Here is a 113,945-nt window from a genome sequence, read left to right on the forward strand (position 1 = left end):
GGGTTTTTACAAAGGGGCCCATGCTTGATCTGGTTTGGAGCAAACGTTGTTTGTGCCGCATGTTTTGGCATTGGTTGGGCGTTTAACGCGCTCAAGTAGTGCGGAGCACGGTAGCGCAAACAAAGATGATCTTTTTGCGCCTTTGGCGCGAAAAAGATGAACATTGATAATGAGAGTGATCAAGTGTCTTAAGGGCATTCGGTGGATGCCTTGGCGACAAGAGGCGATGAAAGACGTGATACGCTGCGATAAGCTATGGGGAGCTGCGAATAAGCTTTGATCCATGGATTTCTGAATGGGGCAACCCACTCCGTATGGAGTATCCCGCAAGGGAAGCAAACCCGGGGAACTGAAACATCTAAGTACCCGGAGGAAAGGACATCAACCGAGACTCCGCTAGTAGTGGCGAGCGAACGCGGACCAGGCCAGTGGTCATATCCTAAGAACTGGAACCGTCTGGAAAGTCGGGCCTTAGTGGGTGATAGCCCCGTACAGGTAGAAATGGATATGATCCTCGAGTAGGGCGGGACACGTGAAATCCTGTCTGAACGTGGGGGGACCACCCTCCAAGCCTAAGTACTCCTTGTCGACCGATAGCGAACAAGTACCGTGAGGGAAAGGTGAAAAGTACCCCGACGAGGGGAGTGAAACAGTTCCTGAAACCGGATGCCTACAAACAGTTGGAGGGCGCAAGCCTGACAGCGTACCTTTTGTATAATGGGTCAGCGACTTAATTTAACGAGCAAGCTTAAGCCGGTAGGTGTAGGCGTAGCGAAAGCGAGTCTGAATAGGGCGTTTTAGTTCGTTGGATTAGACCCGAAACCGAGTGATCTAGCCATGGCCAGGTTGAAGGTGCGGTAACACGCACTGGAGGACCGAACCCACGCCTGTTGAAAAAGTCGGGGATGAGCTGTGGCTAGGGGTGAAAGGCCAATCAAACTCGGAAATAGCTGGTTCTCCGCGAAATCTATTTAGGTAGAGCGTCGGATGAATACTCTCGGGGGTAGAGCACTGGATGGGCTATGGGGGCTTACCGCCTTACTGATCCTAACCAAACTCCGAATACCGAGAAGTACTATCCGGCAGACACACAGTGGGTGCTAACGTCCATTGTGGAGAGGGAAACAACCCTGACCGCCAGTTAAGGTCCCTAAGTTATGGCTAAGTGGGAAAGGATGTAGGACTCCCAAAACAACCAGGATGTTGGCTTAGAAGCAGCCATCATTTAAAGAAAGCGTAACAGCTCACTGGTCTAAATAAGGGGTCCCGCGCCGAAAATGTACCGGGGCTCAAGCCATACACCGAAACTGCGGGTGCACACTTTGTGTGCGCGGTAGCGGAGCGTTCTGTAAGTCTGCGAAGGGAGACCCGTGAGGGCTCTTGGAGATATCAGAAGTGCGAATGCTGACATGAGTAACGATAAAGGGAGTGAGAGACTCCCTCGCCGAAAGTCCAAGGGTTCCTGCTCAACGCTAATCGGAGCAGGGTTAGTCGGCCCCTAAGGCGAGGCCGAAAGGCGTAGTCGATGGGAATGAGGTTAATATTCCTCAACTTGGTGGTAGTGACGGATGCCGTGTGTTGTATCTCCTTATTGGATTGGGGGTGCAGCGAAGGTGTTCCAGGAAATAGCTCCACCGTATAAACCGTACCCGAAACCGACACAGGTGGACTGGTAGAGAATACCAAGGCGCTTGAGAGAACTATGCTGAAGGAACTCGGCAAAATGCTCCCGTAAGTTCGCGAGAAGGGAGACCTCTGATCGGGCAACCGGTTAGGGGTGGCACAGACCAGGGGGTGGCGACTGTTTATCAAAAACACAGGGCTCTGCGAAGTCGCAAGACGACGTATAGGGTCTGACGCCTGCCCGGTGCTGGAAGGTTAAGAGGAGGTGTGCAAGCACCGAATTGAAGCCCCAGTAAACGGCGGCCGTAACTATAACGGTCCTAAGGTAGCGAAATTCCTTGTCGGGTAAGTTCCGACCTGCACGAATGGCGTAACGACTTCCCCGCTGTCTCCAGCATAGACTCAGTGAAATTGAATTCCCCGTGAAGATGCGGGGTTCCTGCGGTCAGACGGAAAGACCCCGTGCACCTTTACTACAGCTTCACACTGGTATTCGTAATGACATGTGTAGGATAGGTGGTAGACGTTGAAGCATTTGCGCCAGCAGATGTGGAGTCACCCTTGAAATACCACCCTTGTCCTTATGGATATCTAACCGCGGCGCAACAACGTCCGGGACCGTGTGTGGCGGGTAGTTTGACTGGGGCGGTCGCCTCCCAAATGGTAACGGAGGCGCGCGAAGGTGGGCTCAGAGCGGTCGGAAATCGCTCGTTGAGTGCAATGGCATAAGCCTGCCTGACTGCGAGACTGACAAGTCGAGCAGAGACGAAAGTCGGCCATAGTGATCCGGTGGTCCCTCGTGGAAGGGCCATCGCTCAACGGATAAAAGGTACGCCGGGGATAACAGGCTGATGATGCCCAAGAGTCCATATCGACGGCATTGTTTGGCACCTCGATGTCGACTCATCACATCCTGGGGCTGGAGCAGGTCCCAAGGGTTTGGCTGTTCGCCAATTAAAGTGGTACGTGAGTTGGGTTCAGAACGTCGCGAGACAGTTCGGTCCCTATCTGCCGTGGGTGTAGGAGAATTGAGAGGATCTGTCCCTAGTACGAGAGGACCGGGATGGACGTACCTCTGGTGGACCTGTTGTGGCGCCAGCCGCATTGCAGGGTAGCTATGTACGGAAGGGATAACCGCTGAAAGCATCTAAGCGGGAAACCCACCTCAAAACCAGTTCTCCCTGAAGAGCCGTGGAAGACCACCACGTCGATAGGAAGCGTGTGGAAGTGCAGCAATGCATGAAGCTTAGCTTTACTAATAGCTCGTTCGGCTTGATCCTCTCATTAGTCAATGTTCATCTTGAATTGGTCCGCATAATGTCGAACCTTCGGTTCGACCTATCCGGACTATTCCAGATCATTTTAAGTGCACTACCGGCCTTCGGCCTACTTGAGTGCGTTTGAAATCATCTAAAAAAACAAAAAAGACCAGTTTTACAATTTATCTGCCCTTCGCCGGCCTGGTGGCTCTAGCGGGGAGCCCCCACCCGATCCCATCCCGAACTCGGCCGTGAAACTCCCCAGCGCTAATGGTACTGCATCTTAAGGTGTGGGAGAGTAGGTCGCTGCCAGGCCTGCAAAGCGCAGATAAATACCTCTTCAATTGAAACAAGACAAAATACCTATGACGCGGGATGGAGCAGTCCGGTAGCTCGTCAGGCTCATAACCTGAAGGTCGTAGGTTCAAATCCTACTCCCGCAACCAAATCCCCCAAAATAAACAAAACCGCGCATAAAAGCGGGGCTATTTGCCGCTTGAAACAGCCCAGATCAGGAACTCTCGTGCCGCACCAGCGCCCTCATAAGCACAACTCAAAACCAAGCGCATGTATATTCCCGCCCCCCGCAGCGTCCGCAGCGTCAATAAATCAGAGAACGGATTCCGCAAACGTAAAAAAGCCGCGTTGAAGCAGCGAACTAGCGCTGAGCAAAGGCAAAAATCAGTTGCCAAACACCAAATGAAATTAGGTCGCATCAGGGTTCAGATTTGATCATTGCCGAACGAACGTTGGAAATAGCGTTTCCTAGTTGTGCGCAAAAATCCTTCGCGACGATCGAAATAGGTCTGTGGGTTGGAGTCAAAATTGACAAACCATTTTGGATGCGTGGGCGGAAAGGACGGAACACAATCATTGGCGGCCCAAATCCCAGCCGGCTTTTTTCTTGGGTCTCATAGGCAGTGATCATGTCACATATGAGCGCGCACAATCCAGCTTCGACAAATTTCAGCCCCGGTAGCGCCGTCTGAATCTCAAATCTTTGATTGAACTCAACACCGGCTTCGCGAAAACGGGCAATGGTTTGGCGGTGGCTTCTATGCTCTGCATGCAATAGAGCCAGAGGATAGCCGTCAAGGTCGGTAGGTGTAATGACCTCCTTGGATGCTAGTGGATCGGTCGCAGACAGGGCGCACATGCATTCCAGATCGAAATCTGTCTGATCGTAGGAGTTCCGGGACCGGGGTGTTTCCGCAATGCCGATGTCAAAATGTTGGGCCGCGATGAGTTCTTCAATTTCAGAAGACGTTCGGCTCGCCAAAGATATTTTGACACTCGCCTTGTCTTTAATAAACGAAGATAGAACTGCAGGAAGAAAGTCATCCGCAATTTCCGGAATCCCGGCAATACGCAGTTGACCGTGTTCACGGTTTGCAAGGCCCCTCAACGTGCGTTTGGAGATTTCCAAGCGTTTTAGGATTGCATCAGCTTCTTCGAGAAAAAACTCAGCTTCGGGTGTTGGTACAAGGCGCCCTTGTTCCCGGACAAAGAGCTTGAGTTCCAATTCGGTTTCCAATCCGGAAATTGTGGAACTGATCGCGGGTTGCGTTCGCCCAAGTGTACGGGCCGCCTCTGAAATCGAGCCGCAGCGCATGACTTCGCGAAAGGTCGCCAACTGCCTGATTGAGAGATTCATGAGAACTCTATTGAACAATCCGGAAATTCGTCAGTACTGTGATCCTGAAAAGCGCTATCGTCAACTATTTGCGTGTATTGAGATATTTCCCAACAATTACCTTAACGTAAGACTTGTGGGGCTTTCAGGCATGTGCTTTGGGAGATAGATAGGTTTTCTAGATTTGGGTTAATCGCGCGCCTCTGGCCGCCAAAGTCTGTTGATTTGGTAGGCATTCACGTCCTGCAGCAACTCAATAAAACTCTTGGCCGCATGGTGGAGCGATTCTTGGCCCTTCTCCGCAGTCGCAGCAGCGGCGTTTCCAAGCGCGCCTTCTGGGTTAAGATCTTGGGCCTTCCAACCGAACTGCGCTTTTCCATGCCCTCTTAGATGTTTGAACTCGGCTAGAAATGTTTGTTGTTCTGAAGAAAAGTCTTTCGCCTCATCCATGCGGACAAGGTCAGGACGGAGCGCCAGCATGAGCGATGTTTCTATATCGCCGCCATGAATTCCATAAATAAATTCCTCGGCTGGGAACAGGTCATCTGGCTGGCCAAAGCGCAACCAGTTTGTGGCGACAACAAACATCTCGTGTTTGATGCGCAGTTCCCTGGCCACGATGTCAAGAACAGGGACATTGCCACCATGGGAGTTGATCAGCACCATTTTCCGGAGACCCGCTCGCGCGACACACTCGCCAATTTCAATCCAGCAACGGGTGACCGTTTCCCAGGAGAGCGTGAGTGTTCCCGGCGATGAGATATGTTCATCGGACTTTCCGATTTGCTGAATGGGTAAAAAAGTCACCGGTAGATCGTCTGGGAGCAGTTCCAAAACCTTTTGGATTTGTCCTTCGGCGAGGGTTGTGTCGGTCGAGAGCGGCAGGTGTGGGCCATGCTGCTCGATCGCGGCAACGGGTAAGACAGCAATCCAGTTTTCCTTATCCGGACACTCAAAATCCGTCGTGGTCATGTCCTGCCAGTACCGCTTGGGCAACATCTTGAAATTCCTGATCGTCTTTACCAGCCTGCTGATAGCCGTGCCATCTACAGACAGATAAGTCCAGTCAAGCCAGCTTTTCACGCATTTATGATCCCGTTTCTTAATGGGAATTAACAATCTGGCGAGGATTTTCGGGGAAAACAAAAGGTATGATCGGCGCGTTGTTGTCCAATACGCCGGCGAACCTTTTGAGAAGCAGCGGGGTAGCCGGTGAGGTTGCACCCAGGTCCGGGGAAGTTGACCCAGGCCGGGATCCTTCGGCTGCGCGCGACAGCCAGGCTAGCCCGCGTGCTGCTGCTATAAGCGTTCAGAACGCTCCGACCCTGACCTCTCAGGCAATCCTTGCTCTTCAAGATGTCGAGTCCGCAGACGTTTCTGCAAAGCGGCCATCTCAGTCCGGCCCGTTGCAAGCGGAGCCGGACGATGCAGAGATCTCGAGCGCAGATCGGGCTCAAGACGGTGATCATCCAACCTCAAAACCAATTGCTGAGGCAGATCGTGGTCAAGCACCGGCCAACTCAGCAAATGCTGAGAATTCTGATGAAAAAGAAGACCCGGATGGTGACGGCCTGAATGAAGCGGAAGAAAAACAAGTCCAGGAGCTGAAGCAGCGCGACCGGGAAGTCCGCGCCCATGAGCAGGCTCATGCCCGTGTGGGCGGAGCGTATGCAAGTGCACCTAGTTACACCTTCCAGCAAGGACCAGATGGCAAGCGTTATGCCGTGGGCGGCGAAGTTCAGATTGATACAGCTAAAGAACGCACGCCAGAGGCGACCATCCGGAAAATGCGGGTGGTCATCAGTGCGGCTCTTGCTCCGGCCGAACCGTCCGGTCAGGATTTGAGCGTTGCTCAGCAAGCCCGCTCCCAACTTTCTGAAGCGCAGGCGGAACTGCGTCAGCAGAAGCTGGAAGAGCTGAAAGGTGATGAGGGGGAAGCAGACGCCGCTGAAAATGTAGATAGTACGAAAGAAAACCCAATCGCTTCGGCAACCTCCTCAACCGCGCCGGAAGATGACAAACCGAATGGGACCTTAGACCGAACAGCACAGAGCGAAGAAGGTGCCGCCAGCAATTCGAGACGTCAACGCGCGGATAATGCAGAGCTTGACGCTTATAAATCCGCAATCGAACGGGCAACGGCCCAACAGTCATCTATCAATTCATTGTTTGCCTGATAAAACTGACATACCAAAAACAAACATCAAAGGGCTGCGCCAATTGCCAATCTTGCGGCCAGTTCCAATCCATCTTCCGTCAGAGACACCAGCCGCCGGCCGAACCCCGGCGGTTTAACGTGGGATGCAAGGCCCCTTTCGACCAGTTTTGCAACCGCTGCTGCCACCTGGTTGCCTTGAAGGCCGCAGTCCTGCGCGATGCCATCGATCGTGCGGACCGTGAAATTGGCCGCTGCTTGCAGCACAGATTTTTCGAGATCGGTCAGAGACCGCCCGATTTGCCCCAGTTTCGGCGGGAGCGGATGTTCAGCCGCCGTTTCAACGTGACCTTTCAAATGCCGGGAATAGGCGAGATTATCTTTGAGTTCCTGGATTTGGATCTGGGCGCGCTCTTCTCCGTCGGTCATTTTGTTTGTCAGTTCATGGATCACTTTGTCAGACAGAGTTGAGAGAAAGGCCTTGGCGGTAAATCCGGCCAAGATGCAGAAACCGGCGAAGATCAAATACGCTTCGCTGTCCTGGCTATTTTTGACATCATCCAGAAGTTTGGATTGCAGCAGCGACAAAAACAGCGGAACCGTTAGCGCCGCGATCATGCCCACCAAACAAAACCCAAAGGCCCCAAGGCGAACTTGGGACGCGGCCGGCTGAGCGGTGGTGAGGAAAGCAGCAAACCCGCCAAACCCGCCGGCGATGATCATCGTCAGGCTTAAAGGAAGAATGGCTTTTAAAAACTCCAGAATTTCAGTCATTACGTACTGGGCCAGTCCGCGAAATAGCCCAATGGGCTGGTCATTTATGTTCCTGGAAGACGTTAGCCAGATGTTTATGTGACAGGTAATCGGCTGAAATATCTTTAGCCGTCTTTTGCTTTTTTCATGTTTTTCAAAGCTACATAGCCGAAATAAAAGTTAAGTCCGGACTGTCATTTGACGGTTAAATAACTTGGCTAGGGTGCCCCTGAAAAAGATGGACGAATCGGACCATCGTGCGTTTTGGGGACCGTTGGATGCCTTTCAATTACAAAAAGAGTATTACGTTTCGCTTGCTTCAGGCAGCTAAAGCGCAACGCGCCCGTTCGGGTGCTCATTTGATGCGCATCGGGCTGCATCCGGGGCAGGAGCTGGTCTTGAAAGTTCTGGCCGATGCAGATGGTCGAACGATGAGCCAGTTGGCTTTGGCCCTGGGGGTTCAGCCGCCGACCGTTACAAAAATGGTCACACGGTTGTCTAGTCAGGGATATTTGCGCCGCCAGGTATCTGATACGGATGGACGGCTCGCTCGAGTCTATCTCACCGAGACCGGCAGGGAATTGGTGGCGTCGGTAGACAAGGCTTGGAAACGGCTGGAGCGGGAAGCCATGGCCGGTATTGAAGACAAGGACCGGAAAAAACTGCGCAAGCTGCTGCGGCAAGTGGAAAAAAATCTTTCGATTTCCGTTGATGATGATCCGGAACATGACGCAGACCTCGAGCCTGAAGGAGACGAGGTTTCAAGCAAATCAGGTACAGACAAGGAATTGTCGACAGTTTGATTGAGGACTGTCCGTTGGACAGCCGGATGTTACCCAACCTATCCGAATACTGTTTTCGCTAGGAAACCGAGCACAGCGGTTGCTCCCAGCACCGCAAACATGCTCTGTTTCGCCCAAAATACCAAAATCGCGGCGGCAACTGCAATGGTCAGTAAGACGCCATCGAGGCTTTTAAAGACGGGCCAGAGCACAGTGATCGGACCGGCCGTTATGGTCTCAGTTTTTGCAAAAAGTACATTTAGTGCAAACCAGACCGCCAGATTGAGGATGGTGCCGGCGACCGCGGCGGTGATCGCCGACAAGGCGTTGCTGAGCCTTTGATTGCCATAGAGCCGTTCCATCCAAGGAGCGCCGGCAAGCACAAACAAAAAACTGGGCGCGAAGGTCACCCAAGTGGTCATGGCGGCTGCCAGAAAAGCCATCGCGGCAGGAGTAAACGGCTCAGGGTTCTGCCACCCGCCTAGAAATCCGACAAATTGTGTGACAAGGATGAGTGGTCCGGGCGTCGTTTCCGCCAACCCCAATCCATCAAGCATTTGTCCGGCTGTCAGCCAACCTTTTGTCTCGACAGCGACCTGAGCCATATAACTTAATAGGGCGTAGGCGCCGCCGAAACTCACAACGGCGAGTGTTGAGAAAAATCCGGCAATATCAACAAGCACAGAGTGTGGTGTCAAAACCGATGCAGCGAACAGCGGCGGAGCGGCCCAGACCAGCCCGCCTATAGCAAGTGTTTTTGCCGTTTTTTTGAGCGATGCTTTTGTATGGTCTCCGGCGATTGGGGAAGGGGCAGAGCTCGCTCCCCTGCCGAAAAGAAGGCCTACCGCAGCTGCGCCGATGATCACCACGGGAAACGGAATGGCAAAGAAGAACAAGGCACAAAAGGAGAGGGCACATAGGATCCGGCCAAGTCGGGTTTTGAGTGCTTTGGCGCCAATGCGGAGGAGGGCTTGAACAACGATGGCAAGAACACCGGCTTTAATCCCGTAAAACACAGCTGAAATGACAGAAGTTTCCCCGTAAGCCGCATAGATGTAGCTCACAAGTGCCATGGCGAAAGCGCCCGGCAGAATGAACAAGAGGCCGGCAATCAATCCGCCTAAAGTGCGGCCGGTCAACCAGCCGCAGTAGGTCGCCAATTGCTGTGCTTCAGGGCCTGGCAGAAGCATGCAGTAATTGAGCGCATGTAGGAACCGGTCTTCTGAGAGCCACTTTTTGTTTTCGACGAACTCGTGGTGCATCACCGATATTTGCGCAGCCGGGCCGCCGAAAGACAGCAGGCCGACTTTTGTTGCGATCCGGGTCAAGTCCGTCAGCGATGGCGCAGGTTGGCCGGAAGTGCTCTTGAGTTCAGTACTTTCTTGGCTGGCTGACATTCTGGGCCTGCTTGTTTTGTCCTGTGGTGCTCTCCTAAATCGGCTATGTGACCACTGCAAGACAGGATTTCTTTCTCAAAACATTACAAAAAGCTCATTTGCAATCACACTTCGCGCACCCACCTCGTAATAAAGCGGTCTGCACCACTTGAGAGGAGCGTCCTGAATGTCTGATCGAACACTCGATAATGATCGTGGTGCCAAGCGTGCTGAGGAACTGCGGCGGCGTTTTCAAAACGTGTCGGATGCTTCATTTGGCCGGCGCGGATTTTCTTCTCCTTCTGGTCGCGGAATGAAGGGACGTTGGAACACTGCAGGTGGCCAAGGCTCGGGCAGTGTTTACAAATTCTGGCTCGCCTGTGCCCTCTTGATAATGGCGGCAGCCTTGTTTCTTTAAATCAGGAACGGATAGCCGCCTTCGAGTTTCAATAAAGCTATTTTTATATCGGTGCCGCCGGCTCCGGAGTAACCGCCAAGCCCATTTGCAGACAATATGCGGTGACATGGGATTATGACCGGAATTGGATTTGCACCACACGCCTGGCCGATAGGCTGTCCATAAGTGTCAAGCTCCTTGGCGAGATCACCATACGTCCGGGTCTCGCCGTAGGGAATTGCCAGCATAGCCTTGAAAACAGCCTGATGAAGCTCACCGCCTTTCGGTTTCAACGGCAAGTCAAATTCTTTCAAGTTTCCATCCATATAAGCGGCCAGTTGCGAACAAGCTTCGCGCAGCAAAGGTGTTTCTCCTTGGCTTGGTGTACCATTCCAGTGTAGGTCGGTAATGGCCTCATTTTCTTCCGTGATAGTGAGGCACCCCAGCCATGTTTCAAGTCCAGCAACTGGCATCAAAACTCCTTGTGATTCCGGCTCTGCCAGATGGATGTGTCCAAAGGTTAGCAGCTAATTCTGCGTCATTGGTCAAGCCAAACACCATCCGCAGCTTTCTTGAAAGGTCAACCATCAATGTCGGCTGAAACAGGTGGTCAGCAAGCAAATGGGAAAGACGGGCCTGCGTCTGCCGCGCCCATTGCCGGGATTGGATTGATTATTCTGGCCTGCCTTTGTTTTTCTGTGCTGGATGCCACAGCCAAATACCTCTCCACCAGCCTGCCTACATTGCAGATCGTCTGGGTGCGTTTTGTCAGCCATGTCGTGTTGTCGCTGGTTCTTTTCCAGGTCTGGAAATCTCCTCAATTGCTGAAAACGGACCGGTGGGGTCTGCAAATCATTCGGGCTTTCTGTCTGCTGGGCACGACAATTTTCAATTTCCTCGCTGTCCGCTATCTGCAATTGGCGGAAACCATGTCGATCATGTTTGCCGCGCCATTTGTCATTACAGCTCTTGCTGGGCCTGTACTTGGAGAGTGGGCCGGTATTCGGCGCTGGGTAGCGATCATTGTTGGCTTTCTGGGTGTTCTGGTGGTGACGCGGCCCGGTCTTGGCGGATTGCATTGGGCCGTAATCTATTCGCTGGCCGCTATGTCGTTTTTTGCCACCTACGCCCTGTTAACTCGAAAGCTTGCGGCAACAGATAGTTCTGCTGGAATGCTGATTATTTCAGGGCTTGTGGCCTCGGTCGCCATGGCTCCGGTCGGTCTGTCTGTTTGGCAGGCACCTGACGGGGTCTGGGAATGGGGACTGCTGATTGCCACAGGCGCATTCGGCGGAGGCGGGCATTTTCTGTTTATCCTCGCGCACCGTCTTGCCCCGGCACCAGTTCTTGCGCCGATGACCTATGTCCAGATCGTCTGGATGGTGGCGCTTGGCTATCTTATATTCGGCGATGTTCCGACGCTAACAACAATCTTGGGGGCTTCGATTGTTGTCGGTTCAGGCCTCTACATTCTCTACCGGGAGCAGGTGAAAGCTGGTTAGCAGAATTTCCTAACGGTTGACCGGTTGACCATGCAAGGATCTTGACGGCTTAATACCCTCCAGTTTGGAATGCTGGTCACTTCGAGGGCCGGATTGCCTTGGAGGGTTGGGATGGAAATGAACCGCCGAACGCTGTTGAAAGGTGCAGTTGCTGTAACGGGAACACTGGCGATGCCAGCCATTGCACGCGCCAATGCAGCTGCGAACGCCTATTTTACTGGATACCAGGATGACAACGGTTTCCGGTATCGCCGAACTAACTATAAAAAGATTGATAAGGTCTGGCACCGGCAGATGGTCCAGTACTATAGCCCCGAACCTCCGGGTACAGTTGTGGTCGATACCACCAATCACTTCTTATACTGGGTTTGGGAAAACAATACGGCGCTCCGATACGGCGTCGGCGTCGGCAAAGAAGGGTTCAAGTGGTACGGGCGGGCCCGGATCGACCGTAAAGCCTTGTGGCCGCGCTGGGTGCCGCCACCTGAAATGCTGAAACGCCAGCCGGATCTGCCACGCCGCGTGGAAGGTGGGGCGGCAAACAATCCCCTCGGACCGCGTGCTCTGTATCTTTATCGTGATGGAGTTGATCTTGGGTATAGGCTGCACAGCACGCTGGAGCCCTGGAGCATAGGTCATGATGTTTCAAGCGGATGCATCCGGATGTTTCCTGAGGATGTGATCGACCTGTATCAGCGCTGTCCAAAGGGAACTGGTGTACTTGTCCTGGAGCACCTCGGAGCAAATGCCGGTTGAGGCCGGAAGCAGGATACTTAGGAATTGGGGGCTTTTTTGACTACAAGATTTCGCCGCGTGAACAGCGGCATACTGCTGGCTGCCGTTTGCAGTTTCGGCCTTGCGGGCTGCAACACCGCGTCTAACCTGGCAACACCGAATGTGACCAATGCACCGGCTGCCGGGTTTGCGTCTATTGAACCAGGGTCCGAAGAAGAATTTATCATCAATATAGGCCGCCGGATCTATTTCGACAAAGGATCAGCGACCATCTCCAGTGAAGCCAAGATGACGATTGACAATCAAGCGGTCTGGCTGAAGCAGAACAAGAAGTGGCTGGTAAAGGTTCAGGGGCATGCGGATGACCCCGGCAGTGAAGCGGCACAGAAAACCCTGTCTGCAAAACGGGCAGCTGCGGTTCAGTCCGCTCTGGTTCAACGCGGCGTTGATCCAAAACGCATGTGGACGAAGGGATACGGTGTAGAGCGCCCTGTCACCGATTGTGACGAAGTGACCTGTCAGTCCCAGAATCGCAGAGTAGTGGTAAATCTGAGGGAAGAATTCGACGCTTCAGCACCGCAAAGAAACTGATAAACAAAAATCGTCAATTATAGTCCACGTTGCAGGCTGCTTCAGATAAGGCTGCCTGATAATTTGGCGTTTGAGTATACGGAATGTCTGACGGCACAGATAACAAGTCCTCTCCCGTTGCAGGAATGCAAAAGCCCGGAAAACGCCTCACATTGGGGCATATTGCCGATCAGCTGGGAATATCCACCGCGACCGTCTCATTGGCGCTGCGGGACAGTCCTCTTGTCGCGGAGGAAACGCGGGCAAAGGTTAAACGGACGGCTGAAGAAATTGGCTACATCTACAACCGGTCGGCTGCATCGCTCCGCACGTCGCGCAGTCAGATTGTCGGTGTTGCGGTTCACGACATTCTAAATCCCTTTTTTGCGGAGGTGTTTTCTGCTCTTGAAGACGTTCTCGAGGAGCAGGGGCAGATGATTTTTATCTGTAACCACCGCGATGATGTAAAACGGCAAAAAGCATTTGTGAACACGTTGCTCCAGCATCGGGCTGATGGGCTGATCTTATGTCCGTCGGTCGGAACATCGGCAGAAGATATCAACCGGTTGATTGACCAGGGAATACCGGTCACGCTGGTTGCCCGCGAACTGCCGGGCGTCTGGGCGCCATGTGTGCGTGGGGATGATCAGGCCGGAACCAACAGAATTACAAAACATTTGATTGAACAAGGGCACCGCAAAATAGCCATGGTGGGCGGACGCCGCGAAAGCTCGACCGGCCGCTACCGCCACTTGGGCTGGCGTCAGGCGTTGGTTGATGCAGGTCTGGATCCGGACAAGCAAGTCGACATGCCAGAGCTGATGACCCAGGCAGATGGGCGCGCGGCAGTTCCGGCGATGCTTGAGGCGGAAGAACGGCCCTCTGCTGTTGTATGTTTTAATGACCTGGTCGCTTTCGGGATGATGACCACCATGCGCCGGGCCGGCGTAGAGCCGGGACCGGATATCGCCATCACCGGCTATGATGACATAGATGGTGCAGATGCGCGCACGCCGGCGTTGACAACCGTACATGCACATCCTGACAAGATCGGGCGGTTGGCCGCGCTGACTCTGTTGCGCCAGATCGCCGGCGACCGGGTTCCGAATACACCCATTGTCATCGAACCGGAGCTGCGAGTGCGCGAAAGCTCCCCCCCGCCGGGTGTCCGGTTTGCACCTCGACTTGCCGATTGAGAAGACTGAAACTAAAAGCGGCTGCCAAACCTGGCAGCCGCTTTTGGTTTGTTTGGATCAACTCGATAGGATCAGTCGGCGAAGATAACGTCTAGACCTGAACTGTATTCGACGCACTTGTTCCGGCCGGTTGATTTGGCGTTATAGAGCGCCATGTCGGCCCTTTGCATCAGGGTTGAAAACTCAACGTCCTCGCGGACCACCACAGCCAGTCCCATGCTGCAGGTGATGGTTTGTTCGATGTCGTCGAACTGGCATTCATCAACGATTTTTTGGCGTAAGCGTTCCGACACCAGCATCGCATCTTCCATCGATGTGTTGTGCAAAATCATGCAGAATTCTTCGCCGCCGACCCGGCCGAACACATCGACAGCACGAAGCGCGCCGCCAATAATTTCGGTGAACTTTTTCAACACGTCATCACCAACGGCGTGACCATTGCGGTCGTTGATCAGTTTGAAATTGTCAATATCTATCATGACCGCGGTGAATGGCCGTTTAGACCGGCGGAATCGCTGCACTTCCGTGTTGGCTGCTTCCAGGAACGCTCTGCGGTTCAAGATGGCGGTAAGATCGTCAACACTGGCGATACGCTCCAGATTGACCTTGGCCTGCATCAGGGCATTGTGCGCACGGTCACGGGCAATTTCATGACCAACCCAGTCAGCGAATTGCCGGATAATTTGGATGTCAGCCGAGGAAAAAGGCCTTTTCCTTGTGTCTGGGGCTGTGAAGTTGATCGTGCCGTAAACTTCACCGTCCACCAGCAGCGGTGCGCCGATATAGGTTTCTAACCCAAAGACTTTGAAGCACGGGTGTTTTGCGAATTCTGACCGTGATGCCTGTGCTGTGGCCAAGGGGCGATCAGCCTGCAGCGTCAAGGTACAATAGGTGTCTTCAAGCGGAAAGGTCATGCCCGGTTCCAGTTCACTCTCCGGACAATGAGCATGGGTAACGGAGTAATGATCATCAATTACATGGCTGATGATGCCGAATGGCAAGTCCATATGCTCGCAACCAAGTCTGAGAATCTCGGCAATTTTGTCTTCATAGCAGAGCTCATTGGTTGAAGTGATGGCATAGAGTTCGGCAAGGGTGCGTTCTGTCTTTTTCTTGTCGGTATTGTCGACAATCATGACAACGAGGCCACAAACGTTTCCGGCTTCATCAAAACGCGGATTGGATTCGAATTGGCATTCGCGGGTTATACCATCGGGGAAATGGAAACAGATTTCTTCTGAGGCTCTCTGACCTGAATAGGATTTCTGGAAACAAGACCGGACCTGTTCGCGTTCTTTCCAAGGAAGGCGGTCACGCAGCCGTGTCCCGACCAACTCCTCCAGAGTACCATCAAACCATTCACAGCCTTTTTTGTTTATGAAGACACATCTGCCATCGAGGTCAACTTCGGTGATTGAGCAAGAGATGATGTCGGCAATGAGTGAAAGATCCCGGTACGCCGATTCCGCCTGCGCTTTGGCCGTCTTCAATTCAGTGATATCTGCGCGTATGCCCGCAGTGCCACCATTGCGTGTTTTGGTTTCTGAAATTCGTAGCCAGCGTCCGTCGCTCAGGGATTGCTCTATTACGCTTCCGTCTGCCGATTTGTGGTGATCCAGACGGTCGGCCAACCATTCTTCATTGCTGAGAGAACCTGTATCATATTGGTCTCGCTCCAAACCATAACGCAAGATCGCTTCAAAATCGTTGCCCGGATACATTGCGGGGGCCGAAGGTGCATATATTTCCTTATAATTCTCATTGCAGATAATGAGATTGTCATCAGCGTCATAGATGGCAAAGCCTTCTGAGATCGCTTCCAATGCATCTTCCAGGGTTTCCGCAATGTTTTTTGCCCTGGTTTCCAGCGCAATGCGTTCGGATTGGTCTCGGGCAAAGAACAAAATCCCGGTCAACTGGTGGTCCGCATCAAACAGCGGTGCGCTGACCACTTCGACGGGGATCAAATCACCCTCTCCAGTTCTTATATCGAAAGAATATGCCTTGCGATGCCGTTGATCGTTGGGAGAATTGTAGAGTTCTCCTAGCTCTTCAAATTTTGTCTTATCGGCAAAAAAGTTTTCAGTCGTTGTACCGATAAGATCATCCCGGCTGACTTTTAACAAATCCGCTAGTGCCTTGTTGACAAAGAGGATCTTACGATTCCGGTCCGTAACCACAACGCACTCGTTGAGCTCGCCAAAGGATTGTTCAAGATTCAGGGCGATATTCTCTGCCATTTCAAATCCCACCATCGTGCTTCGCATAGAGCATGTGGGACATTGAAAGATCTAAAGGTTTAATAAAAGGGTACGCAGGGTAATTTTGGATATTCTAAGGTAAATGTAATCCTAATCATTTAGATGACATAAGTAATTATATGGATGTTTATTTTCCTGTGTTGGTTCCAAGAAATGTCCTTACTCTGTCTAGTGCGGAGTTTATGTTTGCCGTTGAATTCGCGTAGCTTAGCCGGATGTATCCTTCTCCAAGGACGCCAAAGTCCGGCCCGCCAATGACAGCAACTCCAGCGTCTTCAAGCAGTGCAGAGGCAAGTTTCTTGGCTTTCCATCCAGTGTTTTTGATGTTTGGGTAGGCATAAAAGGCACCAAGCGGTGTTTTGCAGGAGATACCGTCGATTGCGTTCAATCCATCGACGACCACTTTTCTGCGTCGGTCAAATTCCTCAACCATCTCAAAAACAGCATCTTGTGGGCCGGTCAGGGCGGCAAGAGCGGCGTATTGTGCTGGTGCGTTGACACAGGACCAGGCATTCACCGCCAGTTTTCGCGCTTTGTCGATCAGTTGGTCCGGCCAAAGTGAAAAACCAAGGCGCCAACCGGTCATGGCATAGGTCTTGGACCAGCCATCCAGCAAGATCAGCCGGTCACGGATTGATGGGAAAGTTAGCAGGGATACATGTTCCATCCCGTCATAAGTCATTTGGGAATAGATTTCGTCCGACAGGATTGCTGCTTCCGGATAGGCTTCCAGGCCGTTGACCAGTTTTTCGATCTCGGAGCGCGGTGTAACTCCCCCGGTCGGATTTGCTGGTGAATTGAGGATCAAAAGGCGGGTTTTGTCCGTCATCAGCGACAAGGTTTCTTCGGCTGAAAAAGCGAAGTTGTTCTCCTCTCGGATTGGAACTGGGACCGGCCGGGCGCCTGTAAACTCGATCATGGAGCGATAAATTGGGAAGCCAGGATCCGGATACAGGATATCAACGCCCGGTTCTCCAAACATCAAAATCGCCATGAACATTGTGACCTTGCCGCCAGGCACGATCACCACCTCATCTGGGTTGGTTTCAACGCCATGGCGTTTCAGGAGATCAGCCGAAACCGCTTCGCGCAAAGGGGCAATGCCGGTTGCTGGCGTGTAGCCGTGATGACCATCGCGGAGCGCTTTTACCGCAGCTTCGACTATGTGATCCGGTGTTTTAAAATCCGGTTGGCCAATGCCAAGATTGATGATGTCGCGGCCTTGAGACGCCAATTGAGTCGCACGGGCAAGAACCGCAAAAGCATTTTCTTCGCCAATCCGGTCAAAGCCTGAAATTGTTTTCATGACGTGCCCTTCCGCTATTCGGTGCCCAAGCCTATCGGAGTGATACCACGTCTATCGGGTTGGAACAGGCCGGAGGAAGCGAATGCGGTTCGCTTCATTCGTTTCACAATGCGGTGTGGGCTGACGAAGGAAAAACCGTTCTCCGCTCTCCCATTTCGGACGGGATGTGATTATATGAGCGTAACGCCCGTGGTTCTTTGGAGCCCGCTCAATTTCAAGATTTCCAGGAAGATACGCAATGTCTGCGACCCAGGAGACGCCGGCTCAGATCCCGGTGACCGTTTTGACAGGATATTTGGGAGCCGGCAAAACGACTTTGCTCAACCGGATCCTGACCGAAAATCATGGCCAGCGCTATGCAGTGATCGTCAATGAATTCGGCGAAGTCGGCATCGACAACGACCTATTGGTCGAGTCGGATGAAGAAATATTCGAGATGAACAACGGGTGCATCTGCTGCACCGTGCGTGGTGATCTGATCCGCACTGTTCAAAACTTGATGAAACGTAAGGGCGCCTTTGACGCGATCATCGTGGAGACTACGGGTGTTGCCGATCCGGCGCCGGTCGCTCAAACGTTTTTCATGGATGATGACGTTCGCGCCGCCGCCAAGCTGGATGCTGTGGTTGCGGTGGTGGATGCCCGCCACGTTTTGCAGCGTCTGGAAGACACACAGGAAGCCGAAGATCAGGTCGCTTTCGCCGACGTCATCCTGATCAACAAAACCGACCTTGTTTCAGCTGAAGAATTAACGGCGGTCGAAACGCGTATCCGCTCGATCAATCCTTATGCGATCCTTCATCACAGCGAGCGCTGCGGCATTGAGATTGCCAAGGTGCTCGATCGGGGTGCTTTCGATCTGGATCGGATCTTGTCGCTTGATCCGCATTTTCTGGAACATGGGCACCACGCTCATGAATGCAGCGATGATTGCGATCATGATCACCATCATCATGGAGACGGCCATGGACATGATCATCACCATCACGACCATGAGGACAAACACTCTGTCAAAAGCATCTCGTTGACTGCTGGAGACCTGGATCCGGAAATGTTCTTTCCCTGGATCAACCAGGTGACACAGGTTCAGGGCCCGAACATTTTGCGTATGAAGGGAATTCTTGCGTTCAAAGGAGACCCGCAGCGCTATGTCATCCAGGGCGTGCACATGATTGTCGAAGGTGATCATCAGCGTGATTGGAAAGATGACGAGCCCAGGGAGAGCCGGCTTGTCTTTATCGGACGCGACCTCAATTGGGACGTCCTGAAAGCCAACTTCCAATCCTGTGCCGCTGAATAGGAGCTGACTTTGCCAACCGTTGCTCCGATAGACGTGGACGGCTTTGTCGTCCGCGCCGGCTTCTTGGGTGAAACACCATATTTTGTAAGTGGAGAGGGCGAAGTTCTCTTCCTTGAGAACGGCGGGCAACGGCTAAGCCCTCATAAAAGTGGGGTGCTTGCAGTTGAGCAGTCCCTTGATGGCAAGGTTTTGGTGACCTCGGGAGATGATGGCGCGATATATATGTCGTCGCCGGATGGGTCGTCAGACCTTGCTGCGGAGCGCCCGCGCAAATGGATTGACCTCATCGCCTGCGGACCGAATGGTGCGGTTGCCTTTGCAAGTGGGCGGACAGCCTGGATGCGTCTTGCAGACGGGCGGGAAAAGGAATTCGCTCATGATCGGGCCGTTGGCGGGCTTGCGTTTGCCCCCAAGGGCTTGCGCCTTGCTGTCTCCCGTTATGATGGTGCGACCCTCTGGTGGGCCGGAACCGATGGCGATCCGGTCGACTTGACCTGGAAAGGCGCACATCTCGGCATCAGTTTTTCTCCGGACGGCAAATACCTGGTCACGGCGATGCAGGAAAATGCCCTTCACGGCTGGCGCTTGTCCGACACGCAGGACATGCGCATGACTGGATATCCGGCGAAAGTGAAATCCTTCAGCTGGTCAGTCAAAGGCCGGTATCTTGCAACATCCGGTGCCAATGCTGCGATTCTTTGGCCATTCTTTGGAAAATCCGGGCCTATGGGTCAAGCGCCGTTGCAGTTGGGCGCCAGAGGGGATGCCATGGTGACTGCAGTTGCCTGTCATCCGAAAGAAGACGTCGTTGCGCTCGGGTATCAGGACGGCATGATCATGATGAGCCGTTTTGAAGACAATGCCGAAGTTTTATTGCGCCGGCCTGGTGGGCATCCGGTGTCAAGTTTGGGCTGGGATGCTGCGGGCTTGCGCTTGGCTTTCGGGACGGAAATGAGCGAAGCCGGCCTGATTTCTTTGCAGGACTAAGTTCGCTTCGTTGAGGTAAGAAAGATAAGGACTGGCGGACGGTCGCGCCATAATGGGGAGTGATAGCGATGCTGCGGATCTTCATGGTGGTGACGATGCTGACCAGCGGGACGCTTACGTCCCAATTGCCTGAATTCGCGCAGCAGTACCGGCAGCGCCTTGGTGGCGCCATTGATGCACTCGAGCAGGTGCTTGCCGATTTTAAGGACGACGCTGAGACGTTTGGTCTGACAGTGTCAGAAGCGATTGCCCGCCAGAAAACGTCTAGCGACCCCTTCGTTCAGGCAAGAGGTGTCAGTATGGAGACAGCTGGTCTACGCCTGATCAATCTAAAATCTCAAAAGTCTGACTTTGAAGCAGCAGGGTCTTTTGATCGGATACTGATCCTGCTTAAAAGCCCAGACCGTGATCTGATGCAAGCAACTGCTGAAGACTATGTGCCGGCAATTCCGGTCACTCCCGCTGGATTGGTCAGCGCAGGCATTGGCGCTGCCGGCGGATTTCTAATCGTATGGTTTTTGTCGAGTATTTTTCGTATGACGCGCCGTAGGGCGGTGAGCTGAGTACTGGTTGATTATTAAAAGGCAGGTGTTGGTGGCACCTTAAATAAGTTGGAGACTTTGTTGGATGGATGCCTTAACGCGGATGCGTTGTTTTATTCAGGTGGTTGATTCAAAGGGATTTTCAGCTGCGGCCCGGGACATGGGGCGCTCAAAGGCGTTGGTATCCAAGTATGTCAGCGAGCTTGAGGATGAACTCGGCGTCCGCCTATTGAACCGCACCACGCGCCAAGTGTCGCTAACCGAGGTCGGTGAATCCTATTACAAGGAAGCTTCGGAGATCTTGCTGCGGATCGATGACCTGCAGGCATCGGTGCAATCATCTCATCACGAAATTCGCGGCCGGTTGCGCGTGTCGGCACCCAGATCTATGGGCGACAAGTTGTTAAATTCGGCCATGATGGAGTTTCTGGCCAAACATCCGGATGTGGTTCTGGACTTGCGCCTTGAAGACCGGTTCGTCGATCTGGTCGAAGAAGGGTTTGATGTTGCAGTCCGGGTGACGCAATTGGAAGATTCCAGTCTTATTGCCCGCAAAATAGCCCCGTTCCAGACCGTGGTTTGTGCCAGTCCTGAAGCTCTGGAGAAATTTGGGGTGCCGAACACGCCCGCAGATCTGGCAAATCGTCCGTGCATCATCGATACCAATTACCGGTACAAACAAAACTGGGTGTTCGATGTTCATGGCGAAAGGCAAGTTGTTACGGTGAACGGCCCTTTGGAGGTCAATAGTGCGGCAGCCGTCTGCGAGGCGGCCGTTTTGGGGCTCGGGTTCATCCGAACACCGCTGTTTTTTGTTTCGGACTATATTGAGGATGGCCGCTTACAGGTCGTTCTTCAGGATTACGAAGAACCGTTGAAAGGTATTTATGCGGTGTACCCGCACCGGCGCCATTTGACTGTGAAGGTCCGCGCCTTCGTGGATTTTCTGGTCGGCTGGTATGCCGCAAGAAGAAAGCTGCAAGTTGAAGCGTAGTCTTTTTAAGGGTTTGATGAGCAATAACAAAAAATTCATGTTGAACCCTGTGAAAAGTATCAGTTATCTCTGCAAGTTTTTCTTGATTGCAGAAGAGTTCACGCTCACATTCGAATTATGAGTGACGCCAAGGAAAACATCGCTGCCGGATTAGAGCAGGTCTTCTGGAGCCGGGGTTTTGCGGAACCTAGTGTTCCCGATTTGCGTGCCGGCGTCGGTGTCAGCATGCGCACCCTCTACCGGTATTTTCCATCGCGTGAGGCGATGATTTTGGGGGCGCTGGAATTCCGGCACCAGCGCTACATGCGCTATGTCCATGAGGGCGTTGATGAGCCTGGCGTCAGAGCGGCTGAGCAGCTGTTTGACAAATTGGGCGGTTGGATGCGGATGACGGAAGGAAAGGAATGTTTCTTCCGGCAAGCACTTGCGGCCAATCCAGACAGCGGTGAGATCGCTGAGACTGTGAAACGGCACAAATCGGAACTTCTCACGTTTTTTGGTGAACTCAGCGGTAAGATGGAGTTTGCGTCCACTCTCTACCTGCTCCACGAGGGTGTGACTGCGTCTTATGCAGAATTGGGTGAGACTGCTGTTGAAGACGCGAAAACCTTGGTGCGCGAAATGTTTAGGCGTGCCAATGAGAGCCGGCTTTCTTAAGGAAATCTTGTAAAGAAAAAGGCGGGAGTTTCCCGCCTTTTGAGATTTTATAAACCGGCTATCTGATCACGCTTTTCTGGCGGCTGCCAAACGTTCTTCTGCCATTTTATCTGCGATTTGCTCTGGCGTGGCATTTTCGCGCTCTGCCCGGACAAAAATCTGAGACAAGGTTTTGCCAATCGCAATGGTCTTTTCTCGGACCACGGTATCCTTGCCGCCTGGTTCAACCTGTGTGATGGAAATGACGCCGCCTGCGTTGATGGCGTAGTCCGGCGCATAAAGGATGCCTCGCTTCTTGAGGGCAATGCCATCTGCCGGGGTTTGCAACTGATTGTTTGCCGCGCCCGCAACAATTTTCGCTTGGATGTGCGGAATGGTGCGCGAATTGAGGCCGGCACCCAAGGCGCAAGGCGTAAAGACATCCGCTTCAATCATATGCGCTTCCGCTGGGTCCACTGCTGTCGCGCCAAACGCTTCTATAGCTTTGAGCACGGCAGGTGCGTGAATGTCGGACACAATCAGCTTCGCGCCTGCTTCATGCAGCTGGCGGGCAACATCATATCCGACATGACCAAGCCCTTGAACCGAAATGGTCCGACCCGTCAGATCAGCACTGCCGAATACATGCGCGACAGATGCCTTGATGCCCTCAAAGACGCCGAGCGCTGTATACGGGGAGGGATCGCCCAGACCGGTCGCTTTGGTTCCGCGAACATGATCAGTGAAACGGGCCACAGCCTCCATATCATCGGGCGAAACACCAACATCTTCGGCGGTGATGTAAGTACCGGAAAGGCGGTCGACATGGCGACCGAAAGCCTCCATCAGGTCTACCGATTTGTCCTTGCGTGGATCTGCAATGATAACCGCTTTGCCGCCGCCAAGCGGCAGACCGGCAAGAGAGTTCTTGTAGGTCATTCCGCGGGACAGCCGGAGCGCGTCATTCAGTGCATCATAGGGCGAATCATACGGCCATACCCGGCATCCACCCAATGCGGGTCCAAGTGTCGTATCGTGGACTGCGATGATGGCTTTCAGGCCCGTCTGATGGTCTTGAGCGAAAACGATATTTTCATGGCCGTCCATCTCCGGATGGTCAAAGACCGCGGAATGATGGATTGAGGTGTGCATAGCGTTCATGATCGGCTCAACTCTATAACAGTTGTTGTTGGATATATTTTAGACAGAAAAGCCGGAATGTGATGTCTATCTTACTCAAATGACGATAAAAGCAGGTTGGAATATTCTCAAAAAACACGTTTGTGCGTGAAAATAATTTTTCAGAAGTTTTGCGTCTGCGAACGTCTCGGGCCATTTTATCGCCGCCTTCTCCGGTGACAAAAATAATTGCCGGATTAGATGGAAATCGGACGAATGGCAGTATGATGTGCGCCAGCAAAGCGGTAGCGCAAATGGGGATTGGATGACCTTTTTTAGAGTTTTGTGCGCGGTGTTCTGGTTTGCCGCCCTGGGCGTCGTAGCCGTACAGGCGCACCCGCATGTCTTTGTTGAGGCGCGGTCGTCGTTGGTCTTCAATGATCAGGGCGAGGCCGTCGCCGTCCGGCATATCTTCAGATTTGATGATGCTTTTTCAGCCTTTGCCATCCAGGGGTTCGACAAGAATCAGGACGGGGTCTATTCGCGTGAGGAGCTTGCGGAACTGGCCGACGTCAATATCGAGAGTATGGCTGACTTCGGCTATTTCACTTTCGGGGACAACACGCGTGTCGAACTCGATTTTGGAACGCCGACGGAATACTGGCTTGAGGTCGCAACAGTTGCCTTAAAAGACTATTGGGTGATGAAACCGCAGGACTTTGAGGCAATCCAAGAAGACATTGAGATGAATGGCGGCACAGCGCCACAGGATGTTGATCTCCTGGAATTGCATTTCGTGCTGCCACTCAAAGACCCAAGTGATGCGACGGCACCGATTACCCTCGATGTCTATGATCCGACCTATTATGTCGACTTCCGCTTTGGCCGTGAAGACAGCGCGCTGGCAACAGTAAACGCCCCAGCGGCCTGTCAGATCACCCGCAAGGAGCCGCCGCCGCTGGACGACGCAACCGCTTATGCACTCGCTCAAATTGGCCCAGATCAGCGTGATTTACCGCCGGAGCTGCAGTCAGCTGCCGCATCCCAGATCAATCAGATGATCGTCACTTGCGCATCTGCTGCTGCAGCTTCTGCAGAAGACGGTGTGCTTTCAGCAGCTGATACCTCAACTGGCACGCAGAGCACGTCAACGGAAACAGTCCCAGAGACCTCTGTTGCCGCCGTAGAGTCGCTCGTTTCCCAAGGTGTTGGCAGCGCTGCGACCTCACGAAGCGAGGAAGTCCTCCAGAACACGCAGCAAACGATCGTTATTGAGCCGAGCCTTATGGATCGTGTCTTCGGGTCAATTGCCCAGACGCAGAAGGATTTTTATCAAAAACTTGTCGCCAGCTTGCGGTCGTTCCGCAACAATCCGAATGCGTTCTGGCTTCTGGTCGGACTGTCCTTTGCTTATGGCGTGTTCCATGCGGCCGGTCCTGGGCATGGCAAGGCCATCATCACGTCTTATGTGGTTGCCAACAACGAGACCTTGAAAAAAGGTATCGTCCTTTCATTTGCCTCAGCGTTTGCGCAGGCGGTGACCGCGATTGTGCTGGTTGGCGGTCTTGCTGTTGTGTTCAATCTCACCAGCATTGCCATTCAAGACACAGCGCGCTGGTTTGAAATCGGCTCTTACATCTTGATTACCGCGCTGGGCGCTTGGCTTTTGTGGCAGAAGGCCGCAAAGCCGCTTCTTGCCACCATTGCCAGTCGCAGTGGTAATGGCGCATTGGCGTTCGCAGGCGCTCATGGAGCCGGTCACCATCATCATGGACACGCGCATGACCATGACCACGGTCATCACCATCATCATGATCACGATCATACCATCGGGCCGGACGGCGTTTGCTCAACATGCGGTCACGCGCATGCGCCAACCCCGGATATGCTTCAAGGGGAAATAACAGCCGCCAAGGCGGCTTCGATTATCCTGGCGGTTGGATTGCGGCCATGTACAGGCGCCTTGGTTGTTCTGGTCTTTGCCTTGTCTCAAGGCATGATTGCTGCCGGAGTTGCATCGACTTTGGCCATGGCCGTTGGGACCGGGATCACGGTGTCCTTGCTGGCTGGCCTTGCTGTCTCTGCCAAGGAATTGGCAATCCGCCTGTTTGGGGAGGGCAGCCCGACAGCAGTCAAAATACACCGCACAATCGAGATTACCGGAGCAGCGGTCGTCTTTCTGCTCGGCGCAACCCTATTGATTGCTGCGGTCGGCTGGGGCTAATCAAGAAACATACAGAAAGACTGGCGGCTACAGAGCCAGTCTTTTTGTCCTGTAGGTTCTCACCGCATCGCCAAAGGCCTCAAACAGCTTCTTCGACGGACCGTCAGTCATCACCCAGTATTCCGGATGCCATTGGGTTGCCAGCACATAACCTGGAGCATCTTTCACAGTCATCGCTTCTATCGTACCGTCTTCGGCCTTGGCTTCGATGGCCAATCCCTTGCCAAGGTCTCCGACCGCCTGCCGGTGCAGCGAATTCACCTCAAATGGCTCGGTCCCAAGAACAGTTTCCAACCGGCCGCCCGGATTGATTTCGACAGTGTGCGCGATCTGGAACCGTTCGTCCTGACTGTCTGACGTCGGCGGGCGATGATCCTGGCGGCCTTCAATGTCTTGGACCTCTGTCAGGAGCGTACCGCCACAGGCAACATTAAGTTCCTGCATGCCCCGGCAAATCGCGAAGACCGGGACACCTCGCTCGACCGCACGTTTTATCAGCGGGAGCGTTGTTGCATCCCTATCCGGATCATACGGGCCATTCGCTTCGGTCGGTTCCTGGCCATAAAGCTGCGGATTGACGTTGGAGCGGGACCCGGTGACCAAGACACCATCCACATTGTCGAGCGCTGCATCCAGATCCAGATCCGCTCCAAGCGCCGGTAGGATCATCGGTATGGCATCGGCACCTTTCAATACAGCTTGAAGGTAGGTTGAGATCACGGCATGCCAGTTAAAGCCATCGATGGATTTGACATCGGAGGTGACAAGAACCAGCGGTTTGGACATGTGACGACCCTAAGCGGTTGAATAGAAAGATTTACCCGGTTGTTCGGACAAATAATTACCGGTAGCCGGTCAATCAAGCAATCCAAGATCTTGCGCTACTTTATAAAGCTGAGCGGCATTTTTGTTGCCAACTTTCTCCCGGAGGTTCAGCCGGTGGGACTCCACCGTCCGGACACTGATGCCCAATTCCCTGGCGACCTCTTTGTTTGGTTGCCCCTTTGCAATGGCGGTGAGTACCTGCCGTTCCCGGTCCGTGAGACCATATGGATCTTCAATGGGAGTTGAGCTTGGTGTGCCGACGAGGGTCGGACCGACGGCCGAGGAGAAATAATACCCCCCGGAGGCAACACTCGAAATCGCCGTTATCATCTCGGTCGCTGAGATGTCCTTTAAGATGTAACCGCGGGCTCCAGCTTGAACCACGCCACGCACATATTCTGAGTTGTCGTAGACCGACAGGATCAAAACAGCGATTTGTGGCGCGGACCTGCGGATTTCGGATGCAGCCTCCAATCCATTCATCACTGGCATGGAGATATCCATTAAAAGGACGTCTGGCTGGAGCTCCAGTGATAGGTCCAAAGCTTCTTTGCCATTCGTCGCTTCGCCAACGATCTCAATTTCAGGCACCTTGAGCAGCCGTGCCCGAATGCCGTCACGGACAAGTTCATGATCATCGGCCAGCAACACTTTGATTGGTTTTACGGCTGGTTCGATTTGACGTGAATGAGCGGTCATATTGGTATCATGCCGCTTTTGCTGTGGCGTTGTCGAGAGGCATCTCCACTTCTATACGGGTCCCACCGATTTTGCCCCGGCCCAAGGAAAGCTGACCGCCATAAGTTTCTATGCGTTCCCGCATGTTTCGAAATCCGAGGCCGCCGCCGCGTGGCAAGGGTTGGGGCAGGCCGATGCCGTCGTCTTCGACGCAAAGATCAAGCGTATTTGGGCCGACTGACAGAGAAATACTGACTTCTTCAGCCTCAGCATGACGTGCCACATTGGTCATACATTCTTGGACGACCCGATAAAGCGCGGTTTTGGCTCCTTCCGACAACCGGGTGTGACAGCGTTCGGCTTCCACATTTACGGTAATGCCCGATTGCATCTGGAACTCCTTGCCAAGGCTGCCAAGGGCTGCAGCCAACCCCATATCATCCAGAACGCTTGGCCTGAGGTCTCTGGAGATACGCCTGACCTCAGTGATGGTGCCGTCCAAAATTGTGAGGCATTTAGCTGCTTGAGCTTGCAGTTCCGCATTCTGATTGGCTTCGCTGTGGATCATCTCAACGCCATAACGAACAGACACGAGTAGCTGGGAAATACTGTCGTGAAGCTCGGTCGAAACGCGTTTTCGTTCCTGTTCCTGAACCTGCAAGATCCGGTTCGTCAGGGCCTTCAATCGGGTATCGGCAAAACGCTGTTCTGAAAAGCGCACGCCCGCAATCAGCGTGCCGGCAATGATGATTGCGGCAAGGGTGATTAGGAAAATGACAAACAGAGTTTGCCGGATGCTTCGGGCAAAATCGGCCCGGATGGCGGCAACTTCCTTGGCAATGTCATCAGTATAAAGGCCGGTGCCCAGAACCCAGTTCCACTTGTCGAGCAGAATGGCGTAGCCGAGTTTTTCTTCCACCGTCCCGGTTGACGGCTTATGCCAGACATAGCGGTGAAAGCCGCCGCCATTCTTTGCTGCATTGATGAGGTTGCGGATGACATAGTCGCCGTTATCGTCCTGAAGATCCCACCAGTTGCCGCCGACGAGATGGGGCAGCTTCGGATGAACAATGCTGGTGCCGTCGAGCGTATAAGCAAAGAAATAGCCATCGTAATCGAAAGTCAGGTTTCTTAAGATCCGCATGACCTCATCTTGAGCGACCATGCGCCCACCAGGCTGGTTTTCATAAATCTCTTCGATGGACGTCAGCGCCAAGCTGACATAGTTGCGAATTTCTTGCCTTTTCGAGGCGAGAATTCGTTTTTCGACGGCTTCGGTTTGCGCATCGATCAGCGTCCTTGAATGGTAGTAAGTCACGCTGCCGATCAGGATGGAAACGGCGATCAGGGGCAGGATAGTGATGAGCAGCAATTTTGTTTTAAAAGTCAAAGTTTCGTCCTTAAGTTGCTCAAATATCCAGCAGATTTCGAATCTCTTGCGCGAGTCTCAGTAATACTACCGAGAAGTTGCGCAGAACCACGAATAGCGCCGGTGCCGTCAGGTCAACTAGACATACGGCGAGATCGGTGCAAGGGTGTATTCCGGTCCGATATCAGGTCCGTTTAGGGAGGAAACTAATGGATCGTCGTTCGTTTATCAAAAAAGCTGGTCTTGGCGCCGGTGGTATTGCTGCTGGCTCGGCTCTTGCTGCACCGGCGATCGCGCAGGGCACACAAGATATGGTGATTGTGTCCACCTGGCCGCGCGATTTCCCGGGTCTGGGTATTCCGGCACAGCGTCTGGCGGCTCGTATTGGTGAGCTCACAGATGGCCGCATCAATGTTCAGTATTTTGCTGCTGGTGAGCGCGTTGGTGCCTTTGACTCGTTTGACGAAGTCGCATCCGGCAATGCTCAAGCTTACATCGCTGCCGACTACTACTGGAAAGGTAAGCACCCGGGTTGGGCTGCGTTCACCGCTATTCCGTTCGGCTTGACCTACACTGAAATGGACGCCTGGATTAAGTATGGCGGCGGCCAGGAACTGTGGGATGAAATCGCTGGTGAATTTGGCCTGAAGAACTTTGCTTGTGGTAACACCGGCGTTCAGATGGGTGGCTGGTTCAACAAGGAAATCGAATCTGCTGACGACCTGAAAGGTCTGAAGATGCGTATCCCGGGTCAGGGCGGTGACGTTCTGGCGAAACTCGGCGCATCTCCGGTATCCTTGCCAGGCGGCCAGATCTACGAAAACCTCGTCTCCGGCGCAATCGATGCTACTGAGTGGGTTGGTCCGTTCAACGACTACTTCATGAAGTTCTATGAAGCGGCCAAGTACTACTACTGGCCGGGCATGCACGAGCCGGGCGCACAGCTCGCAATGGGCATGAACAAAGCATGGTGGGATGGTCTGTCCAAGACAGATCAGGCAATCATCCAGGCTGCGTGTAACGAAGAAAACGCACGCACCATGGCTGAAACCAACGCCAACAACGGTCAGTACCTGAAGCGTCTTGTTGATGAGCACGGTGTAGAGCTGCGTGAATTCAACGACGAAATCTATGACGCCTTCGGTGAAGCTGCTCAGGAAGTTCTTGAAGAAGCGATGGATCATTCCCCGCTTGCTAAGAAGATCTTCGAAGCTAACATCAACGCACGTCAGGAAATCGGCAGCTGGATGTCGATCTCAGATATCGCTTACAGCAACAAGCGTAACCGCGTGCTTGGGATCGGCTCGTAAGTCTGCGGACTTCACAGAGGGACGGAAGCAATTCCGTCCCTCTTTTTGTATCTGACGAATAAAACATAAAGGCAGCGCTACGATGACGGCCTTGGACAACGTTCAAGACGGGTCGCACGCCACTGATTCCGCTTACGCATCATCTGCGGAAAGCGGGCGGATATTCCGGCTGTTCGCTTGGACAGTTTTAGCTCTGATGGCTGCGTTTCTGCTCAACAACTATCTGACCTACTGGCAAGACCTTCCGGGTGTCGCTCCGATTTTTGGCGGGGTGGCCAACGGCTCGGCTCCCATGTTCTGGTCCTGGTTGCAGCTGGCACTGTATGTTGCCTTAGTGGCTTATGCCGCGTCCTATGTGTTCCGAACCGGCAAGACACTGCGTGAAGACAGCATCCGCATCAGCAATATCAATACCTATCTAATCCGGGCTGCCTTCTTCGCAGTCCTGATTGTCGGATTGGTCGATGCTGCGATTTCTTTTCTTCGTGTGGAAGGCTGGCTGGCGAGTGTTGTCGGCGACACCCTGGCGGAAGATCTTGGGAAATCCAGGTTCCGTGGCGCCTATGTGCATATGCCGTTGATCGGATTGTCGGTAGTCATTGCCGCCTTTACCCGAACTCTCGGCTTTACCTGGCTTGCCCTGCTGGTGGTTGTGGCTGAGCTTCTTATCGTGATCGGCCGGTTCGTGTTTTCTTACGAACAAGCGTTCCTGGCTGACCTTGTCCGCTTTTGGTATGCCGCTCTGTTCCTGTTTGCCAGTGCCTACACACTGCTCGAAGAAGGACATGTACGCGTTGATGTATTCTATGCGGGCATGGCAGCTAAGACCAAAGGCTATGTGAATGCCATTGGCTCTGTTGTTCTTGGCATGGGGCTTTGCGCCACCATTTTGATCATCGGAATGGGCGGCAAGCAAAACATCATCAACAGCCCGATCATCAGTTACGAAGTGACCCAGGCAGGGTTTGGCCTCTATGTGAAATATCTCATGGCAGGCTTTCTTGGGGTCTTCGCCGTAACAATGATGGTTCAGTTTGTGTCCTATTTTCTCGATGCGATCGCGGACATCCGTGGCGAGCCTGGAGGACGGGACCATGACAGCCATACAATTCAATAACGCCTGACGAGACCGCTCGATATGGAACTCTTTTTCCTTCTTCTTCTTGTCGTCCTAATGGCGTTTGCGCTCGGGTCCGGTTTTCCGGTGGCCTTCGCTTTGCCAGGGTCTGCAATCCTCACAATCGGTATTGCCGCCGGTGCTGGCGCCTTGTTTGGCACCGGAGCAGATGCTTACTTCTCCCACGGCAGCGCTGGCCAGTGGTTGAGTGCCGGGGTCACCAACTTCCGCGGCATTTACTGGGAAGCTGAACGTGACACGCTGATAGCCATTCCACTATTCGTGTTCATGGGCATTATGCTTCAGCGCTCGAAAATCGCTGAAGATCTACTGGTGACCATGGCGCGGCTGTTTGGTCCAGTGCCCGGCGGCCTTGGGATTTCGGTTGTCTTCGTGGGAGCGCTTCTTGCAGCGACCACAGGTATTGTTGGTGCGACTGTGGTGGCTATGGGCCTCATCTCCCTGCCGGCCATGTTGCGTAACAACTATTCTGTGCCGCTGGCAACAGGCACAATCGCAGCGTCCGGCACGCTCGGCCAGATCATCCCGCCTTCTATCGTGCTCATCATTCTTGCCGACCAGTTGGCAAGCGCGGTGGACCAGGCCGGGTCTTTACGCCAGACACTCTATAAAGCGAATACGGGTGAGCTTTCCATGCCGTCCGATTTCTCTGTGGTCTCCACAAGTGCCGGCGAGATGTTCCTTGGTGCATTCCTGCCAGGCTTGGTGCTTGTCGGTCTCTACATGTTGTTCATCCTGGGCTTTGCTTTGATGAACCCGAAAGCAGCGCCGGCTGTTCATGAAGAGGGAACGTTCACTCGCAAATTCGCCGTTAAAGTCGTCATCACGCTGGTGCCGCCGTTGTCACTGATCTTCCTGGTTCTGGGGTCGATCATTGCCGGTATCGCTACCGTGAACCAGGCTGGTGCGATCGGCGCGGTTGGTGCCATGATCATGGCAGGTTATCGCCTGCGGGACGGTGAAAAAGGCGCCTACACACCTGCGATCATCGGGATTATCGCCCTGCTGGGCCTTGCCGTGGTGATCAGCTTCATCGGTGCAGTAAACATCAAACTGATCCAAACCAGCCAGGACTTGCTCGGACTTGTGCTTGCGGTCATTGCAGTATCGCTGCTGATGATCGCCATCTTCTGGTCGGGTTGGCGGACGTTGAAGCTGGAAGACACGCTGCGCGGTGTCATGGTTGAGACGGCCAAGACAACGTCGTTGGTCTTCATCATTCTGCTTGGCGCTGCCATGCTGACCTCGGCCTTCCGCGCCTTTGGCGGTGAAGAGCTGGTCAAGGAGTTTTTGCAAGGGCTGCCTGGCGGGTTCTGGGCCCAGTTCCTGATCGTCATGCTGGTGATCTTCATCCTCGGCTTCTTCCTCGATTTCATCGAGATTGCCGTGGTTGTTGTGCCGATTGTCGCGCCGATTCTTCTGGCGGATCCGTCGGCAAACGTGACCGCTGTGTGGCTCGGTGTCATGATCGGTCTGAACATTCAGACCTCCTTCCTGACGCCACCTTTCGGCTTTGCGTTGTTCTATCTGCGTGGTGTCGCGCCTGCCGTGGTGAAAACAATCGATATGTATAAGGGCGTGATTGCCTTTATTGGACTGCAGCTGATCGCGCTGGCCATTGTCGGTCTTTATCCGCAGCTGGTGAACTATCTGCCGAACCGCTCAACGCTTCTGTCTGAGACGGCACCGCCGCCGAAAAACCCGCGTCTGCAATACTGCATGGAAACCCTTGTCTATGAGGATTTCCAGCAAAATGGCAGCAGCATTCTTGCGGCGATCGACAAGGCAGAAAGTGTCGATATGAGTTATCTGCCGAAGGATATTCAAAAGGATATGGCCAAGGGCTTTGAAAAAGCTCGTGAGGCTCTGCCTTTGATGAAAGAAATCCGCAGTGCGGAAGAAGCTGTGAACGCTGCTGCCGGCGACTATCGCCCGGTTCATATAGAAGTGCGTGCGCTGGAGCGTGACGCCCGGCGGGTAGATGAGCATATCGTTGAGCTTGAAGTTGTGGTTCGTCGGTCAGGTGACAACGGTATCTATACCCAAGCTCAAGGCGACCGTGCTCAAGCAAAAATCGACGGGTTGACTGCGGAACGGGATGCTTTGCTTGCCCAAATTCCTGCCGAATGGGAGGATATTTACGGAAAGTTCTCTACGATCCAAAAGGCTGAAACAAAGGCAAGGCAGACTTATCGCCGAACCGTGGATCAGGCTTATGAGCCAATCCTGGAGTTGAAGGCAATTCTTCTGGATGCGGACAAGGTCGCCTCTTTCGAAGCCGACATGGAAGCTTTGAAGGCTGAGATCCCGCAGCTTGAACCAAAAGCGGCCGTCGATGCGATCGCAGCACTGCGCTCCAAAGTCGGTGAAGCCGAAGGCACAAGTGATATCCGCAAAGGCCTGTCGGACGCCCGCAAAATCATGCGCAGCAAAACTCCGAATGCCGAGGAAGCCATTGCCAAGGTGGATGTTTCGATTGCAGCGCTGAAGGAAGATCTAGAATGGCGCAGGAAGGCGGCAGCGGAAATTCTGCCGGCTTTGGAAAGCTATGATGGAGCCATCATCGACAACATTGGCCTCCGTCAGCAAAGGCGCTTACCAAACGATATGGCGCTTGATGTCGCCAGCTGTCTCTCTGGACACAGGGACATCTCTCTAAGCTTCTAAACACAAAAGGGCGGGAAACAAATTTCCCGCCCTTTTTTTAATATCTGCTTTTGATAATAAGCTTCTTTGCCGATTTAACTCGGCGATCATCCCCATTTTACATCGCAGGCGAGCATATACCCAGACCCATAAATGGTTCGGATATGTGCGGGGCCGTCTTTTCTGTTCAATTTCTTGCGGATGCGCGAGATTCGTACGTCAATAGAACGGTCAAGGCTCTCGTCCCGGCCGCCGTGTTCTAAAAGGTAATCCCGTGTCAGCACCCGTTTGGGTGCGCGCAGCAGGGCTTCCAAAAGAGTTGCCTCTCCGGTAGATAGAAACGTTTCTTCGCCTTCCGGCGAGGTTAAACAATGGGACGAGGGTTTATAGAGCCAACCCTCGAAACTTGCCTGTTCATCCTTGGCGGTTGGCCGGCTTGTTTCACCGCCGGAACGCCTAAGAATGGAGCGGATACGGGCGACAACTTCGCGCGGGTCAAAGGGCTTCACCACATAATCGTCTGCGCCTAACTCCAGGCCGAGCACGCGGTCGGAAGAATGTGAACGGGCGGATAAGACGATAATCGGAACGGACGACTGGCGGCGGATTTCGTTGATCAATGCCATACCTTCCATATCCGGCAGGCCGAGGTCGACGATACAAGCGTCTGGCGTTGTTTCCTGGAGGGCTGCAAGCATATCCGTTGCCGTCGAAAAAACACGGCCCTCCATGTCGAAAGGTTGCATTGCTTCTAAGAGAAGCCGCCCAATTTCCGGCTCATCATCAACGATGAATGCGGTGGTTTTTGCCGCTGTCATAGACATGTTTTGCAATGGAACCCTGGTTTTTCGAATTAAAGTATTTTCCGAAGTGTTTCAGCGAGTTGATAGTCCCCAAATGGCTTAGCCAACACCGGAAATTCACAACTGCTGCTATTGTCGGCCAAGGCCGACCAATCGGCGTATCCGGTCATCAAAGCGATGCCGAGTTCTGCCCGGTTCTGCCGGATCTCCCGGGCAAGCATCAGTCCATTCATCTGGCCGGGCATGATAATGTCACTTAAGACGCCTTTCAGCTCAGGCAGGTCTAGGGCAAGTTTACAGGCATCTTCGGCGTTCTCTGCCTTGAGGACTGCATAGCCGAGGCTCTGCAATTGGTCAGAAATTGTAGCGCTGACATATGGGTCATCTTCAACCAGCAACAACAGTTCACCTTGGCCGCGCTTCAATGCCGGGAGCTCCGATGCGGTTGCACCGTTTGCATCTGGCCCGGTAAGATTCTTGAGTGGCAGATAAATCGTAAATGTAGTGCCTTCCCCAACCTTGCTGCGGACATGGATCGCGCCGCCTGATTGGCGGATGAAGCCATAGACCATTGATAATCCGAGACCGCTGCCGGTACCGAAAGTCTTGGTCGTGTAAAACGGTTCGAAAATCCTCAGTTGGCTTTCGTTGTCCATGCCGCTGCCGGTGTCCGCAACTGAGATCATTGCGTAGTCACCAGCTGATACCGAAAGATCTTGAGCTTCGTAGGTATCAAGTGTGATGGACGAAAGGGCAATGGAAAGGGACCCGCCGTCCGGCATGGCATCACGGGCATTAAAAGCCAGATTGATGAAGGTCGTTTCCATCTGTGTCGGATCGATCCGGGCACCGATGCTGCGATCGTCCGAGTCGATGGTGAAGTCAATCGACGAGGGAAGAGACCCTTCCAGCAGTTTAGCGGCAGTCGCAATCACATCCGAAATCGATACGGTCTGCGGGTCAATAGCTTTGCCCCGGCTGAAGGCTAAGAGACGCTGAATCAGGTCAGAGCCCCGTTTGGCGGCTTCCAGCATTGGCGCAATTTTGCCGTCGAGTGTGTCCTTCTCAATAGGCGTCTCCAACCGGCCAAGTGCCAGCAAGTTGCCCATCAAAATAGCCAATAAGTTATTGAAGTCATGAGCTAAACCGCCGGTGAGCTTGCCGACAGCGTCCATGCGCTGAGATTGGACAAGAGCAGCTTCGGCCGCCTTCTGGTCCGTTGCATCGAGAGAAAGAACGAAGATCCCAAGCGTGCGGCCGTCTACTGTCATATCCGGGATGAGGGTAGACCGCATATAGGCTGTCGTTCCGTCCAAGCGCTGGCGCTGATATTCGTAGCTGACCGCATTCCCTTCAAAGGCGCGGTTAATATGCGGTAGAAGTTCGGCGAACAATTCTTCCCCGACTACGTCATGGGCAGAGCGTCCGGCGATGGATGCAATCGAATGGCCGAACCATTCCGCATAGCGCCGGTTGGCGAAGCGGAACACAGGTCCCGGTGCGAGATAGGCAATGAGCGCTGGTATATTGTCTGTCACAAGACGCAGCCAGTCTTCACTTTGCTGAAGGGCGTGAGTGCGTTCCTCGACAGTGCGTTCAAGTTTTTCCTGGCGCTTGCGCTCCTCGGTGACATCAGAGTAGATCGTAACAAAGCCGCCATTGGGTAATGGGGTGCCGGAGACGGCTATGATTTGCCCATTCGGCCGGATCCGTTCGAAATAATGCGGTTCGAATAATCTGGCGCGTTGGATCCGCCGTTCGATCTTGGCTTCGATGTCTCCGGGGCCATATTCACCGCGTTCTGCATTAACGCGAATAAATTCTTCCAGGTGAGAACCGCGGCGCACAATACTCGATGGCATGTCGAGCATGTCGTACAAACCACGGTTCCAAGCGACCAGCCTGAGGTCGCTGTCAAAGACGGTAAATCCTTGATTAATATGATCAAGGGCCGCCTGCAGCAGGTCAAGCTGAGTCTTTAGGTGTTTGGTCTCCTCCATGGGGTGAAGACTAAGGCGGGAATCACTGTTTGGCTACCGGCTTGTTTCGCAGTTGCAGCGTACTTGCAACAATTCGATAAGATTTAAACATACTGCTGCAAAGCGCCCCTTTTAGCGTGAGATTGTCAGTTATGGGCTGGGCCCTGGGTAACCCCAAAACCAAATTCTGGTTGAATGGGATGGCCTCAGGCTGTTTCATACCTGACGAGAACGATCCCGGATAACCGGGGCGGCTTCTAAGGGAAGAAACATCTATGGTAGGGTCGGCCAGCGCTGGACAGCGCGCGGAGGACACCTTTCCGAAAATCCTTCTTCAAAACGGGAAGGTATTCGGGAACCGGACGGCGTTCCGGGAAAAGGATCTAGGAATCTGGCAAAGCTGGACCTGGTCCGAGGTGCTCGATGAAATCCGTGCTTTTTCAATCGGACTGCAATCTTTGGGGCTGAAGCCTGGAGACAAGATCGCAATTGTCGGGGCAAACAGGCCGCGGCTCTATTGGTCCATGGTGGCAGCTCAAGCGCTGGGTGCAGTGCCGGTACCGGTCTATTCCGACTCTGTCGCAGAAGAGATGGCCTATGTCCTGGGCCATGCAGAAGTCCGGTTTGCTGCGGTGGAAGATCAAGAGCAAGTCGACAAGCTGCTCAGCATGTCCGAAGAAGTTCCGTCTCTTGAGCATGTGATCTACGACGATCCGCGCGGCTTGCGGGACTACGAACATAGCCGTCTGAGTTATTTCAATACCGTTCAGGACAAGGGCCGCGAACTCTTGGCACAAAAGCCGGGTTTGGAAGCGGAATGGGTCGACGGGTTTTCGGGATACAAAGGCGATGACATCGCGGTCATGCTATACACTTCCGGAACAACGGGCCGTCCAAAAGGGGTCATGCTTTCGTTTGACAACTTGGTAATATCGGCGCGCAACGGCAACGCCTTCGACAGTCTTGATGAGACTGAAGAAGTTCTTGCCTATCTGCCGATGGCTTGGATCGGGGACCATGTGTTCTCGCTGGCCCAGGCCTTTACCGCTGGGTACTGTGTAAACTGCCCGGAGAACATGGAAACGGTCGACACGGACCGCCTTGAAATCGCGCCGACCTACTTCTTCGCACCGCCGCGTGTTTATGAAAACATGCTGACCCGCATCATGGTGCAGATGGAGGATGCCGGGAAATTCAAGAAGAAGATGTTCGACTATTTCATGGGTGTTGCCCGGAAAGTCGGCGAGAAAATCTTGAACGGTGAGCAAGTCGCCTTCGGTGACCGGATCCTCTACAGCATCGGCGAGTTCTGTGTATACGGCCCCTTGAAAAACCGGATGGGCCTGACCCGCTTGAAAGTGGGTTACACCGCAGGTGAAGCGATCGGTCCGGAAATCTTCCAATTCTTCCGTTCGCTAGGCCTGAACCTCAAGCAACTCTACGGTCAGACCGAAGCCAGCGTATACATCACCCTTCAGCCGGATGGCGAAATCTTAGGTGACACCGTCGGCAAGCCTGCACCGGATGTGGAAATCAAGATCGCTGACAATGGCGAAGTGATGTACCGCTCACCGGGCGTTTTTGTCGGATACTTCAAGAACGATGAGGCCACCGCCAGCACTAAGACGCCAGATGGCTGGGTGCATACAGGTGATGCCGGCATCATTGCCGACAACGGCCACCTGAAAATTATCGACCGGGCGAAGGACGTCGGCAAACTCAATGACGGGGCTTTGTTCGCGCCGAAATACATTGAGAACAAGCTGAAGTTCTTCCCGAACATCAAGGAGGCAGTTGCCTTCGGACACGAACGTGATGTTGCAACCGTCTTCATCAACATCGATCTGACCGCGGTTGGATCGTGGGCCGAGCGGAACAACGTCAACTACGCGTCCTACCAAGAGCTGGCGGCAAATCCCGAAGTCTACGCGATGATTGAAAGTCATGTAGATCAGGTCAATCGCGATCTCTCCGCTGAGCCGATGATGGCCGGTGCCCAGATCAAACGCTTCCTGGTTCTGCACAAAGAGCTGGATGCCGATGACGGCGAGCTGACACGGACCCAAAAAGTCCGCCGGTCATTCATTGCCGACCGTTATGCCCCATTGATCGAAGCTCTTTACGATGGGTCTACCAGCAAACATGTCCGCACCGAGGTCACCTTTGAAGATGGGCGCAAGGGCGCCATTGAGGCGACTGTCGAAATCCGCGACATGAGGATCTATGAGCCTGGCAAAGTGTTCCAGGAGGCAGCCGAATGAATGCCCTTGTAAGTGAAAAAAATATCTCGCCGGCTGCGACAGAAACCGCGCCTCAGCGGGAAGAGCTGCTCCGTGTGGACAATGTTTCATTGTCCTTTGGCGGTGTGAAGGCGATCACCAACATCTCGTTCGACATCCAGAAAGGCGAGATCCGCGCGATCATCGGCCCAAACGGTGCCGGCAAGACTTCGATGCTGAACGTCATCAACGGCTTCTATCATCCGCAAGAAGGCACGATCACCTGGCAAGGCAAAGTGCGACGGAAAATGAAGCCGTATGAGGCGGCCAGCAACGGCATCGCCCGGACGTTCCAGAACGTGGCGCTCTTCAAAGGCATGACCACGCTCGACAACATCATGTCCGGTCGGTCTTTGAAAATGAACAAGAATTTCTTTTGGCAATTGCTGTGGCGCGGCCCGGCAGAAGCCGAAGAAATCGAGCATCGCCGCAAAGTCGAGGACATCATCGATTTCCTCGAAATTCAGGCAATCCGGAAAACGCCGGTCGGTCGGCTGCCTTATGGTTTGCAAAAGCGGGTCGAGTTGGGTCGGGCATTGGCCATGGAGCCGGATCTTCTTCTTCTAGATGAGCCCATGGCGGGCATGAACCTGGAAGAAAAGGAAGACATGAGCCGCTTCATTCTCGACGTAAATCAGGAGTTTGGCACGACCATCGCACTGATTGAACACGACATGGGCGTTGTCATGGATCTTTCCGACCGCGTGGTCGTGCTCGATTACGGTAAAAAGATTGCGGACGGTCCTCCCGAGGAAGTCCAGGCCAGCCAGGCCGTCATTGATGCGTATCTGGGCGTGAGCCACTAACGGGGGGAACCAAATGCTCTACGATATTTTCATTGATCCCTTCGTCCAGATGTATGACATGCCGGATTTTTTCCTGCAGGTCCTCTGGGAAGGGTTTGTCGCCGGGATCCTTTATGCGCTGATCGCGCTTGGATTCGTTCTGATCTTCAAGGCTTCTGGAGTCTTCAACTTCGCCCAAGGCATTATGGTAGTTTTCGCCGGCCTGACACTCGTCGGTCTGCACGAAAACGGTGTGCCAGCCTATCTCGCTTTAGCGTTGACAATTGCCGCTATGGGAATCTTGGCCTATGGGGTTGAGCGGGTCGTTATGCGGCCGCTGGTCAACCAGCCGGATATCATCTTGCTGATGGCGACCATCGGTCTGACCTACTTCCTGATCGGCTTTGGTGAATTTGTCTTCGGCGGTGAACCGAAACAGATGATCACCGAAGAACTCGGACTGCCAACCGGTTCCACCGCCATTGAATTCGGCGAGCGCGGCCTGGTTATCTTGCAGCACATCGATATCGCCGCGGCGGTCATCGCCGTGATCATGGTGGCGGCACTGGGTATCTTCTTCAACAAGACCCGCATCGGCCGCGCCTTGCGTGCGGTGGCTGATGATCACCAGGCCGCTCTGTCTGTCGGTATCTCGCTCAATCAGATTTGGGCCATCGTCTGGTTCGCAGCCGGTCTGGTTGCTCTGGCAACCGGTATCATGTGGGGCGCGCGCTCTGACGTGTCCTTCGCGCTGGAAATCGTGGCCTTCAAGGCACTGCCGGTTCTAATTCTCGGCGGGTTTACCTCGATCCCTGGAGCGATTGTCGGCGGCTTGATCATCGGCTTTGGCGAGAAGATTGGCGAACTCTACTGGGGCGGCCTTGTTGGTGGCGGGATTGAATCCTGGCTTGCCTACATCATCGCACTCATTTTCCTGCTGTTCCGGCCGCAAGGGCTGTTCGGCGAAAAGATCATCGAGCGGGTTTGATTACATGTTTTATCGCGAAGCTGGCCAATTCAAAACGAGCTACCAGGCGGACCAGGCGCTCATGCCGATCCGTCAGGACCGGATCGGTCTGGCGGCAATCATCCTGATCGCTTTTGTCGCCATCCCGGCCTTTGCCAACGACTTCTTCTTAACGTCCATCATGATCCCGTTCCTGGTGTTTGCACTGGCAGCGATCGGTCTGAACGTCTTGACCGGATTCTGTGGACAGTTGTCCCTCGGGACAGGCGCGTTCATGGGCGTTGGCGCCTATGCAGCCTACAAGCTGACCACCATCTTCCCGGATGCGAATGTCATCTTGATGGTTCTTCTGTCAGGTGTGTTCTCAGCCGGCATTGGAGCGATCTTCGGTCTTCCAAGCTTGCGGATCAAAGGCCTCTACCTGGCCGTGACCACGCTGGCGGCCCAGTTCTTCCTGGAATGGTGTTTCATCCGTATTCCGTGGCTCTATAACAACAACGCCTCGGGTGCGATCGAAGTGCCGCATCGTGAGATGTTTGGGATTGTCGTCTCGGGTGCGGAAGCCTCACCGCTGGTGCGTTATTTCATCGTGCTGTCAATCACAGTTGGCATTGCGGTCCTGATGGCAAACGTTCTGCGCGGCCGGATCGGGCGCTCCTGGATGATGATCCGTGACATGGATATTGCTGCGGAGCTGATGGGGATCCGCCCACTTCAGACCAAACTGATGGCCTTTGCTGTGTCATCCTACATCTGCGGTGTTGCCGGTGCGATGATGGTATTCTTCTGGCTGAACGCTGCTGAACCGTCGTCTTATTCCATCAGCCTGTCGTTCCAGATCTTGTTCATGGTGATCCTGGGCGGTCTGGGCAGCTTGAGCGGATCCTTTATGGGCGCTGCTTTTATCTGGATCCTGCCGGTGTTCTTGAAATTCATTCCCGGTGTCATGGGCATGGATATTGCCGCTGAGACAGTCGAGCACGTCACTTTCATGATCGTGGGTGCATTGATCATCTTCTTCCTGATTGTTGAACCACACGGGTTTGCCCGGCTGTGGCAGATCGGGAAACAAAAACTTAGGGTCTGGCCGTTCCCGTATTAAGGCGGCCAGCCTTTTCGCCCGCCATCCGGACTTGGACCGGTCCGGGGAGGAATGGCGTCACTGGTCTGGCGGTATTGGAAAATCCGAACCGCATGGGAGGAGTACAAAATGAACTTCAAGCAACTTGCTCTGGGAACAGCTGTTGCATTCGGTGTGGGACTGTCGGGCGCTATGACGTCTGTTGCCCAGGCTGAAGACAGCAACTATGTCCCGCTGCTGACTTACCGGACCGGCCCGTTTGCTGCTTCTGGCATCCATATCGCCAATGGTATGAGTGACTACCTCAAAATGCTCAACGAGCGTGATGGTGGTATCGGTGGTGTTAAAATCGCCGTTGAAGAATGTGAAACCGGCTACAACGCGCAAAAGGGCGTTGAGTGCTACGAAGCCACAAAAGGCAAAGGCGCGCTGGTGTACAATCCGTATTCAACGGGGATTACACTTCAGCTGATCCCGAAAGCCAGTGTCGACAAGATCCCTGTTCTGTCCATGGGCTATGGCCTGTCTGCTGCGGCTGACGGCAACACCTTCCCGTGGGTCTTCAACGTGCCGGACACATATTGGGACGGCGCTTCGGTGGTCATCAAATACATTGGTGAACAAGAAGGCGGCCTGGACAATCTGAAGGGCAAAAAAATCGGCTACATCTTCCTGGATGCTGGTTATGGCCGTGAGCCGATCCCGCTTCTGGAACAGCTTGCCGAAAAACACGGCTTTGAACTGGCGAAGTACCCGGTTGGCATCAAGGAAATGCAGAACCAGTCTTCGCAGTGGCTGAACGTGCGCCGTGACCGCCCGGACTACATGGTCATGTGGGGTTGGGGTGCTATGAACCCGACCGCGATCAAGGAAGCCGTGAAAATTCGCTATCCGATGGAGAAATTCATCGGCGTGTGGTGGTCTGCCGGTGATGATGATGCCGGTGCTGGCGGTGAAGGTGCTAAAGGCTACAAGGCTCTGAACTTCTCTGGCGTTGGCCGTGACTATAAGGCACTTGATGACATCCAGAAGCATGTTATCGATGCCGGCTTGTCCTCCACCGATGCAGAAACCGTGGGTCAAACACTCTACAACCGCGGTGTTCTGAACTCTGTCATCGTTGCTGAGGGTATCCGTACAGCCCAGGAACTGACCGGTAAGAAAGTGATCACCGGTGAAGATATGCGCATGGGTCTGGAAGCTCTGAACCTTGATGAAGCCCGTTTGGCCGAATTGGGCCTCACCGGTTTTGCTCATCCGATGAAAGTCACCTGTGACGACCACTCCGGTAGCCACCCTGTGTTCGTTCAGGAATGGACCGGTTCCAAGTGGCAACAGGCCTCTGGCTGGATTGAGCCGATGACTGACGTCGTTCGTCCGCTGATCGAAGCTGCGGCAAAAGAATATGCCGAGAAAAACGCTCCGTGGCCTGCACGGACTGAAGCCTGCCCGAACTAATCGGCAGCTTGCTCCGCCGCGCTTTTAGCGGCGGAGCTTCTCAGGAGAGGATGGAATGGCGTTATTGGATGTAGACACACCGAATTCGGAACCAGCTGCTGAGGCGGCGGAAACGATCCTGTCGGTCAACAATATTGAAGTGATCTATGATCACGTGATCCTGGTGCTAAAGGGTGTGTCTCTGACTGTGCCCAAAGGCGGAATTGTCGCTCTTCTCGGCGCTAATGGCGCTGGCAAGTCCACCACCTTGAAGGCCATATCCAATTTGCTGGGTGCTGAGCGCGGAGATGTGACGAAGGGCAAGATTCTCTTTGAAGGTGAAGAAGTTCAGGCCCTCTCTCCCAACGATCTCGTCCGTCGCGGATGTATTCAGGTCATGGAAGGCCGGCACTGTTTCGGTCACTTGTCGATCGAAGAAAACCTTTTGACCGGGGCCTATACCCGTAAAGATGGCCATGCTGCGGTTAAAGCTGACCTTGAGATGGTCTATGATTATTTCCCTCGTCTGCGTGAGCGCCGCCAAAGTCAGGCGGGTTACACCTCAGGCGGCGAGCAGCAGATGTGCGCAATCGGCCGGGCGCTGATGAGCCGGCCGAAGATGATCCTTCTGGATGAGCCGAGCATGGGTCTTGCTCCACAGCTCGTTGAAGAGATTTTCGAAATCGTACGCAAGCTCAATCAAAACGAAGGCGTTTCGTTCCTTCTGGCCGAACAGAACACCAACGTTGCGCTTAAATACGCGACCTACGGATACATTATGGAATCCGGCCGGATCGTTCTCGACGGGGATGGGAAATCTCTCCTTGAGAACGAGGACGTCAAGGAATTTTACCTGGGTGTGGGCGGAGAAGGACGAAGGTCGTTCAAGGACGTCAAACACTACAAACGAAGGAAGCGCTGGCTGGCCTAATTAGGGCTGAACAGTCGGAGACGACCATGAGCAATCAACCATTTGAGGCGCGCGAGCAGCAAGAAGCTGCTCTGCGTGAACAGGATCTCTTTGCCCGGCTTCCGGAGCAACTTAGCGGCGCAAAACAAACCGCTCCAGGCTGGGCTGCGCAGCTGGATGGGGTTGATCCGGCTGCTGTAACCGACCGGTCGGCACTGGCTAAATTGCCCGTGCTGCGGAAGTCGGAGATGCTGGAAAAGCAAAAGCAAAAACCGCCTTTCGGTGGGTTTCTTGCCCAAAATGGCGAAACAGCCGCTCGTGTCTTCATGTCTCCGGGACCTATATGGGAGCCGCAAGCGCCGGGCCTTGATCCTTGGAACGGGGCGAGAGCGCTTCATGCGGCGGGCTTCAAAAAAGGTGATACGGTCCTCAATGCGTTTTCCTATCACCTGACCCCTGGTGGCTTCATTCTAGACCAGGCTGCAATTGCGATGGGGTGTTCGGTTTTCCCGGCTGGGGTTGGAAACACCGATATGCAGGCTGAAGCTGTTGAAATCCTAAAACCGTCCGGGTTTACCGGAACGCCCGATTACCTCAAGGTCCTCCTCGACCGTGGGGCTGAGCAAGGCCGGGACATGTCCTCCCTCAAGGTTGCCCTGGTCTCCGGCGGCGCCTTGTTCCCGGCTTTGCGTCAGGAATATGCCGACCGCGGCATTCAGGTTGCGCAGTGCTATGCTACCGCCGATCTGGGTGTGATCGCCTACGAGACACCTGCACGAGAAGGCATGGTGGTCAACGAAGACTATATCGTTGAAATCGTGCGTCCGGGCACTGGCGAACCCGTTTCAGATGGCGAAGTGGGCGAGCTTGTCGTTACCAATTTCAATCCACTGTACCCGTTGATTCGTTTCGGAACAGGGGATCTCTCCATGGTCTTGCCAGGCCAGTCGCCGTGCGGGCGGACCAATATGCGGTTGGCTGGCTGGATGGGGCGGGCCGATCAACGGACCAAAATCAAAGGTATGTTTGTCGACCCGTCCCAGATCGCCCAAATAATTTCTGATCATCCAGAGGTTAAAAAAGCGCGGCTTTCGGTGAGTCGTGTGGGGGCGGGTGACGCAATGAAGTTGGCTGTTGAAACTGACGTAACAGGCAATGGTCTTGCTGATCGAGTGGCCGAATCTTTGCGTGATGTGACTCGCCTGAAAGGGGATGTTGAGTTGGTCGCGCCCGGCACATTGCCCAATGATGGCAAAGTCATATCCGACGAGCGTGACTACGGCTAAAACCTGTTTCTTGGTACAGTGAAGAAAAGATTCAGTGCACTTGAGATGCCGCATTGGCCTTCTGCTGGTGTTGTCCTATGTAAGGGGCCAGAAAGACGCCAGCTGAGGGTAGTGCAAGCAGATGACCGTTCAACCGACCGCTCCAATGATGGATCAGGCCTCCGAATTTCAGAAAGTTCGGCTTCCTGATGGGCACCCGGATACAAAATCCGGAAAGGTCGGTGTGCTACTGGTCAATTTGGGAACGCCTGACGCAACAGATTATTGGCCCATGCGCCGGTATCTGCGGGAATTCTTGTCCGACAAGCGGGTCATCGAATGGCCAAAGGCAATCTGGTATCCAATCCTCTACGGTATTGTCCTGATGACCCGGCCGGGGAAGTCCGGCAAGGCGTATGATGAGATTTGGAACCACGAGAAAAACGAATCTCCTCTGCGGACGATAACGCGCAGCCAGTCTGACAAATTGACCGAAATGCTCGGGGGTGAAGGCGGCCGTCTCAAAGTCGATTGGGCGATGCGCTATGGCCAGCCGTCCATTCCGGACAAGCTGAAGGCATTGAAAGAAGACGGCTGCGACCGGATCCTGGTTTTTCCGCTTTATCCGCAGTATTCGGCGACGACCACGGCAACAGTGAACGATGTCGTTTGCAAGACTTTGCTGGAGATGCGCTGGCAGCCGGCGATCCGGACGGTGCCGCCCTATCATGACGATCCGGCTTATGTGAATGCCTTGGCGAAATCCGTTGAGCGACATCTGGAAAGCTTGGACTTTGAGCCGGAAACGATCCTGACGTCCTATCACGGCATTCCGCAGTCCTATTTCAAACGCGGCGATCCCTATCACTGCCACTGCATGAAAACCACAAGGTTGATGCGTGAGGTGCTGGGCATGGATGAGCAAAAGCTCCGGGTGACATTCCAGTCCCGATTCGGGCCTGAAGAATGGCTGCAGCCCTATACCGACAAGACCGTTGAGCAGCTTGCCAAGGACGGCACGAAAAACATTGCGGTTATGAACCCGGGGTTTGTTGCCGATTGCCTAGAAACGCTTGAAGAAATTGCCGGTGAAGCTGGCGAAATTTTTGAAGAAGCCGGCGGCGAGAATTTTACCCATATTCCGTGTCTCAATGACAGCGACCTGGGGATGGACGTTTTGGAAACGATTGTCCGTCGGGAGCTCGGCGGCTGGATCTGACTAAGTTGTCATAATCCAGCCAGGCTCAAGTGCGAAAGATCATCCTGAAAAATTACAGTGCGTGGTGACGTGCGGTGGTTCCATCTGGAACTACGCCGTTCCTGCGCGTAGTGTGTAGCTATGGTCATTGTTTTTAGGAGTTCGTGATGCCTATTGCAGGATTTGATATTGTCCTGATTGGCCTTCTTGTGTTGGTCATTCTCGTATTTTTTGCTGGGGTCAAAACAGTCCCCCAAGGATACAACTACACAATTGAACGGTTTGGCCGGTTCCGGAAAACCCTGACACCTGGGTTGAATTTTATTATCCCGTTCATTGACCGGATAGGCCACAAGCTGAATATGATGGAGCAGGTGCTGGATGTTCCCTCTCAAGAGGTGATCACCCGGGATAATGCGACTGTAACGGCCGATGGCGTTACATTTTACCAGGTCCTTGATGCGGCCCGGGCGGCCTATGAAGTTCTTGGGCTACAGAACGCTATCCTTAATCTTACGATGACCAACATTCGTTCGGTTATGGGATCTATGGATCTGGATAGTCTTCTTTCCAATCGTGACGAGATCAATGCCAAAATCCTCAATGTTGTTGATGCGGCAGCCGAGCCATGGGGTGTGAAAATCACCCGCATTGAGATCAAGGATATCAATCCGCCGCGCGATCTGGTCGATGCCATGGCGCGCCAAATGAAAGCCGAGCGCGACAAACGTGCTTCGATCCTGGAAGCAGAAGGCAAACGCCAATCGGAAATCTTAAAGGCCGAGGGCGAAAAACAGTCGCTCATCCTGGAAGCCGAAGGCCGGCGGGAATCTGCGTTCCGCGATGCGGAAGCTCGGGAACGTGAAGCCGAAGCTGAAGCCAAAGCGACACGCATGGTCAGTGAGGCGATTGCCAGCGGGGATGTTCAGGCGATCAACTATTTCGTCGCCAACAAATATGTCGAGGCTTTCCGCGACTTGGCAACATCGCGCAACCAGAAAACCCTGATCCTGCCAATGGAAGCATCGTCCTTGCTAGGCTCGCTGAGCGGCATCGGTGAAATCGCCAAGGAAGCCTTTAGCAAGGACGACCGGCCTGCCAGATCGTCGTCCGGTGTTCCCGTGACAGGTTCTCCTGACGGAGACGAGCGATGAGTCTGACTGAAACGATCCTTGGCACGCTTGGGTATTGGAGTTGGATTGTCTTGGGGCTGATCCTTTTGGGGCTGGAAATCCTGGCGCCCGGGACGATTTTTTTGTGGTTTGGACTGTCGGCCATCGTTGTCGGTGTATTCGCGCTTGCCTTCGGCTTCAGCTGGCAGGTTCACGTTGCGCTCTTTGTTGTGCTCTCCCTGGTCAGCCTGTTTGTTTGCCGGAAGGTGATGGTGCGTTCAGCGGGAGAAACGGGAGATCCGGGACTTAATAAGCGGGGCAGCCGATACATTGGGCGCGAATTTACCCTGACCGCGCCGCTCAGCGAAGGGGCCGGGAAATTGTCGATAGACGATACGATTTGGCGGATTTCTGGCCCTGACTTGCCCGCAGGAACCAAGGTGCGTGTCGACGCGGTCGATGGTGCTCGATTGGTTGTTTCAGATGCAAATCCAGCCGCTGAGGCATAGGGCGTAACAAGCCTAAGCTCAGGCAAACCTTATAGTTTATGGCCCGGCGGGATCGGTGGCTCTTCTGCCATGAGCAAGATTCCCACCCGCCGGTTTGCAGCCAGATAAGGATCGTTGGGGAACAACGGTTCGGTGTCTGACTTGCCAACAACGGAATGGAACTGGCCGTCCGGAACGCCATATTCCGACAGGATCTGGCGAGCGACGTTGGCCCGTTCAGTGGACAGGTCCCAACCTGTATAGCTCGGGTCTGTTGTAGACCGCCCAGCGGTGGTGTGTCCGGTAATCTCGATCCGGTTCGGCATGCGCGCCAGCACCGGGGCCATCTTTGAAATCAATCTCCGTGTGGTCTCATAGGGATATTTTGACCCCTCGCGGAACATTGAGCGGCCATCCTGGTCGACCAGCATGATGTTGAGACCTTCTTCGGTCTCTTCCAGAATAATGTTGCTGGAGACTTCGGTGATTTCCGGCATTTCCTGCCAGGCCTGACGGAGGGACGCGGCCGCTGTTGCAAATTGGCGCGGCTTTTCGATATCGGCTTCCATGGTGTCATGGGTATTGGCTTCCGGACCCTGTTTCCGGCGCTTTTCGTGCCGTTCTTGCGCAAAGTCGGAATCCATTTCCTGTTCGACCTGGCTGATATCCTTCATGTAATCCCTGATCGGGATGCCTTCGACTTCGATGATCCCGGTTTTGCGTGAGCTGTCCTTCACGCCGAAGGCTTCGCGCATAGAGCCGGCAACAACCTGAAGCTTCTCTTTGTCCTGAATAGAAAAGGAGATGATCAGAACGAAGAAACACACAAGCAGAGACATAAGGTCGGCAAAGGTCACCAGCCAGTCTGGTGCGCCGCCTCCGCCTTGTTGTTTCTTCTTTGCCATGTTTCGCTACCCGACCCTAGATCCTGTTACGCGGCTTCCGCCAGTTCCTCACGTGCTTTTTCCGGCAGATAGGCGACCAGCATTTCCTTGATCAAGGCTGGGCTCTTGGATTCGCGAATTTGGCAAACGCCGTCGATGATCAGCGTCTGATTCAACTCATCGACATCGAATTTGGCATCGAGTTTATCAACCATCGGAAGGCAGATAATGTTCGAGATCAAGGCACCGTAAAGGGTGGTCAAAAGAGCGACAGCCATGGATGGGCCAATTGCGGCCGGGTCGTCCATGTTGGCAAGCATCTGCACCAGACCAACAAGCGTCCCGATCATGCCGAAGGCTGGAGCCGAATCGCCAAGCGCTTTCATGACGCGCTTGCCTTCCGAGAGGCGGGTCAGCTGAAGATCGCGCTCGCGTTCCATTGCTTCTTTAATGAATTCCAGCTCGTATCCGTCTGCAATGTACTGAACGCCTTTGGCCAGAACCGGGTCAGAAACATCGACATTCTCCAGCCCGAGCGGACCGGATTTGCGGACGATTTCACCTAGGTTTGTGATTTCGGAAATCAGGTCGCGCGGACTGGCGCCTTTACCGGACAGGGCGACTTTAAAGGCGGTCACGAAAGCTGCAGCGATGTCAGATACTTGGAAACGGATTAACGTGGCGGCCAAGCCACCACCGATCACGATCAGCATCGACGGTACATCAATGAATTGGCCGAAACTGCCGCCTAGAAAAATAGCGGTGGTAACGATGCCAAAAGCACCCAGAATTCCCAGAAGGGTCGCGAGATCCATACTGCACACACACCAAGGTCTTGGGCGGTAAGCCCATTCAAACTCGTTGGCAGTTTAGGCTCTGTATGGCTAATCAATTGCTAATGCGGTCGTTTTAATTCTCGCTTGGCCGTAAATCCTACAACCCGGCATTTGCAAGAGGAGGCGGAGCGAGCTGATTAGGCCGCTCCAGCCCGCAGCAGATCGTGCATATGGATGATGCCTTGCGGGCGCCCGTCCTCGACAACAAAGACGGTCGTGATCTTGAGGCTGTTCAGCAATTCCAGAACTGAGGCAGACAATGCCGACGGGGCAACGGTCTTTGGCGACTTCGTCATGATTTCACCAGCCGTCTTTTCTAGAAGATTGGTTGTGACGTGGCGGCGCAAATCGCCATCCGTGATAACGCCAACCAACTGGTTCAACTCGTCGACAACCCCTAAAACGCCGAAGCTTTTTTGCGACATAACAAGAATGCCTTCGCTCATCAGCGTTGACGCTGGAACAAGAGGCATGGCCTCGCCTCCATGCATGATGTCCTTGGCGGACTTCAGGCTTGCACCTAGGCGTCCACCTGGATGGAATACCTTATAGTCTTGAACGGTGAAGCCACGGCCTTCCAGGATCGCGACAGTCAGTGCGTCGCCGATCGCCAGTTGAACAAGTGCTGATGTTGTCGGTGCAAGACCATGTGGACAGGCCTCGGCAACACTTGGCAATTTCAAGACAATATCGGACGCCTTGGCCAGCGTGCTGTCGGCCCGCGATGTCAGAGCAATAAGCGGCACTTTGAAACGCCGTGTGTAGGCTACGAGGCTCGCCAGTTCCTGGGTTTCACCGGACCAGGACAAAGCCAGGACAACATCGTCCTTTGTGATCATGCCGAGATCGCCATGGCTTGCTTCTGTTGCGTGTACAAAAAATGCAGGCGTTCCGGTCGATGCGAGGCTGGCCGCGATTTTTGTGCCAATGTGCCCGCTTTTTCCGATCCCGGAGACGATGACACGGCCGGCAATGTTCTGGATCAGATCGCAGGTTTTTTGAAAAGGAACTGCCAACCCATCTTTCAGAGCTACCCTGAGGGCGCTGAGCCCGGCCATTTCGGTTTCAAGGGCCCGTTCTGCGGATACGAGGTAGTCCATTGGCAGATCAGTATCTTCTTGCAGATCGGGATTTTGAACCGGATTGGTCATAGAGTGCAGCCGTCCTTATTCTTTGGCGCTAGCATTAGGCCAGAGCAGGCTATCGTTCAAGAACCTGTTTTTTTTATGTCTAATCATTGCGGAAACAGTTAATTGCACTTGGCAAATTGCAAGACGGAAACGAAGCATTAACCATCCTTCGTCAGGTTGGGGCAGACTAAACCAATCGTCTTTTGGCTGTGAATGACTCGTTTTCTGACAATAATCTGCTGTGTTGCGCTTGCTACAGCGCAGGCTGAGCCGCTTTTTGCTCAGACGTTCACGTCCGATTTGCGCGGAACAGACGATCCAGACAGCGCCGGTTCTGATGAAGCAGGCCGCGAAGAAGCTGAAGATCCGGCCGGCACCAACCCGACCCAGTCGAATGTGTTTTCGCTCCGCCGGAATTCGAATATGGCCGAGGAAGAGGACGGGTCAACGGGTCTTGGAGCTGCCGGCCGTGTCGATCCCGTCAGACCTTTTTCTGACCGGATCAGGGCCGTTGAAAGAGCTGTGCCAACCAGCGAGGGCGGAATCGATGATACCGTGTTTGACGGCGATACCAGCTTTGATGAACCAGAAGGCATTCGTCTTGGATCGTTTGTCCTTACACCGCAGCTGACCCTGACGGCCGGGTATTCCGACAATACGTCACGCTCGGCAACAGGAGAGGCGGGGCCGCTCTACCGGATTGCGCCAGATATTGCTTTGTCATCGGATTGGATCCGGCACCAGTTTGACGCATCCTTGCGCGGCAGCTTCATCGGATATCCTAACAACAGTGATGACGATGATATCTTTGGCACGGCTGCTGCGAGCCTGAGGCTTGATATCAGTGAAGCGACACAGGTGGATGGTGACATCAGTTATAATATCAGCCGCGAGGAGACCGGCAGCGCAGAATCGTCCGGTGATGCAACGCTCATACACTCAGGCAATATCGATCTTGGGGTGACGCGCAGTGTTGGTTTGATCGCTGCAACGGCGGCTGTGGGCGCGGCTCGGACGCTTTATGATACTGACAATACGAGTGAAAGTGCCCGGGACAACACGGTCTATTCCGCGAGCTTGAGATTGGGCGGCAATTCGGGTGGAACCTTTTCGCCGTTTACACAAGGCTCGCTTCTGTTCCGCCGGTTTGATCAGACCTGCAGCGACAGCATTTGTGAGAAACGGGATGCAAATGGTTACGAGCTGCGCGGCGGGCTTTCCATTGCAGCTGGCCCTAAATTGGTTGGCGAAGTCAGTGCGGGCTGGCGTCTGGAAAAACTTGAAGACAGCCGCTTGAAGGATCTTTCCGGATTGATCGTGAATGGGTCTTTGGTTTGGTCGCCAAGCCGTTTGACGACAGTCACCGCGGGTATTGGCACCGATTTTTCAGCAACAGATATCGACAATGCCAGCGGCTCCATTATCTATTCTGCAGATCTGCGTTTGGCCCATGCGTTCTCAGACCGCTGGGTCGGTGAAGCTGGACTAGGATACAGCTACCGGACCTATGAGGGCGTTGACATCGACGAGAGCACATTGACTGGCTTTGGCGGAATGACGTTTGCCGTAACGCAGAACGTTGCGCTTACCGCGAACTATCTGCACCGCCGGTTCCAGAGCTCGCAAGAAGGCCGGGATTACAATGAAAACGCAATTGAAGCCGGTCTGCGGTTCCGGCATTAACGATACGGTAACCAAAGCTAGATCATTTGGACGGGCGGGGCAGTCAACTCAGGATTAAGGGCGATAGGAGGTCCGGATGCGGCGTCTTTTTCGGCAAACCACACGCGTGATCGATGACATGTCTTTGCTATTTTCGATGAAACCATTCGGCCAATTCCAACGCCGGTCTGCCGCTGCCATCGCAGTCGGCCTGTCCGTTGGTTTGGGACTGTTTGCAGGACCAGCGCAGGCCGATCAGGGTTTCAGCCGGTTCATCAGAGATTTTTGGCCAACTGCTCAGTCCGCCGGCATTTCTGCGCAGACTTACAATGCCGTTTTCACTGAAATGAAGCCGGATGACGACACGCTGCGGCTCATGAACAAGCAGTCGGAGTTTGTCAAACCGATCTGGGAATACCTTGATAGTGCGGTATCCGATACCCGGGTTGAGAAGGGCCGGGAGATGCTCATCCAGTATGAGCCGGTTCTCCGCCAAATCGAAGCCCGCTATGGTGTCGACCGGGAAGCCGTTCTGGCCATTTGGGGGATGGAGACTAATTACGGCGGCTACATGGGGCGCCACAACGTCATTCAGGCCCTCGCAACGCTCGCTTACGCCGCGCCGAGACGGAAAAAGTTCTGGCGCAAAGAACTTGTGACTGCACTTGGCGTCGTTCAGGCAGGCCATGTCCGATTTGAAGATATGGAAGGGTCCTGGGCGGGAGCCATGGGCCACACCCAATTCATGCCATCCAGCTGGAAGGCTTATGCTGCAGATTATGATGGTGACGGACGGCGGGACATCTGGACGTCTGTTCCAGATGCGCTAGCATCCACGGCATCCTATCTCAAAAAACACGGCTGGCAGACCGGTAAGACTTGGGGCTACGAAGTCAAATTGCCGAGCGGCTTCAATTACCATCTGGCCGATGGCGACAAGACACTGACACTTGGTGAGTGGCAGCGTTATGGCATCCGGCGCTCCAATGGCAAATCTTTTCCCCGCCCCTCTGACAAGGGCATCTTGGTGTTGCCGGCAGGTGCCGCAGGTCCTGCCTTCCTCATGTTGCGTAATTTCTATGTGATCAAGCGTTATAACAATGCCACCGCGTATGCGTTGGCTGTTGGGCATCTGGCGGACCGCATCATTGGTGGTGGACCGCTCGCTGGAGACTGGTCCCGCGAACATCTTCCGCTGACTCGGACTGAGACCAGTGAGTTGCAGGCTCTTTTGAACAGGCGTGGATTTTCTGTCGGCAAGGCTGATGGAAAAATCGGTCCGGCGACCCGCCGCGGAATTCGCGCTTATCAGCAGTCGCGGGGGCTGGTTCCAGATGGCTATGCATCCGTTGTTTTGCTGGCGCACCTTAAAATGGGCGGGTAAACTGGGCCGAACACAAACGGTATCGGGAAGCAACTGGTGATCTTCAGATCAATCAGATTTTGTGCAGGGCGGAGACGAGCCCGGTTTACGGCTGCCGTTGCTGTTGTCGCGTTGCTTTTCGGCCATCCGGAATTATCTAAGGCGATTGCTCAATCTTCTGTTCCAAATAACCAGCAAGAAATCGTCGTCGCCCAAAATAGCGGCGGCGGCTTCAATCCGTTTCGGGCTTTGGGCCGTATTTTTGGCGGTGGTGATCGCCGGAAAAAGACAAAGGCACCTACAAAACGTAAGACGCCCAGCAGGCCAGCGGGAACACCACCAAAATTTGAGGAAACAGAAAAGGACCCGGATGCTGGGCTGATTCTGGTGGTGGGCGATCGTATGGCCCGCGGCGTAGCGGACGGACTTCGGTTCACACTTGCCCAACAGCCCAAGATCAAAATTGAGAAAATCACCGAAGACAAACAGGGGTTTGCTGGCGAAACACCGCCGGCCTGGGCGACGAAAGTGCTGTCCAGAATCCGCGGCGCCGAAGTCAAAGCCGTTGTTGTCATGCTTGGCTGGCGGGATCGGGATAAGAGTTTCCCGGGCGAAGAACCGATTGAGTATATGACCGGGGAGTGGCTGGACGCCTATCGGAATAAGGTCTCCGCCTTGGTACGGACCGTGCGTCAGGAAAAGATCCCGCTTGTCTGGGTTGGTTTGCCGCCAACGAATGATGAACTTCTCAATGGAGACTTTACCCAGCTGAATTCGATTTATTCAGCTGCAGCGGCGGAGCGGCGAGTTCGGTATGTCGATCTATGGGACATCTTCTTGGCTGAAGACGGGTCCTATACATCCTACGGACCCGATGTAGACGGCAAAAACACACGTCTGCGCACCAAAAACAGGATTGGCTTCACTTGGCCGGGTTACCGCAAAGTGGCGTTTTTCGTAGAGCGGGAATTGTCCCGGCTTCTTGGCGGGTATGGCGGGCTTGCATTTGAAGGCGTTGAAGACGACCCGAACTTCATCGTTTTGACCGGACGAACCACGTCTCCGGAAGCCTTCCTTCTTGGCGGGGAAGATGACGCGGAAATTGACCCCGGCAGTATGGCCTACCGCTTCTTTGTCGAAGGTGAGCAATTGCCACCTGTCCGTGGGCGTGTCGATGATCCGCGCACCAAAGAAGAAGATTTATCCAGGCTGGGAATATCCAGTGCGAACGATTCCTGATGACGATCTAGAGCCTGTCGCATCTCATTGGTTTCATTTGACCGTGACACTTTGATCTCTGGCTAGGCGTTTTGCGTGCAATGGTGTGATCACCATAAGCGCAAAACAACGACGCGAGTGAGCAAATGTGCCCGGCCCTTTTTCTTATGTCTTTTCATATAGAAGGGTGCACAAAAACGGTCCATCGGCAGCGTTGCGCCGCTCACACGATCAGCCAGATCGCGTATCGCGAACGCGCCTAGCCGAAGAAGCCGTTTTTCAGCATCAAATGGACCCAATTAGGTGCGGCAGGTTCTAGGCAAAAGAAAAGCCCACCAGAATACTGGCGGGCTTTTTTGTTTTTCTGTAGTCGCTTAGCGCGGCAAGTCTGTTGTCCCGGTCAGGAATTCATCCACTGAACGGGCAGCTTGGCGGCCTTCGCGAATTGCCCAGACCACCAGCGACTGACCTTTGCGGACATCACCGGCGGCAAAGACTTTGTCGATCGACGTTTTGTAGTCGTCCGTGTTGGCCTTCACGTTGGTGCGGCCATCCAGCTCCAACTTGTCGCCAGCTTGAGCAATGTAGGTGTCGAGACGGGGGCCGGAAAAGCCAATCGCTGCGAACACCAGATCTGCACGCAGGATGAATTCCGTGCCTTCGATCGGGACGCGCTTTTCATCGACCCTTGCGCATTTCACTCCAGTGACAACACCATCTTCATCGGCCACGAGGCCGAGGGTTGCAGCAGAGAATTCGCGCTCGGCGCCTTCAGCCTGCGACGAAGACGTGCGGAACTTGGTTGGCCAGTAAGGCCAGATGGTTAGCTTGTCTTCTTTCAGTGGCGGGATCGGGCGGATATCGAGCTGTGTAACAGACAGAGCGCCCTGACGGAACGCTGTGCCGACACAGTCGGATGCGGTGTCGCCGCCGCCAATCACAACGACATGTTTGCCGCCAGCCCAGATCGGCGGTTCGTCGCCACCCGGTTCATTGCCAACCCGGCGGTTTTGCTGAACAAGGTAATCCATGGCCCAATGGCAGCCATGAAGATCCATGCCTTCAACGCCCGGATCGCGCGGGCGCTCGGCGCCAGCGCACAGAATTACAGCATCGTGACGCTCGGTGAGCTCGTCCATACTGACCGTCACACCAACATTAACGTTGTAATGGAAGGTGACACCCTCAGCTTCCATCTGTTGGACACGCCGGTCAATGTAGTGCTTTTCCATCTTGAAATCGGGAATGCCGTAGCGCAGCAGACCGCCGGCTTTCGGTTCACGCTCATAGACATGCACCGTGTGGCCGGCGCGGGCCAGCTGCTGGGCGGCCGCCATGCCAGCGGGCCCCGAACCGATGATGGCGACGGCCTTGCCGGTTTTGGTGGCAGACGGTTCTGGCACGATCCAGCCTTCTTCCCAACCCTTGTCGGCAAGCGCCTGTTCCACGCTTTTGATGTTGACCGGAATGTCTTCCAGGTTCAGCGTGCAGGCCTCTTCACAGGGTGCTGGGCAGATGCGGCCGGTGAACTCTGGGAAATTGTTGGTCGAGTGCAGGTTTCTGAGAGCGATGTCCCAGTCGCCTTGAAACACCAAATCGTTCCAGTCCGGAATCTGGTTGTTGACCGGGCATCCGGTCGGGCCGTGACAGAACGGAATGCCGCAATCCATGCAGCGGGCCGCCTGGTTGGCAACTTCCTGATCGTTGAGCGGGATCGTGAACTCGCGGAAATGACGGATGCGGTCAGAGGCAGGCTGATACTTCTGTTCCTGCCGATCGATTTCCAAAAAACCGGTTACCTTGCCCAAGGTGACCTCCTCAATTTTAGCGTCCTCAAGGTGGCTGCAATCGGCCGCGTTAGCGGCCGAGAGCCATTTGTTCAATGTGCCGGTTATTCAGCGGCAGCCATTCCGAGGCGCTGTTCTTCCATTTCCCTCAGCGCACGGCGGTATTCGACCGGCATGACCTTCACGAACTTCGGACGGTAGGTCGCCCAATCATCGATGATGGCTTTGGCCTTGGCCGAGCCCGTCAATTCGATGTGCTTGGCCAGCATTTGGCGCAGGCGCTCATCGTCGTGACGGGTCATGTCACAGGAAAGGTCAACCCGGCCTTTGTGTTCGATATCGCCGCCATGGTGATGGAGCTTTTCTAGCAGGTCGTCTTCTTCGGTGACCGGCTCCAGTTCGACCATCGCAAGGTTGCAGCGGGAGCCGAAGGTGCCGTCTTCATCGAGAACGTAAGCGATGCCGCCGGACATGCCAGCTGCGAAGTTCCTGCCGGTTTGGCCGATAACCACGACAACACCGCCGGTCATATATTCACAGCCATGGTCGCCAACGCCTTCAACAACCGCGACCGCGCCGGAGTTACGCACTGCAAAGCGCTCGCCCGCGACACCGCGGAAATAACACTCACCTTCGGTCGCGCCATAGAGCACTGTGTTGCCGACAATGATGGAGTTTTCAGCAACGATGCGAGTGTTTTCCGGTGGGCGGACAATGATCTTGCCGCCGGAAAGGCCCTTGCCGACATAGTCGTTGGCATCGCCTTCCAAATCCATCGTGACGCCCTTGGCGATAAATGCGCCAAATGCCTGACCTGCTGTTCCCTTCAGCTTGACCGTCAGGGTATCTGGTTTCTTCAGACCCTTGTTGCCATAGCGTTTGGCGATTTCGCCGGACAGCATTGCACCGGCCGAGCGGTCAACAGAACAGATGGTCTCTTCAATGACCGACGGTTCCTTGGTGTCGAGCGTATGCTGGGCTGCTGCGATCAAGCGGCGGTCGAGAATGTCGACAATCGGGTGATCCTGCCGTTCGGTCCAGCGGGTTTCTTCCGGTTTTGCTTCCGGCTGGAAGAAGATCCGGGAGAAGTCCAGGCCATTGGCTTTCCAGTGATCAAGCGCGGCTTCCTTGTCGAGGAAGTCGGAACGGCCAATGAGGTCGTCCAATTTGGCAATACCAAGAGCGGCCATGATCTCGCGAACTTCTTCAGCAACATAGAAGAAGTAGTTGATAACGTGCTCTGGTGTGCCTTTGAAGCGCTTACGCAGAACCGGATCCTGCGTGGCGATGCCGACCGGGCAGGTGTTCAGGTGACACTTGCGCATCATCAGACAGCCAGCTGCAATCAGAGGCGCTGTGGAGAAGCCGAATTCATCCGCACCGAGCAGAGCGCCGACGATAACGTCGCGGCCAGTTCGCAAGCCGCCGTCGACCTGCAAGGCAACACGGGACCGAAGTCCATTCAGAACCAGGGTTTGCTGGGTTTCGGCGAGGCCGATCTCCCACGGGGAGCCAGCATGCTTCAGCGATGTCAGCGGTGAAGCACCAGTGCCACCGTCAAAGCCGGAAATGGTGATGTGGTCCGCACGGGCCTTGGCGACACCGGCAGCAACCGTCCCAACACCAACTTCCGATACGAGTTTGACGGAAATGTCGGACACCGGATTGACGTTCTTCAGGTCGTAGATCAGCTGCGCCAGATCTTCGATCGAATAAATGTCGTGGTGCGGCGGTGGTGAAATCAGGCCAACACCCGGAGTCGAGTGGCGGACTTTTGCGATTACCGCATCAACCTTGTGACCCGGCAGCTGACCGCCTTCACCTGGCTTAGCACCCTGGGCAACCTTAATCTGGATCATGTCGGAGTTGACCAGATATTCCGTGGTCACACCGAAACGCCCAGACGCCACTTGCTTGATTGCCGAGCGCTGCGGGTTCATCGAGCCATCGGGCAGCGGGTTGAAGCGCTCCGGCTCCTCACCACCTTCACCGGTGTTCGACTTGCCACCAATCTTATTCATGGCAATCGCAAGACTGGAGTGTGCTTCCTTGGAGATCGATCCGAAGGACATGGCGCCGGTGACGAACCGCTTGACGATGTTGTCCGCGGATTCGACTTCAGTGATGTCGATTTCCTTGCGGCCAATCTCTTCGGCACTCTTGATACGGAAATGACCACGGATTGCGAAACGTCCGCTTTCTTCGTTCACTTCCTTGGCGAACGCGCGGTACATTTCCGGCAAGTTGGCACGAACCGCATGCTGAAGATTGGCGATAGAGTCCGGCGTCCACATATGGCTTTCGCCGCGGGTCCGGTACGCATATTCACCGCCAACATCCAGCGATCGGCGGAGGATAGCGACGTCGCCAAAGGCTTCTGCATGACGCAGGACGGTTTCTGCCGCCACTTCGCCAAGGCCAATGCCTTCGATCATGGTCGCGGTGCCGAAGAAATATTTCTCGACGAATTCGGACGACAGACCAACGGCATCGAAGATTTGCGCACCGCAGTAGGACTGGTAGGTCGAAATGCCCATCTTGGACATGACCTTCAAAATGCCCTTGTCGATAGACTTGATGTAACGCTCGACCACTTCGTACTGATCGACTTCCTCAGGGAAATCCATCTCCATGTGCATGGACAGAAGGGTTTCAAAGGCGAGGTACGGATTGATCGCTTCCGCACCGAAGCCGGCCAGAACACAGAAGTGATGGACTTCGCGGGCTTCACCGGTTTCAACAACCAGGCCAACAGAGGTGCGCAGACCCTTGCGGATCAGATGATGGTGCACGGCCGCGGTTGCCAACAAGGCCGGGATCGCAATCCGGGACCGGCTGATCATGCGATCGGACAAGATGATGATGTTGTCCCCGTCCAGAACCGCTTTTTCGGCGCGTTCGCACAGGGCTGCAAGAGCTTTGTCCATCCCCTCGGCGCCTTTTTCGGCGTTGTAGGTGATGTCCAAGGTCTTGGCGGAGAACTGGTTGTCGGCGATGTCGCCGATGGCGCGGATCTTTTCCAGATCTTCGTTGGTCAGGATCGGCTGGCGGACTTCCAGGCGTTTGGAAGTCGACAGGCCCTTGAGATCGAAGATATTCGGGCGTGGGCCAATAAAGGACACCAGGCTCATTACCAGTTCTTCGCGGATCGGATCGATCGGCGGATTGGTGACCTGTGCGAAGTTCTGCTTGAAGTATGTGTAAAGCAGCTTCGACTTGTCAGAGAGCGCTGAGATTGGCGTGTCCGTCCCCATGGAGCCAATAGCTTCCTGACCGACGGTTGCCATCGGCGTCATCAGAAGTTTGATGTCTTCCTGGGTGTAGCCAAAGGCCTGCTGGCGGTCGAGCAGGCTTTCACCGGCGACCGGTGCCAGCTGACGGACGCCTGGCAGGTCTTCCAGAACGATCTGTGTCTTGTGCAGCCAGTCCTTATAAGGATTGGCTGTCGACAGCTGCCGCTTGATTTCGTCGTCAGAGACAATGCGGCCTTCTTCCAGGTCGATCAGCAGCATCTTGCCCGGCTGCAGGCGCCATTTCTGAACGATTTTTTCTTCTTCGACCGGCAGAACGCCGACTTCGGACGACATGATGACGAAATCGTCTTCGGTGACGATGTAACGGGCCGGACGCAGGCCATTCCGGTCCAGCGTCGCGCCAATCTGACGGCCATCGGTAAAGGCAACAGCAGCCGGTCCGTCCCACGGTTCCATCAGGGCCGCGTGGTATTCGTAGAAAGCGCGGCGGTTGTCATCCATCAGAGGATTGCCGGCCCAGGCTTCCGGGATCAGCATCATCGCGGCGTGCGCCAGCGAATAACCGCCCATCACCAAGAATTCGAGCGCGTTGTCGAAACACGCTGTATCCGACTGGCCTTCATAGGAAATTGGCCAAAGCTTGGAAATGTCGTCGCCGATCAGCGCGGAAGACACGGATGCTTGGCGTGCCGCCATCCAGTTGACGTTGCCACGCAGGGTATTGATCTCACCGTTGTGCGCCACCATCCGGTAGGGGTGCGACAGATCCCAGGACGGGAAAGTGTTCGTCGAAAAGCGCTGGTGGACCAGGGCAAGAGCAGAGGTGAAGCGCTCGTCCTTCAGGTCGGCGTAATAAGCGCCAAGCTGGTAGGCGAGGAACATGCCCTTATAAACGACGGTCTGGCTCGACAGGGAAACAATGTAGAAGCCCTTGGTGACCGCATCTGTTTCGGCACGGACCGTATTAGAAATGACCTTACGCAGGACAAACAGTTTCCGCTCGAACGCGTCCTGGTCTTCGCTTTCACTGCGTTTGATAAAGATCTGACGGGAGACCGGCTCAGTCGCGGCAATGTCTGGTGCTTTGGAAAGAGAAGAGTTGTCGACCGGCACGTCCCGCCAGCCAATCAGCTCCTGACCTTCGTTCTTGATAACACGTTCGACGATTTCTTCGCATTTGGCGCGAAGGGCATCATCCTGAGGCATGAAAATGAAGGCAACGCCGTAGCCGCCAAAATCCGGAATTGGTGTGCCGGCGGCTTCCATTTCTTCTGAATAGAAGCTGTGCGGGATCTGAACCAGCATTCCGGCACCGTCGCCCATCAATGGGTCGGCACCAACGGCACCACGGTGGGTCAGGTTCTCCAGAACCTGCAGGCCATCGGCAACAATCTTATGAGACTTTTCGCCTTTCATATGGGCGACAAAGCCGACACCACAGGCATCGTGTTCGCGCGACGGATTGTAGAGCCCTTTGTCGGCGGCCGTGCCCAGTCGATCGGCAAGTGTCGCGGTTGCGGCGGTTTTTGTCTCCGCGCTACCGTCTTGCATGGCTGTGCTGGTCGTCAGCTCTTTATTCGTCATGTGCGCCCTCACTGTTACCCCAGTGTCTGCCGTCGTTTGGAGCGTCCGGTTCCGTTCGGGTCGCACTCCATCAAGAATGCGGCTCGGTGAACCCTGGCTCCAGCCCCGGCTCTGTCGATGTATTAACCGCGACGATCGCTTCTCGCAAACCGCCGCATTGCCGCAGCACCTTCAAACTTGCTGCTGAAACACATTTGTTTCACCTTGCTTTTGGTCCAATTAGGACCATGCAAGTGGCCGCCTGATTTTGTTCCTTGGTTGCCAGAGAACTGGCAGAAATTCCCTCAATTCAAATGGGACAGTATCCCTGTCCTATTCCAGGCGGCGCGAACATGACAGATTTCGCAGCAAGGGGCAAGTGTGTTTCTTTGTCGCTATTATAATTGTTTCGCGCGCAAAGTGCCATTCGTCCGTAATGGTCAATTTTGGAGGTGTTTGAGTAAGAATCTTTCGTTTGCTGGGTTTTATTGGCTTGCTCGCAAGCGAGTCACAGGCGTTTGATTTCCCATTGATCAATATAACGGCCATGTAATTTCCGTAGCGGCTTTCGCCTAGGATTGGCGTTTGTTGCAGTGAATTGTATTTGACCAGAGGAGTTTGAAATGAAGCACAAGGCTATGTCTGCAGCCATCGTTGCAGGAGCCGTGGCGACCGCAGTTGCCGGTTTGACCGCAACGTCCACGACGCCGGCCCATGCCCAGGCTAAAGAAAAATGCTATGGGGTGTCCTTGAAAGGTCAAAATGACTGTAAAGCTGGTGCAGGCACCACATGTGCAGGCACGTCCACAGTGGATTATCAGGGTAATGCGTGGACGCTTGTTCCAAAGGGAACCTGTGTGTCTATGGAACTGCCGGATGGCCGCAAAGGTTCTTTGACCGAACTAGACCGGGATCTGCCGGAAGCCTGACCCATTCGTCAGCCAGGGCAGCGAGCTGGTTGATCCAATTCAGGCTGGCGGTTTGTACCGCCCGCCTGACACATTCATATGGGTGCAGGAGATTACCATGCAGTCCGATACTCTGAGCAATCCGAAATTCGGCGCTGCTTCTGCGGTTCCAAAATTGCCCGGGGCGGGTCTGAAGGCAGAGCATGTCGCTGAGATTCTGGAATACCGTCCTCAGATTGGTTTTTTCGAAGTTCATGCGGAAAACTATATGGGAGCCGGTGGCCGTCCGCACCAGCAACTGACTGCGATCCGCGACGCTTATCCGTTGTCTCTTCATGGAGTCGGATTGTCGATTGGCGGCGAACAGCCCCTGGACAAGAAGCATCTTCAACGCCTTGCTGATTTGAACCGGCGGTATGAGCCGGGCCTGTTTTCAGAGCATCTTGCCTGGTCGACCCATGACACGACCTACTACAATGACCTGTTGCCGGTTCCCTATGACGAGGCAACACTCAATCGCGTGTGTGATCATATTGACGAAGTGCAGGATTTTGTCGGTCGTCAGATGCTCCTGGAAAATCCGTCGACCTATGTCGCTTTTGCTCAAAGCACCATGAGTGAGCTGGACTTTCTGAAGGAAGTCACTCGAAGAACCGGATGTGGGCTCCTGCTCGACGTCAACAATGTCTATGTGTCCTGCACCAATCACGCGCGGTCCGCGGAAAGTTATCTCGCCGACTTTCCGGTTCACCTTGTCGGTGAAATTCATCTTGGCGGGCATGCACCGGATGTCGATGAGGTTGGCCGGCCGCTTCTGATTGATGCCCATGACAGGGCTGTCGATGATGAGGTCTGGGCACTTTATGAAACGGTCATTCAACAAAATGGCGCTCTGCCAACCCTCATAGAGTGGGACAACGATGTGCCAGCCTGGCCCGTTCTTCTCAAAGAGGCTCAGGCAGCCGGTGAGATCCTGTCCCGGGCTGCCGAAGCCGAATATAGGGCCGCCGGGTAAGATGAGCGTTCAGTCTACAGTGCCGATGGTATCCACCGGTGGTTTTGGCGATGCCCTGTTTGATCCATCCGTTGGAACACCCGAGGGGGTAATCGGTCCGGACGGGCAACCGGATGCCAAGCGGTTCAATGTTTACCGGAACAATGTTGTGGTCAGCCTTTGTGAAGCGCTGGGCGAGACTTTTCCGGCCATCAAGAATCTGCTGGGCGATGAATATTTTTCTGCGCTGGCCCGTGCATTCGTCATGGATCATCCGCCGCAGTCCCCGGTCCTGATGTGGTACGGGGCTGAGTTCCCGGATTTTATCGTGGCCTTTCCACCTTTGGCGTCCTACCCCTACCTCGGTGACGTTGCACGTCTGGAGTGGGCATGGGTGCAGGCCTATCACGCGGCCGATATTCCGGTTCTGGATCCCGCTGCTCTGGGGGCTGTCCCGCCGGAAGGTCTTGGAACCATCATGTTTGTCAAACATCCCGCAGCGACGCTGTTGGCGTCGGAGTGGCCGGTTTGGGATCTGGTGCGGATCAACCGATTTGAAAAGGAAGCGCAGGTCGAAATTGACTTGGCGGCCGGTCAGACTGTCTTGGTAACACGGCCGGAATTTGATGTGGACGTGCACCTGTTGCTGGCCGGCGCCGATGAGTTTTCAAGCTGCTTACTTTCTGGGAAGACCCTTGGAGAGGCAGCGGACACAGCACTGTCCAACAATGCTGATTTTTCCCTTTCCGACTGTTTGTCGGACTTACTTACAAATGGGGCGTTTGCTGATTTGTACCGGCTCGAGGCAACCTGATACCCGGTCCGGTGAGAAACAAGAAAAGAGACGAAGATGGGTATGATTATTGGTTTGTGTGTACGGCTCTATGCGATTGTTTTTAATACGTTGGAGCGCGTTACCGAAGGGTGGTTCCTTAGTCTGGCGTCCAGGGTGATTTTCGCAGCCGTTTTGTTCCAATTCTTTTGGAATTCCGCGCTGACGAAAATCGGCGGAAGCATCATGAATATCTTCACGCCCACTGCAGGCGCTTATGCGCAAATGTTGCCCGCTCTGATGGAGCAAGTAAGTTACGACACCAGTCAAATCGCCTTTTTCCCTTATGGCTTGATTGTGCTTCTTGGAACTTGGGGCGAGTTCATTCTGCCAATTCTTGTCATAGTCGGCCTGTTCACGCGAGCTGCAAGCCTCGGTATGATCGTATTCATTCTAGTGATGAGCTATGTCGACATCACCGGCCATGGCGCGGATGCCAAGACAATCGGTGCATTCTTTGATGGCGACCCTTATGCGAAAATCTTGGATGATCGTTTGCTCTGGATCTTCCTGTTGCTCGTGCCGACTCTCAAAGGTGGGGGACTTTTCTCCCTAGATACCCTTCTTGGCGCACAATACCGAAAACGGGAAATGTACTACTAGGATTTCAGTTGCCGGCCATTGTTCGTGGTGATTTAACGGCCTGATGAATTTTGCTAGTGACAATTGGGCGGGTGCGGCTCCGGCGGTGATGTCGGCGCTCTCCCGCCACAACAGTGGGTTCGCTCCGGCTTATGGGACGGATCCGTTGACCGAGAGCATTTCTCAGAAATTCAATGAGATTTTTGAGCGGGAGGTGGCTGTCTATTTCGTCGCGACCGGGACAGCTGCCAACTCCCTTGCGCTGGCGGCTTACGCAAAGCCTGGGGGAGCCATCTTCTGCCATCGCGATTCGCATATTCAGGTCGATGAATGCAATTGCCCCGAATTTATGACCAGCGGCGGTAAGCTTGTTTCCGTTTCGGGGGCGAACGGCAAATTCACTCCGGACGCCCTGCGGGACGCCATGGAAGCTTTTCCGGACGGTGTTGTGCATCACGGACAAGTTGCCAGCGTATCGATCAGCCAGGCCACGGAAAGCGGAACTGTCTACACTCTGGATGAAATCGCTGCGCTGAAAGACGTCGCCCGTTCGCGGAACGTTCCCTTGCATATGGACGGCGCACGGTTTGCCAATGCGCTGGCGACACTTGGATGTTCGCCGGCAGATATGACCTGGAAGTCTGGCGTCGATGTGCTCTCATTTGGCGCAACAAAGAACGGTTGTTGGTGCGCAGAGGCGGTCGTCTTCTTTGATTTGGAAGCAGCCAAAGGTTTTGAGTACTTCCGCAAACGCGGGGGGCACCTGTTTTCCAAGAGCCGTTTTGTTGCCGCGCAATTCGACGGTTACTTTGAAAGCGACAGCTGGCTGGAAACGGCAAATCACGCCAACGACATGGCCTTGAAGCTCGCGGAAGGCATCCGGGCAGCCGGTGGGCGGACCGCATGGCCGGTGGAAGCCAATGAGCTGTTTCCGATACTAAAGAGATCGCAGTTCGAAGCCTTGGAACGAGCTGGGGCAAAGCTCTACGAATGGCCTGCAAAGGACCTGGGCGATAATCTTTCTCCGAAGGACGATGAAGTCTGCTTGCGGCTTGTGTGCAGTTTTGCGACGGACGAGGCGGAGGTTGAAGCGTTTTTGACGGTCTTGTCCGAAATTCAGTGACATAAGACTTCAGACATCAAAAAGAGGCGCCTGAAAGTCAGGCGCCTCGCCACCGCTATCAGCTTGAGGGGAAAGCTGCGGGGTCAGTGTGCGGTGGTTTCAAGCTGTTTTGCTGCGCCAGATGTGATCTCGATCTTGCGCGGTTTCATGGCTTCCGGCAGTTCGCGGACAAGGTCCACGTGCAGAAGGCCATTTTCGAGGCTGGCGCCGTTCACGCGGACATGTTCTGCGATCTGGAAACGGCGTTCAAAGGTCCGCGAAGCAATGCCGCGGTAAAGAATTTCGCGATCAGCGGGCTCTTCGCCCTTTTCGCCCTTGATTGTTAGAACGTGTTCTTTGGCTTCTACAGAAAGTTCGTCTTCAGCGAACCCGGCAACCGCCATGGTAATGCGGTAGGAGTTCTCGCCAGTGCGTTCGATGTTATAGGGCGGATAACTTGGTGTTTCGCTGCCAGCTGCATCCAGCATTGAAAACAGGCGGTCAAAGCCGATGGTTGACCTGTGGAGCGGAGAAAAGTCGAAGTGACGCATGGTCTGTCCTCTCTTTGAGCAACTTATACTTCATGTGTTTTTGCGGACCTCTGTCCCCCATCATTGGCAGGACCGGCTCGCGGTGCAGACCCAATTTGGCGCCTGCAATTCATCAGGTGGGCATTCCTGTTTTTGAATTCAAGGGGGTTCTTTTGCGTTCATTTTTGCCTGGATGAACCGGAGATGAACAAGGTCTTCCGCTTCGGTTCAATCGGTCTCAGCCATTTTTCAGACAACGTCAGCGCGGGGCTGACGGCGTGAGGAGATGCAAGATGATCAATTCCTTCAGCAAAGAGATTTCCAGGAAATTTACTGCCCCAGTTGTAGCTGCCGTTTTTGTTATGGCGGCTGGCGCGGTTTCGGGAGTGCAGGCAATGCCACTTTCCGGCAAGGGCGCAATTCCAGCATATCAAGCCGAACATATTGTCAACGTCGATCACCGCCGTGGTCCGGGCAAAGGATGGCGCGGCGGTCATGGCCGTCATCATCATGCAATGGGGCCGCGCCAGATACGGCGGAGCCTGCGCCATCGCGGATTCTACCGGATCAAGATCATTGACCGCCGCGGACCGATGTACATTGTCAAAGCACATGGCTGGCGCGGATTTCCGATGCGGTTGGTGGTTGATTCGCGCAATGCGCATATCGTTCGAAGCCGTCCGCTCGGTCCCCGCTTTGATTGGAATTACAGCTGGTAAGACCGAATAACACTTCTCAGAGGCCGGCTTTTGCAAAAGCCGGCCTGAAGTCTGTTGTGACGTGCAAGGTGGGCGATTATCACTTAATAAAACCAAGCGCGAATCGGACCACCATGAGCCTGATTGATACCAAGGACAATCAAGTCCCGGAGGGAGGCGTATCCGGATTTCTTGAAACGAAAGACCGGATCAAGCTGCGCTATGCGCATTGGCCTGCCTTGGGAGCACCGCATCGCGGCACGGTCACCCTGCTTCAGGGGCGTGCGGAGTTTATCGAGAAATACTTCGAAGTTGTCTCTGATCTCCGAGCGCGTGGGTTTGCCGTTGTAGCGTTCGATTGGCGGGGGCAGGGAGGATCAGACCGGCTGACCCGCAGCCCGTTCAGGGGACATGTGTCCAGCTTCAAAAAGTATCAGATCGATCTTCTGACAATCTTGAAAGAAATTTCACTCGCAACATATCCCGGACCTCATTTTGCGCTTGCCCATTCAACCGGCGGCTTGATTTTGCTCACCGGTTCGCACCGCCTCCGGACAATGCTCGACCGTGCGGTGATTACAGCGCCGCTGCTGGGCCTTGCCGCGGAAGACTGGGGCGGAGACCTTCTGCCGCTGGGGCGGAAAGCCTTGCGGATCCTAACCCTCGGTTTTCTGGGAAAGCACCCATTGAAAGCTGCTCAGCCTGCAACATCAAGCATCACAGAGACAATCGGGTTTCCTATTGCTCGGATTTGTTCCTGGCTGTTGCTTGGCCGGCTTTATGTTCCAGGTGGAAACGACAAGATTACGGTGCCGTTCGACACCAACCGGCAAACCTCCGACCGGCAGCGCTTTCGGCGGTTTTCAAAAGTTCTGGAGGACCATCCAGAACTCGGTATTGGGTCTGCGACGATGGGCTGGCTGAATGCGGCCAGGGCGGCGATGATGTCGTTGCGCAAGCGCCGCGCTGGACCGGAAATCAAACTGCCGTGTGTCATCCTGGCCGCCGGCCGGGACCGGATCGTGTCCACGCCCGCCATTGAGGAGTTCGTCTCGCGGACGAAAACGGCTGCCTATATTGAAATCCCGGGAGCTGAGCACGAGCTGCTCATGGAGGCTGACGCCTACCGCGACCAAGTCTGGGCGGCATTTGATGCGTTTATTCCAGGATACGAAGCAGATCTGGAACTGAAGAAAACCGGCGCGAACTGAAGGTTTTCGTCCTTATGCCGGTCTTCTTTGAGTGTTAGGGTCAGGACCCTAGTCAGCTGCTTTAGAGAGTTCCGTCAGAAGAATGTCGTGCAGCCGCGGGTCTCCGGAAGCGACAATCTGTCCGCCTTCAGCCGGTGAACCACCTGTCCAAGTGGTGACAACGCCGCCGGCGCCTTCGATGATCGGCACCAGGGCCACGATGTCGTAGGCTTGCAGTCCGGATTCAATCACCGCATCTCCATGCCCGGCGGCCACCATGCAATAAGCATAACAGTCGGTGCCGTAGCGGGTAAGTTGCGCTTCAGCTTCAAGGCGGTCAAAGGCGGGGCGTTCGGTTTCTGAAAACAGCGCGGGCGTGGTTGTGAACAGCGCTGCATCTTTCAAGGAAGCGCAGGGCCGTGTCTTGAGATCTTTCGATCCCAATGGTCCCTGATACCAGGCGCGCTGGCCATCGCCGCTGAAGCGTTCGCCAATATAAGGCTGAGCCATCATCCCGAGGCTGGGTTTGCCCTCAGAGCGCAACCCGATCAGGCAGCCCCATGTCGGAAGCCCGGTGATAAAGGCGCGTGTGCCGTCAATCGGATCGAGAACCCAAACGTGATCGGCCTCTAGGTTTTCCGGACCATGCTCTTCGCCCAGAATGCCGTGATCCGGGTGATGCTGATTGATCAGGGCACGCATGGCCGTTTCGCCGTTCTTATCGGCAATGGTCACGGGGTCAAAGCCGCTCTCCAGCTTGTTAACGACCGAAAATCCCTGCCGGAAATGCGGCATGATCGCAGAGCTGGCGGCATCGGCGAGCTGATCAAGAAACGGAGCCAGCGGGTTGATGCTGGCAGCAAGCGGCATGGACATGATTCCTCCGGCCAATAAAGTGGGTTTATGGTTGATAGTGGCGCCAGGTGACTGTTTTATAACCTGAATTGCAAAAAAAGATATCGAAATACCTGAACCAATGCTCATATTTTGAGCATGAAGTAATCGCTTATAGGCTTGTAATTTGTGCGATGCAATGCGATCTTATTGCGGTGCGATAGAGTTTTCTGTCGCATCGCCCTCCTTGGGCGTTTCCTCCCTAGACTTCGGCCGCCTCTTTTGAGTGCGGCCTTTTTTTTATTCGATTTAACGAAGGAGCTATTCGGCCGCGATCGGATCCGCGATCAGGCCAGCATCTGGCATTGCGGTGAGTTCGCGGACGAAATCCTTGAGATCGTGGAACAGCTGACCGAAGCCGTCTGTTGGCTTCTGGGTCGTTTCATCCATATAGAGGCCGCGATTGATTTCAATCTGCAGGGCATGCAGGCCGCTCGAGGGCCGGCCATAGTGTTCTGTAATAAAGCCGCCAGCATAGGGTTTGTTCCGGCTAACGCTGTAGCCTTTGTTCCGCAAGGCTTCAAAAGCAAAGTCGGTTAAGTCGCTGTTGCAGCTGGTGCCATAGCGGTCACCAAGGATGAAATCCGGCCGGCTGTCCGTGGACTGGCATTTCACGCTGGACGGCATGGAGTGGCAGTCGATCAGGACGGCATGGCCAAAGGTCACATGTGTTTGCGCCAAAAGCCGCCGAAGAGTGGAATGATATGGCTTGTAAATCGCTTCAACGCGGCCAAGAGCCTCTTCCACCGGAAGCTTGTGTTTGTAAATCTCGTAGTTTTCGCTGACGATCCTGGCAATCGTTCCCAAACCGCCTGCGACCCGTATTGAACGGATATTGGCATAGGACGGCAAACGGCCATCGAACATTTTTGGATCGAGCTCATAGGGCTCCCGATTGACATCCAGATAGGCCCGCGGGAAATGTGCTCTAAGCATGGGAGCGCCAAGCGGCACCACATGTGCAAACAGGTCATCCACATAGGCATCTTCAGAGCGCCGGATCGACTGTTCGTCCAAACGGGAGGCGGCTAGAAAACTTTCCGGGTATTGCCGTCCAGAATGTGGCGAATTGAAAACGAAGGGAAGCCGTTGATCTGCGGGGCATAAAACTTCGAATGCGGGCAGGCCGTTGAAGTCGGTATCAAACAGGGCATTCGAGGTGCTTGGTGGTAAGCTTGTCAAATTCAATGTCCCGGCTAAGGCGATATCCTATGGTGCCAAGGAATCAACACACAGTCCACAGTGGTTCGGTCAAAAGCTTAGGACAACCAATTCTTCCTATCTTTCTTTTGATTTCGGGCTATAACCGGCAAAAGGTTTAATCGCTCCGCGAATTCAAAGGAAATTGGTTGCCCACTATGTCGCGAATCCTGCTTGCCGAAGATGATAATGACATGCGCCGCTTCCTGGCGAAGGCTTTGGAAAATGCCGGGCATGATGTCGTGTCCTTCGACAACGGCAAAAGCGCATATGAAAGATTGCGTGAAGAGCCGTTTTCACTTCTTTTGACGGACATCGTCATGCCAGAAATGGATGGCATCGAGCTGGCGCGCCGCGCGACGCAGCTGGACCCGGATCTGAAAGTGATGTTCATCACCGGTTTTGCAGCGGTTGCGCTTAATCCGGAATCGGATGCGCCGAAGGATGCCAAGGTCCTGTCAAAACCGTTCCATCTCAAAGATTTGGTCCAGGAAGTGGAGCGGATGCTGGCTGCTTGAGAGCATCAATCAGCAGGGTTATCCGGTGCACAGGATTTTTTGACAGTTCAGTGAAAAGGGGGTTGCACTGGTTTTCGATCCCCGCTATATCGCACCCCACCACGGCGTTGGGGCGCCGATGGCCGAAGAAATTCGGGCGTGTAGCTCAGCGGGAGAGCACTTCGTTGACATCGAAGGGGTCACAGGTTCAATCCCTGTCACGCCCACCATTATTACGCTGATTGATCTGATCAAGATGCGTAGGTGACTGGAAGACTAGCGCAGAAGGCTGCAGCAACTTTCCGGAAACTGAATGAGGATATGAGCGCCTTGGGCGCTCATTTAGTTTGAAGTAGAAAACGACCCCACGGGGACAGTGACATGAAGATCAAGAACTCGCTCAAAGCGTTGATGACCCGTCACCGGGACAACCGCATGGTCCGCCGTAAGGGCCGCGTTTACATCATCAACAAGAAAAACCCGCGTTTTAAGGCACGTCAGGGCTAATCCTGCTTCGCGCGTTTCAGCTGGGAACGAATAGTAACGTCAATGGCATGCGCTCTATCGGCGTTGAGATTGACAAATTGTTCGTAAACCGCAGAAACACGCGATAGTGTCAATATCCGGGATTGACCGCCGCATTCAACGATCCATAATCGTTGGATGCGGATTTTTGTGTTTGCCATTCTTATCCTATTCGCTCCGGTTGCCGCGACAGCGCAAACGGTGCCTGATCTCGGTCCGGAGGCTGACACGCCGTCCGTCGAGGATTTTGATGCGCTGCCTGATCCCGAGCCGGAGACTGGCGGCCAAGTGGTGGTTGAAGACGAAGACCCCACTGAAACTCTTTCTAAACTCGACAGTCTGTACGCGGATCTTTCGGGAGCAGACGATCCCGCTGTGCGGGAGCGTGTGTCGCGCGATATCCGGCGGATCTGGATGGACTCAGGCTCCGATACCGTAAACTTGCTTATGGTGCGGGCCGGACATGCGATACAAGCCAAAGACCATGGATTGGCGCTCGATCTGCTTGATGTGGTTGTTGTGCTGCGCCCCTCTTTTGCCGAAGGCTGGAACCGGCGCGCGACGGTTCATTATATGAAAGAAGACTTTGGAAAATCGCTGGTCGACATAGAGCGCACGCTGGCGCTGGAGCCCCGGCATTGGGGCGCCCTCTCGGGCCTTGCGATCATTCAGCGGCGCTTGGGTTTTGAAAACGAGTCGCTAGAAACATTCCGCCGGGCGCTTCAGATCCACCCAGGCCTGGAAAATGCCGAGAATGCAATAGAGGCACTTGAAAAGGCTGCTGAAGGCGAGCCCGTTTAAAACAATTGATCGGGAGAAGTTTGTCCGTCTTTAAGGCGCAGGCCAGTTTCGGGTGACGAATTAGGGCGGCGGTAAAAGGCTAATCGATTTAAAAAGGCGGCCAAAAAAAAGGCCGCCTTTTGTTTTGCTTAACGAACCGTCAAATGCCGCCCTGTCCGTCATTGCCAACAAATGCAATCCGCAACATGTTGGTAGAGCCAGGTGTTCCAAACGGGACGCCAGCGGTGATGATGATCCGTTGACCTGGTTTTGCCCATCCTTCGGAATGAGAAATCCGGCAGGCGCGGTCGATCATGTCTTCTTCGTTGGCGGCGTCTTCACTGACAACGCAGTGCAGGCCCCAGCCGAGCGATAGCCGGCGGGCGGTTGCCATGACCGGAGACAGAACGATGATCGGGCAAGACGGGCGTTCCCGCGATGCACGAAGGCCGGTTGCCCCCGACGTGGTGTAACAGACGACCGCGGCTAGATTAAGCGTCTCAGCGATTTGGCGTGCCGCAGCTGAAATCGCATCGGACCCTGTTGCTTCCGGTTCGGTGCGCTGAGCGTAGATGATGGTCCGGTAGTTTGGATCCTGCTCAACTTCTTGAGCGATCTTGTCCATGGTCGAGACAGCTTCTTCCGGAAAATCACCGGCAGCGGACTCGGCGGACAGCATGACCGCGTCAGCGCCTTCGTAAACTGCTGTTGCAACATCCGAAACTTCTGCGCGGGTTGGAACCGGAGATGTAATCATCGACTCCAGCATCTGTGTCGCGATGACAACTGGTTTGCCGGCCCGGCGGCAGGCACGCGTGATCCGCTTTTGCAAGCCAGGAACCTGTTCCAGAGGCATTTCCACGCCCAAGTCGCCACGGGCAACCATGATTGCGTCAGACAGCTCAATGATCTCGTCCAGCCGGCCAATGGCCTGCGGTTTTTCGATCTTCGCCAATACGCCGGTGCGGCCGCGCGTGATCTTGCGGACTTCTGCAAGATCCTCAGGACGTTGCACGAAGGACAGAGCAATCCAGTCAACGTTCTGGTCTAGTGCCGCAATCAGATCCTTGTGATCCTTTTCCGTCATCGCACTTGTGGCGATTTCAGAATCTGGAACGCTGACGCCTTTGCGATCGGACAGCTTGCCGCCCACAATGACCTCGGTTACGGCCTTAGCCGCAGAAGCTTCAGTCACACGCAGTTGGATCTTGCCGTCATCCAACAGCAGCCGGTGCCCGGGTTCCAGGGCTTTCAAGATTTCCGGGTGCGGTAGGTGGACCCGGTTGATATCGCCCGCAGAAGTATCTGCGTCCAAAGTAAAGACCGCTCCGTTTTCCAGCATCACCGGGCCATCGCCAAATGTGCCGACACGTAGTTTGGGTCCTTGAAGATCGGCCAAAATGCCGATCGGTCGTCCTACATTTTCCTCTACAGCACGGATGCGGGATACCAGCATCTTGAGACGGTCATGGTCAGTGTGGCTCATGTTGATGCGGAACACGTCCGCGCCAGCACGATACAACTTTTCGATGATGTCTTGTTCTGAGGAGGAGGGTCCGAGAGTAGCTAGAATTTTAACTCGTCGGTTTCGCCTCATCGCCCACCTGTCCCTTGTTGCACGGGCTCGGTCAACTGGACCGTCCAGCTGCTCTGTTCGCCCGTGTCGATTTCGAAAAAGCCTGTCCGCTCGAAACCTCGAGCAACGCAGTCTTCAATTCCGCGGATGGTGAACTCTTTTTCCCGGGTGCACATGAACGCCCGGCCGCCCCATTCGCCGAATTGATCGTAATCGACCGCATAGATGTAATAGTAACGTGACACCAGAGAGCCGGGTACGAGAGTTTCACAGCTGTTGGATTCAAGATTCCACCAGCCTTCTGTGATCCAATCGGATTTATCTTTGTAGCCGATAGCCACTCCGACCTGGCTGTCCGTCTTGTTACAAAGACGAAGGTCAGCCTTGGCGCTTCCGCTGCTTACAGCACTTATGAAGAGGGCAATACCAAAGGCGCATAAGGTCTTAATAGACGTGTTGATCCACGTCCGAGACCTGCCCTGGTGCCGTTCCCCTACCTCAAACATACGCAGTCGTTCACTTTGCTGCTTTACAGACATTGGCTTTTTGCGTGGACAACAGTGTCTTGTCAACGTCGTTAACAATATATGTGCAAGAGTAAAACCCTATTATTGCCGCACTGATACCCTTTTGGCCCACCCGGATAAAACCAAACTATCGTATGTGGTGATAATTGGGGCGGGAACATGACAGTAACCTTGTGGGTACAGCCCAGCTGTCAAAAAACGGTATACAAACACTTTCATCCACATCAAAAACATCGGGGTAATGATTGGCGCCGAAATTGTCTGCTGTTCAAAAACAGCGATTCGAGTGCCTGTTTTGCGGACATTGCGGATTATTCGGACTTGGTTCCCCGCCAGCTTTGGCGTACACCTGTCCGCCTGCCAATAATGCTGTTTTTCGTAATCAAGAAGATCTAGATGACTGATCCTGCGCTGATGCCGGACACTTCCTTTCAGCCGTATGAATATGTTCATGGTGATGAGAGCGCCGGGGTTTTGCTGCTGTGCGACCACGCCCGCAATACAGTGCCGCAAGAATATGGCGACCTGGGTGTTCCGGCCGCCCAGTTCGAGCGGCACATTGGATATGACATTGGTGCGCGTGCTGTAACACTCGAGCTGGCCCGAAGGCTCAACGCCCCGGCCTGCCTGTCGACGTTTTCAAGATTGCTGATCGACCCCAATCGGGGCGAAGATGATCCAACGCTGATCATGCGTCTGTCGGATGGCGCCGTGGTGCCCGGCAATGCGAAAGTCGACCAAGCTGAACGCCAGCGCCGGATCGACCGATTCCATAAACCTTATCATGGACTGATCTCCGGGACCTTGGACCGAATGATGGCAGCCGCACCGGCGCCGGTTATTATTTCGATCCATAGCTTCACACCGGTCTGGCGGGGTGTGCCCCGTCCCTGGCACGTGACGGTGCTGTGGGACAGCGATCCACGCGCTGTAACGCCCATGCTGGACGGTTTGCGGGCGCAAAGTGATTTGATCGTGGGGGACAACGAACCTTACGACGGCGCCCTTGAAAATGACACGATGTACCGGCACGCAACCAAACGGGGGCTGTCGCAAGCCCTTCTGGAAGTGCGCCAGGACCTGATCGCCGATGAGGCGGGGGCATTGGAATGGGCCGATCGGCTCGAGCCTATCTTAAGGAATTTGTCGCAGGCGCAAGAATGCCGGCAAGTCCGGCACTATGTATCCCGATGCGATAACAAGTGACAGGGTGTATGCCGGATAAGAGCTGAGGGAGATGAATTGATGGACGATCAAACCAAAACCGAACTGGAAGCCGCCGTCTTTCGCAGGCTTGTGGAACATCTTCGCGGACGCACGGATGTCCAAAACATCGACATGATGAACCTTGCTGGTTTTTGCCGCAATTGCCTGTCCAACTGGTATGCGGAAGCTGCCAATGAAAAAGGGCTGGATGTGGAAAAAGAAGCAGCGCGTGAGCTGGTCTATGGCATGCCTTATGCTGATTGGAAGGCCAAACACCAGACCGAAGCGACCGAGGAGCAAAAAGCGGCTTTCAAAAAGAGCCATCCTCACCACCACTGAGATGTAAGGTTTGTTCCGGTTCGCTTGACGTCGCTGGCGAAGTCTGGCACGGCACGGGCCGGTTTCCTTGCAGCGGAATTCATATGTTGCCGCTGCAGATGTTTGCTGAAGAGATAAAAACTAACTAAGGAGTAACACTCGAATGTCCGATCCGGGTGGAGTCGCCGCAGATCAGCTGCGCGCATTTATTGAGCGCATTGAGCGACTGGAAGAAGAAAAGAAAGTCATCTCGGATGACATCAAGGATGTTTACGCAGAAGCCAAAGGCAATGGCTATGACGTTAAAATCCTGCGGAAAGTTGTTTCACTTCGCAAGAAACAGCCACATGAGCGGGAAGAGGAAGAGGCGGTGCTCGACCTTTACCTTCATGCCCTCGGGATGGCTGGTCCAGGCCCGTCTGAAGGCTAAGGTTTTCTTGCTACAGAATGAAAAAAGGCTGGTTCTTGGAACCAGCCTTTTTGTTTTCTCAGGTCCGACGACGGACCGGATTATCGAGCGAAATGAACGGGCAGCACCACAATGGCCGGGCCTATAAATCGGTCGGTTCTAAGATCGCCATAGGGGGTCTGTTCGAAGCGTGCAGCGACAAAACGGTTGCCAGGTTTGATGACATTGGTCAGCTGGCGCTGGTTCGGGTGGCTGAGCCAAGCAAATGTCCGGTGGCGTGTCGTGTTGGCGCCAGTCAGCACAAGCGATTCTGACCTATCGGGGAGGCTCGCAAAGCCAGCCAGCGGGTCTACAATTTGATTGCGCGGTATCCGGCCAGAGACTGATGGACGGGCAGTGGCTGCCTTGGGCGCCGCAACCGGGCTGTTATCGGAAGCTTTCTCTGGAGCTGCAACTGCCGTACCGCGTAGGGACCGGCTTAACTCAGGCGGTGTCGGCGCAGCAGAAGCATAAGCCAAGGTCGATCCAGGCCGAGGAGATGGTTCCGGTGAGGGGACAGCGGTGCCTGTCGCGGCCGCAATGGCGGCTACAGGATCGTTAACTGAGGTGTTTGATGCGGTGCCACCGAGTTTTGCTGCTGCCGCTTGGGCCGCTGCCTGTAAGCCGGCAGCGGGTTTTTGTCCCGGCGCGCCGGCGACAAGAAAACGATCGTTCAGAGGCTTGCTGGCAGCTGGTGGCTGGCCGGCGGCCAGTGCGGCCCGCTGACTGTCCAGAGTATTGGGCGCAGGCGTAGGTATGGCAGCTGCCAATTGTACCGGCGCATCTATGTCAGGTTTCAACTCCGGCGCGGAGCTTGCAAGCACAACAGCTGGAGTGGCTTCTGGCGTCTCAAGAAGTTTCCGTCCGGGTACAGGTGGATTTTTAAGAACCGGAGAGACCGCGGCGGTTTGCGTTGCCGATTGGCGTCCGCCGACGGCGCCTGGACGGGTGGCATCTTTTGAGCCCGCCCGGTTGCCACCACCAAAGAGACTAGCAAACAGATTGCCGCCACCCGTGTTTTCCCGTTCGACATTCGCAGGTGGTGTCGGCTTTGGTGCGGTTCTTACGCTTTGATTGCGGGTGTTGAGTGTTCGTGCGGAAGTCCGGTCGTTTGATGCCACGAGCGTCGGCCTTGAGCGTTTGCTCTTGCCGGACTTGGCTTCTGCCAAGGCTAGCTTGTAGCCTTTGAGCGGTTTGCCGTCAGACGGCACATGCAAGGTTTTTCCGTTCGGGAAAACTTTTACCAACTGAGATCTGTTCATGCGTGGCCAGTGGCGGACCCGGCCGGTATCCATATGAACAAATGGCGAGCCCGAACGCGGATAGTAGCCGACACCGCCGACGTGCTTGCGCAAACCCGCTGCGCGCAGTTTTGCAAGATTGACGCCGGGAATATAGAAATCCATAGCCTTGCCGAGCGTATGCTGGCTGTTTCGGGCAACACCCTTGGACCGCTTGCGCAACATGTTGTTGGTCGCTGGTGAGCGATAGCTGGAAACGACGTAGATATGATCTCTGGCGCGAACTTTCTGGTAGACTTCCCAGACAAGGTCGAGCAATTCGGGATCGATTTTGGTGATTTCGTTACGGCGCCAGTCACGCAAAAAGCGATTGGCCTCCCGAAGACCGCCCGGAAGATACCGGCCGTTCTTTTTGAAGGTGATCGATACACGCTCTTTGGTGTGCGTGTTGTAAAGCTTTAAGGTTCTGGTTTCTGCTTCAGCCGAGCCTGCGAGCGTCAAAGCAAATGCCATGACCGCGGCCGCTGAAACTGCGGCGCGCCTCAACCAGGCGACGGCGTCGAAACCAACTGACCGTTTACGCAATCTCTATCCCGCCGTTTTGTGGTGGCTTACACCCATCCCGTGCTCCCCAGCAGACCGAAAGTTTATCTGCCGCAGGTTAAGAAGTTTTTACCCTAATTCCAGTTGTGTGGAAAACGTGGCAAAATTGCAACTCTGCGGCTGGTTATCCGCAGACATCTGCAAAAATTCCTGCCGACAGTGCCCTAGCGCGGGAATGTGTTCAAAAATCGTCGGTTCTTGAACTTAAGCTTTGATATGAAACAGATTAAGCGGCAGCGTCAGTACCGCCATCATCAAGCCCGTATTCCTTGAGTTTGCGGTAAAGGGTCGAACGGCCAATCCCGAGCCGTTTGGCGACTTCGGTCATCCGGCCGGAATAATGCTTGATCGCGGCTCTGATGAGCTCTTCTTCAACATCTGTCAGCTTGCGGATATGGCCTTCTGGGTCGAGGTTGCGCATGAAACCGAACGGCGCGGAGCTTTCAAAGCCGGCCGGTGGTTGGGCCTGCGCAATTGCACCGGGACTTTGCGCGGCGTATTGCGGCGTGTGTGCCAATGGTGGAATGTCCGCAGGCGCAGGCGCAGGCGCAGGCGCAGGCGCAGGCGCAGGCGCCACTGGCGGCAAAGCGGCTGGGTTTGGAGCAGCGACACCATGGCCAACTGGTCGTTCAATTGCTGCTGCGACTTGAGGAAAGTCATCGAAGGTCAGTTGGGGGCCGTCGCAAAGGACAACTGCTCTGAACATGGTGTTTTGCAGCTGGCGGATGTTGCCTGGCCAAGTGTACTCCTGCAGCATGGCAAGAGCATCGGGCATGATGCCGGAAACCTGCGGTTTGCCTTCTTCGGCTGCAAATCTTGCAAGGAAATGGCGGGCTAGTGCGGGAATATCTTCGCGCCGGTCGCGCAACGGCGGGATCCAGATCGGAAAGACATTCAGCCGGTAATAAAGGTCTTCCCGGAAAACCCCTTCCTTAACCTGATCGATCAGGCGCCGGTTGGTGGCCGAGATCAATCGGAAATCGACCTTCACCGGACGGCGGGAGCCGATCGGATCGATTTCGTTTTCCTGGATCGCGCGAAGCAGTTTGACTTGAACGTCCTGTGGCAGTTCGCCAACCTCGTCGAGAAACAGAGTTCCGCCGTGGGCTTCCTGGAATTTGCCGACATGTTTGTCGACAGCACCGGTAAAGGCACCCTTTTCGTGCCCGAACAGGATCGATTCAACGAGATTGTCCGGGATGGCACCACAGTTGACCGTGATCAGCGGTTTGGACTTGCGGTCGCTGGAGCCTTGGATTGCGCTGGCAATCATTTCCTTGCCAACGCCGCTCTCCCCTTCAATCAGGATCGGTATGTTGGAGGCGGCAGCGCGTTTGCCAAGATTGATCACCCGTTCCATAGCCGGGGAATGGGTGATCATGTCCTTGAAGGTGAGTGTGCCGGAGGCCTTTTTCTGGATCCGAGTGATTTCGCCTTCAAGTGCGGAGGTTTTCAGAAGATTGCGGATCGAGACATTCAGCCGTTCCGGAGCCACAGGTTTGACCGCGAAATCTTGGGCGCCCGCGTTCATCACAGAGACCACGGTATCGATGCCGCCATGGGCCGTTTGAACGATCACAGGTGTGGAGATCTTGTCTGAGCGCAGGCGCTCCAGCACGCCGAGGCCATCCAGTTCCGGCATCACCATGTCGAGAATGATCAGATCAATCTCGCTGGCTTCTGGCCCAGTCATGATCCGCACCGCTTCGGCGCCGTTTTCGGCTGTCTTGGAACGATAGCCGAATTTGGTCACGGCCTCCTGCAGCAGACGGCGCTGAATCGGGTCGTCGTCGACAATGAGAATTTTGCCACTGAGTGCTTGCATCAGATGCCTTCGATCATGCCAATGTGTTTCGTTTCGGGCCATTCTGGTGGCAAAGCGGTAAACAAATCCTCCAAGGGAAGCGAAAAAAGTTTCAGTTTTTCGATTGCGGCACCTTGTACGAACAGCCTACAAATTGCTCTCTAGTACAATTGAAACGCCTTGACGTTTTTACCGATTTCCGGAGTGAACCATGCCGTTGCCGCACCCAGTCCTTGCGCCTCAAACCACTGGATCGGTGGATCTCGGTGATTTGCCGGAATGGAATTTGACGGATCTTTATCCGTCCGTCGACGCGCCTGAAGTCGCTGCAGACCTGAAGGAAGCGCTCGACCGGGCCAAGACCTTCGAAGTCTCCTATAAGGGACGGCTGGCAGATTTGGCAGAAAACAATGTTGCCGCCCTCGTGACAGCAATCCGGGCCTATGAAGACCTGGAAGATCTGATGGGCCGGCTGATTTCTTTTGCCGGGCTTGTTTACGCGGGTAACACCACAAACCCGGCCTCCCAGAAATTTTATGGCGATGTGCAGGAGCAGATCACCACCGCCAGCTCACATCTCCTATTCTTTTCCCTGGAAATGAACCGGATTGATGACGGCATCGTCGATGCCGCTCTAGAAGACACACATCTCGCCCACTACCGGCCATGGATCGAGGACCTGCGCAAGGACAAGCCCTACCAACTGGAAGACCGGGTGGAGCAACTGTTTCACGAAAAATCGGTTACGGGCAGCAGCGCCTGGAACCGGCTCTTCGATGAAACCATGGCATCGCTCACGTTCGAAGTTTCGGGTGAGGAGTTGCCGGTTGAGCAGACCCTCAATCTTCTGACGGATGCCTCTCCAGACAAACGTGCCGAAGCGTCTAAGGCTCTGATCAAGACGTTTTCTGAGAACCTCAGCACCTTCACCTTGATCACCAACACCCTGGCGAAGGACAAGGAGATTTCCGATCGCTGGCGGAATTTTTCCGACATTGCCGACAGCCGTCACCTGGCCAACCGGGTGGAACGTGAGGTGGTTGACGCAATGGTCTCGGCTGTCCGGGAAGCCTATCCGCGTCTGTCTCACCGTTATTACAAGCTGAAAGCCAAGTGGCTCGGCATGGACCAGCTCAATACCTGGGATAGAAATGCGCCGCTTCCGGATGCCGATACGCGCGTTATTCCTTGGGCGGAAGCCAAGGGCACAGTGCTTTCCGCCTATGAAACCTTCTCGCCGCAGATGGCCGAAATTGCAGGACGTTTCTTTGACAAAGGCTGGATTGATGCACCGGCGCGCTCCGGGAAGGCGCCCGGCGCCTTTGCTCATCCAACCGTTCCAAGTGCACACCCTTATGTTCTTCTGAACTATCAAGGCAAAGTCCGCGATGTTATGACCTTGGCGCATGAGCTGGGGCACGGCGTACACCAGGTGCTGGCAGGGCCAAACGGTCCGTTAATGGCACCAACACCGCTGACACTGGCCGAAACCGCAAGCGTTTTTGGCGAGATGCTGACATTCAAGTCGATGCTGGCCAAAGCGGACAATCCGAAAACCAAAAAAGTCATGCTGGCCTCAAAAGCCGAAGACATGATCAACACGGTGGTCCGCCAGATCGCCTTTTATACCTTTGAGCGCAAACTTCACACTGAGCGGCGCAACGGTGAATTGACCGCCGACAAGATCGGAGAACTCTGGCTGTCTGTCCAGGGCGAGAGCCTAGGGCCTGCGATCAAGCTGAACGAAGGTTATGAGACCTTCTGGACCTATATTCCGCATTTCATTCATTCGCCGTTTTACGTCTATGCCTACGCATTCGGCGACTGCCTGGTGAACTCGCTTTATGCGGTCTATGAAGAAGCTGAAACCGGGTTCCAGGAGAAATACTTCAACCTCCTGAAAGCCGGCGGCACCAAGCATCATTCCGAGCTGCTGCAACCGTTTGGGTTGGATGCTGCCGATCCTGACTTCTGGAAGAAGGGACTTTCGGTCATTGAGCGGCTGATTGATGAGCTGGAAGCGCTGGACCAGGCCTGAGGTGTGAGCGCTTTTTGATGCACAAGCCAGCGCCTCCGTTTCAGCACACGCCCTATGATGGCACCAGCCAACCGTTCACCGTGGGTTTGAAACCGATTACGGAAGAAACCTGGCTGGAGCCGGACCCGTTTCTGGAGACACATCTGGCAGAGAAGGACCGGCTGCTTGAGGTTGACCGTGATGCTGTGTTTCGGGCTGAAGATGGCACTGCAGACGCGCAACACGAAATCCTTACGCTGATCGTTGAAAACCTGCAGCGCCATCACGGTGCAACGCATTCGATTCGTAAGAACCAAGGCATCATCAAAAGTACCGGCCGTACCGTCAATCTTGACGACGAGCCGGCTCTTCTGACGGCAGCGCGGCTGGTGCAGGAAGACCTTGTACTGATGCGCCCCGGACCCAATGGTTATCGGCTTGCCGCAGCCTGTCTGTGTTTTCCATCATCGTGGTCGCTGGCAGAAAAGTTTGGTCAATCGATGAGCGGGATCCACAAACCTGTACCGGGTTTCAACGGACACCGTATGGGCATGATGGTGGCGCGGCTGTTCGACAATCTGAAGGCCGGCCAGTACGTCTGCCGTTTTAATTGGTCGATCTATCCGGACAGTGAATTGCATCATCCGGAGGCAAAACAAATTGATCTCGACGATCACGAGGCGGCGCTGCCGCGGTTGTTCTTACGGGTCGAACGGCAAACCCTGCGGCGATTGCCGGAAAGCGGAGATGTTCTGTTCACAATCAAGATCCATCACGACCCGCTCACCGCTTTGCAAAGCGAGCCAAATCGTGCCGCGCTTGCAGTTCAACTCAAAGATCAATTGATGGGATTAGACGCGGATCAGTTGGCCTATAAAGGGCTGACACGCGGCCGGGAAGCCCTGGTTGAGGCGCTAGCTGAAATTGCAGCCGAAGTCGAAGGCGCCTTATAGAATCGCTGCTTCCTCTGGCCGCAGACTGGATTTTGGCTGGCCGATCTATATCTATCGATCAAACGCGTGACTGTATCGTCGAGGAGCCTCAGAGTTTATGCCGCAGGACAAGGACCGCGAAAGCAACCGTTTCAGTGCCCGTATGGGCCGCTACGCCAAGGTCGGAACCAATATGGGCGGGATCGCTGCCAAGGTTGCCGGCGCCAAGCTTTTGGGCATGGAACTCGACAACGGCAAAAATGCATCGGATCTCGCTGCGGCACTTGGTGGCCTGAAGGGGCCGTTGATGAAGGTCGCCCAGCTCTTGTCGACCATTCCGGATGCTCTGCCACCGGAATATACCACCGAACTCGCCAAACTGCAGGCCAGTGCGCCGCCGATGGGCTGGGCTTTCGTCAAACGCCGCATGCGGGCTGAACTTGGGGCAGATTGGCAAAAGAAATTTGACAGTTTTGACCGGGAGCCGGCGGCGGCGGCCTCTTTGGGGCAAGTGCACCGGGCGGCCGGACATGACGGCCGGGTGCTGGCGTGTAAACTGCAATATCCGGATATGGCCTCGGCGGTAGAGGCAGATCTTAAACAATTGCAGATGCTGTTTTCACTGCACCGGCGGATGAAACCTGCGATCGATACAAGTGAAATCGCAAAGGAGATCAGTGCCCGGGTGCGGGAAGAACTCGATTACTACCGCGAAGCTGCTCACATCGATCTTTACCGCAATATCCTTGAAGATGCTCCGCATATCCGTGTTCCGGGTGTCGTGGAGGATCTGTCGACCAAACGTCTTTTGACCATGAACTGGCTGCATGGACGTCCGCTTTTAGACTACAAGGAACATTCCCAAGAAGACCGCAACCGTTTGGCTCAGACGATGTTTCATGCCTGGTGGCATCCGTTTAGCCACTATGGGGTCATCCACGGGGATCCGCATCTTGGGAACTACACCGTGTTTGAAGAAGATGGTGTCCCATCGGGCATCAACTTGCTCGACTATGGCTGTATCCGGATCTTCCCGGACGCTTTTGTCGAGGGTGTGGTGGATCTTTACAAAGGGCTTCTCGAAGAAGATCAGGAGCGGGTCGTCTCGGCCTATGAGCGCTGGGGCTTCCAAAATCTCAAAAAAGAAATCATTGAGGTCCTCAATATTTGGGCGCGCTTTATCTACGGACCGCTGCTGACAGACCGAGTGCGATCCATTGCCGATGGTGTTTCAGCGGCCGAGTATGGGCGCAAAGAGGCGTTCCGGGTGCATTCGGCCTTGAAGGAACTGGGGCCCGTGACCGTGCCGCAGGAGTTTGTCTTTATGGACCGTGCAGCGATCGGTCTCGGCGGTGTTTTCTTGCATCTGCGGGCTCAGTTGAATTTCTTCCAGCTCTTTAATGAGCAGATCGAAGGATTTGAAGCGGCAAAGGTCCGCGACCGCCAAAGTGCTGCGCTTAAGTCTGCTGGCCTGCTAGGCGTTTGGGAAGCCGCATAATAAGCGCAGTGGCTATTCTGCGGCAAAGCGGCATGACAGAACAGAAAAGAACCCTGCCAAAAAACTATCCTGTTGGAGCATAAGAAATCGGCAAAACTCCGCCGGAAAACATTGCTCAATGGCAAGGCTTTCTGTATGGATGACATCGAATTTCGATTTTCTTGGGGGACTTAATGTCTAACGAAACTGCGCCGGCAATGGATTACGATTCGCACGAGCGGACCTACGAAGGGTTCATCAACTTCTCCAAAGTTGGAACCATCGCCGTATTGAACATCGTGCTCTGTCTGATTCTGTTCAGCTTCGGTGGCACAACGGCTGTTGTCTTTGGTGCGCTGATGGTGCTGGCAACGATAGTTGCGTCTGGCATTGGCGTTGCGCTGGGCGCCAACGGCTGGGTACCGCCCGCTGTTGTTTTTGGGCTGACCGGTGTCCTGTGCATTTTGCTGGTCTAAACGTTTGCTGACTTGTCTCCTCAGCCTTTGGGTCTTCGGGACTTCAAAATAGGTAAGAGGTTCTTGCAAAGGCGCGGCTTTGGCAGCGCCTTTTGTTTTTTTTTTTCAATTACATTGTATAAGCCAGGCCATGAACCAGAGTGCCCCGGCCCCCTTTGTCTACAATCCGCCCCTAGAGCCGTATTTGTCCGTGCTCCACGTGGATGAGGATCTCTTGATCGTCGATAAACCCAGCGGATTGCTGAGTGTTCCGGGCAAAGCTCAAGAGCACAGCGATTGCATCGAAGTGCGAGCTCAAAAGACCTACCCAGACGCGCGAATTGTGCACCGGCTGGATATGGATACATCCGGGGTCATGGTCCTTGCCATGAATGCTGTAGCTCATCGCCACTTGGGGCTGCAATTCGAGCGGCGAAAAACGGAAAAGACCTATCTTGCGGAAGTTTGGGGGCAAGTTTCAGGTGACGAAGGCGAAGTAAACCTGCCGCTCATCTGTGACTGGCCGAACCGGCCGAAACAGATGGTGTGTTTTGAAAATGGCAAGCCGGCCCTGACGAAATGGCAAGTGCTGGCCCGGGGAGACCAGACAAGCCGGCTCCGCTTGTTTCCGCATACCGGTCGTTCACACCAACTTCGAGTGCATATGCTGGCTCTAGGGCATCCAATCATTGGCGACCGATTCTACACGGATGGTGAGGCGCTGGCAGCTTCATCCCGTCTAGCGCTGCATGCTGAAAGCCTGACACTGCATCATCCGGAGGGTGGGGAGCGGGTTCGATTTGAGACCGCATGTCCGTTTTAAAACAGGTTCACCTACGCTAAGCAGATTTTCGGCCGAGGTCTTCCATCTTCTTCAGCCACCCGGAAACCGTCTTCTCATTTGCCTGCTCAACCATTCCGAAAAGCGTGGAGCGAACTGGCGCAAATCCAATGAAGCGGAATATGTTTCGCTCCAGGCTTTTGAGGCTGTGAGCGCCATACCAGAACCTATAGACGAGGGCAGGCATGCCCATGGTGACAATGATACGGGCCGATTTGCCATTCATCTTGCCTTTGGGCCAAGCGTTGTCGGGGCCTTTTTCAAACGCTGTGTCGTAGTGAAAAATCTGTTCGAGAAAGGCCTTTGTGTAGGCGGGCAAAGTGCCGAGCCAAAGCGGGTAAACCAGCACAACATGATCGGCGGCCAAAATCAGATCCCTGGCCGGTTCCAAAGCAGTTGGCGTCGGCTGGTCTTGGAAATCGGATGGTTTCTGTAGAACGGGGAAATCTAAATCCGCGATCCGGAGCAGATTAGCTTTATGCCCGGCCCCCGATGCGCCTTCTGCATAGCGGGCAGCCAATGCATGGCACAGATGATGAGTGTCTGGATCCGGGTGGCCATCCAAAACGACAATTTGTTTGGGTGCGGTCATGACAACGCTCAAGTGTTGCTGTCGGCTTGTGAAGCCTAGCCTGCGTCAAAAAGGCAGTCCTTGAGGCGGATCAACAAGGGGGAGCGTTTTTATTCCTCTGGCAGTCCTAAGTAGATTGCGTCAATCGAAATTCGCGGAAAAGTCTATTGGACTGTCATCTTGCTTGACTGCAACAGGTCAGGGCTTTCCGGATAGATTTCGATCAACCGATCCTGGCACAAATGCGCAATAATATGCAGCTCAACATCTGTCAGGGGGGCCGGGTCTTCATAAGTGAGCACTGGAGTTGGGTCCGTATCTGAGGCCGGTGTGTACCGATTGATTTTCAAATCCGCTATCTCGCGCTGAATGTCCTTGAGACCCGAAAAGGCCTCCAGTTGGCTGATCGCAGCGTCTTTATCTGCCAGAAACTCTTCGAATTTGATCGGATGCAGCATTGCTGGAACACTCTCGAAGTTTTTCCGGCTGAGCGCGGCTATGACGTCGGTGTTGTTGATCCATTCTGTACAAGTCGCGATCAATTGATCCTCAGTGCTGATCAGCCCGAGGCTTTTCTGGGAACGGACGACATCAACAATGTTGCGATAAATGTAAATGCACTTGAGGTCCGGTATGAAATCCGCGGCTTTGACGATGCTTAAGAAGGAGCTCTTCGGCGACTTGCAGGCCCAGATTTCTTTTTCTATGGCTTTTGTAGCTTCGTCGTAATGCTGCTTGAAAAACGTTAGAGCGCCTACCAATGCATGTTTCGGCAATTCGCCGGGAATTTCCAAGTCGACGGCGCCGAAATCCTGATTTCCTGTCAGTAGATTCTGCAAATAGAAGGATTGCAGATCTCTGCGCTCCTGGAGTGCTAAACATTCGGAATGTGTGAACTCGCTGAGCATTAACAGCCGGCGTGCCGCATCTGCTCCATAACAGATGCCATTGTCCGAACTCGAGACTAGCCGTTGAAGAAACGTTGTACCTGAACGCTCCACTGGAGAAGATACGATGATTGGAGCAGCCGGCATGATGTGATTCCCAAACAATGACAGAGCAGTGTTGTCCAAAACCCGCGATCGTCACAGCCTGAATTGTCAAACCGTCAACGGGAATCCTATCTTGTACAGCGGCCTAGCTCAGCCGCCGACGCGTCTCAGGCCTTCCCGGGCAATCTGATTGGAATTGTCCAGGGTCAAAGCGCGGGTAAAGTTGCGGCGAGCATCTTTTGCGTTGCCCTGCATCTCCAGAGCGAGGCCTCTATTGGCCCAGGCGACAGACGAATCACGATCCAGATTGACGGCCATGGAAAGATCGGAAAATGCCGCGCTGGGATCATTCACAGCCAAATAGGAAATGCCGCGAGCGATATAGGGTGCGCTGGCTTTCGGATTCAGGCCAATCGCGGTCGCAAAATCTTCGATCGCTTGCGCGTGTTGGTTCTGGCCTTGGTAGATCAAGCCGCGATTATAAAATGCCTTTGCATCACTGCTGTCGCGGGCAATGACGGAATTGAAATCGGTCAGGGCCGCGTTGAGGTTGCCTTGCTGGCGGTAGATATTGCCGCGGCCGATATAGGCGACATCATAATCAGGCTTGATATTGATGGCGCGGGTGTAGTCGGAGACGGCGAGATCGTTCTGCCCGAGACGCCGGTAGACCAATGCCCGGTTCGCGTATGTCTGATAAGAGCGCGGGTTCAACTGCAGCGCCTGATTGAAATCTTCAATCGCCAAATCCAGTTTGCCAGCCTGGCCATAGGCGATGCCACGTGTGCTGTAGGCATTGGCGTCTGACGGATTGGATTCAATGACAGAGGTCAGGGAGGCGATGTTCGTGGAAGAGCCGACAGAAGAATTGACCGGGACACCCTGATAGACACCACCACCCTGACAGGCGCTTAAAAGCGTCGCCATTGCGAGAAGGGCGGCTTGCGGCAGGAGTTTGTTTATCCGGCTCATCGGACTCTTTTCAGCAAAACGAAGAAACATGCCGTTCATCTGCCTCCAATTGGGCGGTAATGTGGCTGCGCTTTCCGCTTCAAATGCGGTGGAGCAGATTTCCCCGGCAAACGCCAAAAAGCCGACCGAACTGACGGCCGGCCTCTCGGCATATCAAGCAATGTGCAAAAAGCATGCTGCCAAAAGCACGCTCAAGCCGCACTTAGCGGCGAGCGGATTTGCCCGGCAGAAGACCTTCGCGCTGAGCCCGCTTGCGAGCCAGCTTGCGTGCGCGGCGGATAGCTTCAGCTTTTTCGCGCGCTTTCTTTTCAGACGGCTTTTCAAAGTGACCGCGAAGTTTCATTTCACGGAAGATGCCTTCGCGCTGCATCTTTTTCTTGAGCGCCTTCAGCGCTTGATCGACATTGTTGTCGCGAACCAGAACCTGCACGCGTTTTTTCCCGTTTTTCATGCGCTGCGGTCAATTCCGCAGCTAATTAAAACCATGATGGAAGCGAGACTTCGTCAACAACCCTTGTGACTGCTCTGAACAACATGCAGTCAACGCAAGAGTGCATCCACTTGTGTACAGAAACCGGATCGCCGCTGACGCGTCGCTCACTTTGAGCCGGGTTATTATCAGAGGCCGTGGTTTGAGTCCACACTCATTTGCAAAAGAAATGGCCCAAAACCCGCTTTTCGCACTTATAGCAGTTCGCTGGGCACTGGCAAACATGGTGGACACCAATGAAATTGACGAGTAGAGGTGGATTCTGTTCTCCCGCCTGGTTTTTGGAGTGACGAATGGAGCAGCACGCTTCAGGGGCTCCTGATTCGATTAAAAAAGATTCTCTTTGGCACAGCGATATTCTGCCAACCCTTTCGCTTGGACTTCCATTGGCCGGCGCACAGCTGGCGCAGATGGCGATCAATACGACCGATGTCCTAATGATCGGCCGCCTGGGAGCTGAGGAACTGGCAGCCTCCGTGCTGGCGTTCAATTTTTACATGCTCCTGTGGTTTTTCGGGATGGGTTTGCTGCAGGCCGTCATCCCGCTCGCTGCGCGCGCCCGTGGACAGCGCAAACCTCGGGATTTGCGCCGCGCTGTGCGTATGGGGTTCTGGGTGTCGGTGCTTTACTGCTTGCCGATCTGGGTGGTGCTTCTCTTCACCGAAGAGCTGCTGCTGCTGTTTGGTCAGGAACCGGAGCTGGCGAGGTTGGCCGGTCTTTACATGGGCGTTTTGCAATGGACCATGCTCCCGGCACTTTTGATCATGGCTGTTCGTGGGTTTTTGACCGTCATGGAGCGCACGCAAATCGTATTGTGGGCGACAATTTGCGGTGCCGTGGTCAATGCGATTCTGGACTATGTCCTGATTTTTGGTGAGTTCGGTTTTCCGCGCCTTGAACTGGTTGGCGCTGGCATTGCGTCTGTCTTCAGCGCGACCACGACGTTCTTGTTTCTGCTTTGTTATGCTTTGTACCATCGCAAACTGCGCCGCTATAACATTCTTGGACGAATATGGCGGTCGGATTGGCCGGTGTTTTGGCAGATCGTGCGGTTGGGCACCCCAATTGCGATTACAATCGTCGCAGAGGGGTCGTTGTTTGCTGCTTCTGCAATCATGATCGGTTGGCTTGGAACAATACCGCTGGCAGGCCACGGGATCGCGCTACAGATTGCCTCCTTGACCTTCATGGTGCCTGTTGGCCTTTCCGTTGCCGCCATGACACGTGTCAGCCTTGCAGACGGCCGGGGCGATAGGGCCGGTGTTGGCCGGGCTGGCTGGACAGCGCTTGCTGTGACGATGGCTTTCATGGGGGCATTTGCCATCCTGTTTTGGACGGTTCCTGAAACCCTGGTCAGTCTTTATCTGGATTTGGACGATCCCCAATCGCAGGACGTGTTGGCCTATGGCGTGTCCTTCCTGCTTGTTGCAGCCCTCTTCCAGTTGGCCGATGGCGGGCAGATAATTGGCGTCAACAATCTTCGGGGATTGGGCGATACGACCATCCCGCTGTTCTATGCGCTGTTCGGCTATTGGGTGGTCGGCATCAGCTTGTCCCTCGGCCTGGGGTTCCTGGCCGGTTGGGGCGGGGTTGGTGTCTGGTGCGGCCTGGCCGGTGGTTTGGCGTCTGTTGCACTATTATCCAATATGCGCTTCGCCCGGCGGGAAAAGCTGGGTTTGCTTCATCAAAGCTGATGATTCCGGTCAGCTGGTCTTGGCTGAAATCCGGTTCACATGGCCCATCTTCCGGCCATCCCGGATTTCAGATTTGCCATAAAGGTGCAGTTGCGCGGTCGGATCCTTCAGGATCTCATGCCAGCTTTCTGCATCCCGCCCAATCAAATTTTCCATCACTGCATCGGAATGCCTATCCGACGGTCCGAGTGGCCAGCCGGCCACGGCGCGGATGTGCTGATCGAACTGGGAGGTCAGGCAGGCGTCCTGGGTCCAATGGCCGGAATTGTGAACGCGTGGCGCGATTTCGTTCACCAGAAGCTTTTCGGTATCCCCGTCTTTGACGAGGAACATCTCGACGCCCATGACGCCGACATAGTCGAGGCCGGAGACGATTTGCTCTGCCATCTTCCGGGCAGCGCTTAACGTTTGTTCAGATACGCCAGCGGGAACTGTCGAGGTCTTTAGAATATGATTTTCGTGGTGGTTGCGGGCGATGTCATAACAGGCACAAGCGCCATCCAGGTCTCTTGCGACAATCACCGAGACTTCGCAGTCAAAGCCGATCAAGGCTTCTAGAACAGCCGGGACACCACCGATCTCTTCAAAAGCTCCGCCGGCATCGGCAGCGGTCCGGATCATCTTTTGACCCTTGCCGTCATATCCGAACCGGCGTGTTTTCAGGACACCTTGTCCGCCGAATTGGGCTAGAGCTGATTGCAAATCAGCTTGGCCATTGATTTCGGCATAACCGGCGATGGCCACGCCGGAGCTGGACAAGAACTCTTTTTCAAAGAGCCGGTCCTGCGAAACTTCCAAGGCACGGACACCGGGCCGTACCGGGCATCGGGAGGCCAAGTGCTCTGCGGTCTTGCCGGGAACATTTTCAAACTCGTAAGTCACCACCGACACGGCGCTTGCAAACCGGTCAAGCGCGGCAATGTCCTCATAAGCTGCGATGGTTTGATCTGCGCTGACATCAAATGCCGGGCTGTTCGCGTCTGGGCAGAAGATATGGGTTTTGAGCCCCATACTTGCCGCCGATTGTGCGAGCATACGTCCCAGTTGGCCGCCGCCAAGAATGCCGATCGTATCACCGGGCTGAAGGCGATTTTGTGCGCTCATGGCAGCAGTTCCTGAGTTTGATGTGTCAGTTCGTTTCGTTGACCGGAAATTCTGAAACCGCTGCGGTGCGGTTCGCGCGGTATGTATCCAGCGCCGCTTCAATGTCCGTGTTTGTAAGAGCCAAAACAGCAGCTGCCAGCAGAGCGGCATTTGTCGCGCCGGCCTTGCCGATGGCCAAGGTGCCAACTGGAATGCCACCTGGCATTTGAACAATGGACAAAAGACTGTCTTCGCCTGAAAGCGCGCGGCTTTCGACCGGAACACCGAAAACCGGGAGAGGCGTCAAAGCTGCGGTCATGCCGGGCAAATGCGCGGCACCGCCGGCCCCGGCGATAATAACTTTAAAACCCTCTGCCTTGGCGTTCTTGGCAAAGTCATACATGCGCTCTGGGGTCCGGTGGGCGGAAACAATGCGCGCTTCGAAAGATACGCCCAGCTCGGCAAGTGTATCGGCAGCGTGTTTCATCGTCGGCCAATCGGATTGACTGCCCATGATAATTGCGACGTCTGCCTGTGCCATATTTCACTCCAGAGTTTCACTGAGGCCGGAAGAGCCGCGGAGTATAGGCAGCGCGCAGCACTTCGCAAGCATCAATAGGTTTAAAGCCGAGATGCCTGAATATCAGTCTGGCAATTCACTGCAAGTCCGGTGAGTTTAGGCAATAATGTCAGGGTGCAACTGGTCTTCCAGGACCATGATGCGATCCTTGATCATAAGCTTCTTTTTCTTCAATCGCTGAAGCTGAAGGACATCATGATTTGAAGTTGACGCCAGAGCTTCCACGGCGACGTCAAGATCTCTGTGTTCCTGACGAAGTTGAGCAAGTTCCATCCGCAGAGCATCGGTGTCCATACGTGCCATTCATTCCCCCAAAACTGGACCTTAGTCCTAGTCTATTTTTATACTTGCGGGCAAGACAACATCGGCTTTTCGGTCTCATCCAGCGGCAAATGGTCACTGAAAAGTGGCTGCGCCTTTCTCGGTCCTCGGCAGTTTCTGAGGCGGCAAATTTGTCAGGGGCAATTTATATGAGTTTTCCAGAGCTTAAGTGTGCGATCAAATTTAGGGAATCCTAAGGATAGCAGCCGGAAAGGCTGCTACGACGGCAAAACGTCTCTGATATGCAAAATCGGCAATCGACAAGGCCGGATTTTATATGGCAACATGCTGCCGTTGAGCCAACAGACAGGAGGTTTATCCATGTCAATGCAGTCGCATCTCGAAGAATTAGAGCGCCGCCACGCGGAAATGGAACGCAAAATCGAAGACGCTCTGTTACATCCGAGTACGGACTCCCTGAAATTGGCTGACATGAAACGGCAAAAACTCAAGATCAAGGACGAGATTGAGCGAATACGCAAGGATGTGACGATCCACTGATTGTCATACTCTGTGGAATTTGGCGCCGCGCGGATCGCGCGGCGCTTTTTATTTGATCGGATGAATTTCCATTAAAGTGTTTTTGCCTGTTCCCGAAGGGCGAATTTCTGGATCTTTCCGGTAGAGGTTTTGGGTAGGTCGCAGAAGATTACCGTTTTAGGTGATTTGAAGCTTGCGAGATGCTCTTTACAAAATGCCATGAGTTCTTTGTCGCTCACCTCTGACCCGACTTTCAGTTCTACGAAGGCGCAAGGCGTTTCACCCCATTTCTCATCCGGCCGGGCCACCACAGCAGCAGCCTGCACATCTGGATGTTTGTAGAGAACATCTTCCACCTCAATTGAGGAGATGTTTTCGCCGCCGGAGATGATGATGTCCTTCGAGCGGTCCTTTAATTGGATGTAGCCGTCTGGATGCAGCACTCCGAGGTCGCCAGAGTGGAACCAGCCCCCCTTGAAAGCGTCTTGCGTAGCTTCCGGGTTCTTCAAGTAGCCCTTCATGACGACGTTGCCGCGGAACATGACTTCGCCAATGGTTTCGCCATCGGCCGGGACCGGTTCCATGGTTTCCGAATTGAGAACTGTCAGGTTTTCTAGGGCGACATAGCGGACACCCTGGCGGGCTTTCTTTTGCGCCTGCTGATCAAGCGGCAAAGCATCCCACTCGCCCTTCCAGTCATTGACCACTGCCGGGCCATAAACTTCGGTCAGTCCATAAAGGTGTGTGACATTGAACCCGGCTGTTTTCATCGCTGCCAGAACACTTTCTGGCGGGGGAGCGGCCGCGGTGAAGAACTCAATCTCCCGGTCGACATCTCGTTTGTCGTCCCCAGCATTGAGCAGCGTCGACATGATGATCGGTGCGCCGCACAGATGGGTAACATTTTCATCGGCGATCAAATCCCACATTGCCTTGGGCCGGACCCAGCGCAGACAAACGTGGGTGCCGGCCACAACGGACAGCGACCATGGAAAACACCAGCCATTGCAGTGGAACATCGGCAAGGTCCAAAGGTAGACCGGGTGTTTGGCCATGGACGCGGTGATCACATTGGCCTGGGCAAGCAGATAGGCGCCGCGATGGTGGTAGACCACACCCTTAGGATTGCCCGTTGTTCCGGAGGTGTAATTCAGTGAGATGGCATCCCACTCATCATCCGGCAGCGACCATGCAAAATCCGGATCGCCAGATTGCAAGAATTCTTCATAATCGAGTTTGCCAAGCAGCTCACCGTCTTGCGGGAATTCCGGGTCTGAATAATCAATGACCGTCGGTTTGACTTTGGCCAGAGCCAGCGCTTCCTTGATGACAGCGGCATATTCCCGGTCCGTGATCAGGACTTTGCAGTTGGCATGGTCGAGCTGAAACGCAATGATCGCGGCATCCAGGCGTGTGTTCAACGAATGCAAAACAGCCTTTGTCATCGGGACGCCGTAGTGGGCTTCCAGCATGGGCGGAACATTGGAGAGCATGACACTCACCGTATCGTCTTTGCCAATACCGTGTTTGCTGAGCGCGGATGCCAGTTGCTTCGACCGTTTGTAGAAGGTTTGGTAGTCGGTGCGCTGTTTGCCATGGATGATCGCAATGCGCTCTGGAAACACATCCGCTGCTCTTGCCAAAAAGCTTAAGGGACTAAGGGGCGCGTAATTGGCGTCGTTTTTTTCAAGCCCGCTCGAAAACGGGCTAACAGTGGCGTCCATTGTGATCCTCCTAAATAATTGCCGGGTATCAAACCCGGAATTTCACAAAGGTGCAATGCAACAATGGGCGCTTTTGACGCAGTCCGTTCAGATCAGAAAACCCGCGATGCCGTCATAGACCAGCTTTAGGCCAATCAGACCCATAACGACATAGATGATGTTGTAGAAGGTGTCTGCCTTAATAATCTTGACCAGGCGGACACCGGCAAGAGTTGCAACGAGTGCTACAGGGAACAGGGCTGCCGAAGTTGTCATATTGGCGGTGTCGAATTGGCCTAGAAAGAAATACGGGATGACTTTTAAGGCATTGACTGTCGCAAAGAAAATAACCGCGGTTCCGGCAAACAGCATCGGTGGAAACCTGAGCGGCAGCATATAAAGCTGGAAGGGCGGCCCACCGGTGTGGCTGATGAAACTGGTGAAACCGGCAACAGTGCCCCAAAATGCCCCCTTGGGAATATCGTGCTCCAATGCCCGGTCTTCTTTGCGGCGCTTGAACAGGTAATCGGCCACGAACGCAATTGAAATAAGACCGATCATCAAGGTGACAAATGTGTCATTAACGTAGGAGGCCGCTCCCCAGCCGATGCAGATGCCGACAACGGCAGCGGGCAGCAGGATAGCCAGGCTTTTCCAATCCGCTTTGCCCTTGTAGGCCATCAGCGCAATGGCATCCATCACCAGCAAGATCGGCAACATGATCCCGGCCGCTTGCAGTGGTGAAATTACCAGAGACATGATCGGAACGCCGAGCATGGCGAAGGTTCCGCCAAACCCCCCTTTGGACAAGCCGACACAAATGACGGCCGGGACTGCAGCTGCATAAAACCAGGGATCGGTGATGGGAAGCATGAACGGCACTACGGATGGGTGAGGTCAAATGAGCGCGCAAACAAGCACGCCAGAAGGATTACGTAAAGGTCCGCTCATCGAATTGCTAAGTCTGGAAGGCTTGCAATTCCAATGTCTCCTGCAACACTCTAGGCCAAATGCTTGAGAGCTGCTGTTTGGGAGGATGATAATGGCAAGCCGGTATCACGACGTCTATCAGGGCTGGCACAATGATCCGATGGGATTTTGGAAAAATGCCGCCTCTGAAATCGATTGGGTCAGCACGACTGATAAGGTCTTTGATCCGGATCAGGGACAGTATGGTCGTTGGTTCCCCGATTGGGAGTGCAACACCTGCTACAATTGCCTTGATCGTCATGTTGAGCGCGGCCGCCCAGGGCAGCCGGCCCTGATCTATGACAGCCCGATCACTGGCGCCAAAGCAACTTACACCTACGCGGAACTTCTCGAGGAAGTAGAAGCGCTCTCTGCCGTGCTTCAAGATCAAGGGCTTCAGAAGGGCGATCGCGCGATCATCTACATGCCGATGATCCCGCAAGCGGTTATGGCCATGTTGGCCTGCGCCCGCCTTGGCGTGATCCACTCTGTCGTTTTTGGCGGATTTGCCGCCAACGAACTCGCCACCCGGATTGTTGATGCCACGCCGAAAACGATCATCGCAGCCTCCTGTGGCATCGAGCCGGGCCGGGTGATTGCCTATAAGCCGCTCATTGATGAGGCCATCGAGCTCTCAACGCACAAGCCGGACAGTGTTTTCGTGTTCCAGCGTGAAGCTGAGACTGCGACGATAGTGGACGGCCGGGACCATGATCTCGGGGTTCTAATGGAGGCTGCTAAAACTGCCGGCCGTAAAGTCGCACCGGTTCCGGTCAAGGCAAGTGATCCTCTGTATGTCCTTTATACATCCGGTACCACGGGCCAGCCGAAAGGTGTTGTCCGGGACAACGGCGGCCACATGGTTGCACTAAAATGGTCCATGTCGAACCTTTACGACATCCAGCCGGGCGAGGTGTTCTGGGCCGCGTCTGATGTGGGCTGGGTGGTTGGCCACAGTTACATCGCCTATGCGCCGCTGCTCCATGGCTGTACGACAATCGTCTTTGAAGGAAAGCCGGTTGGAACACCGGATGCCGGGACCTTCTGGAGGGTGATTTCCGAGCACAACGTGGTGTCCCTATTCACCGCGCCGACCGCGTTCCGGGCGATCCGCAAGGAAGACCCCAACGGGGAGCTGATCAAGAAATACGATCTGTCGTCTTATCGGTCGCTGTTCCTTGCTGGTGAGCGTGCCGATCCGGAAACTGTCAATTGGGCGATCGACCAGTTGCAGGTGCCGGTGATTGACCACTGGTGGCAGACGGAGACCGGTTGGTGCATTGTCGGCAACCCGCTTGGCCTTGGCGCATTGCCGGTCAAACCGGGTTCTCCGACGGTTCCAATGCCCGGATATGATGTCCAGATCGTCGATGACGCAGGACATCCACTCGAAGCGAACACGCTCGGCAATATCGTCGTGAAACTGCCGTTGCCGCCGGGAGCTCTGCCGACATTGTGGAATGCGGACAAGCGCTTCTTTGATGCCTATCTCGCAGAATTTCCAGGGTACTACAAAACAGCGGACGCCGGCATCATCGATGATGATGGGTACCTGTCGATCATGGCGCGCACCGACGACATCATCAATGTCGCTGGCCACCGTCTGTCGACCGGCGGCATGGAAGAGGTGTTGGCAACCCACCCAGATGTTGCCGAATGTGCGGTTATCGGGATCGCTGACAAGCTCAAGGGACAGTTGCCTTGCGGATTTGTTGTTCTGAAGGCCGGTGTGGATCGGTCGCATGACGACATTGAAAAAGAGCTGATCAAACTCGTTCGTGAAAAGATCGGACCGGTTGCTGCTTTCAAGATTGCGATCACGGTCGACCGATTGCCGAAAACCCGGTCTGGTAAGATCCTGCGGGGCACAATGCGTCAGATTGCGGACGGTGAAGAGTATAAAATGCCCGCCACAATCGATGATCCGGCAATTCTCGATGAGATCACCGATGCTTTGAAATCTCACGGGATTTCAGCTTAGGCAGGTGAGGTGACGCAACTGGAGGTGCGTAACAGGCATCGACAGATGTGACTTTGGGACTTATGGTCGGGCCGCCGCGGAGCGGCCCGTCGCATCTCTGCGGCGGTTCTAATTTGTGTAGCCGTGAGGTTTTCCGTGTCTTTAGAAAATAAGGTCGCCATCGTTACTGGGGCAGCCCGTGGAATCGGTTTTGCTGTCGCTAAGCGTTTTGTCATGGACGGCGCAAAGGTCGTGATCGCCGATGTTGATGATGAGGCCGGCGAGGCAGCTGTTGAGGATCTGAGCAGCCTCGGCACGGCGATGTATATCCATTGTAACGTCGCCGAGCGGCTGGACGTTCGCAATCTGGTCGCCGAAACGTTGAATGCCTATGGCGATATCGATGTCCTGGTGAACAATGCGGGCATTGTTGTCGGTGCCGATTTCCTGGATCTGGAAGAAGATGATTTTGACAAGGTCTTGTCGATCAACCTCAAGGGCGCGTTTTTGTGTTCTCAGGCAGTTGCCCGGCATATGGTCGAGAAAGTCGACAATGGCGGCGATCCAGGCTGCATCATCAATATGTCGTCGGTCAATTCCGTGCTCGCGATTCCCAATCAGATCCCTTACTGCGTGTCCAAAGGGGGCATGAGCCAGCTGACCAAAACTACGGCTTTGTCGCTGGCGCAATATGGAATTCGCGTCAATGCGATCGGTCCAGGCTCGATTATGACGGAAATGCTGGCAACTGTGAACAGCGACCCGGCAGCGAAAAACCGGATCCTATCCCGCACGCCGATGCTGCGAGTTGGCGAGCCGTCTGAGATCGCTGGCGTTGCAGCATTCCTGGCCTCTGAAGATGCCGGGTATGTGACGGGTCAGACAATTTTCGCCGACGGCGGCCGCATGCCGCTGAACTACACGGTTGCGGTGCCTGAAGACGATTGATCCAATCGATAAACTTGAATTGAGTAGGAGAGGCGGACGCTAAACGGGTTCCGCCTCTTTTCCGTTTCCGAATTGCAGCTCTGCGAGCTTTGCATAAAGGCCGCCTGCAGCACTCAGATCCTGGTGGGTGCCGGTTTCCACGATCCGGCCTTGATCCATCACGACAATCCGGTCCGCTTTCAAGACTGTTGCCAGCCGGTGGGCGATGATCAGGGTCGTCCTGCCTTCCATTAGCTGATCAAGAGCGGTTTGAACCAGCTGTTCACTTTCGGCATCCAGCGCGCTGGTGGCCTCGTCCAACAACAGGACCGGCGCATGTTTGAGGACCGCGCGGGCGATCGCAATACGCTGGCGTTGGCCGCCGGACAGAGTAACTCCGCGTTCACCGACCATCGTATCGTAGCCGTCTGTCATCTTCTCAATAAACGGAGCGGCGAGGGCAGCCGTGGCCGCCGCGACAATCTCGTCTCTGCTCGCCTCCGGCCGGCCGTAGGCAATGTTGTCCGCAACGCTGGCACCAAAAACGGCCGTGTCCTGTGGCACCATGGCGATATGGCGCCGAAGATCTTCAGGATCGAGCCTGGTAAGCTCCGCGCCGTTCATTTGGATGTTGCCGCTTGTGGGGTCGTAGAAGCGCATCAGCAGGCTGAAGAGCGTTGATTTGCCCGCGCCCGACGGACCGACCACAGCCACTTTTTCCCCTGGCGCGATTGTCAGGCTCAGATCCCGGACAACCGGCATCTTTTCTGCGTTCTCGTAGGCAAACGACACGTTGTCGAAGACGATCTCGCCCCGCGGCTTTTCGGGAAGCGGGAGAGGATTGGCAGGAGCACGGATTGCCGGTTCGATTTCAAGCAATTCGGACAAGCGCTCGGCGGCGCCAGCCGCCTGCGAGAGTTCTCCCCAGACTTCCGAAAGAGCGGCGAGCGATCCAGCAGCCAAGATCGAATAAAGCAGGAATTGGCTGAGTTCACCGCCGGTGATCCGTCCAGAAAAAACGTCGCTGGCTCCAATCCATAAGACGGCCACGATCGAAGAACCGATCACAAGGATCGCAAATCCCGTCAGGGCCGCTCTTGCGACAAATGCTTGGCGGGCAGCGGAAAAGGCGGTTTCGACTGCCGAGCTGTATTTGTCTGAGCTGCGGCGTTCGTGGGTAAAAGCCTGCAAGGTTCGGACCGATCCAAGCATCTCGCCGGCATAGGCAGAGGCGTCGGCCAGCATGTCCTGAGCGTAGCGGGAGCGCTTGCGCACCTTCCGCCCAAATCCGAGGATTGGAATGAGGATCACCGGGATAGCCGCCAGAACGATAACCGACAGGCGCGGGCTGGTTACCACCATCATGACTGCAGCGCCGGTGAACATGATGGTGTTGCGCATGGCAAGGGAAGCGCTGGCGCCAAAGGCGGATTTGATTTGGGTGGTGTCGGCCGTTAGCCGCGAAAGAATTTCACCGGATTTGGCACTATCATAAAAAGAGGGACTGAGCCGGGTCAGGTGGGCAAACACATCAGACCGCAATTCCGCGACAACCCGTTCGCCAAGCCACATGACCAGGAAATACCGGACTGAACTTGCACAGGCGAGCGCGCAGACTACTCCGATCAGAACAGCAAAGTAGGAATTAACCAGCGCCGGATCTCCCGCGCCAAAACCGTAATCGATCATGCGGCGCACGGCAGCGGGAAGAACAAGCGTGATGACGGCGGCCGAGAACAACGCCCCCAATGCGGCCAGGACCATTCCCTTGTGTTTAAGAAGATAAGGAAACAGCCGTGCTAAGGGGCGCAAAGACCGCCGGCGGTCGGAGGTGGCTTCGTTGGACATGTACACCCTTGTTCGTTCAGAAGACCAAGCTTTGTCTATCGCTTACTTAATTGGCCGCGGGGCTTGTGCCAATCCCAGATAAAGACTCTAGCCGGTTTGGAGCAGTGCAATTTTGACACATCTCAGTTTGTTCGCTGGATTTAGGAAATTGCTTGGAAATTGCGGGAACTTCGGTCTTGTCTTGTCTTGCGGCTTAGGGTATATCCCCGCCTCATGTTTCTAAGGGCGGCGTCCGCAACTGGATCGGCGGCCCTTTATCTCGTTTGCGTTCCATGGCGTTCTTTAAGATCGTGAAAGGACGCTGGAAAGGACCGGTCATGAAAGCGGATATCCATCCCGACTACCACACCATCAAGGTCGTAATGACCGATGGCACCGAATTCACCACCCGCTCCACCTATGGCGCGGAAGGCGACACCCTACAGCTCGACATCGACCCGACGTCTCACCCGGCTTGGACCGGCGGAAACGCACAGTTGATGGACCGCGGCGGCCGCGTGTCCCGTTTCAAGAACAAGTTTGCTGGTTTCCTGGGTTCATAAGTCCCAGCTTTCTAGACGACTGTTTAAAACCCGGCCTCAAGGCCGGGTTTTTTTGTACCTCACTGAATGCGGACACGAAAAAAGCCGCCCCGAAGGACGGCTTACAAGGGCAGTTTTTGTAAATGAGGTGAGGCTTAGCCGATCTTACCGAAAGCGGCGTGCAGCTGACTGATCTGCGAGGCCACCGGGTTGTCGTTGTTGGCTTCTTCTTGCGGGGCGTTGTCTTCCACACGGTACAGCATCTTATCGAGATGTACGACGCGCTCTTGCAAGCGGGTGGAGCGCTCAACAAGAGCGCGCAAGGTTTCCGGCAAATCATCCCAGGCCGGGCCGCCCATAGCGCTGCTCAACTTGTCCAAACGGACCTTGTTTTTGTCGCTGCCTGCCTGCTCGCGGGACATTTCGCCTTCGTTAACCGCACGCTGCAGCAGTAGCCAAGAGGCCAGCTGCATCAACCGTGTGGTCAGGCGCATGGATTCGGTTGCGTAGGCGAGAGATGCCGGGCGTGCCAATTGTTTGGCTTCCTCACGGCCATCGCCGTCCAGATAAAGAGCGGTTTCTTCGACCAGCGACATACCTTCCTGAAACAGGGTCTGGAAGCTATCCGAATTCGCCAAGTGGTGTGCGATATGCACTGCGCTTGAAGAAAGGTCCGCTTTTTTGAAATCTTCAGTCATGAGATTACTACGCCTCAGTTACATGTTCCGTCTGTGCCGCACCTTGTCCCATCGCCGGATGTGTCATCCCAGGTCAGGTGTTCCGTTTTGGAACGATGCGTGCCCTTGTCCCCTTTACTGAGCAATCTGCGTGCCAGCCGCAGCTGCCCAAGGGGCGTTAACCAGAACAAAGACAGCCTACTATGGCCGGTCGGCAAAAAAAAGAGCCGCTGGTGCGGCTCTAAGTCTTTAACAGGGAGGCGTCAAACAGAGTGGACAGTGGCCACTCCTATCCAGATGACTGGATGCCTATATTTATAATTTGGAAAGATTAATGAGTGGTAAATAAACAAAATTATAGCGAATGCGTTAAGGATAAAACTCTTTGTTTTTTAATAAACAAACGAAAAATGTAAGATATTACAAGGCTATTTCTGGAAGAATGCATCCGCGGCATTGCGAATATTGCTGCGTTGTTCAAGAGTGTTTTTGGTACGGTTAATCTCTTCGCTCAGTGCTTCGATCCGATCCCGAAGTTCATCCTCTGACAGTCTGGTGAGATCCTCTCCAACCGTGATCGGAGCGCTTTCAGGTTTTTTGGGGATATCATCATCAAAGAGGCTCATCTCAGATCTCCACTACCATCAGACATTTGGCTGCCTTGCCGATTGGGAATTGATGCTAATAGTCTCAATCACCATTTACCATAGAAATGGGACAGGCGCTGTGAATCGTCCCAATATGAACCACAAGGATGGCCTACAATGCAAAATCTGCCGGGCACAATGTCAGTCGTTGCGATTTCCCAACCAGGCGGCCCGGAGGTTCTCGTTGTGGAACAGCGGCCGCTTCCGGATCTCAACGACGGAGAAATTCTGATTCGTGTCGAGGCAGCGGGTGTAAACCGCCCTGATGTACTTCAGCGTATGGGGGCCTATCCGCCGCCAAAGGGTGCGTCTGATTTACCTGGACTGGAAGTTGCCGGTGAAGTGGTGGCCCTGGCGGATGGTGCGGGTGGCCATGCGATTGGCGATAAGGTGACCGCACTTTGCCCCGGCGGCGGGTATGCCGAATATTGCAAGGTGCCTGCCGGGCACGCTCTGCCTGTGCCTTCCGGCCTTTCAGCGATTGAAGCTGCTTCGTTACCAGAGACGTTCTTTACGGTTTGGACGAATGTCTTTGACCGCTGCGGGCTCAAAGAGGGAGAGCGGTTTTTGGTGCATGGTGGCACGTCTGGGATCGGCACATGTGCAATCCAGTTGGCCAAGGCATTTGGTGCGGAGGTGTTCACGACTGTCGGCTCCGATGAAAAAGCGGAAGCTGTCAAAGCGCTCGGGGCGGACCATGCGATCAATTACCGGGATGTGGCGTTCGAGAAAGTTGTACTGGAGCTGTCCGGCGGCAAAGGGGCCGATGTCATTCTTGATATGGTGGGCGGCGACTATGTGGAGCGCAATTGGAAAGCGGCTGCCGTTGAAGGCCGGATATGCCAAATCGCCACGCTGAACGGTGTCTCCCACGATGTGAATTTCTCCCGTCTCATGGTGAAACGTCTCACCCATACGGGCACGACGCTGCGGCCGCGTGACAATGCTTTCAAGACTGCGATCGCAGATAACTTGAAATCCAAAGTCTGGCCGTTGATCGAATCGGGAAAGATCAAACCTGTGGTCGATTCCACTTATCCGCTGGCCGAGGCCGCCGAAGCGCATAAACGCATGGAAAGCTCTGGCCATATCGGAAAAATTGTTCTGACATTCGGGAGTTAAGGTGGTTTGCCGGCTGGCTGTGTGCGGTCTTTGCGGACATGATTTGCGTTTCCGCCGCGTTCGGCATATATTCCCGGCAACTCCCATGATTTTGTAATGGAACACCGCTTTTCCGACCTGCCGGCCGGGGGAGCAGACAAGAGGAATTTGACCGATGGCGAATACGCCGCTTATGCCGAAGGCAACCGCCGTCTGGCTCGTGGACAACACTGCGTTGAGCTTCACGCAGATCGCGACGTTCTGCAAGCTGCATCCGCTTGAAGTGAAGGCCATTGCAGATGGTGAAGCCGCGCAGGGCATCAAGGGTCTCGACCCAATCCTGACCGGTCAGCTGACCCGTGAGGAAGTGGAGAAGGCGCAGAACGATCCAAACTACCAGCTGAAGCTGCAGGGTTCCAAAGTTGTTGTGCCAGAAACCAAACGTAAGGGCCCGCGTTACACTCCGGTGTCCCGCCGCCAGGACCGTCCGAATGCAATCCTCTGGCTGGTGCGTAACCACCCGGAACTCAAAGACGCGCAGATCATGCGCCTTGTTGGCACGACCAAGCCGACCATTGCCGCCATCCGTGAACGCACGCACTGGAACTCCGCCAACCTGACACCGTCCGACCCGGTGACGCTCGGCCTTTGCAGCCAGCTGGAACTCGACATCGAAGTTGAAAAGGCAGCCAAGAACGCACCGCAGCCAATGGTCGGTGAGCCGGTTGAAACGTTGATGCCGGTCGAAGACACCACCAGTGAAGACGCCATCGCAGCGGCCTTCTCGCTGGATCCGAATACGGCTCCGAAGCGTGAGGAAGAAGAAGAGATCGATGTCGACGCGGTCTTTGCGAACCTGTCTTCACCAAAGAGTGAAGATGATGACACGGATGAGGACGGCGAGAGCGACATAAAGCTCTAAGCCCTCAGAAATGAAAATACTCCAAAAAGCCGCCGGTTGTTTCAGCCGGCGGCTTTTTGCTGGCAGCCTTCTGGTTTGAAGATGCGTTTTGAGGAGGCTGGAAATCTGGCCAGTGCAGCTGCCGGACGAATCGGCCTGGGTTGAAGATTGCCGCCGCAGTTTGGGCATACCCCTTTCAGGGTGTTTTCTACGCAATCACAGCAATACGTACATTCAAACGTGCAGATCATAGCTTCCGCAGAATCTGGCGGCAGATCCTTGTTGCAGCATTCACAATTCGGGCGAAGCTCCAGCATCACCTGTACCTCAGCGTTTCAAATGGGCTAGCGTTCGGTCAGTTTCAATTCGATGCGCCGGTTCTTGGCAAGCGCTTCCGGGGTTTCGCCCTCTTCCAAAGGCTGGAATTCACCAAAGCCGGCTGCAACAAGGCGTTTGGGATCGACGCCCTTCTCAATCAGATACCGGACAACCGAAATCGCACGGGCAGCGGAGAGTTCCCAGTTGTTGCGCAGCCGGCCGGTGCCTGACAGCGGACGGGCATCGGTGTGACCGTCGACACGTAGGACCCAGTTGATCTCGTCCGGGATTTGCCCGCTCAATTCGATGATGGCTTCTGCCAATTTGTCGAGTTCGGTCCGGCCTTCCGGATTGATGTCTTCAGAACCTGAATCAAACAGAACTTCCGATTGAAAGACAAAGCGGTCGCCGACTACGGAGATGTCGGAGCGCTGAGAAAGGATTTCCCGCAAGCGGCCGAAGAAGTCCGAGCGATAGCGGGAGAGTTCCTGTACCCGCTGGACCAAGGCAGCGTTCAGTCGCTTGCCGAGGCTGGCGATCTTGGCCTGGCTTTGCGCTTCTTTCGCCTCCGAGGCTTCCAGCGCTGCGTTTGCCGCAGCGATCTGGCGGCGCAGGGCTGCTATCTGCTGGTTGAGCAGCTCGACTTGAGCCAAGGCTTCTTGGCTGACTTGCCGTTCGTCATCAAGAAGGGTTTCCAGCCGAGCGGCTCGGCCACCTGCGGCCTCTGCATCGCCTGAGCTGCTTTCCAGAAGACCCAACAAGCGGCTCTGTTCAGCTTCAGCACTGCTTAGGCTGGCCTGAAGTCCAAGAATTGTGTCTTCCAGTTCGCCGGATGACGCCCGCTCGAGTGCCAGCAACTCGGTGAGTTCGCTGATTTGAGCATTGAGCCGGTTGAGGACTGTGTCCCTGCCGGAAAGCTGCTGCGATAAGAAGAATTGCGCGATCATAAAGATCGAGAGCAGAAAGATAATGACCAACAGCAACGTGGCCATGGCATCAACGAAGCCGGGCCAATAATCCGTTGTTTGGGCGCGGCGGCGCGATCTGAGGCTGCCAGCCATGCCGGTTACTCCTTGGCCCGGTCAAAGGCAGCGGAAATGGAGGACAGAAGGCCTTCGATCCGCTTTTGCTGTTCACCTTGGGATTCAGCCCAGTCCCGCATCATCTGCTGTTCGGAGCGCACATGTTTGACGAGGCCCTGAATGCCTTCTGCAAGGTTCGCCATGGCTTGGGCTGCGTTTTTGCTGCCGCCTTCCTCAACACTTTTTTGCAAGGCTGATATTGATGCCTGGATGTGTTCCACGCCAGGGGAATCGCTCGAAGCAAAACCGCCGTCCTCCGGATCGATATCGGTGACCGTCGACAGCCAGTCTTCCAGTTCAGTGTAGAAGCGATTCTGAGCCTGTCCGGCTTGCAGGTCCAGGAAGCCTAAAACCAGGGAGCCGGTGAGACCGAAAAGGGAGGATGAGAAAGCTGTGCCCATGCCGGAGAGCGGTGCCTCGAGCCCGGCTTTCAGGTCTTCAAAGATAACGTTGGCATCACCTGAACCGACATCCAATGACTGAATGGTCGCGCCGACGGAGCTGACGGTCTGCAAAAGACCCCAGAACGTTCCGAGCAGTCCGAGAAACACCAGTAGTCCGGTGAGATAACGGGATATCTCCCGGGATTCCTCCAGGCGCATGCCGATGGAATCGAGAATGGACCGGGCTGTGGTTGGCGTTAGCGCCATGTCACCAGCCTTATTGCCCAAGAGCGCGGCCATAGGTGCTAGCAAGACCGGTGAGCGTGTATCCAGTGCGGGGTCGCCGATGCGGAAGCTGTTGACCCAGGAGATTTCCGGAAACAGCCGGATGACCCGGCCAAATAGAAGAAGGATGCCAAAGCCGCCGACAAAGACGATCAGGCCATTCAGACCCGGGTTGCTCATGAAGGCGACTGATATCTGTGGAAACAGGATGAAGGCTATGAACGCGACGATCACCAGGAAGATGATCATGAAGGTCAGATAGGCCCTCGGACTGGACAGGCTATAAGGATCAAATTCACGTGCCATGTTTGCTGTCAATCACCTGTTTGCAGAGGTCATTGATTGATAGCGTGATTTTTAACTGGTTGGAAACCTTGAATCGGCGCCGCAGCCCCAATTAAATTTGGATAGCGGAAAAACCGGCAGGTTCTCAAAAGCTGCCGGTTGAAGCTTTTCACCCAAAAATGGAGAAGATCAGCCCTGTTGTGGGGCTTCTGCTTTTTTCAGCAGACGCAGCAAATGCTTGTGGGCATCTTCATTGCCAACAACCACATCACCGCTCTCGAGCATTTTGTTCTTGCCGTTCAGATCGCTGGCAAACCCACCTGCTTCGCGGACCATCAGGAGGCCGGCTGCAATATCCCAGGAGTTCAGATTGCGTTCCCAGTAGCCATCGAGGCGGCCAGAAGCGGTCCAAGCAAGATCCAGCGCAGCAGCACCGGCGCGGCGGATGCCGGCAACTTCCGGCATGATGTGGCGCAGTTCACGCAAAGTCCGACCGTGGTCACCGTGGCCAATAAATGGCAACCCGGTGCCAAACACCATTTCCGGCAGCTCCCTCCGGCCTGCAACACGCAGGCGGCGGTCATTCAGAAAGGCACCACGGCCGCGCTCAGCTGTGTAGAGCTCATCCATCACCGGATTGTAAATGACACCAGCAACGATTTCGCCGTTCCGCTCAAGCGCAATCGATGTTGCAAAGATCGGAATGCCATGCAGGAAATTGGTTGTACCGTCGAGCGGATCAATGTGCCAGCGGTGTTGGCCGTCGGTTCCTTCAACAACACCGCTTTCTTCCATCACCAAGCCGAAGGTCGGCCGGGCTTTGGTCAGTTCTGCGCGCACAATTTCCTCAGCCTTGCGATCTGCTGCGGACACAAAGTCACCAGGCCCTTTTCGGGAAACCTGAAGATTTTCAACTTCACCAAAATCGCGGACCAGGCTGCGGCCAGCCTTAGTCGCGGCTTGAACCATCACGTTGAGGAGTGCTGTGCGGGCCATGTTGTTTCACTTGTTGTTGGGCGCAGCCGAACATGACTGCGCCAAATGTTCTGACAGGTCAGAAATCAGTCTGCGCGCTTGACGTATTCAAGCGTGCCGGTGTCGACAATGATCTTTTCACCTGCCGTGATGAACGGCGGTACCATGACACGGACACCGTTTTCCATCAGCGCAGGCTTGTAGGATGAAGACTGCGTCTGACCTTTGACAACGGCATCAGCTTCGGAGATTTCCAAAGTGACGTGCTGTGGCAATGTGATGCCAATCGGGCGTTCTTCATGCAGTTCTACTGTCACCATCATGCCGTCTTGCAGGAAGGCTGCACGGTCGCCGACGAATTCAGCCTGCAGTTCCAGCTGCTCATAGGTTTCGGTATCCATGAAGATCAGCATGTCGTCCTGGGTATAAAGGTATTGAAAATCCTTTTGTTCCAAGCGGACCCGCTCGACCTTGTCTTCAGAACGGAAGCGTTCATTCAGCTTGCGCCCGTCGATAAGGTTCTTCATTTCGACCTGGGCGAAAGCACCGCCCTTGCCTGGCTTGACGTGCTGGACCTTGACTACTGCCCACAGAGTGTCCTGATGCTGAAGCACGTTGCCCGGCTTGATTTCGTTACCGTTGATTTTCATGGAACGACCGATATTTGACTTGTTTGGATCTGAAACAGCGCAGGGACCGGCTCAAGCGGCCGCGCCAATAATGGTTTGCGCCTGTCCACCATAAATACTCGAGGGATTCAAGGAAAAAAGCGCTTCACCGGTACAATCCTTGCTCCAATTGCAAGGATTACGGAGAGCTGAGGATCGAATCGTCCGAAGGTGCCATCAAGGTTGCCGAGTATCGCTCGGCCAGCTTGCGGGCTTCCGCTAACGTCTCGTCATCAAGTGTTCCGAAAATACCGTCGAGCGTCGGATCGGAGACCCCCAATGTTCGGGCGATGAGGTGCCAGCCGGCTGCCGCAGCGTTGTCGTGGTCTCGTCCACGGCCATAGGCATAGATGCGGGCGAGCCGGTTCATTGCCACAGGATTTCCGGCCGTTGCGGCCCGTTCGAACCAGTCCGCGGCTTCGCTTTCATCCGGGTCAACTCCGCGGCCTTGGAACCGCAGAATGCCATAATAAACTTGCGCGAACGTGTGACCCCGCCGGGCCGCGCGCCCCATCCAGAAGGCGCCTTTCCCAGGTTCGTTTAAACCGCTTCCGGCTTCCAGGTAAGAAAGGGCGAGAGTGTATTGCGCTTCCGGATCGTTCAGCTTGGCGGCTTCCTCCAAAAGAGACCGCGCCTTGTTTTCATCGTAGGGCCGGCCTTCACCCTCTTGGTAGAGGATCGCAAGATTATACAGTGCTGAAGCGTTGCCTGCGTCCGCGGCTTGTTCAAAGAGGTCCGCCGCTTTGGCCTTGTCTTGCTTAACCTTATCTCCGAGCAAATAGAGTTGAGCCAATTGCAGCGCGGCGCCATTGTCCCCTTGAGCAGCGGCCAGGCCATACCAGTCTGCCGCTTTGACCTTGTCTTGATGGATGCCAAGCCCGGCTTCATGCAGAACGCCCAGCAGTGCTTGGGCGGCTTTGTCGCCATTTTCTGCTAGCGGTGTCGCAATACCAAGCGCGGTTAAGTACCAGCCGCGCTGGAAGGCGCTATATGCCGTTTTGGCCGATGCACTCTCACCGTCTGCAAGTTGCGGTGGCCCCGCATCCAGCAAACTCTCGACAGATTTGTTTTGTGTCGTGACGTCAATGGAGACCGGAAGCTTCGAGGAACCAACGGATTCGTCTCGAGGTGTTGCAGCCTCAGTCTTTTCTTGCGCCAAGGCCAAAGGGGCGAGCGGCATTGCTGTCAGCACTGCAGTTACCCCGAGAAAGGCCGCACGCCGGAGAACGAGCCGGTTCCTCAGATTTGCAAGCGGTATTGGTGTGCGGCCGGTCATCTGGCTGTCACTCAACCTCCGGGAAAGGATGAGCTTCCAATACCTGGTTGGCATCGGTGACTGTCTTGGTGATGTCTGCAGACGTCCAGATTGCATCTTTGAGTGCGACGAAGTCCGCCCCGGTTGCTGCGACCTCTTCCAGGGTTTCGATTGTATTGCCGGCCAATGCCACGCAGGGCGTTTCAAACAATTCCGCCCACCAGCTTGCACCGGTCATGGTTTTGGCATGGGCGGTGTTTTTTTCTTCCAAGTCCAACTTGCCAAAGAACAGGTAATCAACACCGGATTCGGCCCATTCCATTGCATCGTGTTTGGTCTTGGTGCCGCCGGTGCCAACGACCCGATCTGGCTGAAAACTCTCGACCGCGAGTTTGACGTCTTCAAGAGACGTATCGATGTGCACCCCATCAGCGCCGCTGCGGCCGGCGGCTTGCGTATCACCATAAACAAGCGCAGCAGCGCCGCCGCCCTGGATAACTGGTACCAGGGCTTCGGCAGCCGCCTGGATATCCTTGGTGGAAGCGTCCGGCATATAGATCAGGACACACGCGATATCACCGCCGGAAAATGCCTGTTTGAGCTGATCGGCCAATGTGGCTGGATCAAACACTGGGGGCGTCACAAGAAAAAGGCGGGGTCGGTTCACGAATACGAATCCTGTTGAAGTGCAGTCAGGGCGGCGTCCGGATGCCGTTTGTTGTCCCTAAAGACGGCGAAAGAGGGACGCAAGGCCCCTCTTTCAAGAAATTGATCTGAACTGCAAGCAGGCTGAGATCTAATTTAGGCGATTTTCGGATCCAGGCTGCCATCCTGATAGCGGGCGGCCATATCCGATAGCGTGGTGATTTTTTTGATTTTTGACGCCTGTCCAGCCGTGTTGAAGGCTTCCAAGCGTGCCACACACAGCTTCTGCATAGCTTCGCGGGCCGGCTTCAGGTACTTGCGCGGATCGAATTCACCCGGGTTTTCCTGAAGGATCTTGCGGATCTGACCGGTCATGGCCATCCGGTTGTCGGTGTCGATGTTGACCTTGCGCACACCGTTCTTGATGCCGCGCTGGATTTCTTCCACCGGAACACCCCAAGTCTGCGGCATTTCCCCGCCGTACTGGTTGATGATGTCCTGAAGATCCTGCGGCACTGACGAGGAGCCGTGCATGACCAGGTGGGTTTCCGGCAGGCGGCGGTGGATCTCTTCGATCACGTGCATGGCCAGAATGTCGCCGTCCGGTTTGCGGGTGAACTTGTAAGCGCCGTGAGAGGTGCCCATGGCGATGGCCAACGCATCAACCTTGGTTTCCTTGACGAATTTCACCGCTTCTGCTGGGTCGGTCAGAAGCTGCTCTTCGGTCAGTTTGCCTTCCGCGCCGTGGCCGTCTTCCTTGTCGCCCATGCCGGTTTCCAGAGAACCAAGAACACCAAGTTCGCCTTCAACGGAGATGCCACCAAGGTGGGCCATGTCGGTCACGGTTTTCGTGATGCCAACATTATAGTCCCAGGACGCCGGAGTTTTGCCATCTGCTTCCAGGGAGCCGTCCATCATCACAGAAGTGAAACCGGCCTGGATCGCGGTCATGCAGGTCTGGGCCGCGTTGCCGTGGTCCAGGTGAACGCAAACCGGAATGTGCGGATAAATCTCGATCACCGCATCCATCATGTGCTTGAGCATGACGTCATGGGCGTAGGCACGGGCTCCGCGGGAAGCTTGAATGATCACCGGCGAATCAGTCTGGTCGGCTGCAGCCATGATGGCCAGCGCCTGTTCCATGTTGTTGATGTTGAAAGCCGGTACGCCGTAATCGTGTTCGGCAGCGTGATCAAGCAGCTGGCGGAGGGTAATGCGAGCCATTTATATCTCCCAAGATCCGGTATCGTGATGGCGCCGATTAAACAGCTGTTTCACGCTCCGGGTGTTGCGGTGCGTCAATCTCTGGTGGTTCTACCAAGTTTCCCGCAGAGGGAAAGAGGGCAGAGCATCCTTAAATCAATTTAAATTCAAGGCGTCAGCGGTTTTCTTCTAAGTTGTAATTAATTTGCTGGGCGAATTAATTTGGGTGTCCGCCGTTCAATCAGTTGTCTGTCCGGATGAGCGAACTCACATCAACTGTGGTGCCTGCAGGATCGCTCAAAAGCATCCGGCGCTGTCCATACGGCATATCACGCGGCGCTTCGATGATGTCGGCACCCAGCCTGCGCGCTCTGTTGTAGACCGCGTCGCAATCGTCAACGACAAACGTAAGGATGATGCCTGAAGGGCGGTGCCGAACTGTCTCCGGCACGATCTCATGGTCTTTCAGGAGAATTCCGAGTTCAAACCCGGATTGGTCTGGGTCTTCGAGGTTTGCAAACCAGTCAGATGAAAACTTGGCCGTCAAACCCAAGAGCTCTTGATAAAAGGCCGCGGTAACCGCGACCTCCTCTGTCAGGATGTTTGTGAAAGCACGTTGCATTTTCACCTCCCGCGGCGCTGAAAATCAGCTCTCCAGCGCCTTGACCCCCGGCAACTCCTTGCCTTCCAGCCACTCCAGGAACGCACCGCCTGCGGTGGAGACATAAGAGAAGTCTCCCGCTGCGCCTGCATGGTTCAGGGCGGCCACCGTGTCTCCGCCGCCGGCAACGGAGTTGAGCTTGCCAGCTTTGGTGTTGCTAGCTGCATGTTTGGCTGCGGCCACAGTGGCAATGTCGAATGGTGCGATTTCAAAGGCACCGAGCGGGCCGTTCCAGACCAGGGTCTTGGCAGCATCGATTTTGGCTTTTACGACGTCAATGGAAGCTGCGCCAACGTCCAGGATCATGCCATCGGACGGGATTGCGTCCAGACCAACGGTGTCGTTGTCAGCGCCAGCCTTGAATTCTTTCGCAACCACCGCATCAGCCGGCAGGACGATCTCGCAATTTGCGGTGTCTGCAGCAGCCATAATTTTCTTGGCCGTATCCGCCAGATCACGCTCACACAAAGATTTGCCAACATCAGTTCCTTTGGCTGCCAGGAATGTGTTGGCCATGCCGCCGCCGATCACCAGCATGTCGACCTTGGAGACAAGGTTTTCCAGAAGATCGATCTTGGAAGACACTTTAGCGCCGCCGACAACGGCTAGCACGGGACGCTCCGGTTCGCCAAGCGCTGAGCCAAGGGCTTCCAACTCTGCTTGCATGGTCCGGCCAGCATAGGCGGGCAGCAAGCGGGCAATGCCTTCGGTGGAGCCATGGGCGCGGTGGGCTGCAGAAAACGCATCATTGACAAAGATGTCGCCATTGGCAGCAAGCGCTTTTGCAAACTCCGGATCGTTCTTCTCTTCGCCTTTGTGGAAGCGGGTGTTTTCCATCAAGAGGACTTGGCCGTTCTGCATGACAGCCACGGCTCCAGCAGCAGCTGTGCCAATACAGTCGTTGGCAAATCCGACTGTTTTTCCAAGCAGATTGGATACCGCTTGGCTTACGGGTGCCAGGGACATGCTGTCGACTTTTTCGCCTTTTGGGCGGCCGAAATGCGCTAGTAGAATGACCTTGGCCCCCTTGTCGGAGAGCTCTTTGATCGTTGGAAGAACCCGTTCAATACGAGTGGTGTCGGTGACCTTGCCGCCGTCCATAGGAACGTTCAGATCAACGCGGACAAGCGCGCGTTTTCCAGTCAGATCAGAGATGTCGTCGAGTGTTTTGAAAGCCATGATTTCCACCTAATTGGTTAGGGGCGAGACGTATTGGTGGTGACAGCAATACCGATCCCGAACAGGGTCAAAAGGATGCCGAAAGAGCGTTCCATCCAAAGTTTCGCGCGGGTGAACTGCTGGCGTACCGGTGGAAGCGTGAAAAAGAAGGTGACGAGCACAAACCAAAGGAACACGCCGCTCGCCATGATCACGCCATAGCCGATCTGGGTCCAAAGTGGGGTCTCAGGGGAGGTCACCTGCAGGAAGACACTGAGCGCGAACATTGTGGCCTTAGGATTGGTCACATTGGTGAAGAAGCCCCAGCGCAGCGCCTTAAGCGGCGGCATGCCTGCAAGATTGCTGTCAGCCGGCATTTCCCGGGACGCCGTCCGGTACATGGTCACGCCAAGGAAGATCAGATAGGCGGCGCCAATCAGCTTCAGCGCATTAAATAGGAAAATCGACTGCGACACGATCAAACCGATGCCGGCAAGCGCGTAGGTGACATGGACCCCAAGGGCTAGGCCAATCCCAAGTGCGGTCATGATGCCGGCAAGCCGGCCGCCGATCAGGGCGTTGCGGAGAACCACGGCGAAATCCGGGCCTGGAACAATGGCGACCACGATGGTCAGGGAAATGACGGTAAAAAGCTCGAGCAAACGTGCCCCCTAAAGCTGTTGCAGACAAATGAAAGGCGGATGCAGGTGTGCCGCATCCGCCTGTCGTTCATGAAGGATGGGTGTCCATCCCTATCATCATTTAGATCAGCTTTGCCATAGCAATGGCGGTGTCGGCCATGCGGTTGGAGAAGCCCCACTCGTTGTCATACCAGGACAGGACGGAAACCATCGTGCCTTCCATGACCTTGGTCTGATCCATGTGGAAGATGGAAGAATGCGGATCGTGGTTGAAGTCGATCGAAACGTTCTTGGCTTCGGTGTAGCCGAGAACACCTTTGAGAGCTCCGTCCGCAGCTGCCTTGATCGCAGCGTTGATTTCCTCAACGGTGGTTTCGCGCTTGGCGATAAACTTCAAATCAACGACGGACACGTTCGGGGTTGGCACGCGCATCGCGAACCCGTCCAGTTTGCCG

General features: G+C 54.7%; 103 protein-coding genes, 2 tRNA genes and 2 rRNA genes (1 of these 107 only partly in view). 58 read left to right on the forward strand and 49 right to left on the reverse strand.

The features are described 5' to 3' along the window. The first annotated feature begins 177 nt into the window (after positions 1-177). From ACOOFE_RS01425 to ACOOFE_RS01435, 3 genes are all read left to right on the forward strand, one after another. Positions 178-2,903, forward strand: a 23S ribosomal RNA gene (locus tag ACOOFE_RS01425). Positions 2,904-3,082: 179 nt separating this feature from the next. Then, positions 3,083-3,197: ribosomal RNA gene (gene rrf / locus ACOOFE_RS01430) — 5S ribosomal RNA — on the forward strand. A 54-nt stretch (positions 3,198-3,251) separates the two neighbouring features. Then, positions 3,252-3,328: transfer RNA gene (locus ACOOFE_RS01435), tRNA-Met, on the forward strand. Between the two features lie 269 nt (positions 3,329-3,597). Here ACOOFE_RS01435 and ACOOFE_RS01440 read toward each other — a convergent pair. After that, the gene (locus tag ACOOFE_RS01440; protein WP_420413336.1) at positions 3,598-4,536 is read right to left on the reverse strand and encodes a LysR substrate-binding domain-containing protein; all 939 of its coding nucleotides are present in this window, start codon (positions 4,534-4,536) and stop codon (positions 3,598-3,600) included. A gap of 168 nt (positions 4,537-4,704) precedes the next feature. Further along, complete coding sequence (locus tag ACOOFE_RS01445; RefSeq protein WP_420415530.1) at positions 4,705-5,514, reverse strand: creatininase family protein; 810 nt, start codon at positions 5,512-5,514, stop codon at positions 4,705-4,707. Between the two features lie 152 nt (positions 5,515-5,666). Between ACOOFE_RS01445 and ACOOFE_RS01450 the strand changes: the two genes are divergently transcribed. After that, on the forward strand, positions 5,667-6,692 hold the full coding sequence (locus tag ACOOFE_RS01450) for a putative metalloprotease CJM1_0395 family protein (protein WP_420413337.1): 1,026 nt from the start codon (positions 5,667-5,669) through the stop codon (positions 6,690-6,692). A 26-nt stretch (positions 6,693-6,718) separates the two neighbouring features. On the opposite strand, the gene ACOOFE_RS01455 is transcribed toward ACOOFE_RS01450, so the two are convergent. Further along, the gene (locus ACOOFE_RS01455) at positions 6,719-7,444 is read right to left on the reverse strand and encodes a YEATS-associated helix-containing protein (RefSeq protein WP_420413338.1); all 726 of its coding nucleotides are present in this window, start codon (positions 7,442-7,444) and stop codon (positions 6,719-6,721) included. A gap of 257 nt (positions 7,445-7,701) precedes the next feature. On the opposite strand from ACOOFE_RS01455, the gene ACOOFE_RS01460 reads away from it, so the two are divergent. Continuing rightward, positions 7,702-8,226 (forward strand): MarR family winged helix-turn-helix transcriptional regulator, encoded by a 525-nt coding sequence (locus tag ACOOFE_RS01460; RefSeq protein ID WP_420413339.1) that lies wholly within the window; start codon positions 7,702-7,704, stop codon positions 8,224-8,226. A 38-nt stretch (positions 8,227-8,264) separates the two neighbouring features. On the opposite strand, the gene chrA is transcribed toward ACOOFE_RS01460, so the two are convergent. Beyond that, the gene (gene chrA, locus ACOOFE_RS01465; protein ID WP_420413340.1) at positions 8,265-9,602 is read right to left on the reverse strand and encodes a chromate efflux transporter; all 1,338 of its coding nucleotides are present in this window, start codon (positions 9,600-9,602) and stop codon (positions 8,265-8,267) included. A gap of 166 nt (positions 9,603-9,768) precedes the next feature. On the opposite strand from chrA, the gene ACOOFE_RS01470 reads away from it, so the two are divergent. Further along, the gene (locus tag ACOOFE_RS01470) at positions 9,769-9,999 is read left to right on the forward strand and encodes a hypothetical protein (RefSeq protein ID WP_420413341.1); all 231 of its coding nucleotides are present in this window, start codon (positions 9,769-9,771) and stop codon (positions 9,997-9,999) included. Here ACOOFE_RS01470 and ACOOFE_RS01475 read toward each other — a convergent pair. Beyond that, complete coding sequence (locus ACOOFE_RS01475) at positions 9,996-10,451, reverse strand: methylated-DNA--[protein]-cysteine S-methyltransferase (RefSeq protein WP_420413342.1); 456 nt, start codon at positions 10,449-10,451, stop codon at positions 9,996-9,998. The genes ACOOFE_RS01470 and ACOOFE_RS01475 overlap by 4 nt on opposite strands. Positions 10,452-10,568: 117 nt before the next feature. Here ACOOFE_RS01475 and ACOOFE_RS01480 point away from each other — a divergent pair, with 117 nt between their 5' ends. From ACOOFE_RS01480 to ACOOFE_RS01495, 4 genes are all read left to right on the forward strand, one after another. Then, positions 10,569-11,480 carry a DMT family transporter gene (locus tag ACOOFE_RS01480; protein ID WP_420413343.1) on the forward strand — a complete coding sequence of 304 codons (912 nt, stop codon included), beginning with the start codon at positions 10,569-10,571 and terminating at the stop codon, positions 11,478-11,480. Between the two features lie 111 nt (positions 11,481-11,591). Next, the gene (locus tag ACOOFE_RS01485) at positions 11,592-12,236 is read left to right on the forward strand and encodes a L,D-transpeptidase (protein WP_420413344.1); all 645 of its coding nucleotides are present in this window, start codon (positions 11,592-11,594) and stop codon (positions 12,234-12,236) included. Positions 12,237-12,272: 36 nt separating this feature from the next. Further along, a complete protein-coding gene (locus tag ACOOFE_RS01490) occupies positions 12,273-12,806 on the forward strand; it encodes an OmpA family protein (protein ID WP_420413345.1) in 534 nt (177 codons plus the stop codon). 83 nt (positions 12,807-12,889) lie between these two features. Next, positions 12,890-13,981: a LacI family DNA-binding transcriptional regulator gene (locus tag ACOOFE_RS01495; RefSeq protein WP_420413346.1), complete on the forward strand. Its 1,092-nt coding sequence runs from the start codon at positions 12,890-12,892 to the stop codon at positions 13,979-13,981. A gap of 71 nt (positions 13,982-14,052) precedes the next feature. On the opposite strand, the gene ACOOFE_RS01500 is transcribed toward ACOOFE_RS01495, so the two are convergent. Both ACOOFE_RS01500 and ACOOFE_RS01505 read right to left on the reverse strand, forming a co-directional pair. Then, complete coding sequence (locus ACOOFE_RS01500; protein ID WP_420413347.1) at positions 14,053-16,221, reverse strand: sensor domain-containing diguanylate cyclase; 2,169 nt, start codon at positions 16,219-16,221, stop codon at positions 14,053-14,055. Positions 16,222-16,369: 148 nt separating this feature from the next. Further along, positions 16,370-17,548, reverse strand: a complete 1,179-nt coding sequence (locus ACOOFE_RS01505) for a pyridoxal phosphate-dependent aminotransferase (RefSeq protein WP_420413348.1) — start codon at positions 17,546-17,548, stop codon at positions 16,370-16,372. Positions 17,549-17,786: 238 nt separating this feature from the next. Here ACOOFE_RS01505 and ACOOFE_RS01510 point away from each other — a divergent pair, with 238 nt between their 5' ends. The 5 genes from ACOOFE_RS01510 (at position 17,787) to ACOOFE_RS01530 (ending at position 22,028) form a co-directional block, all read left to right on the forward strand. Then, positions 17,787-18,848: a CobW family GTP-binding protein gene (locus tag ACOOFE_RS01510; protein ID WP_420413349.1), complete on the forward strand. Its 1,062-nt coding sequence runs from the start codon at positions 17,787-17,789 to the stop codon at positions 18,846-18,848. A gap of 9 nt (positions 18,849-18,857) precedes the next feature. Beyond that, positions 18,858-19,835: a WD40 repeat domain-containing protein gene (locus ACOOFE_RS01515; RefSeq protein WP_420413350.1), complete on the forward strand. Its 978-nt coding sequence runs from the start codon at positions 18,858-18,860 to the stop codon at positions 19,833-19,835. Positions 19,836-19,903: 68 nt separating this feature from the next. Then, complete coding sequence (locus ACOOFE_RS01520) at positions 19,904-20,398, forward strand: DUF2937 family protein (protein WP_420413351.1); 495 nt, start codon at positions 19,904-19,906, stop codon at positions 20,396-20,398. Between the two features lie 64 nt (positions 20,399-20,462). Then, entirely contained in the window at positions 20,463-21,371 is a 909-nt protein-coding gene (locus ACOOFE_RS01525) for a LysR family transcriptional regulator (protein ID WP_420413352.1), read from the forward strand. A gap of 117 nt (positions 21,372-21,488) precedes the next feature. Further along, positions 21,489-22,028: a TetR/AcrR family transcriptional regulator gene (locus tag ACOOFE_RS01530; RefSeq protein ID WP_420413353.1), complete on the forward strand. Its 540-nt coding sequence runs from the start codon at positions 21,489-21,491 to the stop codon at positions 22,026-22,028. A gap of 66 nt (positions 22,029-22,094) precedes the next feature. On the opposite strand, the gene ACOOFE_RS01535 is transcribed toward ACOOFE_RS01530, so the two are convergent. Next, positions 22,095-23,168 carry a Glu/Leu/Phe/Val dehydrogenase dimerization domain-containing protein gene (locus ACOOFE_RS01535; RefSeq protein ID WP_420413354.1) on the reverse strand — a complete coding sequence of 358 codons (1,074 nt, stop codon included), beginning with the start codon at positions 23,166-23,168 and terminating at the stop codon, positions 22,095-22,097. A gap of 283 nt (positions 23,169-23,451) precedes the next feature. On the opposite strand from ACOOFE_RS01535, the gene ACOOFE_RS01540 reads away from it, so the two are divergent. Continuing rightward, the gene (locus ACOOFE_RS01540) at positions 23,452-25,350 is read left to right on the forward strand and encodes a DUF1007 family protein (RefSeq protein ID WP_420413355.1); all 1,899 of its coding nucleotides are present in this window, start codon (positions 23,452-23,454) and stop codon (positions 25,348-25,350) included. Positions 25,351-25,377: 27 nt separating this feature from the next. Here the strand turns inward: ACOOFE_RS01540 and ACOOFE_RS01545 are convergent, their stop codons facing one another. The 3 genes from ACOOFE_RS01545 to ACOOFE_RS01555 all read right to left on the reverse strand — a co-directional run bounded on the left by ACOOFE_RS01545 (position 25,378) and on the right by ACOOFE_RS01555 (position 28,243). After that, complete coding sequence (locus ACOOFE_RS01545; protein WP_420413356.1) at positions 25,378-26,136, reverse strand: gamma-glutamyl-gamma-aminobutyrate hydrolase family protein; 759 nt, start codon at positions 26,134-26,136, stop codon at positions 25,378-25,380. A 69-nt stretch (positions 26,137-26,205) separates the two neighbouring features. Beyond that, positions 26,206-26,874, reverse strand: coding sequence for a response regulator (locus ACOOFE_RS01550; protein ID WP_141184793.1), 669 nt, complete (start codon positions 26,872-26,874; stop codon positions 26,206-26,208). 7 nt (positions 26,875-26,881) lie between these two features. After that, a complete protein-coding gene (locus ACOOFE_RS01555; protein WP_420413357.1) occupies positions 26,882-28,243 on the reverse strand; it encodes a cache domain-containing protein in 1,362 nt (453 codons plus the stop codon). 188 nt (positions 28,244-28,431) lie between these two features. Here ACOOFE_RS01555 and ACOOFE_RS01560 point away from each other — a divergent pair, with 188 nt between their 5' ends. The 3 genes from ACOOFE_RS01560 (at position 28,432) to ACOOFE_RS01570 (ending at position 33,337) form a co-directional block, all read left to right on the forward strand. Beyond that, entirely contained in the window at positions 28,432-29,532 is a 1,101-nt protein-coding gene (locus ACOOFE_RS01560; protein ID WP_141184795.1) for a TRAP transporter substrate-binding protein, read from the forward strand. A gap of 82 nt (positions 29,533-29,614) precedes the next feature. After that, positions 29,615-30,649 (forward strand): TRAP transporter small permease subunit, encoded by a 1,035-nt coding sequence (locus ACOOFE_RS01565; RefSeq protein WP_420413358.1) that lies wholly within the window; start codon positions 29,615-29,617, stop codon positions 30,647-30,649. Positions 30,650-30,670: 21 nt separating this feature from the next. Then, on the forward strand, positions 30,671-33,337 hold the full coding sequence (locus ACOOFE_RS01570; RefSeq protein ID WP_420413359.1) for a TRAP transporter large permease subunit: 2,667 nt from the start codon (positions 30,671-30,673) through the stop codon (positions 33,335-33,337). Between the two features lie 86 nt (positions 33,338-33,423). Here ACOOFE_RS01570 and ACOOFE_RS01575 read toward each other — a convergent pair whose 3' ends face one another. Then, the gene (locus ACOOFE_RS01575; protein WP_420413360.1) at positions 33,424-34,134 is read right to left on the reverse strand and encodes a response regulator transcription factor; all 711 of its coding nucleotides are present in this window, start codon (positions 34,132-34,134) and stop codon (positions 33,424-33,426) included. A 35-nt stretch (positions 34,135-34,169) separates the two neighbouring features. Then, positions 34,170-36,119, reverse strand: a complete 1,950-nt coding sequence (locus ACOOFE_RS01580; RefSeq protein ID WP_420413361.1) for a PAS-domain containing protein — start codon at positions 36,117-36,119, stop codon at positions 34,170-34,172. A 254-nt stretch (positions 36,120-36,373) separates the two neighbouring features. Here ACOOFE_RS01580 and ACOOFE_RS01585 point away from each other — a divergent pair, with 254 nt between their 5' ends. The 10 genes from ACOOFE_RS01585 to ACOOFE_RS01630 all read left to right on the forward strand — a co-directional run bounded on the left by ACOOFE_RS01585 (position 36,374) and on the right by ACOOFE_RS01630 (position 47,641). Continuing rightward, positions 36,374-38,359, forward strand: coding sequence for an AMP-binding protein (locus ACOOFE_RS01585; RefSeq protein ID WP_420413362.1), 1,986 nt, complete (start codon positions 36,374-36,376; stop codon positions 38,357-38,359). After that, a complete protein-coding gene (locus ACOOFE_RS01590) occupies positions 38,356-39,183 on the forward strand; it encodes an ABC transporter ATP-binding protein (protein ID WP_141184801.1) in 828 nt (275 codons plus the stop codon). The genes ACOOFE_RS01585 and ACOOFE_RS01590 overlap by 4 nt, the downstream gene beginning before the upstream one ends. A gap of 13 nt (positions 39,184-39,196) precedes the next feature. Further along, a complete protein-coding gene (locus tag ACOOFE_RS01595; protein ID WP_141184802.1) occupies positions 39,197-40,150 on the forward strand; it encodes a branched-chain amino acid ABC transporter permease in 954 nt (317 codons plus the stop codon). A gap of 4 nt (positions 40,151-40,154) precedes the next feature. Next, entirely contained in the window at positions 40,155-41,231 is a 1,077-nt protein-coding gene (locus ACOOFE_RS01600) for a branched-chain amino acid ABC transporter permease (protein ID WP_141184803.1), read from the forward strand. A 108-nt stretch (positions 41,232-41,339) separates the two neighbouring features. Next, positions 41,340-42,668: an ABC transporter substrate-binding protein gene (locus ACOOFE_RS01605; RefSeq protein WP_420413363.1), complete on the forward strand. Its 1,329-nt coding sequence runs from the start codon at positions 41,340-41,342 to the stop codon at positions 42,666-42,668. Between the two features lie 55 nt (positions 42,669-42,723). Next, positions 42,724-43,578, forward strand: coding sequence for an ABC transporter ATP-binding protein (locus ACOOFE_RS01610; protein ID WP_141184805.1), 855 nt, complete (start codon positions 42,724-42,726; stop codon positions 43,576-43,578). Positions 43,579-43,604: 26 nt separating this feature from the next. Then, positions 43,605-44,843 (forward strand): phenylacetate--CoA ligase family protein, encoded by a 1,239-nt coding sequence (locus ACOOFE_RS01615; protein ID WP_420413364.1) that lies wholly within the window; start codon positions 43,605-43,607, stop codon positions 44,841-44,843. A 121-nt stretch (positions 44,844-44,964) separates the two neighbouring features. Next, positions 44,965-46,041, forward strand: a complete 1,077-nt coding sequence (hemH, locus tag ACOOFE_RS01620; RefSeq protein ID WP_420413365.1) for a ferrochelatase — start codon at positions 44,965-44,967, stop codon at positions 46,039-46,041. 146 nt (positions 46,042-46,187) lie between these two features. Next, positions 46,188-47,174, forward strand: a complete 987-nt coding sequence (locus ACOOFE_RS01625; RefSeq protein ID WP_420413366.1) for an SPFH domain-containing protein — start codon at positions 46,188-46,190, stop codon at positions 47,172-47,174. Further along, positions 47,171-47,641 (forward strand): NfeD family protein, encoded by a 471-nt coding sequence (locus ACOOFE_RS01630; RefSeq protein ID WP_420413367.1) that lies wholly within the window; start codon positions 47,171-47,173, stop codon positions 47,639-47,641. Before ACOOFE_RS01625 ends, ACOOFE_RS01630 begins: the two co-directional genes overlap by 4 nt. A gap of 29 nt (positions 47,642-47,670) precedes the next feature. On the opposite strand, the gene ACOOFE_RS01635 is transcribed toward ACOOFE_RS01630, so the two are convergent. The 3 genes from ACOOFE_RS01635 to ACOOFE_RS01645 form a co-directional block, all read right to left on the reverse strand. Continuing rightward, on the reverse strand, positions 47,671-48,525 hold the full coding sequence (locus tag ACOOFE_RS01635) for a flagellar motor protein MotB (protein WP_420413368.1): 855 nt from the start codon (positions 48,523-48,525) through the stop codon (positions 47,671-47,673). Positions 48,526-48,551: 26 nt separating this feature from the next. Then, a complete protein-coding gene (locus tag ACOOFE_RS01640) occupies positions 48,552-49,319 on the reverse strand; it encodes a motility protein A (protein ID WP_420413369.1) in 768 nt (255 codons plus the stop codon). A 158-nt stretch (positions 49,320-49,477) separates the two neighbouring features. Further along, positions 49,478-50,491: a KpsF/GutQ family sugar-phosphate isomerase gene (locus ACOOFE_RS01645; protein ID WP_420413370.1), complete on the reverse strand. Its 1,014-nt coding sequence runs from the start codon at positions 50,489-50,491 to the stop codon at positions 49,478-49,480. A 192-nt stretch (positions 50,492-50,683) separates the two neighbouring features. Here ACOOFE_RS01645 and ACOOFE_RS01650 point away from each other — a divergent pair, with 192 nt between their 5' ends. The 3 genes from ACOOFE_RS01650 (at position 50,684) to ACOOFE_RS01660 (ending at position 54,734) form a co-directional block, all read left to right on the forward strand. Then, complete coding sequence (locus ACOOFE_RS01650) at positions 50,684-52,153, forward strand: outer membrane beta-barrel protein (RefSeq protein ID WP_420413371.1); 1,470 nt, start codon at positions 50,684-50,686, stop codon at positions 52,151-52,153. Positions 52,154-52,229: 76 nt separating this feature from the next. After that, the gene (locus ACOOFE_RS01655; RefSeq protein ID WP_420413372.1) at positions 52,230-53,516 is read left to right on the forward strand and encodes a lytic murein transglycosylase; all 1,287 of its coding nucleotides are present in this window, start codon (positions 52,230-52,232) and stop codon (positions 53,514-53,516) included. A gap of 36 nt (positions 53,517-53,552) precedes the next feature. Then, positions 53,553-54,734 (forward strand): DUF459 domain-containing protein, encoded by a 1,182-nt coding sequence (locus ACOOFE_RS01660; protein WP_420413373.1) that lies wholly within the window; start codon positions 53,553-53,555, stop codon positions 54,732-54,734. A gap of 353 nt (positions 54,735-55,087) precedes the next feature. Here ACOOFE_RS01660 and ACOOFE_RS01665 read toward each other — a convergent pair whose 3' ends face one another. Then, positions 55,088-56,521, reverse strand: a complete 1,434-nt coding sequence (locus tag ACOOFE_RS01665; protein WP_420413374.1) for a glutamate synthase subunit beta — start codon at positions 56,519-56,521, stop codon at positions 55,088-55,090. A gap of 83 nt (positions 56,522-56,604) precedes the next feature. Continuing rightward, positions 56,605-61,338 (reverse strand): glutamate synthase large subunit, encoded by a 4,734-nt coding sequence (gene gltB / locus ACOOFE_RS01670; RefSeq protein WP_420413375.1) that lies wholly within the window; start codon positions 61,336-61,338, stop codon positions 56,605-56,607. Between the two features lie 602 nt (positions 61,339-61,940). On the opposite strand from gltB, the gene ACOOFE_RS01675 reads away from it, so the two are divergent. The 5 genes from ACOOFE_RS01675 to ACOOFE_RS01695 all read left to right on the forward strand — a co-directional run bounded on the left by ACOOFE_RS01675 (position 61,941) and on the right by ACOOFE_RS01695 (position 65,756). Continuing rightward, entirely contained in the window at positions 61,941-62,246 is a 306-nt protein-coding gene (locus ACOOFE_RS01675; RefSeq protein ID WP_141184816.1) for a DUF2282 domain-containing protein, read from the forward strand. A 97-nt stretch (positions 62,247-62,343) separates the two neighbouring features. Then, positions 62,344-63,240 carry a DUF692 domain-containing protein gene (locus ACOOFE_RS01680; RefSeq protein ID WP_420413376.1) on the forward strand — a complete coding sequence of 299 codons (897 nt, stop codon included), beginning with the start codon at positions 62,344-62,346 and terminating at the stop codon, positions 63,238-63,240. 1 nt (position 63,241) lies between these two features. Further along, positions 63,242-64,033, forward strand: a complete 792-nt coding sequence (locus tag ACOOFE_RS01685; RefSeq protein ID WP_420413377.1) for a DNA-binding domain-containing protein — start codon at positions 63,242-63,244, stop codon at positions 64,031-64,033. A gap of 36 nt (positions 64,034-64,069) precedes the next feature. After that, on the forward strand, positions 64,070-64,654 hold the full coding sequence (locus ACOOFE_RS01690; protein ID WP_420413378.1) for a DoxX family protein: 585 nt from the start codon (positions 64,070-64,072) through the stop codon (positions 64,652-64,654). A 43-nt stretch (positions 64,655-64,697) separates the two neighbouring features. After that, positions 64,698-65,756, forward strand: coding sequence for a threonine aldolase family protein (locus tag ACOOFE_RS01695; protein WP_420413379.1), 1,059 nt, complete (start codon positions 64,698-64,700; stop codon positions 65,754-65,756). Between the two features lie 83 nt (positions 65,757-65,839). Here the strand turns inward: ACOOFE_RS01695 and ACOOFE_RS01700 are convergent, their stop codons facing one another. Next, entirely contained in the window at positions 65,840-66,286 is a 447-nt protein-coding gene (locus tag ACOOFE_RS01700) for an Hsp20 family protein (protein ID WP_141184820.1), read from the reverse strand. Positions 66,287-66,558: 272 nt separating this feature from the next. Between ACOOFE_RS01700 and ACOOFE_RS01705 the strand changes: the two genes are divergently transcribed. Beyond that, positions 66,559-66,984, forward strand: coding sequence for a hypothetical protein (locus ACOOFE_RS01705; protein WP_420413380.1), 426 nt, complete (start codon positions 66,559-66,561; stop codon positions 66,982-66,984). Positions 66,985-67,097: 113 nt separating this feature from the next. After that, on the forward strand, positions 67,098-68,174 hold the full coding sequence (locus ACOOFE_RS01710) for an alpha/beta fold hydrolase (protein WP_420413381.1): 1,077 nt from the start codon (positions 67,098-67,100) through the stop codon (positions 68,172-68,174). Between the two features lie 48 nt (positions 68,175-68,222). Here the strand turns inward: ACOOFE_RS01710 and hisN are convergent, their stop codons facing one another. Further along, complete coding sequence (hisN, locus tag ACOOFE_RS01715) at positions 68,223-69,029, reverse strand: histidinol-phosphatase (RefSeq protein ID WP_420413382.1); 807 nt, start codon at positions 69,027-69,029, stop codon at positions 68,223-68,225. 279 nt (positions 69,030-69,308) lie between these two features. Continuing rightward, on the reverse strand, positions 69,309-70,196 hold the full coding sequence (locus ACOOFE_RS01720; RefSeq protein WP_141188622.1) for an N-formylglutamate amidohydrolase: 888 nt from the start codon (positions 70,194-70,196) through the stop codon (positions 69,309-69,311). 209 nt (positions 70,197-70,405) lie between these two features. On the opposite strand from ACOOFE_RS01720, the gene cpdR reads away from it, so the two are divergent. The 4 genes from cpdR (at position 70,406) to ACOOFE_RS01740 (ending at position 72,070) form a co-directional block, all read left to right on the forward strand. Then, positions 70,406-70,765, forward strand: coding sequence for a cell cycle two-component system response regulator CpdR (cpdR, locus tag ACOOFE_RS01725; RefSeq protein WP_141184824.1), 360 nt, complete (start codon positions 70,406-70,408; stop codon positions 70,763-70,765). Between the two features lie 134 nt (positions 70,766-70,899). Further along, positions 70,900-70,974, forward strand: a tRNA-Val gene (locus ACOOFE_RS01730). A 151-nt stretch (positions 70,975-71,125) separates the two neighbouring features. Next, positions 71,126-71,251 carry a type B 50S ribosomal protein L36 gene (gene ykgO / locus ACOOFE_RS01735; protein ID WP_006932207.1) on the forward strand — a complete coding sequence of 42 codons (126 nt, stop codon included), beginning with the start codon at positions 71,126-71,128 and terminating at the stop codon, positions 71,249-71,251. A 168-nt stretch (positions 71,252-71,419) separates the two neighbouring features. Then, positions 71,420-72,070, forward strand: coding sequence for a tetratricopeptide repeat protein (locus ACOOFE_RS01740; RefSeq protein ID WP_420413383.1), 651 nt, complete (start codon positions 71,420-71,422; stop codon positions 72,068-72,070). A 139-nt stretch (positions 72,071-72,209) separates the two neighbouring features. Here ACOOFE_RS01740 and pyk read toward each other — a convergent pair whose 3' ends face one another. Then, positions 72,210-73,646 (reverse strand): pyruvate kinase, encoded by a 1,437-nt coding sequence (gene pyk, locus ACOOFE_RS01745; RefSeq protein ID WP_141184826.1) that lies wholly within the window; start codon positions 73,644-73,646, stop codon positions 72,210-72,212. Then, positions 73,643-74,131, reverse strand: coding sequence for a DUF1036 domain-containing protein (locus ACOOFE_RS01750; protein WP_420413384.1), 489 nt, complete (start codon positions 74,129-74,131; stop codon positions 73,643-73,645). The genes pyk and ACOOFE_RS01750 overlap by 4 nt, the downstream gene beginning before the upstream one ends. 417 nt (positions 74,132-74,548) lie before the next feature. Between ACOOFE_RS01750 and ACOOFE_RS01755 the strand changes: the two genes are divergently transcribed. From ACOOFE_RS01755 to ACOOFE_RS01765, 3 genes are all read left to right on the forward strand, one after another. Beyond that, positions 74,549-75,358 (forward strand): N-formylglutamate amidohydrolase, encoded by an 810-nt coding sequence (locus ACOOFE_RS01755; protein ID WP_420413385.1) that lies wholly within the window; start codon positions 74,549-74,551, stop codon positions 75,356-75,358. Between the two features lie 39 nt (positions 75,359-75,397). After that, positions 75,398-75,697 carry a DUF1244 domain-containing protein gene (locus ACOOFE_RS01760; protein ID WP_141184828.1) on the forward strand — a complete coding sequence of 100 codons (300 nt, stop codon included), beginning with the start codon at positions 75,398-75,400 and terminating at the stop codon, positions 75,695-75,697. A gap of 142 nt (positions 75,698-75,839) precedes the next feature. Continuing rightward, entirely contained in the window at positions 75,840-76,106 is a 267-nt protein-coding gene (locus tag ACOOFE_RS01765; RefSeq protein ID WP_133951361.1) for a DUF2312 domain-containing protein, read from the forward strand. Between the two features lie 80 nt (positions 76,107-76,186). Here ACOOFE_RS01765 and ACOOFE_RS01770 read toward each other — a convergent pair whose 3' ends face one another. Together ACOOFE_RS01770 and ACOOFE_RS01775 are read right to left on the reverse strand one after the other, a co-directional pair. Then, entirely contained in the window at positions 76,187-77,878 is a 1,692-nt protein-coding gene (locus ACOOFE_RS01770) for a DUF882 domain-containing protein (RefSeq protein ID WP_420415531.1), read from the reverse strand. A 316-nt stretch (positions 77,879-78,194) separates the two neighbouring features. Further along, the gene (locus ACOOFE_RS01775; RefSeq protein ID WP_420413386.1) at positions 78,195-79,793 is read right to left on the reverse strand and encodes a sigma-54-dependent transcriptional regulator; all 1,599 of its coding nucleotides are present in this window, start codon (positions 79,791-79,793) and stop codon (positions 78,195-78,197) included. A 190-nt stretch (positions 79,794-79,983) separates the two neighbouring features. Between ACOOFE_RS01775 and ACOOFE_RS01780 the strand changes: the two genes are divergently transcribed. The 5 genes from ACOOFE_RS01780 (at position 79,984) to ACOOFE_RS01800 (ending at position 85,476) form a co-directional block, all read left to right on the forward strand. Then, positions 79,984-81,810 (forward strand): M3 family oligoendopeptidase, encoded by a 1,827-nt coding sequence (locus ACOOFE_RS01780; RefSeq protein ID WP_420413387.1) that lies wholly within the window; start codon positions 79,984-79,986, stop codon positions 81,808-81,810. Positions 81,811-81,827: 17 nt separating this feature from the next. Further along, a complete protein-coding gene (locus ACOOFE_RS01785; RefSeq protein WP_420413388.1) occupies positions 81,828-82,742 on the forward strand; it encodes a heme-dependent oxidative N-demethylase family protein in 915 nt (304 codons plus the stop codon). Between the two features lie 97 nt (positions 82,743-82,839). Next, complete coding sequence (locus ACOOFE_RS01790; RefSeq protein ID WP_420413389.1) at positions 82,840-84,219, forward strand: ABC1 kinase family protein; 1,380 nt, start codon at positions 82,840-82,842, stop codon at positions 84,217-84,219. Between the two features lie 173 nt (positions 84,220-84,392). Continuing rightward, the gene (locus ACOOFE_RS01795) at positions 84,393-84,674 is read left to right on the forward strand and encodes an aa3-type cytochrome c oxidase subunit IV (protein ID WP_420413390.1); all 282 of its coding nucleotides are present in this window, start codon (positions 84,393-84,395) and stop codon (positions 84,672-84,674) included. Between the two features lie 130 nt (positions 84,675-84,804). Beyond that, positions 84,805-85,476 (forward strand): pseudouridine synthase, encoded by a 672-nt coding sequence (locus tag ACOOFE_RS01800; protein WP_420413391.1) that lies wholly within the window; start codon positions 84,805-84,807, stop codon positions 85,474-85,476. A 16-nt stretch (positions 85,477-85,492) separates the two neighbouring features. On the opposite strand, the gene ACOOFE_RS01805 is transcribed toward ACOOFE_RS01800, so the two are convergent. From ACOOFE_RS01805 to rpsU, 4 genes are all read right to left on the reverse strand, one after another. Beyond that, on the reverse strand, positions 85,493-86,086 hold the full coding sequence (locus tag ACOOFE_RS01805) for an NAD(P)H-dependent oxidoreductase (RefSeq protein ID WP_420413392.1): 594 nt from the start codon (positions 86,084-86,086) through the stop codon (positions 85,493-85,495). A gap of 143 nt (positions 86,087-86,229) precedes the next feature. Next, positions 86,230-87,099 carry a sulfotransferase gene (locus tag ACOOFE_RS01810; RefSeq protein ID WP_420413393.1) on the reverse strand — a complete coding sequence of 290 codons (870 nt, stop codon included), beginning with the start codon at positions 87,097-87,099 and terminating at the stop codon, positions 86,230-86,232. A gap of 108 nt (positions 87,100-87,207) precedes the next feature. Beyond that, the gene (locus ACOOFE_RS01815; RefSeq protein ID WP_420413394.1) at positions 87,208-88,029 is read right to left on the reverse strand and encodes a tetratricopeptide repeat protein; all 822 of its coding nucleotides are present in this window, start codon (positions 88,027-88,029) and stop codon (positions 87,208-87,210) included. Between the two features lie 202 nt (positions 88,030-88,231). Then, positions 88,232-88,459, reverse strand: coding sequence for a 30S ribosomal protein S21 (gene rpsU / locus ACOOFE_RS01820; RefSeq protein ID WP_008188883.1), 228 nt, complete (start codon positions 88,457-88,459; stop codon positions 88,232-88,234). Between the two features lie 353 nt (positions 88,460-88,812). Here rpsU and ACOOFE_RS01825 point away from each other — a divergent pair, with 353 nt between their 5' ends. Then, positions 88,813-90,213 (forward strand): MATE family efflux transporter, encoded by a 1,401-nt coding sequence (locus ACOOFE_RS01825; RefSeq protein ID WP_420413395.1) that lies wholly within the window; start codon positions 88,813-88,815, stop codon positions 90,211-90,213. Between the two features lie 9 nt (positions 90,214-90,222). Here ACOOFE_RS01825 and ACOOFE_RS01830 read toward each other — a convergent pair whose 3' ends face one another. The 3 genes from ACOOFE_RS01830 to ACOOFE_RS01840 all read right to left on the reverse strand — a co-directional run bounded on the left by ACOOFE_RS01830 (position 90,223) and on the right by ACOOFE_RS01840 (position 92,179). After that, the gene (locus ACOOFE_RS01830; RefSeq protein ID WP_420413396.1) at positions 90,223-91,317 is read right to left on the reverse strand and encodes a 5-(carboxyamino)imidazole ribonucleotide synthase; all 1,095 of its coding nucleotides are present in this window, start codon (positions 91,315-91,317) and stop codon (positions 90,223-90,225) included. Positions 91,318-91,342: 25 nt separating this feature from the next. Continuing rightward, positions 91,343-91,837 (reverse strand): 5-(carboxyamino)imidazole ribonucleotide mutase, encoded by a 495-nt coding sequence (gene purE, locus ACOOFE_RS01835; protein ID WP_420413397.1) that lies wholly within the window; start codon positions 91,835-91,837, stop codon positions 91,343-91,345. Between the two features lie 135 nt (positions 91,838-91,972). After that, the gene (locus tag ACOOFE_RS01840; RefSeq protein ID WP_168206288.1) at positions 91,973-92,179 is read right to left on the reverse strand and encodes a YdcH family protein; all 207 of its coding nucleotides are present in this window, start codon (positions 92,177-92,179) and stop codon (positions 91,973-91,975) included. A gap of 339 nt (positions 92,180-92,518) precedes the next feature. On the opposite strand from ACOOFE_RS01840, the gene ACOOFE_RS01845 reads away from it, so the two are divergent. Beyond that, positions 92,519-92,698: a YdcH family protein gene (locus ACOOFE_RS01845; protein WP_168206289.1), complete on the forward strand. Its 180-nt coding sequence runs from the start codon at positions 92,519-92,521 to the stop codon at positions 92,696-92,698. Positions 92,699-92,769: 71 nt separating this feature from the next. Here ACOOFE_RS01845 and ACOOFE_RS01850 read toward each other — a convergent pair whose 3' ends face one another. Both ACOOFE_RS01850 and ACOOFE_RS01855 read right to left on the reverse strand, forming a co-directional pair. Continuing rightward, positions 92,770-94,401, reverse strand: coding sequence for an acyl-CoA synthetase (locus tag ACOOFE_RS01850; RefSeq protein WP_420413398.1), 1,632 nt, complete (start codon positions 94,399-94,401; stop codon positions 92,770-92,772). Between the two features lie 87 nt (positions 94,402-94,488). Continuing rightward, positions 94,489-95,253, reverse strand: coding sequence for a sulfite exporter TauE/SafE family protein (locus ACOOFE_RS01855; protein ID WP_420413399.1), 765 nt, complete (start codon positions 95,251-95,253; stop codon positions 94,489-94,491). Positions 95,254-95,422: 169 nt separating this feature from the next. Between ACOOFE_RS01855 and ACOOFE_RS01860 the strand changes: the two genes are divergently transcribed. Continuing rightward, positions 95,423-97,330 (forward strand): propionyl-CoA synthetase, encoded by a 1,908-nt coding sequence (locus ACOOFE_RS01860; RefSeq protein ID WP_420413400.1) that lies wholly within the window; start codon positions 95,423-95,425, stop codon positions 97,328-97,330. Between the two features lie 135 nt (positions 97,331-97,465). After that, positions 97,466-98,257 carry an SDR family NAD(P)-dependent oxidoreductase gene (locus ACOOFE_RS01865; protein WP_141184845.1) on the forward strand — a complete coding sequence of 264 codons (792 nt, stop codon included), beginning with the start codon at positions 97,466-97,468 and terminating at the stop codon, positions 98,255-98,257. Positions 98,258-98,296: 39 nt separating this feature from the next. On the opposite strand, the gene ACOOFE_RS01870 is transcribed toward ACOOFE_RS01865, so the two are convergent. Next, positions 98,297-100,084, reverse strand: coding sequence for an ABC transporter transmembrane domain-containing protein (locus ACOOFE_RS01870; protein WP_420413401.1), 1,788 nt, complete (start codon positions 100,082-100,084; stop codon positions 98,297-98,299). A 317-nt stretch (positions 100,085-100,401) separates the two neighbouring features. On the opposite strand from ACOOFE_RS01870, the gene rpmE reads away from it, so the two are divergent. Further along, positions 100,402-100,626, forward strand: coding sequence for a 50S ribosomal protein L31 (gene rpmE, locus ACOOFE_RS01875; protein WP_141184847.1), 225 nt, complete (start codon positions 100,402-100,404; stop codon positions 100,624-100,626). 134 nt (positions 100,627-100,760) lie between these two features. On the opposite strand, the gene ACOOFE_RS01880 is transcribed toward rpmE, so the two are convergent. Both ACOOFE_RS01880 and ACOOFE_RS01885 read right to left on the reverse strand, forming a co-directional pair. Then, entirely contained in the window at positions 100,761-101,303 is a 543-nt protein-coding gene (locus ACOOFE_RS01880) for a DUF1465 family protein (RefSeq protein WP_420413402.1), read from the reverse strand. A 407-nt stretch (positions 101,304-101,710) separates the two neighbouring features. Next, positions 101,711-101,908: a DUF1192 domain-containing protein gene (locus ACOOFE_RS01885; protein WP_420413403.1), complete on the reverse strand. Its 198-nt coding sequence runs from the start codon at positions 101,906-101,908 to the stop codon at positions 101,711-101,713. Between the two features lie 138 nt (positions 101,909-102,046). On the opposite strand from ACOOFE_RS01885, the gene ACOOFE_RS01890 reads away from it, so the two are divergent. After that, on the forward strand, positions 102,047-103,051 hold the full coding sequence (locus tag ACOOFE_RS01890) for an NAD(P)H-quinone oxidoreductase (protein ID WP_420413404.1): 1,005 nt from the start codon (positions 102,047-102,049) through the stop codon (positions 103,049-103,051). Between the two features lie 154 nt (positions 103,052-103,205). Continuing rightward, complete coding sequence (locus ACOOFE_RS01895; protein ID WP_420413405.1) at positions 103,206-103,952, forward strand: DUF1013 domain-containing protein; 747 nt, start codon at positions 103,206-103,208, stop codon at positions 103,950-103,952. 41 nt (positions 103,953-103,993) lie between these two features. Here ACOOFE_RS01895 and ACOOFE_RS01900 read toward each other — a convergent pair whose 3' ends face one another. The 12 genes from ACOOFE_RS01900 to gap all read right to left on the reverse strand — a co-directional run. Next, on the reverse strand, positions 103,994-104,248 hold the full coding sequence (locus tag ACOOFE_RS01900; RefSeq protein WP_420413406.1) for a DUF1272 domain-containing protein: 255 nt from the start codon (positions 104,246-104,248) through the stop codon (positions 103,994-103,996). Between the two features lie 27 nt (positions 104,249-104,275). Further along, entirely contained in the window at positions 104,276-105,310 is a 1,035-nt protein-coding gene (locus ACOOFE_RS01905) for a peptidoglycan -binding protein (protein WP_420413407.1), read from the reverse strand. 5 nt (positions 105,311-105,315) lie between these two features. Next, positions 105,316-106,305, reverse strand: a complete 990-nt coding sequence (locus tag ACOOFE_RS01910; RefSeq protein WP_420413408.1) for a flagellar motor protein MotA — start codon at positions 106,303-106,305, stop codon at positions 105,316-105,318. Between the two features lie 168 nt (positions 106,306-106,473). Continuing rightward, complete coding sequence (locus ACOOFE_RS01915; RefSeq protein ID WP_420413409.1) at positions 106,474-107,280, reverse strand: inositol monophosphatase family protein; 807 nt, start codon at positions 107,278-107,280, stop codon at positions 106,474-106,476. Between the two features lie 65 nt (positions 107,281-107,345). Continuing rightward, positions 107,346-107,909, reverse strand: coding sequence for an elongation factor P (gene efp / locus ACOOFE_RS01920; RefSeq protein ID WP_141184855.1), 564 nt, complete (start codon positions 107,907-107,909; stop codon positions 107,346-107,348). 157 nt (positions 107,910-108,066) lie between these two features. Continuing rightward, positions 108,067-109,203, reverse strand: a complete 1,137-nt coding sequence (locus tag ACOOFE_RS01925) for a tetratricopeptide repeat protein (RefSeq protein WP_420413410.1) — start codon at positions 109,201-109,203, stop codon at positions 108,067-108,069. Between the two features lie 7 nt (positions 109,204-109,210). After that, positions 109,211-109,849, reverse strand: a complete 639-nt coding sequence (locus tag ACOOFE_RS01930; protein ID WP_420413411.1) for a thiamine phosphate synthase — start codon at positions 109,847-109,849, stop codon at positions 109,211-109,213. 134 nt (positions 109,850-109,983) lie between these two features. Then, entirely contained in the window at positions 109,984-111,051 is a 1,068-nt protein-coding gene (gene fba, locus ACOOFE_RS01935) for a class II fructose-bisphosphate aldolase (protein WP_420413412.1), read from the reverse strand. A gap of 220 nt (positions 111,052-111,271) precedes the next feature. Further along, entirely contained in the window at positions 111,272-111,652 is a 381-nt protein-coding gene (locus ACOOFE_RS01940; protein WP_420413413.1) for a VOC family protein, read from the reverse strand. A gap of 24 nt (positions 111,653-111,676) precedes the next feature. Beyond that, the gene (locus ACOOFE_RS01945) at positions 111,677-112,870 is read right to left on the reverse strand and encodes a phosphoglycerate kinase (RefSeq protein ID WP_420413414.1); all 1,194 of its coding nucleotides are present in this window, start codon (positions 112,868-112,870) and stop codon (positions 111,677-111,679) included. 17 nt (positions 112,871-112,887) lie between these two features. Next, on the reverse strand, positions 112,888-113,511 hold the full coding sequence (locus ACOOFE_RS01950) for a LysE family translocator (protein WP_141184861.1): 624 nt from the start codon (positions 113,509-113,511) through the stop codon (positions 112,888-112,890). Positions 113,512-113,611: 100 nt separating this feature from the next. Then, on the reverse strand, positions 113,612-113,945 hold the end of the coding sequence (gap, locus tag ACOOFE_RS01955; RefSeq protein WP_420413415.1) for a type I glyceraldehyde-3-phosphate dehydrogenase. The gene runs 677 nt beyond the window's last position; 334 of the gene's 1,011 nt are visible here — the last part of the coding sequence; the start codon falls outside the window, past its right edge; its stop codon occupies positions 113,612-113,614.

The organism is Roseibium sp., assembly GCF_965216085.1.
Lineage (GTDB): Bacteria > Pseudomonadota > Alphaproteobacteria > Rhizobiales > Stappiaceae > Roseibium.

Excerpts from the sequence above, each read along its gene's own strand:
- ACOOFE_RS01440 (WP_420413336.1), bottom strand. The coding sequence starts at position 4,536 with ATGAATCTCTCAATCAGGCAGTTGGCGACCTTTCGCGAAGTCATGCGC.
- ACOOFE_RS01445 (WP_420415530.1), bottom strand. The coding sequence starts at position 5,514 with ATGTTGCCCAAGCGGTACTGGCAGGACATGACCACGACGGATTTTGAG.
- ACOOFE_RS01450 (WP_420413337.1), top strand. The coding sequence starts at position 5,667 with ATGATCGGCGCGTTGTTGTCCAATACGCCGGCGAACCTTTTGAGAAGC.
- ACOOFE_RS01455 (WP_420413338.1), bottom strand. The coding sequence starts at position 7,444 with ATGACTGAAATTCTGGAGTTTTTAAAAGCCATTCTTCCTTTAAGCCTG.
- ACOOFE_RS01460 (WP_420413339.1), top strand. The coding sequence starts at position 7,702 with ATGCCTTTCAATTACAAAAAGAGTATTACGTTTCGCTTGCTTCAGGCA.
- chrA (WP_420413340.1), bottom strand. The coding sequence starts at position 9,602 with ATGTCAGCCAGCCAAGAAAGTACTGAACTCAAGAGCACTTCCGGCCAA.
- ACOOFE_RS01470 (WP_420413341.1), top strand. The coding sequence starts at position 9,769 with ATGTCTGATCGAACACTCGATAATGATCGTGGTGCCAAGCGTGCTGAG.
- ACOOFE_RS01475 (WP_420413342.1), bottom strand. The coding sequence starts at position 10,451 with ATGCCAGTTGCTGGACTTGAAACATGGCTGGGGTGCCTCACTATCACG.
- ACOOFE_RS01480 (WP_420413343.1), top strand. The coding sequence starts at position 10,569 with ATGTCGGCTGAAACAGGTGGTCAGCAAGCAAATGGGAAAGACGGGCCT.
- ACOOFE_RS01485 (WP_420413344.1), top strand. The coding sequence starts at position 11,592 with ATGGAAATGAACCGCCGAACGCTGTTGAAAGGTGCAGTTGCTGTAACG.
- ACOOFE_RS01495 (WP_420413346.1), top strand. The coding sequence starts at position 12,890 with ATGTCTGACGGCACAGATAACAAGTCCTCTCCCGTTGCAGGAATGCAA.
- ACOOFE_RS01500 (WP_420413347.1), bottom strand. The coding sequence starts at position 16,221 with ATGGCAGAGAATATCGCCCTGAATCTTGAACAATCCTTTGGCGAGCTC.
- ACOOFE_RS01505 (WP_420413348.1), bottom strand. The coding sequence starts at position 17,548 with ATGAAAACAATTTCAGGCTTTGACCGGATTGGCGAAGAAAATGCTTTT.
- ACOOFE_RS01510 (WP_420413349.1), top strand. The coding sequence starts at position 17,787 with ATGTCTGCGACCCAGGAGACGCCGGCTCAGATCCCGGTGACCGTTTTG.
- ACOOFE_RS01520 (WP_420413351.1), top strand. The coding sequence starts at position 19,904 with ATGCTGCGGATCTTCATGGTGGTGACGATGCTGACCAGCGGGACGCTT.
- ACOOFE_RS01525 (WP_420413352.1), top strand. The coding sequence starts at position 20,463 with ATGGATGCCTTAACGCGGATGCGTTGTTTTATTCAGGTGGTTGATTCA.
- ACOOFE_RS01530 (WP_420413353.1), top strand. The coding sequence starts at position 21,489 with ATGAGTGACGCCAAGGAAAACATCGCTGCCGGATTAGAGCAGGTCTTC.
- ACOOFE_RS01535 (WP_420413354.1), bottom strand. The coding sequence starts at position 23,168 with ATGAACGCTATGCACACCTCAATCCATCATTCCGCGGTCTTTGACCAT.
- ACOOFE_RS01540 (WP_420413355.1), top strand. The coding sequence starts at position 23,452 with ATGACCTTTTTTAGAGTTTTGTGCGCGGTGTTCTGGTTTGCCGCCCTG.
- ACOOFE_RS01545 (WP_420413356.1), bottom strand. The coding sequence starts at position 26,136 with ATGTCCAAACCGCTGGTTCTTGTCACCTCCGATGTCAAATCCATCGAT.
- ACOOFE_RS01550 (WP_141184793.1), bottom strand. The coding sequence starts at position 26,874 with ATGACCGCTCATTCACGTCAAATCGAACCAGCCGTAAAACCAATCAAA.
- ACOOFE_RS01560 (WP_141184795.1), top strand. The coding sequence starts at position 28,432 with ATGGATCGTCGTTCGTTTATCAAAAAAGCTGGTCTTGGCGCCGGTGGT.
- ACOOFE_RS01565 (WP_420413358.1), top strand. The coding sequence starts at position 29,615 with ATGACGGCCTTGGACAACGTTCAAGACGGGTCGCACGCCACTGATTCC.
- ACOOFE_RS01570 (WP_420413359.1), top strand. The coding sequence starts at position 30,671 with ATGGAACTCTTTTTCCTTCTTCTTCTTGTCGTCCTAATGGCGTTTGCG.
- ACOOFE_RS01575 (WP_420413360.1), bottom strand. The coding sequence starts at position 34,134 with ATGACAGCGGCAAAAACCACCGCATTCATCGTTGATGATGAGCCGGAA.
- ACOOFE_RS01580 (WP_420413361.1), bottom strand. The coding sequence starts at position 36,119 with ATGGAGGAGACCAAACACCTAAAGACTCAGCTTGACCTGCTGCAGGCG.
- ACOOFE_RS01585 (WP_420413362.1), top strand. The coding sequence starts at position 36,374 with ATGGTAGGGTCGGCCAGCGCTGGACAGCGCGCGGAGGACACCTTTCCG.
- ACOOFE_RS01590 (WP_141184801.1), top strand. The coding sequence starts at position 38,356 with ATGAATGCCCTTGTAAGTGAAAAAAATATCTCGCCGGCTGCGACAGAA.
- ACOOFE_RS01595 (WP_141184802.1), top strand. The coding sequence starts at position 39,197 with ATGCTCTACGATATTTTCATTGATCCCTTCGTCCAGATGTATGACATG.
- ACOOFE_RS01600 (WP_141184803.1), top strand. The coding sequence starts at position 40,155 with ATGTTTTATCGCGAAGCTGGCCAATTCAAAACGAGCTACCAGGCGGAC.
- ACOOFE_RS01605 (WP_420413363.1), top strand. The coding sequence starts at position 41,340 with ATGAACTTCAAGCAACTTGCTCTGGGAACAGCTGTTGCATTCGGTGTG.
- ACOOFE_RS01610 (WP_141184805.1), top strand. The coding sequence starts at position 42,724 with ATGGCGTTATTGGATGTAGACACACCGAATTCGGAACCAGCTGCTGAG.
- ACOOFE_RS01615 (WP_420413364.1), top strand. The coding sequence starts at position 43,605 with ATGAGCAATCAACCATTTGAGGCGCGCGAGCAGCAAGAAGCTGCTCTG.
- hemH (WP_420413365.1), top strand. The coding sequence starts at position 44,965 with ATGACCGTTCAACCGACCGCTCCAATGATGGATCAGGCCTCCGAATTT.
- ACOOFE_RS01625 (WP_420413366.1), top strand. The coding sequence starts at position 46,188 with ATGCCTATTGCAGGATTTGATATTGTCCTGATTGGCCTTCTTGTGTTG.
- ACOOFE_RS01630 (WP_420413367.1), top strand. The coding sequence starts at position 47,171 with ATGAGTCTGACTGAAACGATCCTTGGCACGCTTGGGTATTGGAGTTGG.
- ACOOFE_RS01635 (WP_420413368.1), bottom strand. The coding sequence starts at position 48,525 with ATGGCAAAGAAGAAACAACAAGGCGGAGGCGGCGCACCAGACTGGCTG.
- ACOOFE_RS01640 (WP_420413369.1), bottom strand. The coding sequence starts at position 49,319 with ATGGATCTCGCGACCCTTCTGGGAATTCTGGGTGCTTTTGGCATCGTT.
- ACOOFE_RS01645 (WP_420413370.1), bottom strand. The coding sequence starts at position 50,491 with ATGACCAATCCGGTTCAAAATCCCGATCTGCAAGAAGATACTGATCTG.
- ACOOFE_RS01650 (WP_420413371.1), top strand. The coding sequence starts at position 50,684 with ATGACTCGTTTTCTGACAATAATCTGCTGTGTTGCGCTTGCTACAGCG.
- ACOOFE_RS01655 (WP_420413372.1), top strand. The coding sequence starts at position 52,230 with ATGCGGCGTCTTTTTCGGCAAACCACACGCGTGATCGATGACATGTCT.
- gltB (WP_420413375.1), bottom strand. The coding sequence starts at position 61,338 with ATGACGAATAAAGAGCTGACGACCAGCACAGCCATGCAAGACGGTAGC.
- ACOOFE_RS01675 (WP_141184816.1), top strand. The coding sequence starts at position 61,941 with ATGAAGCACAAGGCTATGTCTGCAGCCATCGTTGCAGGAGCCGTGGCG.
- ACOOFE_RS01680 (WP_420413376.1), top strand. The coding sequence starts at position 62,344 with ATGCAGTCCGATACTCTGAGCAATCCGAAATTCGGCGCTGCTTCTGCG.
- ACOOFE_RS01685 (WP_420413377.1), top strand. The coding sequence starts at position 63,242 with ATGAGCGTTCAGTCTACAGTGCCGATGGTATCCACCGGTGGTTTTGGC.
- ACOOFE_RS01690 (WP_420413378.1), top strand. The coding sequence starts at position 64,070 with ATGGGTATGATTATTGGTTTGTGTGTACGGCTCTATGCGATTGTTTTT.
- ACOOFE_RS01695 (WP_420413379.1), top strand. The coding sequence starts at position 64,698 with ATGAATTTTGCTAGTGACAATTGGGCGGGTGCGGCTCCGGCGGTGATG.
- ACOOFE_RS01700 (WP_141184820.1), bottom strand. The coding sequence starts at position 66,286 with ATGCGTCACTTCGACTTTTCTCCGCTCCACAGGTCAACCATCGGCTTT.
- ACOOFE_RS01705 (WP_420413380.1), top strand. The coding sequence starts at position 66,559 with ATGATCAATTCCTTCAGCAAAGAGATTTCCAGGAAATTTACTGCCCCA.
- ACOOFE_RS01710 (WP_420413381.1), top strand. The coding sequence starts at position 67,098 with ATGAGCCTGATTGATACCAAGGACAATCAAGTCCCGGAGGGAGGCGTA.
- hisN (WP_420413382.1), bottom strand. The coding sequence starts at position 69,029 with ATGTCCATGCCGCTTGCTGCCAGCATCAACCCGCTGGCTCCGTTTCTT.
- cpdR (WP_141184824.1), top strand. The coding sequence starts at position 70,406 with ATGTCGCGAATCCTGCTTGCCGAAGATGATAATGACATGCGCCGCTTC.
- ykgO (WP_006932207.1), top strand. The coding sequence starts at position 71,126 with ATGAAGATCAAGAACTCGCTCAAAGCGTTGATGACCCGTCACCGGGAC.
- pyk (WP_141184826.1), bottom strand. The coding sequence starts at position 73,646 with ATGAGGCGAAACCGACGAGTTAAAATTCTAGCTACTCTCGGACCCTCC.
- ACOOFE_RS01750 (WP_420413384.1), bottom strand. The coding sequence starts at position 74,131 with ATGTTTGAGGTAGGGGAACGGCACCAGGGCAGGTCTCGGACGTGGATC.
- ACOOFE_RS01755 (WP_420413385.1), top strand. The coding sequence starts at position 74,549 with ATGACTGATCCTGCGCTGATGCCGGACACTTCCTTTCAGCCGTATGAA.
- ACOOFE_RS01760 (WP_141184828.1), top strand. The coding sequence starts at position 75,398 with ATGGACGATCAAACCAAAACCGAACTGGAAGCCGCCGTCTTTCGCAGG.
- ACOOFE_RS01765 (WP_133951361.1), top strand. The coding sequence starts at position 75,840 with ATGTCCGATCCGGGTGGAGTCGCCGCAGATCAGCTGCGCGCATTTATT.
- ACOOFE_RS01770 (WP_420415531.1), bottom strand. The coding sequence starts at position 77,878 with ATGGCATTTGCTTTGACGCTCGCAGGCTCGGCTGAAGCAGAAACCAGA.
- ACOOFE_RS01775 (WP_420413386.1), bottom strand. The coding sequence starts at position 79,793 with ATGCAAGCACTCAGTGGCAAAATTCTCATTGTCGACGACGACCCGATT.
- ACOOFE_RS01780 (WP_420413387.1), top strand. The coding sequence starts at position 79,984 with ATGCCGTTGCCGCACCCAGTCCTTGCGCCTCAAACCACTGGATCGGTG.
- ACOOFE_RS01785 (WP_420413388.1), top strand. The coding sequence starts at position 81,828 with ATGCACAAGCCAGCGCCTCCGTTTCAGCACACGCCCTATGATGGCACC.
- ACOOFE_RS01790 (WP_420413389.1), top strand. The coding sequence starts at position 82,840 with ATGCCGCAGGACAAGGACCGCGAAAGCAACCGTTTCAGTGCCCGTATG.
- ACOOFE_RS01795 (WP_420413390.1), top strand. The coding sequence starts at position 84,393 with ATGTCTAACGAAACTGCGCCGGCAATGGATTACGATTCGCACGAGCGG.
- ACOOFE_RS01800 (WP_420413391.1), top strand. The coding sequence starts at position 84,805 with ATGAACCAGAGTGCCCCGGCCCCCTTTGTCTACAATCCGCCCCTAGAG.
- ACOOFE_RS01805 (WP_420413392.1), bottom strand. The coding sequence starts at position 86,086 with ATGACCGCACCCAAACAAATTGTCGTTTTGGATGGCCACCCGGATCCA.
- ACOOFE_RS01810 (WP_420413393.1), bottom strand. The coding sequence starts at position 87,099 with ATGCCGGCTGCTCCAATCATCGTATCTTCTCCAGTGGAGCGTTCAGGT.
- ACOOFE_RS01815 (WP_420413394.1), bottom strand. The coding sequence starts at position 88,029 with ATGAGCCGGATAAACAAACTCCTGCCGCAAGCCGCCCTTCTCGCAATG.
- ACOOFE_RS01825 (WP_420413395.1), top strand. The coding sequence starts at position 88,813 with ATGGAGCAGCACGCTTCAGGGGCTCCTGATTCGATTAAAAAAGATTCT.
- ACOOFE_RS01830 (WP_420413396.1), bottom strand. The coding sequence starts at position 91,317 with ATGAGCGCACAAAATCGCCTTCAGCCCGGTGATACGATCGGCATTCTT.
- purE (WP_420413397.1), bottom strand. The coding sequence starts at position 91,837 with ATGGCACAGGCAGACGTCGCAATTATCATGGGCAGTCAATCCGATTGG.
- ACOOFE_RS01840 (WP_168206288.1), bottom strand. The coding sequence starts at position 92,179 with ATGGCACGTATGGACACCGATGCTCTGCGGATGGAACTTGCTCAACTT.
- ACOOFE_RS01845 (WP_168206289.1), top strand. The coding sequence starts at position 92,519 with ATGTCAATGCAGTCGCATCTCGAAGAATTAGAGCGCCGCCACGCGGAA.
- ACOOFE_RS01850 (WP_420413398.1), bottom strand. The coding sequence starts at position 94,401 with ATGGACGCCACTGTTAGCCCGTTTTCGAGCGGGCTTGAAAAAAACGAC.
- ACOOFE_RS01855 (WP_420413399.1), bottom strand. The coding sequence starts at position 95,253 with ATGCTTCCCATCACCGATCCCTGGTTTTATGCAGCTGCAGTCCCGGCC.
- ACOOFE_RS01860 (WP_420413400.1), top strand. The coding sequence starts at position 95,423 with ATGGCAAGCCGGTATCACGACGTCTATCAGGGCTGGCACAATGATCCG.
- ACOOFE_RS01870 (WP_420413401.1), bottom strand. The coding sequence starts at position 100,084 with ATGTCCAACGAAGCCACCTCCGACCGCCGGCGGTCTTTGCGCCCCTTA.
- rpmE (WP_141184847.1), top strand. The coding sequence starts at position 100,402 with ATGAAAGCGGATATCCATCCCGACTACCACACCATCAAGGTCGTAATG.
- ACOOFE_RS01880 (WP_420413402.1), bottom strand. The coding sequence starts at position 101,303 with ATGACTGAAGATTTCAAAAAAGCGGACCTTTCTTCAAGCGCAGTGCAT.
- ACOOFE_RS01885 (WP_420413403.1), bottom strand. The coding sequence starts at position 101,908 with ATGAGCCTCTTTGATGATGATATCCCCAAAAAACCTGAAAGCGCTCCG.
- ACOOFE_RS01890 (WP_420413404.1), top strand. The coding sequence starts at position 102,047 with ATGCAAAATCTGCCGGGCACAATGTCAGTCGTTGCGATTTCCCAACCA.
- ACOOFE_RS01895 (WP_420413405.1), top strand. The coding sequence starts at position 103,206 with ATGGCGAATACGCCGCTTATGCCGAAGGCAACCGCCGTCTGGCTCGTG.
- ACOOFE_RS01900 (WP_420413406.1), bottom strand. The coding sequence starts at position 104,248 with ATGCTGGAGCTTCGCCCGAATTGTGAATGCTGCAACAAGGATCTGCCG.
- ACOOFE_RS01905 (WP_420413407.1), bottom strand. The coding sequence starts at position 105,310 with ATGGCTGGCAGCCTCAGATCGCGCCGCCGCGCCCAAACAACGGATTAT.
- ACOOFE_RS01910 (WP_420413408.1), bottom strand. The coding sequence starts at position 106,305 with ATGGCACGTGAATTTGATCCTTATAGCCTGTCCAGTCCGAGGGCCTAT.
- ACOOFE_RS01915 (WP_420413409.1), bottom strand. The coding sequence starts at position 107,280 with ATGGCCCGCACAGCACTCCTCAACGTGATGGTTCAAGCCGCGACTAAG.
- efp (WP_141184855.1), bottom strand. The coding sequence starts at position 107,909 with ATGAAAATCAACGGTAACGAAATCAAGCCGGGCAACGTGCTTCAGCAT.
- ACOOFE_RS01925 (WP_420413410.1), bottom strand. The coding sequence starts at position 109,203 with ATGACCGGCCGCACACCAATACCGCTTGCAAATCTGAGGAACCGGCTC.
- fba (WP_420413412.1), bottom strand. The coding sequence starts at position 111,051 with ATGGCTCGCATTACCCTCCGCCAGCTGCTTGATCACGCTGCCGAACAC.
- ACOOFE_RS01940 (WP_420413413.1), bottom strand. The coding sequence starts at position 111,652 with ATGCAACGTGCTTTCACAAACATCCTGACAGAGGAGGTCGCGGTTACC.
- ACOOFE_RS01945 (WP_420413414.1), bottom strand. The coding sequence starts at position 112,870 with ATGGCTTTCAAAACACTCGACGACATCTCTGATCTGACTGGAAAACGC.